The organism is Flavobacterium sp., assembly GCF_044341265.1.
Taxonomy (GTDB): domain Bacteria; phylum Bacteroidota; class Bacteroidia; order Flavobacteriales; family Flavobacteriaceae; genus Flavobacterium.
The window spans coordinates 115,343-230,685 of the sequence record NZ_JBIISA010000001.1 but is presented as its reverse complement, the minus strand read 5'-3'; the positions used below and the strand labels follow the sequence as shown (position 1 = coordinate 230,685).

General features: G+C 31.2%; 99 protein-coding genes, 1 tRNA gene and 1 riboswitch (1 of these 101 cut by a window edge). Of the genes, 43 read left to right on the top strand and 57 right to left on the bottom strand.

Annotated elements, in window-relative coordinates:
- Positions 1-546 carry the 3' portion of a TonB-dependent receptor domain-containing protein gene (locus ACIQ06_RS01040; RefSeq protein ID WP_396143114.1) on the top strand. 1,647 nt of this gene lie to the left of the window's left edge, so only the last 546 of its 2,193 coding nucleotides appear in the window; its start codon lies off the left edge, out of view; it ends in the stop codon at positions 544-546.
- Positions 547-611: 65 nt separating this feature from the next.
- Here the strand turns inward: ACIQ06_RS01040 and clpX are convergent, their stop codons facing one another.
- From clpX to ACIQ06_RS01020, 4 genes are all read right to left on the bottom strand, one after another.
- Positions 612-1,844, bottom strand: a complete 1,233-nt coding sequence (gene clpX, locus ACIQ06_RS01035) for an ATP-dependent Clp protease ATP-binding subunit ClpX (RefSeq protein WP_298305777.1) — start codon at positions 1,842-1,844, stop codon at positions 612-614.
- A gap of 70 nt (positions 1,845-1,914) precedes the next feature.
- Entirely contained in the window at positions 1,915-2,571 is a 657-nt protein-coding gene (gene clpP / locus ACIQ06_RS01030) for an ATP-dependent Clp endopeptidase proteolytic subunit ClpP (RefSeq protein WP_396143111.1), read from the bottom strand.
- 149 nt (positions 2,572-2,720) lie between these two features.
- On the bottom strand, positions 2,721-4,055 hold the full coding sequence (gene tig, locus ACIQ06_RS01025) for a trigger factor (RefSeq protein WP_396143109.1): 1,335 nt from the start codon (positions 4,053-4,055) through the stop codon (positions 2,721-2,723).
- 87 nt (positions 4,056-4,142) lie between these two features.
- Positions 4,143-4,490, bottom strand: a complete 348-nt coding sequence (locus tag ACIQ06_RS01020) for a phage holin family protein (RefSeq protein WP_396143107.1) — start codon at positions 4,488-4,490, stop codon at positions 4,143-4,145.
- A gap of 87 nt (positions 4,491-4,577) precedes the next feature.
- On the opposite strand from ACIQ06_RS01020, the gene ACIQ06_RS01015 reads away from it, so the two are divergent.
- Complete coding sequence (locus tag ACIQ06_RS01015; protein WP_396143105.1) at positions 4,578-5,519, top strand: T9SS type A sorting domain-containing protein; 942 nt, start codon at positions 4,578-4,580, stop codon at positions 5,517-5,519.
- Positions 5,520-5,568: 49 nt separating this feature from the next.
- Here ACIQ06_RS01015 and ACIQ06_RS01010 read toward each other — a convergent pair whose 3' ends face one another.
- Together ACIQ06_RS01010 and ACIQ06_RS01005 are read right to left on the bottom strand one after the other, a co-directional pair.
- Entirely contained in the window at positions 5,569-6,330 is a 762-nt protein-coding gene (locus tag ACIQ06_RS01010) for an alpha/beta fold hydrolase (protein ID WP_396143102.1), read from the bottom strand.
- 1 nt (position 6,331) lies between these two features.
- Complete coding sequence (locus ACIQ06_RS01005; protein WP_396143100.1) at positions 6,332-7,045, bottom strand: pyridoxine 5'-phosphate synthase; 714 nt, start codon at positions 7,043-7,045, stop codon at positions 6,332-6,334.
- Positions 7,046-7,158: 113 nt separating this feature from the next.
- On the opposite strand from ACIQ06_RS01005, the gene ACIQ06_RS01000 reads away from it, so the two are divergent.
- From ACIQ06_RS01000 to ACIQ06_RS00940, 13 genes are all read left to right on the top strand, one after another.
- Positions 7,159-7,818 (top strand): CBS domain-containing protein, encoded by a 660-nt coding sequence (locus ACIQ06_RS01000; protein WP_298305223.1) that lies wholly within the window; start codon positions 7,159-7,161, stop codon positions 7,816-7,818.
- 3 nt (positions 7,819-7,821) lie between these two features.
- Entirely contained in the window at positions 7,822-8,706 is an 885-nt protein-coding gene (locus ACIQ06_RS00995; protein ID WP_298305220.1) for an NAD kinase, read from the top strand.
- A 167-nt stretch (positions 8,707-8,873) separates the two neighbouring features.
- Entirely contained in the window at positions 8,874-9,554 is a 681-nt protein-coding gene (locus ACIQ06_RS00990; protein WP_298305218.1) for a DUF6089 family protein, read from the top strand.
- Between the two features lie 6 nt (positions 9,555-9,560).
- Positions 9,561-10,307 carry an isoprenyl transferase gene (locus ACIQ06_RS00985; RefSeq protein WP_396143097.1) on the top strand — a complete coding sequence of 249 codons (747 nt, stop codon included), beginning with the start codon at positions 9,561-9,563 and terminating at the stop codon, positions 10,305-10,307.
- The gene (locus ACIQ06_RS00980) at positions 10,234-12,972 is read left to right on the top strand and encodes an outer membrane protein assembly factor (RefSeq protein ID WP_396143095.1); all 2,739 of its coding nucleotides are present in this window, start codon (positions 10,234-10,236) and stop codon (positions 12,970-12,972) included. Before ACIQ06_RS00985 ends, ACIQ06_RS00980 begins: the two co-directional genes overlap by 74 nt.
- A 33-nt stretch (positions 12,973-13,005) precedes the next feature.
- Positions 13,006-13,995, top strand: coding sequence for an OmpH family outer membrane protein (locus ACIQ06_RS00975; protein ID WP_396143091.1), 990 nt, complete (start codon positions 13,006-13,008; stop codon positions 13,993-13,995).
- A gap of 32 nt (positions 13,996-14,027) precedes the next feature.
- A complete protein-coding gene (locus ACIQ06_RS00970) occupies positions 14,028-14,525 on the top strand; it encodes an OmpH family outer membrane protein (RefSeq protein ID WP_396143155.1) in 498 nt (165 codons plus the stop codon).
- Positions 14,526-14,596: 71 nt separating this feature from the next.
- Positions 14,597-15,376, top strand: a complete 780-nt coding sequence (gene murI, locus ACIQ06_RS00965) for a glutamate racemase (RefSeq protein WP_396143088.1) — start codon at positions 14,597-14,599, stop codon at positions 15,374-15,376.
- 68 nt (positions 15,377-15,444) lie between these two features.
- A complete protein-coding gene (locus ACIQ06_RS00960; RefSeq protein ID WP_396143086.1) occupies positions 15,445-16,314 on the top strand; it encodes a pseudouridine synthase in 870 nt (289 codons plus the stop codon).
- Positions 16,315-16,343: 29 nt separating this feature from the next.
- Positions 16,344-16,706 (top strand): nuclear transport factor 2 family protein, encoded by a 363-nt coding sequence (locus tag ACIQ06_RS00955; protein ID WP_396143083.1) that lies wholly within the window; start codon positions 16,344-16,346, stop codon positions 16,704-16,706.
- Between the two features lie 101 nt (positions 16,707-16,807).
- Positions 16,808-17,008 (top strand): dodecin family protein, encoded by a 201-nt coding sequence (locus tag ACIQ06_RS00950; RefSeq protein ID WP_298305198.1) that lies wholly within the window; start codon positions 16,808-16,810, stop codon positions 17,006-17,008.
- Between the two features lie 37 nt (positions 17,009-17,045).
- Positions 17,046-17,435, top strand: a complete 390-nt coding sequence (locus ACIQ06_RS00945; RefSeq protein ID WP_396143080.1) for a YtxH domain-containing protein — start codon at positions 17,046-17,048, stop codon at positions 17,433-17,435.
- A gap of 62 nt (positions 17,436-17,497) precedes the next feature.
- A complete protein-coding gene (locus ACIQ06_RS00940; protein ID WP_396143078.1) occupies positions 17,498-18,322 on the top strand; it encodes a mechanosensitive ion channel family protein in 825 nt (274 codons plus the stop codon).
- Here ACIQ06_RS00940 and tsaB read toward each other — a convergent pair.
- The 3 genes from tsaB to ACIQ06_RS00925 all read right to left on the bottom strand — a co-directional run bounded on the left by tsaB (position 18,315) and on the right by ACIQ06_RS00925 (position 21,751).
- The gene (gene tsaB, locus ACIQ06_RS00935; RefSeq protein ID WP_396143076.1) at positions 18,315-18,983 is read right to left on the bottom strand and encodes a tRNA (adenosine(37)-N6)-threonylcarbamoyltransferase complex dimerization subunit type 1 TsaB; all 669 of its coding nucleotides are present in this window, start codon (positions 18,981-18,983) and stop codon (positions 18,315-18,317) included. The genes ACIQ06_RS00940 and tsaB overlap by 8 nt on opposite strands.
- Positions 18,984-19,006: 23 nt before the next feature.
- Entirely contained in the window at positions 19,007-20,302 is a 1,296-nt protein-coding gene (locus tag ACIQ06_RS00930) for an efflux RND transporter periplasmic adaptor subunit (RefSeq protein ID WP_396143074.1), read from the bottom strand.
- Between the two features lie 117 nt (positions 20,303-20,419).
- Positions 20,420-21,751: a TolC family protein gene (locus ACIQ06_RS00925; protein WP_396143072.1), complete on the bottom strand. Its 1,332-nt coding sequence runs from the start codon at positions 21,749-21,751 to the stop codon at positions 20,420-20,422.
- A gap of 140 nt (positions 21,752-21,891) precedes the next feature.
- Between ACIQ06_RS00925 and ACIQ06_RS00920 the strand changes: the two genes are divergently transcribed.
- A complete protein-coding gene (locus ACIQ06_RS00920; RefSeq protein WP_396143070.1) occupies positions 21,892-23,283 on the top strand; it encodes a DUF4403 family protein in 1,392 nt (463 codons plus the stop codon).
- Between the two features lie 3 nt (positions 23,284-23,286).
- On the opposite strand, the gene ACIQ06_RS00915 is transcribed toward ACIQ06_RS00920, so the two are convergent.
- From ACIQ06_RS00915 to ACIQ06_RS00820, 20 genes are all read right to left on the bottom strand, one after another.
- On the bottom strand, positions 23,287-23,571 hold the full coding sequence (locus ACIQ06_RS00915; protein WP_396143067.1) for a hypothetical protein: 285 nt from the start codon (positions 23,569-23,571) through the stop codon (positions 23,287-23,289).
- Positions 23,561-24,100, bottom strand: a complete 540-nt coding sequence (locus ACIQ06_RS00910) for a DUF420 domain-containing protein (RefSeq protein ID WP_396143065.1) — start codon at positions 24,098-24,100, stop codon at positions 23,561-23,563. The genes ACIQ06_RS00915 and ACIQ06_RS00910 overlap by 11 nt, the downstream gene beginning before the upstream one ends.
- Before the next feature lie 2 nt (positions 24,101-24,102).
- A complete protein-coding gene (locus tag ACIQ06_RS00905) occupies positions 24,103-24,783 on the bottom strand; it encodes an SCO family protein (protein ID WP_396143063.1) in 681 nt (226 codons plus the stop codon).
- A gap of 5 nt (positions 24,784-24,788) precedes the next feature.
- Positions 24,789-25,445 carry a hypothetical protein gene (locus tag ACIQ06_RS00900; protein WP_396143061.1) on the bottom strand — a complete coding sequence of 219 codons (657 nt, stop codon included), beginning with the start codon at positions 25,443-25,445 and terminating at the stop codon, positions 24,789-24,791.
- A 76-nt stretch (positions 25,446-25,521) separates the two neighbouring features.
- Complete coding sequence (locus ACIQ06_RS00895; protein ID WP_396143059.1) at positions 25,522-25,872, bottom strand: cytochrome C oxidase subunit IV family protein; 351 nt, start codon at positions 25,870-25,872, stop codon at positions 25,522-25,524.
- Between the two features lie 20 nt (positions 25,873-25,892).
- On the bottom strand, positions 25,893-26,927 hold the full coding sequence (locus tag ACIQ06_RS00890; protein ID WP_396143056.1) for a cytochrome c oxidase subunit 3: 1,035 nt from the start codon (positions 26,925-26,927) through the stop codon (positions 25,893-25,895).
- 42 nt (positions 26,928-26,969) lie between these two features.
- On the bottom strand, positions 26,970-27,548 hold the full coding sequence (locus tag ACIQ06_RS00885) for a heme-copper oxidase subunit III (protein ID WP_396143054.1): 579 nt from the start codon (positions 27,546-27,548) through the stop codon (positions 26,970-26,972).
- Between the two features lie 2 nt (positions 27,549-27,550).
- Positions 27,551-28,453 (bottom strand): heme o synthase, encoded by a 903-nt coding sequence (gene cyoE, locus ACIQ06_RS00880; RefSeq protein ID WP_396143052.1) that lies wholly within the window; start codon positions 28,451-28,453, stop codon positions 27,551-27,553.
- An 89-nt stretch (positions 28,454-28,542) separates the two neighbouring features.
- The gene (locus tag ACIQ06_RS00875; protein ID WP_396143050.1) at positions 28,543-30,651 is read right to left on the bottom strand and encodes a gliding motility protein RemB; all 2,109 of its coding nucleotides are present in this window, start codon (positions 30,649-30,651) and stop codon (positions 28,543-28,545) included.
- A 16-nt stretch (positions 30,652-30,667) separates the two neighbouring features.
- Entirely contained in the window at positions 30,668-31,411 is a 744-nt protein-coding gene (gene deoC, locus ACIQ06_RS00870; RefSeq protein WP_396143048.1) for a deoxyribose-phosphate aldolase, read from the bottom strand.
- Positions 31,412-31,566: 155 nt separating this feature from the next.
- Positions 31,567-31,908, bottom strand: coding sequence for a VanZ family protein (locus tag ACIQ06_RS00865; RefSeq protein ID WP_396143046.1), 342 nt, complete (start codon positions 31,906-31,908; stop codon positions 31,567-31,569).
- A 13-nt stretch (positions 31,909-31,921) separates the two neighbouring features.
- The gene (gene gcvH, locus ACIQ06_RS00860) at positions 31,922-32,302 is read right to left on the bottom strand and encodes a glycine cleavage system protein GcvH (RefSeq protein ID WP_396143044.1); all 381 of its coding nucleotides are present in this window, start codon (positions 32,300-32,302) and stop codon (positions 31,922-31,924) included.
- Positions 32,303-32,380: 78 nt separating this feature from the next.
- On the bottom strand, positions 32,381-39,598 hold the full coding sequence (gene sprA, locus ACIQ06_RS00855; RefSeq protein ID WP_396143042.1) for a cell surface protein SprA: 7,218 nt from the start codon (positions 39,596-39,598) through the stop codon (positions 32,381-32,383).
- A 3-nt stretch (positions 39,599-39,601) separates the two neighbouring features.
- On the bottom strand, positions 39,602-40,183 hold the full coding sequence (ruvA, locus tag ACIQ06_RS00850) for a Holliday junction branch migration protein RuvA (RefSeq protein ID WP_396143040.1): 582 nt from the start codon (positions 40,181-40,183) through the stop codon (positions 39,602-39,604).
- A gap of 66 nt (positions 40,184-40,249) precedes the next feature.
- Entirely contained in the window at positions 40,250-42,547 is a 2,298-nt protein-coding gene (locus tag ACIQ06_RS00845; RefSeq protein WP_396143038.1) for an NADP-dependent malic enzyme, read from the bottom strand.
- Positions 42,548-42,706: 159 nt separating this feature from the next.
- Entirely contained in the window at positions 42,707-43,633 is a 927-nt protein-coding gene (locus ACIQ06_RS00840; protein ID WP_396143036.1) for a carbohydrate kinase family protein, read from the bottom strand.
- Positions 43,634-44,809 (bottom strand): glycoside hydrolase 100 family protein, encoded by a 1,176-nt coding sequence (locus tag ACIQ06_RS00835; RefSeq protein ID WP_396143034.1) that lies wholly within the window; start codon positions 44,807-44,809, stop codon positions 43,634-43,636. It lies immediately after the preceding gene.
- A gap of 1 nt (position 44,810) precedes the next feature.
- On the bottom strand, positions 44,811-46,121 hold the full coding sequence (locus ACIQ06_RS00830) for an MFS transporter (protein ID WP_298307885.1): 1,311 nt from the start codon (positions 46,119-46,121) through the stop codon (positions 44,811-44,813).
- A gap of 3 nt (positions 46,122-46,124) precedes the next feature.
- Entirely contained in the window at positions 46,125-46,454 is a 330-nt protein-coding gene (locus tag ACIQ06_RS00825) for a glutaredoxin family protein (protein ID WP_298307882.1), read from the bottom strand.
- Between the two features lie 97 nt (positions 46,455-46,551).
- Entirely contained in the window at positions 46,552-49,188 is a 2,637-nt protein-coding gene (locus ACIQ06_RS00820; protein WP_396143032.1) for a TonB-dependent receptor, read from the bottom strand.
- A gap of 157 nt (positions 49,189-49,345) precedes the next feature.
- Between ACIQ06_RS00820 and ACIQ06_RS00815 the strand changes: the two genes are divergently transcribed.
- Positions 49,346-50,371, top strand: a complete 1,026-nt coding sequence (locus tag ACIQ06_RS00815) for a LacI family DNA-binding transcriptional regulator (protein WP_396143030.1) — start codon at positions 49,346-49,348, stop codon at positions 50,369-50,371.
- Here ACIQ06_RS00815 and queG read toward each other — a convergent pair.
- The 10 genes from queG to ACIQ06_RS00765 all read right to left on the bottom strand — a co-directional run bounded on the left by queG (position 50,355) and on the right by ACIQ06_RS00765 (position 63,919).
- Positions 50,355-51,278: a tRNA epoxyqueuosine(34) reductase QueG gene (queG, locus tag ACIQ06_RS00810; RefSeq protein WP_396143028.1), complete on the bottom strand. Its 924-nt coding sequence runs from the start codon at positions 51,276-51,278 to the stop codon at positions 50,355-50,357. The genes ACIQ06_RS00815 and queG overlap by 17 nt on opposite strands.
- Before the next feature lies 1 nt (position 51,279).
- Positions 51,280-52,302 (bottom strand): Holliday junction branch migration DNA helicase RuvB, encoded by a 1,023-nt coding sequence (gene ruvB, locus ACIQ06_RS00805; RefSeq protein ID WP_396143026.1) that lies wholly within the window; start codon positions 52,300-52,302, stop codon positions 51,280-51,282.
- Between the two features lie 82 nt (positions 52,303-52,384).
- Complete coding sequence (locus ACIQ06_RS00800) at positions 52,385-54,190, bottom strand: cbb3-type cytochrome c oxidase subunit I (protein ID WP_396143024.1); 1,806 nt, start codon at positions 54,188-54,190, stop codon at positions 52,385-52,387.
- A gap of 24 nt (positions 54,191-54,214) precedes the next feature.
- Positions 54,215-55,393, bottom strand: a complete 1,179-nt coding sequence (locus tag ACIQ06_RS00795; protein ID WP_396143021.1) for a cytochrome c oxidase subunit II — start codon at positions 55,391-55,393, stop codon at positions 54,215-54,217.
- A 19-nt stretch (positions 55,394-55,412) separates the two neighbouring features.
- Complete coding sequence (locus tag ACIQ06_RS00790; RefSeq protein ID WP_396143019.1) at positions 55,413-56,906, bottom strand: quinol:cytochrome C oxidoreductase; 1,494 nt, start codon at positions 56,904-56,906, stop codon at positions 55,413-55,415.
- Positions 56,907-56,933: 27 nt separating this feature from the next.
- Positions 56,934-57,497: a c-type cytochrome gene (locus tag ACIQ06_RS00785; protein WP_396143016.1), complete on the bottom strand. Its 564-nt coding sequence runs from the start codon at positions 57,495-57,497 to the stop codon at positions 56,934-56,936.
- A gap of 6 nt (positions 57,498-57,503) precedes the next feature.
- On the bottom strand, positions 57,504-58,028 hold the full coding sequence (locus tag ACIQ06_RS00780) for a DUF3341 domain-containing protein (RefSeq protein WP_396143013.1): 525 nt from the start codon (positions 58,026-58,028) through the stop codon (positions 57,504-57,506).
- 8 nt (positions 58,029-58,036) lie between these two features.
- The gene (gene nrfD / locus ACIQ06_RS00775) at positions 58,037-59,446 is read right to left on the bottom strand and encodes an NrfD/PsrC family molybdoenzyme membrane anchor subunit (RefSeq protein WP_345095006.1); all 1,410 of its coding nucleotides are present in this window, start codon (positions 59,444-59,446) and stop codon (positions 58,037-58,039) included.
- A 37-nt stretch (positions 59,447-59,483) separates the two neighbouring features.
- Entirely contained in the window at positions 59,484-62,543 is a 3,060-nt protein-coding gene (locus ACIQ06_RS00770) for a TAT-variant-translocated molybdopterin oxidoreductase (protein WP_396143010.1), read from the bottom strand.
- 32 nt (positions 62,544-62,575) lie between these two features.
- Positions 62,576-63,919, bottom strand: coding sequence for a c-type cytochrome (locus tag ACIQ06_RS00765; RefSeq protein ID WP_396143007.1), 1,344 nt, complete (start codon positions 63,917-63,919; stop codon positions 62,576-62,578).
- Between the two features lie 216 nt (positions 63,920-64,135).
- Between ACIQ06_RS00765 and ACIQ06_RS00760 the strand changes: the two genes are divergently transcribed.
- Positions 64,136-64,528, top strand: a complete 393-nt coding sequence (locus ACIQ06_RS00760; RefSeq protein WP_396143004.1) for an SPOR domain-containing protein — start codon at positions 64,136-64,138, stop codon at positions 64,526-64,528.
- Positions 64,529-64,577: 49 nt separating this feature from the next.
- On the opposite strand, the gene infB is transcribed toward ACIQ06_RS00760, so the two are convergent.
- The 3 genes from infB to rimP are packed head-to-tail and all read right to left on the bottom strand — an operon-like array spanning position 64,578 to position 69,131.
- Positions 64,578-67,373 carry a translation initiation factor IF-2 gene (gene infB / locus ACIQ06_RS00755; protein WP_396143001.1) on the bottom strand — a complete coding sequence of 932 codons (2,796 nt, stop codon included), beginning with the start codon at positions 67,371-67,373 and terminating at the stop codon, positions 64,578-64,580.
- A gap of 40 nt (positions 67,374-67,413) precedes the next feature.
- On the bottom strand, positions 67,414-68,655 hold the full coding sequence (nusA, locus tag ACIQ06_RS00750; RefSeq protein ID WP_344815561.1) for a transcription termination factor NusA: 1,242 nt from the start codon (positions 68,653-68,655) through the stop codon (positions 67,414-67,416).
- Positions 68,656-68,663: 8 nt separating this feature from the next.
- A complete protein-coding gene (gene rimP / locus ACIQ06_RS00745; protein WP_396143153.1) occupies positions 68,664-69,131 on the bottom strand; it encodes a ribosome assembly cofactor RimP in 468 nt (155 codons plus the stop codon).
- A gap of 171 nt (positions 69,132-69,302) precedes the next feature.
- Here rimP and ACIQ06_RS00740 point away from each other — a divergent pair, with 171 nt between their 5' ends.
- Positions 69,303-70,127 (top strand): universal stress protein, encoded by an 825-nt coding sequence (locus ACIQ06_RS00740; RefSeq protein ID WP_396142999.1) that lies wholly within the window; start codon positions 69,303-69,305, stop codon positions 70,125-70,127.
- Between the two features lie 97 nt (positions 70,128-70,224).
- Here ACIQ06_RS00740 and ACIQ06_RS00735 read toward each other — a convergent pair.
- Positions 70,225-70,295, bottom strand: a tRNA-Gln gene (locus tag ACIQ06_RS00735).
- Positions 70,296-70,490: 195 nt separating this feature from the next.
- On the opposite strand from ACIQ06_RS00735, the gene ACIQ06_RS00730 reads away from it, so the two are divergent.
- From ACIQ06_RS00730 to ACIQ06_RS00715, 4 genes are all read left to right on the top strand, one after another.
- A complete protein-coding gene (locus ACIQ06_RS00730) occupies positions 70,491-71,891 on the top strand; it encodes a sensor histidine kinase (protein ID WP_396142997.1) in 1,401 nt (466 codons plus the stop codon).
- A gap of 4 nt (positions 71,892-71,895) precedes the next feature.
- Positions 71,896-72,582, top strand: coding sequence for a response regulator transcription factor (locus ACIQ06_RS00725; RefSeq protein WP_396142995.1), 687 nt, complete (start codon positions 71,896-71,898; stop codon positions 72,580-72,582).
- 112 nt (positions 72,583-72,694) lie between these two features.
- The gene (locus ACIQ06_RS00720) at positions 72,695-75,895 is read left to right on the top strand and encodes a DUF2723 domain-containing protein (protein ID WP_396142993.1); all 3,201 of its coding nucleotides are present in this window, start codon (positions 72,695-72,697) and stop codon (positions 75,893-75,895) included.
- A 69-nt stretch (positions 75,896-75,964) separates the two neighbouring features.
- Positions 75,965-76,597: a polysaccharide deacetylase family protein gene (locus tag ACIQ06_RS00715; RefSeq protein WP_396142989.1), complete on the top strand. Its 633-nt coding sequence runs from the start codon at positions 75,965-75,967 to the stop codon at positions 76,595-76,597.
- On the opposite strand, the gene ACIQ06_RS00710 is transcribed toward ACIQ06_RS00715, so the two are convergent.
- Entirely contained in the window at positions 76,594-76,890 is a 297-nt protein-coding gene (locus tag ACIQ06_RS00710; protein WP_298116634.1) for a co-chaperone YbbN, read from the bottom strand. The two genes, ACIQ06_RS00715 and ACIQ06_RS00710, sit on opposite strands and share 4 nt — an antisense overlap.
- A gap of 73 nt (positions 76,891-76,963) precedes the next feature.
- The gene (locus ACIQ06_RS00705) at positions 76,964-78,196 is read right to left on the bottom strand and encodes a metallophosphoesterase (RefSeq protein ID WP_396142985.1); all 1,233 of its coding nucleotides are present in this window, start codon (positions 78,194-78,196) and stop codon (positions 76,964-76,966) included.
- Positions 78,197-78,573: 377 nt separating this feature from the next.
- On the opposite strand from ACIQ06_RS00705, the gene ACIQ06_RS00700 reads away from it, so the two are divergent.
- The 6 genes from ACIQ06_RS00700 to polA all read left to right on the top strand — a co-directional run bounded on the left by ACIQ06_RS00700 (position 78,574) and on the right by polA (position 87,811).
- The gene (locus ACIQ06_RS00700; protein WP_396142983.1) at positions 78,574-79,284 is read left to right on the top strand and encodes a T9SS type A sorting domain-containing protein; all 711 of its coding nucleotides are present in this window, start codon (positions 78,574-78,576) and stop codon (positions 79,282-79,284) included.
- A 270-nt stretch (positions 79,285-79,554) separates the two neighbouring features.
- Complete coding sequence (locus tag ACIQ06_RS00695; protein ID WP_396142981.1) at positions 79,555-81,414, top strand: LamG-like jellyroll fold domain-containing protein; 1,860 nt, start codon at positions 79,555-79,557, stop codon at positions 81,412-81,414.
- A 1-nt stretch (position 81,415) separates the two neighbouring features.
- Positions 81,416-81,736, top strand: a complete 321-nt coding sequence (locus ACIQ06_RS00690; protein WP_396142977.1) for a hypothetical protein — start codon at positions 81,416-81,418, stop codon at positions 81,734-81,736.
- 105 nt (positions 81,737-81,841) lie between these two features.
- Positions 81,842-82,600: a LytR/AlgR family response regulator transcription factor gene (locus ACIQ06_RS00685; protein ID WP_396142975.1), complete on the top strand. Its 759-nt coding sequence runs from the start codon at positions 81,842-81,844 to the stop codon at positions 82,598-82,600.
- Entirely contained in the window at positions 82,601-84,724 is a 2,124-nt protein-coding gene (locus tag ACIQ06_RS00680) for a tetratricopeptide repeat protein (RefSeq protein ID WP_396142973.1), read from the top strand. It begins immediately after the preceding gene.
- Between the two features lie 228 nt (positions 84,725-84,952).
- Positions 84,953-87,811, top strand: coding sequence for a DNA polymerase I (gene polA, locus ACIQ06_RS00675; RefSeq protein WP_396142971.1), 2,859 nt, complete (start codon positions 84,953-84,955; stop codon positions 87,809-87,811).
- A 5-nt stretch (positions 87,812-87,816) separates the two neighbouring features.
- On the opposite strand, the gene ACIQ06_RS00670 is transcribed toward polA, so the two are convergent.
- Complete coding sequence (locus ACIQ06_RS00670) at positions 87,817-89,529, bottom strand: tail fiber domain-containing protein (protein ID WP_396142968.1); 1,713 nt, start codon at positions 89,527-89,529, stop codon at positions 87,817-87,819.
- A 393-nt stretch (positions 89,530-89,922) separates the two neighbouring features.
- Here ACIQ06_RS00670 and ACIQ06_RS00665 point away from each other — a divergent pair, with 393 nt between their 5' ends.
- Genes ACIQ06_RS00665 through ACIQ06_RS00655 form a run of 3 tightly spaced genes read left to right on the top strand, consistent with a single transcriptional unit; the run spans position 89,923 to position 92,209 of the window.
- Positions 89,923-90,822, top strand: a complete 900-nt coding sequence (locus ACIQ06_RS00665; RefSeq protein WP_396142965.1) for a helix-turn-helix domain-containing protein — start codon at positions 89,923-89,925, stop codon at positions 90,820-90,822.
- A 59-nt stretch (positions 90,823-90,881) separates the two neighbouring features.
- On the top strand, positions 90,882-91,430 hold the full coding sequence (locus ACIQ06_RS00660) for a hypothetical protein (RefSeq protein WP_396142963.1): 549 nt from the start codon (positions 90,882-90,884) through the stop codon (positions 91,428-91,430).
- Between the two features lie 38 nt (positions 91,431-91,468).
- Complete coding sequence (locus ACIQ06_RS00655; protein WP_396142960.1) at positions 91,469-92,209, top strand: nicotinamide mononucleotide transporter family protein; 741 nt, start codon at positions 91,469-91,471, stop codon at positions 92,207-92,209.
- Here ACIQ06_RS00655 and ACIQ06_RS00650 read toward each other — a convergent pair.
- A complete protein-coding gene (locus ACIQ06_RS00650) occupies positions 92,196-93,218 on the bottom strand; it encodes a LacI family DNA-binding transcriptional regulator (RefSeq protein WP_396142957.1) in 1,023 nt (340 codons plus the stop codon). The two genes, ACIQ06_RS00655 and ACIQ06_RS00650, sit on opposite strands and share 14 nt — an antisense overlap.
- 278 nt (positions 93,219-93,496) lie before the next feature.
- Here ACIQ06_RS00650 and rplM point away from each other — a divergent pair, with 278 nt between their 5' ends.
- From rplM to ACIQ06_RS00610, 8 genes are all read left to right on the top strand, one after another.
- Complete coding sequence (gene rplM / locus ACIQ06_RS00645) at positions 93,497-93,952, top strand: 50S ribosomal protein L13 (RefSeq protein WP_298307779.1); 456 nt, start codon at positions 93,497-93,499, stop codon at positions 93,950-93,952.
- Positions 93,952-94,338, top strand: coding sequence for a 30S ribosomal protein S9 (gene rpsI, locus ACIQ06_RS00640; RefSeq protein ID WP_298307776.1), 387 nt, complete (start codon positions 93,952-93,954; stop codon positions 94,336-94,338). Before rplM ends, rpsI begins: the two co-directional genes overlap by 1 nt.
- A gap of 177 nt (positions 94,339-94,515) precedes the next feature.
- A complete protein-coding gene (gene rpsB / locus ACIQ06_RS00635; protein ID WP_396142952.1) occupies positions 94,516-95,331 on the top strand; it encodes a 30S ribosomal protein S2 in 816 nt (271 codons plus the stop codon).
- A 143-nt stretch (positions 95,332-95,474) separates the two neighbouring features.
- Positions 95,475-96,299 carry a translation elongation factor Ts gene (tsf, locus tag ACIQ06_RS00630; protein ID WP_396142948.1) on the top strand — a complete coding sequence of 275 codons (825 nt, stop codon included), beginning with the start codon at positions 95,475-95,477 and terminating at the stop codon, positions 96,297-96,299.
- 178 nt (positions 96,300-96,477) lie between these two features.
- Positions 96,478-100,236, top strand: coding sequence for a TraB/GumN family protein (locus ACIQ06_RS00625; RefSeq protein WP_396142946.1), 3,759 nt, complete (start codon positions 96,478-96,480; stop codon positions 100,234-100,236).
- A gap of 21 nt (positions 100,237-100,257) precedes the next feature.
- On the top strand, positions 100,258-100,908 hold the full coding sequence (locus ACIQ06_RS00620; RefSeq protein WP_396142944.1) for a queuosine precursor transporter: 651 nt from the start codon (positions 100,258-100,260) through the stop codon (positions 100,906-100,908).
- Complete coding sequence (locus ACIQ06_RS00615) at positions 100,898-101,458, top strand: DNA-3-methyladenine glycosylase I (protein WP_396142941.1); 561 nt, start codon at positions 100,898-100,900, stop codon at positions 101,456-101,458. The genes ACIQ06_RS00620 and ACIQ06_RS00615 overlap by 11 nt, the downstream gene beginning before the upstream one ends.
- Before the next feature lie 64 nt (positions 101,459-101,522).
- Positions 101,523-102,254, top strand: coding sequence for a YoaK family protein (locus ACIQ06_RS00610; RefSeq protein WP_396142939.1), 732 nt, complete (start codon positions 101,523-101,525; stop codon positions 102,252-102,254).
- Here ACIQ06_RS00610 and aat read toward each other — a convergent pair.
- The 3 genes from aat to ACIQ06_RS00595 all read right to left on the bottom strand — a co-directional run bounded on the left by aat (position 102,251) and on the right by ACIQ06_RS00595 (position 104,315).
- Positions 102,251-102,886, bottom strand: a complete 636-nt coding sequence (aat, locus tag ACIQ06_RS00605; RefSeq protein ID WP_396142937.1) for a leucyl/phenylalanyl-tRNA--protein transferase — start codon at positions 102,884-102,886, stop codon at positions 102,251-102,253. The two genes, ACIQ06_RS00610 and aat, sit on opposite strands and share 4 nt — an antisense overlap.
- A 161-nt stretch (positions 102,887-103,047) precedes the next feature.
- Entirely contained in the window at positions 103,048-103,428 is a 381-nt protein-coding gene (locus ACIQ06_RS00600) for a DUF3127 domain-containing protein (protein WP_344815580.1), read from the bottom strand.
- Between the two features lie 11 nt (positions 103,429-103,439).
- The gene (locus tag ACIQ06_RS00595; RefSeq protein WP_396142935.1) at positions 103,440-104,315 is read right to left on the bottom strand and encodes a flavin reductase family protein; all 876 of its coding nucleotides are present in this window, start codon (positions 104,313-104,315) and stop codon (positions 103,440-103,442) included.
- Positions 104,316-104,417: 102 nt separating this feature from the next.
- On the opposite strand from ACIQ06_RS00595, the gene ACIQ06_RS00590 reads away from it, so the two are divergent.
- Entirely contained in the window at positions 104,418-105,563 is a 1,146-nt protein-coding gene (locus tag ACIQ06_RS00590) for a sensor histidine kinase (RefSeq protein ID WP_396143150.1), read from the top strand.
- On the opposite strand, the gene ACIQ06_RS00585 is transcribed toward ACIQ06_RS00590, so the two are convergent.
- From ACIQ06_RS00585 to greA, 3 genes are all read right to left on the bottom strand, one after another.
- Complete coding sequence (locus ACIQ06_RS00585; protein WP_396142932.1) at positions 105,564-106,715, bottom strand: transglutaminase domain-containing protein; 1,152 nt, start codon at positions 106,713-106,715, stop codon at positions 105,564-105,566. It lies immediately after the preceding gene.
- Positions 106,716-106,784: 69 nt separating this feature from the next.
- Complete coding sequence (locus ACIQ06_RS00580) at positions 106,785-107,174, bottom strand: HIT family protein (RefSeq protein ID WP_396142930.1); 390 nt, start codon at positions 107,172-107,174, stop codon at positions 106,785-106,787.
- Between the two features lie 2 nt (positions 107,175-107,176).
- Positions 107,177-107,653 carry a transcription elongation factor GreA gene (greA, locus tag ACIQ06_RS00575; protein ID WP_345095066.1) on the bottom strand — a complete coding sequence of 159 codons (477 nt, stop codon included), beginning with the start codon at positions 107,651-107,653 and terminating at the stop codon, positions 107,177-107,179.
- A gap of 239 nt (positions 107,654-107,892) precedes the next feature.
- On the opposite strand from greA, the gene ACIQ06_RS00570 reads away from it, so the two are divergent.
- Entirely contained in the window at positions 107,893-108,312 is a 420-nt protein-coding gene (locus ACIQ06_RS00570; protein WP_396142926.1) for a Rieske (2Fe-2S) protein, read from the top strand.
- An 83-nt stretch (positions 108,313-108,395) separates the two neighbouring features.
- Here ACIQ06_RS00570 and ACIQ06_RS00565 read toward each other — a convergent pair whose 3' ends face one another.
- The 3 genes from ACIQ06_RS00565 to ACIQ06_RS00555 are packed head-to-tail and all read right to left on the bottom strand — an operon-like array spanning position 108,396 to position 112,145.
- A complete protein-coding gene (locus tag ACIQ06_RS00565; RefSeq protein ID WP_396142924.1) occupies positions 108,396-111,062 on the bottom strand; it encodes a carboxypeptidase-like regulatory domain-containing protein in 2,667 nt (888 codons plus the stop codon).
- 58 nt (positions 111,063-111,120) lie between these two features.
- Complete coding sequence (locus ACIQ06_RS00560; RefSeq protein ID WP_396142922.1) at positions 111,121-111,822, bottom strand: GLPGLI family protein; 702 nt, start codon at positions 111,820-111,822, stop codon at positions 111,121-111,123.
- 56 nt (positions 111,823-111,878) lie between these two features.
- Entirely contained in the window at positions 111,879-112,145 is a 267-nt protein-coding gene (locus ACIQ06_RS00555) for a hypothetical protein (protein WP_396142920.1), read from the bottom strand.
- Between the two features lie 99 nt (positions 112,146-112,244).
- Here ACIQ06_RS00555 and ACIQ06_RS00550 point away from each other — a divergent pair, with 99 nt between their 5' ends.
- Entirely contained in the window at positions 112,245-112,589 is a 345-nt protein-coding gene (locus ACIQ06_RS00550) for a helix-turn-helix domain-containing protein (RefSeq protein ID WP_396142917.1), read from the top strand.
- 341 nt (positions 112,590-112,930) lie between these two features.
- Here the strand turns inward: ACIQ06_RS00550 and ACIQ06_RS00545 are convergent, their stop codons facing one another.
- Positions 112,931-115,129, bottom strand: a complete 2,199-nt coding sequence (locus ACIQ06_RS00545) for a TonB-dependent receptor (RefSeq protein ID WP_396142913.1) — start codon at positions 115,127-115,129, stop codon at positions 112,931-112,933.
- An 88-nt stretch (positions 115,130-115,217) separates the two neighbouring features.
- A riboswitch (TPP riboswitch) is annotated at positions 115,218-115,314 on the bottom strand.
- Positions 115,315-115,343: the final 29 nt, after the last annotated feature.

The window sequence follows — 115,343 nt, the reverse complement described above, 5'->3', positions numbered from 1 at the left end:
AGTGTTTTTGCCAACTTCCCAATTCCGTTAGATTATTTCTTTAAAGGAAAAGAAGAGTTCAAAAATAGAATGAGCAACATTGATAAAATGAATTACATCTTTTTGAACATCAATTACATCAAAAACTTGACGGAAGGATATGACTTTTCATTCAAGTCTAAACCAATTTGGAACTATGCTGCTCAAGCCCAAATTATGTTACCATGGGATATTAAAAGTAGTATGACTTACTTTATTTTGCCTCAAGGTGGTGTTTGGGAAATATATAAAATCACAAAACCAATTCAACAATTTGATATTTCTTTGAACAAAGATTTCTTGAATAAGAAATTAAAATTAGGAATTCACGCATTTGATTTATTCAATCAAAATGAAATTAACGCTTTAGTTTCGTCAACCAATTTAGAAACAAAATTCTACGAGAAAAATGATTCTAGAGTTTTTAGAATTTCGTTAACCTACAGATTTGGTAATTTGAAATTAGAAAAAGAAAACACCGACATTCAAACAGAAAAAGTGAAAAGTGGCGGTGGATTAGTGAAGTAATTTAGAGATTAGTTGTAAAATAAAACCCGATTTTGAAATTTCAGAATCGGGTTTTTATTTTTTAGTTATGAAGCAATTTCCAATCGTTTCAATAAATTTTTATTCAAAGTATGTTCGGCGTATTCTTTATCAATTTCTAAAGACTTATCATCAGAACTTGGCAATTCATACATAGCATCTGTTAAGATTGCTTCACATAACGAACGCAATCCACGCGCACCTAATTTGTATTCTAAAGCCTTTTCAACAATGTAATCTAAAGCTTCGTTAGTGATGGTGAATTTTACATCATCCATAGCAAAAAGCTTTTCGTATTGTTTTATCAAAGCATTTTTTGGTTCGGTTAGAATAGAACGTAACGTTTCTTTATCTAAAGGATCCATATGAGTTAATACTGGCAAACGACCAATAATTTCTGGAATTAAGCCAAAATCTTTGATGTCTTTTGGAATGATGTATTGCAACAAATTATCCTTATCGATATTATCAACATTTCTTGAAGTTGAATATCCAACCGCGGTTCTATTTAAACGTTTTGAAATGATTCTTTCAATTCCATCGAAAGCTCCACCAGCGATGAATAATATATTTTGAGTATTTACCTCAACAAATTTTTGGTCTGGATGCTTTCTTCCTCCTTTTGGTGGTACGTTAACAACAGTTCCTTCTAATAATTTCAATAAGGCTTGTTGTACACCTTCACCAGAAACATCACGAGTTATTGATGGATTATCACTTTTACGAGCAATTTTATCAATTTCATCAATAAAAACGATTCCTCTTTCTGCTTTGGTAACATCATAATCTGCTGCTTGAAGTAAACGTGTTAAAATACTTTCCACATCTTCTCCAACATAACCAGCTTCGGTTAAAACAGTCGCGTCAACAATGGCTAATGGAACATCTAACATACGTGCAATCGTTTTTGCTACTAATGTTTTTCCGGTTCCTGTTTGTCCAACCATAATGATGTTTGATTTTTCAATTTCTACATCTTCGGCAACTTGTTGTTGCATTAATCTTTTGTAGTGATTGTACACTGCAACCGACATTACTTTTTTGGTTTGCTCTTGACCAATAACATATTCGTCAAGAAATGCTCTGATTTCTTTTGGCTTGCGCAAAACTAAATCGGTAGCAATTTTTGCATTGGAATTGGTTTTTAATTCTTCTAAAATAATTCCATGTGCTTGTTCAATACAGCGGTCGCAAATGTGTGCGTCAATACCAGCAATCAATAAATTGGTTTCCGGTTTTTTTCTTCCGCAGAAGGAACATTCTAATTTTTCTTTTGCCATTATTTAGTGATTAGTGAAAAGTGATTAGTAAATAGCTCTTCACTATTTACTAATCACTAATTACTTAAATTTATCTTCTTAAAACTTCATCAATCATTCCGTATTCTTTTGCTTCATCAGCAATCATCCAATAATCTCTTTCAGAGTCTCTATGCACTTTTTCAAAAGTTTGACCTGAATGGTTTGAGATTATTTCATACAACTCGTTTTTCAATTTCAACATTTCTTTCAAGTTGATTTCCATATCGGTTGCAACACCTTGTGCGCCACCTGAAGGTTGGTGAATCATTACTCTTGAATGAGGTAATGCCGAACGTTTTCCTGCTGCACCAGCACAAAGTAAAACGGCTCCCATTGAAGCTGCCATTCCTGTACAAATTGTTGCTACATCTGGTTTGATGTATTGCATTGTGTCATAAATTCCTAGACCTGCGTAAACGCTTCCGCCTGGAGAATTGATATAAATTTGAATGTCTTTAGAAGCATCAACTGATTCTAAAAACAATAATTGTGCTTGAATGATATTTGCCATATAATCGTCAACACCTGTTCCCATAAAAATAATTCTATCCATCATTAGTCGGGAGAAAACATCTAATTGAGAGATATTTAATTGGCGTTCTTCAATAATATATGGTGTTAAACTTGCTACCATTTTATCGTAGTACAAGCTATTTACTCCATGATGCTTAGTAGCGAATTTTTTAAATTCTTTTCCGTAGTTCATTTTATTACTGTTAATATGTTATTTAATGTAAGTTTTAAACCTATTGCAAATGTCGTACCTTTTATTTTAAGTGACAAACTGTCTGAAAATATAAAAGCGCCAAAATCTAATGACTTTGACGCTCAAATATACTAAATTATCTTTTACAATTAGTGGTTTAATTCACCATACATTGCTTTGATGAACTCTTCGTAGTTAACCTCTTTAGTTTTTGCTTTTACTTTTTCTTTATATAGGTTAAGCATTTTTTCACTCATTACTTGTTCAGAAAGGCGTTTTACTTCTTCTTGATTACCCATAACTCGTGCCACAATTCCTTGAACATCTTCGTCAGTAGGATTCATTTGACCAAATTGCGCCATCTGTTTTTTGATTAAACCTGAAGTAAAATCTTTTAATTCTTCAAAAGTAATTTGAAGATTGTTATCTGCCATTACTTTACCTTCGATTAATTGGTAACGCAATCCGTTTTCAGATTTTGCATATTCTTCTTCAGCTTGTTCTGCTGTTAATGGATTTTCTCCAGCAGTTTGTATCCATTTTTTCAAAAATGCCGCTGGTAAATCAAATTTTGTATTAGCAATTAATGATTCTGTAACATCATTTAAGAACTTTTGATTCGCTTGTTGTTCGAATTGTTGTTCAGCATCTTCTTTAATTTTTGCTTTCAATTCTTCCAATGAATTTACAACTCCAGGTCCGAATAATTTATCGAATAATTCTTGGTTTAATTCAGCTGGTTCACTTGCAACAACTTCATCAATTGTAAAAGTAACTTCAATATCTAAACCATGAACATCATCGTGACCAATAGCCAAAACATCCATTAATTTATGATCGTCGTTGAATAAACCTTTAGTTTTTAATATCACAACATCACCAACTTTTTTACCTAAGAACAATTTTGCTGTTTTTGCATCAGCAAACAATTCCATATCTAAAGTTGTTCTGTTATTGATTCCTTTTTCTTCGTTTGTAAAAATTCCAGAAACATCATTTCCTTCTGCAACAACAGTTGCCGAAACTATTTTACCATATTGCTTTTGAATTCTTGCAACTTGAGCGTTCAACATGGTGTCGTCTGCAATGATTTTGTATTGAACCACATCATTTTTAGCTGCTAAATCAACAGAGAATATTGGTGCTAAACCTAATTCGAAATCAAATTTGAAATCTTCAGCATCCCAATTGAAACTGTCTGTTACAACAGGAAGTGGATTTCCTAAAATATCTAATTTTTCTTCTTGTAAATATCTGTTTAGATTTTCTTGTAAAACTTTGTTTACTTCTTCCAACAAAATTGCTTTTCCGTATTGTTTTTGGATTAAGCTCATTGGTACAGCACCTTTTCTAAAACCAGGAATCGCTGCATTTTTACGATAATCTGCTAATACTTTTTCTACTTTTGGAGCATAATCAGCTTTAGAAACCTCAACAGTTACTACAGCATTTAATGCATCTACATTATTTCTTGTAATATTCATTTCTTCGTGTTTTATACATACTAAAATTGGGTTGCAAAATTATAACATTTCTACAACCCAACCAATTTTATTTTATTGATTTTTAAACTATTGTTTTCCTTCTCCGGTAAGTTGATAAACCAATGATTGTGAAAGCGATAAAATGATGCTAAAGAACAAGGCTGTCCAAAATCCGTTTACATCAAATCCATCTACAAAATGGTCGCACAATAGAATGATTATCGCATTGATAACCAACAAAAAAAGTCCGAGAGTAAAAACGGTTACTGGCAAAGTAAACAACACTAATACTGGTTTTACAAAAAAGTTCAACAATCCTAGCACAATTGCAACAATTAATGCTGTAGAAAACTCGTCAACCACTACTCCTTTCATAAGGTAAGATATAACCATGACAAGTAAGGATGTTGAAATAATTCTTAATATTAGATTCATAATTAAAAAATTAAGTTATAAATATATTAAAAAAAATTAAATATAAAATTTTTTATTTAGATTTGCATATAACTTAAATTTGATGATATGAAAAAACTATTACTTTCTTTTTTAATGATTGGTGCAATAAGTTCAAATGCACAAACAACTATTTACGAAGACAGCTTTGAAGCTTATGATGATTTTGCAATTTCTAATTTTGGGAGTTGGGGTGTTATAGATGTTGATTTACTAAACACTTATACTGGTGGTCTTCCAGATGGAGCACCAGCATGGCTAAATGCAAATGCCCCTCAAGCATTTATGATTTTCAATCCTTCTGTTGCAGGAGTGACTAATAATGCTACTGGGGCTGATCTTAGAAATTTTGACACAAGAACAGGTCTTAAATATGCCGCTTGTTGGGCAGGAGTACCTGCTGCGCCTGTAAATGCAAACAATGATTGGTTGATTAGTCCACCTATTACACTAGGATCTTCTGGAAATGTATTGAGCTTTTGGGCAAAATCGTTGTCTAGCTCTTATGGTTTAGAACGTTACAGAGTGGCAATATTTGTTGGTTCAAGTGACCCACTACCTACTCAATTTGTATATTTAGCAGGTAATCCAACCGCATTAACTGCTCCATATCCAGCTTGGGAAGAAAGAGTAATTTCTTCGACGCAATTGAATCCTTATAATGGTCAAACGGTTCGTTTTGGTATTCAATGTGTTACTGCAGATGCCTATATGTTTATGGTTGACGATTTTAAAGTTACAACAACTGGTTTAAGTGTAAACGAATCTTTATCGCAAAAATTCAGTGCGTATCCAAATCCAGCAAACAATTTTGTAACTATTTCAAACAATGCTAATGATGCATTTACAAATGTTGCTATCAATGACATTAACGGAAGAACTGTTAAAACTGTAAAAGTAAATAATCTTACAGAAGTTCAAATAGATATAAATGAATTGAGTTCTGGCGTTTACTTTATGAATATCACAACCGATTCTGGAATTGCAGTTAAAAAACTTATTAAGAACTAAATTTATATTAGTTTTTTTCAAAACCCTTTTCGATTGAAAAGGTTTTTTTTTATTTTAAGAATTTTATAGTTTCCTCAAAAAACAACTGCGGATTTTCTGCATGAAGCCAATGTCCTACATTTGGAATTGTCGCTAATTCAAAGTTAGGAAAATGTTTTTTTATTTCAGGTAAATCTGTATCTAGAATATACCTTGAATTTCCTCCTCGTATGAAAAGTGTTGGTTTTTCAAATTGAGCTTCTTCTGGCAAAGCCGTTCCAATAACTTCAATTTTTTCATTAAAAACTTTCAAATTAAAACGAAAATCTAATTGTCCTGGGGCTGCCCAATATAAATTTTTCATTAGAAATTGACGTGTCCCAAAATCTGGAATAAAAGGATATAAAGTTTCTTCTACAGAAGCTCTATCTGGTTTTGAAGTAAAATCTACTGCATTCAATCCAGCCAATATATCTTGGTGATGCGGTGCATAATATTTTGGACCAATATCGGCTACAATTAATTTTTCTACCATTTCCGGATAATTGGTCGCAAAAAGCATGGCTACTTTTCCTCCCATAGAATGTCCAATTATAGATACTTGATTCAAATTATGATTTTGACAATATTCTAAAACATCTTGAGCCATTATATCATAACTAAAATCTTCTGAGCGAAAACTTTTACCGTGATTTCTCAAATCTAGAATATGAACTTGAAATCCTTTGGAAGCATATAAAGCTCCAAAAGATTTCCAATTGTCAGACATTCCTAAAAACCCATGAATTATCAATAATGGTTTCCCTTCTCCTTCTATTCTTGAGTGCAACATTTTACTTTAATTTTTGCAAATACATATTAACGACATTATCCAATCCTAAATATAATGCTTCAGAAATTAGAGCATGACCTATAGAAACCTCTAATAATCCTGGAATATTTTCCTTGAAAAATTTGATATTATCCAAACTTAAGTCGTGACCAGCATTGATACCTAATACTAATTCATTTGCTAAAACTGCCGCTTTAGTATAAGGTTCAACCCCTTTCAAATTTCCTAAACCATATTGATGCGCAAACTCTTCTGTATAAAGCTCAATTCTTTCGGTTCCAGTTGCTTTAGCGCCTTCTACCATTTCTAATATTGGATCAACAAAAATTGATGTTCTGATTCCATTCCTTTGAAACTCTTGAATTACTTCTTTCAAATACGATTGATGTTTTACAGTATCCCAACCAGCAGAAGATGTAATTGCTCCAATTGCATCTGGAACCAAAGTCACTTGTGTTGGTTTACATTCTAAAACTAAATCAATAAAATTGTGTTGTGGATTGCCTTCAATATTGAATTCTGTATAAACAATCGGTTTTAAATCTCGAGCATCTTGATAACGAATATGACGTTCATCTGGTCGAGGATGAATAGTAATTCCTTGCGCTCCAAATTTTTGAATGTCTTTTGCGACTTGCAACAAATCAGGAACATTTCCTCCACGTGCATTACGTAAGGTTGCTATTTTATTAATATTTACACTTAATTTTGTCATAACTTTTTTTTGAAAATTTCATTTTTGAAATTCTGTTCACAAAAATACAAAGTTAAAATAAGGATTTATGTCCTAAAATTTGATTATTTTGCAACAAATATTGATTAATTGCTATGACCGAAATTACAGATTATATAACTAACGATTACAAAGCCATTGATAGTCAGCAAACTATTGCTGATGTTCAAGACTTTTTTTTAGATGTTCCTTATTCTCACTTTTCTGTTTTAAATGAAGGTATTTATATTGGAAGCATTGCTGCAGATGATGTAGAGACTTTTGACATTGATAAAAAAGTTGCTGACTACAAATATACTTTGGAAGGATTCTTCGCTAGAAAAAATATGATATGGTTAGATGTTTTGGAAGTTTTTGCTAAAAACCATACCAATATTGTACCTGTTTTGGATGAAGAAAATTCTTATCTAGGATATTATGAATTAGAAGATATTGTCAAGTTTTTTCATGAAACTCCATTTCTTAAAGAGCAAGGTGGCATCATTGTAGTAAAAAAGAGTCTTATAGATTATTCTATGAGTCAAATTGCACAAATTGTTGAAAGCAATAATGGTAAACTTTTGGGGTTATTTGTTTCTGAAGCAGATGTTGAAAGTGTTCAAATTACAATTAAAATTGCTCTTGGAAGCATGAATGACATTATTCAAACCTTTAGAAGATATAATTACGAAATAGTTTCTGAGCATCATGAAGATAATTATTTGAACAATTTAAGAGAACGTTCCGATTATTTGGATAAATATTTAAACATCTAGAAAATGAAAGTTGCTATCTTCGGACAATATTATCAAAACGATACTCGACCAATTATTCGAGACATTTTTTTATTTTTTAATAACAATAATGTTGAATTAGTTATTGAAGAAAAATTTCTCAAAATATTATATGATGAAGAAATTCTGAAAAAAGAATATAAAACATTCAACGATTATAAATGTTTAAACTCAAGTTTTGATTTACTTATTAGTATTGGTGGAGATGGAACTATATTAAGAGCAGCTACCTATGTTAGAGATTCAGGAATTCCTATTCTTGGAATTAATGCAGGACGATTAGGGTTTTTAGCCAAAGTTCAAAAAGAAAATATTGAGACATTTTTACAAATTGTGTTAAAAAAAGAGTATACTCTTTCTGAAAGAACCTTACTTAGTTTAGAATGCAATCCAGAAAACGAACAAATTAATGAATTGAATTTTGCCATGAATGAAGTAACGGTAAGCAGAAAAGACACTACTTCGATGATTACAATTGACACTTCATTAAATGGTGAGCATTTAAATTCCTATTGGGCAGACGGATTAATTATTTCTACACCAACAGGTTCAACAGGTTATTCTTTAAGTTGTGGCGGACCAGTTTTAACTCCAGAAGTTAAAGGATTAGTAATCACTCCCATTGCACCTCATAATTTGAATGCACGACCATTAGTAATTCCAGATGATACCGAAATAAAATTGAAAGTTTCAGGTAGAGAGGAACAATATTTAGTTTCACTAGATTCTAGAATTGCAACTCTTAATAACAATGCAGAATTAATTATTAGAAAAACTCCTTTTAAGATTAATATGGTTGAAATCCCAAACGAAACTTTCTTAAAAACATTAAGAAATAAACTTCTTTGGGGTGAAGATAAACGAAATTAATACTCTTTTTAAAATACTACTTCCTACTTTTTTCCGTTAAATAGCAGTTCATTTTAAATGAATTTTATTTTAAACTTTAACTGTGTAAATATTAATTTATTATAAATACTAATATCATGTTTTATTAGTGGCTATAATTGTTATATTTGCACGCTATTTTTCAATTAATGAAAAGGATATTTTTATTTATTTTTATTTTAGGATTAACAAAATTAAACGCTCAGATTCACGAAGTTGGAGTATTTCTTGGTGGTAGCAATTATATTGGTGACGTTGGAAAAGCAAATTATGTGAATCCAAATGAGTTGGCTTATGGTTTGATTTATAAGTGGAATAAAAGTCCGAGACATTCTTGGAGAATATCGTACACCCAATCCAAAATCACAGCAAATGATTTAGATTCGGAGGTACCAGGAAGATTTAAAAGAGGGTATGACTTTGAAAATAACATTAAAGAATTATCTTTAGGTTTGGAGTTTAATTTTTTCGATTTTAATCTTCATAATTTTGATAAATTAGTAACTCCATATGTCTATTCAGGATTGAGTTATACCAATTATGATGAATTGTATGTAATTAATGGTGTTTCAAAAATTGACAAAAACCAAGGTACATTTGCAATACCTATGATAGTTGGAGTAAAATCTAATATAATGCCTAATTTAATTTTAGGAGTTGAAGTTGGAGCAAGATATACAATGACCGATAATTTAGATGGTAGCTTTCCAAAAAATGAAAGATTGGAACCATTAAAATTTGGAAATATAAATAGTAAAGATTGGTATGTTTTTTCAGGTTTTACATTAACCTATACCTTTGGTGAAAAACCATGCTATTGTGCAGATTAAAAAAATATGAGTTTATTAGAATCAATAAATAAAGAGAATTTACCTAAACACCTTGCTATCATCATGGATGGCAATGGCCGTTGGGCAAAACAAAAAGGTTTGTTGAGAACACTAGGACATGAAAGCGGAACAAAATCTGTAAAAGTTACCGTTGAAACATGTGCAAAATTGGGTGTAGAAAACTTAACCTTGTATGCCTTTTCTACAGAAAATTGGAATCGTCCAAAACTTGAAGTAGACACTTTAATGAAATTACTAGTTAGTTCATTAAGAAAAGAATTAAAAACACTTCAAGAAAACAACATACGACTTAATTCTATTGGAAATCTATCTAAAATGCCAAAGTCAATTCTAAAAGAATTAAATGAGGTAATAGAAAAAACAAAAAACAATACTCGAATGACTTTAACCTTAGCATTAAGTTATGGTTCACGAGAAGAATTATTAAATGTTGTTAAAAACATTAGTGATAAAGTTAAAAATAATATAATTTCAATAGACGCTATTGATGAATCAATTATAAATGAGCATCTTTACACGCACAATCTACCTGATGTAGATTTATTAATCAGAACGAGTGGTGAACATAGAATCAGTAATTTTCTGCTTTGGCAAATAGCTTATGCAGAATTGTTTTTTACTGATGTTTTGTGGCCCGATTTTACAGAAGAACATTTATATGAAGCCATCATTAGCTATCAAAAAAGAGAACGAAGATTTGGAAAAACAAGTGAACAAATTAAACAATCCTAAAGTGTCAATCAATCATATTAAAACTTTACTAACACTTTTATTCTTAGGAGTTGTTTTTCAATCAAATGCACAAGATAGATTGCCGTTTGACCAAGGAAAAAAATACATTCTTGGAAATGTAAACGTATTAGGTAAAATCAGCTACAATCAGCAAACAGTTGTTACTTTTTCTGGATTAGAAAAAGGTCAAAATATTTCAGTTCCTGGAGAAGAAATTAGTGCAGCAATAAAAAAACTTGGTAAATTAGGTTTATTTAGCGACATAGATTTTTACGTTAATGAAATTAAAGGAGATAGTATATTTCTAGATTTAGAAATCGTAGAATTACCTAAATTAAGTGAAGCTAAATTTGTTGGTGTCAAAAAAAATAAAGTTGAAGAGTTGATTAAAGAAAATTCACTTACAAAAGGTAAAATTGTAAATGAAAATTTAATTACAACTACCAAAAACTATTTAGAAAACAAATATAAAAAAGACGGATTTTTTAACACTAAAGTAAATATTAGAACCATAGCAGATACTACTTCAAACACTGTTAACATGGTTGTAAACATTGATAAAGGTGAAAAAATAAAAATCAAACAAATAGCATTTCAAGGCAATAAAGAGTTTTCTAATAAAAAGCTTAAAAAGTCTATGAAAAACACCAAAGTAGTTAATCCAATTAGAGTGTTTAAAGCTTCTAAATTCATAAAAACTAAATATGAAGAAGATTTAGTGAAAATTGTTGACAACTACAAAGAAAAAGGATATCGTGATGCTAGAGTTGTAAGTGATTCTGTTTGGCTAGACAAGAAAAAAAATAAGCTTGCAATAAATATTAAGGTAGAGGAAGGTAAAAAATACTACTTTGGAAATATTAAATTCTTGGGTAACTCCGTATATTCAGATCAACTTTTAAGCACCATTCTTGGTATTAGAAAAGGTGACACTTATAATGGTGTTCTTCTTGAAAAAAGAGTTGCAGATAAAACTAAACCAGACGGTGAAGATTTAACTAATCTTTATCAAAATAATGGTTATTTGTTTTCTAACATCAATCCAGTAGAAGTAAAAACAGCTAATGACTCTATCGATTTTGAAATTAGAGTAACAGAAGGACCAATTGCTTATTTTAATAAAATTACCGTTGTTGGAAATGATAAAACAAATGATAAAGTAATTTATCGTGAGTTAAGAACTAAACCAGGTGAAAAATATAGTAAAGACGACTTAGTTAGAACTATTCGTGAAATTGGACAATTAGGATTCTTCGATCCTGAAGCAATCGATCCAAAATTCAAGAATGTCGATCCAACTGCAGGAACTGTTGATATTGAGTATAATTTAGTTGAAAAAGGATCAAGTCAAATTGAACTTCAAGGTGGTTATGGCGGTGGAGGTTTCATTGGAACACTTGGTTTGTCTTTTAACAATTTCTCAGTGAAAAACATGTTCAAAAAAGATGCTTACAAACCTCTTCCAATGGGTGATGGACAAAAAGTAGCTTTACGTTTACAAGCCAGTACTTTCTTTCAAACGTATAGTTTATCATTTTCAGAACCATGGTTTGGTGGAAAAAAACCAGTAAGTTTTTCTACATCATTATCTCAGAGTAAACAGTTTTTATTTGGAGGTAATGCAAATGATGTAGACAGAAGTAAAAGTTTTAATATCACTTCATTGTCTGTAGGAATTGCAAAAAGGTTAACTATACCAGACGATTATTTTACACTTTCAAATGCAGTAAGTTTTCAATATTACGATTTAAATAATTATAACACTGGTCTATTTACTTTTGGAAATGGTTCTTCAAGAAATCTGGCTTTCAATATTGGTTTAACAAGAAATAGTAAAGGTAATAATCCAATATATCCAACAAAAGGTTCAGAATTTAGTTTGTCGACTAAGTTTACTCTTCCTTATTCACTTTTTAACGGTATAGATTACGGTAATTTAAAAAATCTAGAAGAATATAAATTACGTTTTGTTAATGGTCAATACCCTTCAGATCCAAACTTAACACCTTTACTTATTAATGGAGAACTAATTAAAGAAACTTTTGCAGGTTCAGGAATTTACACAAGAGCACTTGGTGTTGCCGACGCAGCTCCTGACCAATCTAAAATAGATCAAAAGCGATTTGATTGGTTAGAATATTATAAAGTAAAATTCAAAGCAGACTGGTTTACTAAATTATATGGTAATGATCAAAACGCACTAGTTTTAAGAACTTTAGGAGAATTTGGATATCTTGGCGCATATAATTCTGAAAGAGGAATTGTTCCTTTTGAAAGGTTCTTTGTTGGTGGTGATGGTTTAGCCAACTTTGCTTTAGATGGTCGTGAAGTAATACAATTAAGAGGTTATCCAAATCAATCTTTATCATCTGTAAATGGTGGTTCAATCTATAATAAATTCTCTTTAGAATTGAGATATCCTATTACATTAAAAGCACAAGCATCAATATATGCCTTATCTTTTTTAGAAGCAGGAAATTCTTTTGACAATTTTAGAGACTATAATCCGTTCTCTTTACAACGATCTGCAGGATTTGGAATTAGAGTTTTCATGCCAGCCTTCGGATTATTAGGAATTGACTTTGCACACGGCTTTGATGCAGTTCCTGGTTTAACAGAAAAAAGTGGATGGCAAACACATTTTATAATTGGTCAACAATTTTAGTATATTTGCTTAACATTTCTAAAACTTAAGTTTATGAAGAAATACATTTTACTAGCATTATTTGTAACATTAGCTGTAACAAACAATGTAAATGCGCAAACAAGAGGAATCAAAGTTGGCTACATCGATATGGAGTACATCTTAGAAAAAGTTCCTGATTATGCTGAAGCAAAAAACCAATTAGAGCAAAAAGCAGAAAAATGGAAGCAAGAAATTGAAACCAAAAAAAATGATATTGCCAAATTAAAAGAAGCTTTAAAAACAGAAAAAGTTCTTTTAACTAAAGAACTTATAGCAGAAAGAGAAGAAGAAATTGCTTTTCAAGAAAATGAATTATTAGAATATACTCAGAAAAAATTTGGTCCAAATGGTGAACTAATTGTTCAAAAAGCGGTTTTGGTAAAACCAATACAAGATCAAGTATTCAATGCTGTTCAAGATATTGCTGAAGCAAAAAAATACGATTATATTTTCGATAAATCATCTGATTTAACAATGCTTTTTGCTGCAAAAAAACATGACATTAGCGACAGAGTTGTTAGTGCACTTACACGTGCTGAGAAAAGAGAGCAAATGTCAAAAAAACAATTGAAACTTGAAGAAGAAAGAGAGCGTAAGCAAGAAATGATTGATGACAATCCGCTACTTTCTGAAAGACAAAAACAAGTTGAAGAAAGAAAAGCTGCTCGTCTAAAAATGGTTGAGGACAAAAAACTTCTAGCTGAAGAAAAGAGAGCTGAAGCTGAAGCAAAAAGAAAACAATTGTTAGAAGAAAAGAATAATAAAAAAAGTGGCACAGTTTCTGATAAGCCTAATACAGATAACAAAGATGCAGACACAAAAACAGATGCAGTAGCTGATAAAAAAGCAGAAGTTGAAGCTCAAAGGAAAAAAACACTAGAAGAAAGACAAAAATTAATTGACGATAGAAAAAAAGCAGCAGAAGATAAAAGACTTAAAATATTAGCCGATAGAGAAGCTGCAAAAAAAGCAAAAGAAGACGCAAAAAATAATAAACCTTAAATAAATAAAAACAATAATTAATACGAAGAATGATGAAACAATTTAGAACTTTTTTAATAGCAGCAGTAGCTTTATTTAGCTTTCAAACAGTAAGCGCTCAAACTAAAGTAGCACATGTTGATACTAACGAAATCATGACCAAAATGCCTGCAGTACTTGAGGCTCAAAATCAATTAAAAAAATTGAGCGATACGTATACTGCAGATTACAAAACTATGGTAGATGAGTATCAAGCTAAAATTAAAAAATATGATGCTGAAGCTGCAACTGTGACTGATGCTGTAAACCAAACACGTCAAACAGAAATGCAAGACATGGGTAAAAGAATTGGCGAGTTTCAAGAAACTGCTCAAAAAGATTTACAAAAGAAGGAAGCAGACTTAATGAAACCAATTACAGAAAAAGTAAAAGCTTCTATCCAAAAAGTTGGAAAAGCTAAAGGTTTTAACTATGTACTAAACGCTGGTGATTTATTATTAGCTGATGGAACAGACATTACAGCTGATGTAAAAAAAGATTTAGGATTTTAATCCAATTTAAAAATCTAAAATATTTAAAAACTGCTCAATTTATTTGAGCAGTTTTTTTTTACATTTGCTTTATGACAAACAACAATCCTATTGGGCTATTTGATTCGGGCATTGGTGGAACTTCTATCTGGAAAGAAATTCATCAGTTACTTCCTAATGAAGATACCATTTATCTAGCTGATAGTAAAAATGCTCCTTACGGCCAAAAATCTAAAGAGGAAATTATTCATTTAAGTTGTAAAAACACAGAGTTTCTTCTTAACAAAAATTGCAAAATCATAGTAGTCGCTTGTAATACCGCAACTACAAATGCAATAAAAGAATTACGAGCTAAATATGATGTTCCTTTCATAGGAATCGAACCAGCTATAAAACCAGCGGCGTTACATTCTAAAACACAAAAAATAGGAATTCTTGCTACTAAAGGAACATTAAATAGTGAGCTGTTTTACAAACATGTTGAACAATTTCAAGATATTCAAGTCATAGAGCAAATTGGATTTGGTTTGGTTGAACTAATTGAAAATGGCGAAATAAATTCTAAAGAAATGAAGGCTTTATTGAAAAAGTATCTAAATCCTATGATAGCGTCTAATATAGATTACTTAGTACTTGGATGCAGCCACTACCCTTACTTGATTCCTCAAATAAAAAAAATTCTACCATCAAATATCAAAATAATTGATTCTGGTGAGGCTGTTGCTAAGCAGACAAAAAAAATCTTAGATGAAAAAGTAGGTTTTAGAGAACTAAATGAGAAAAGTAAGCAACTTTTTTATACCAATACCAACCCAAAAGTACTTATTGAAATTCTTGAAAATAAGTTTAAAGTTATTGAAAAAGACTTCTAAATCCCTTTGCTTTCATAATCTTAGCAAAAGTTAAGCTCAAATAGAGTATCTTTGCAAAAAATATAAGCATGAATAATTCTAATAATAAAAAACGAACTGGACCAAGCAAACCAAGTGGTGATAGAAAAAAATCTACTACAACTTCTAAACCTGCTATGGACAAACGTTCTCAAAATAGAAAACCCGCAGTTAAGAAAGATTCTCCAAACGTACCGAAACCAATAAAATCAGATGAAATTCGTTTGAACAAATACATCTCAAATTCTGGTGCTTGCTCTAGAAGAGATGCTGATATTTATATTCAATCTGGGAATGTAAAAGTAAATGGAATTGTGGTAACAGAAATGGGACACAAAGTTAAACCTGGTGATGTTGTGAATTTTGACGGAGCCACTTTAATGCCTGAAAAGAAAGAATATTTTGTTTTAAACAAACCCAAAAACTTCACGACTTCTAATGATGAAGATGGCGATCATAGAAATGTTTTAGAGTTAATAAAAGGCGCAACAACATCCAAGATGCAACCTATTGGTAGAATGGACAAAAACACCACTGGATTATTAGTTTTTACAAATGATACAGATATTATTAGAAAATTTAGTTTACCAAATCAAAAATCACCAAAAATCTATCAAGTTACTTTAGATAAAAACTTAAAATTTGAAGATTTAGAAAAAATTTCAAAAGGAGTTACCCTTGACGGACACAAATTATTTGTTGATGAAGTAAGTTATATTGAAAACGAACCTAAAAATGAAATTGGCATCAAATTAAGAACTCCAAATGTAAAAGTTGTTAGAGCCATATTTGAAAATTTCAATTATACTACAATAAAAATTGATCGAGTTGCCTTTGCAGGTTTAACCAAAAAGAATCTTCCAAGAGGAAATTGGAGACCACTTACGGAACAAGAAATAATTAATTTAAAAAATATCTAACCAGGCAAAAGCTTGGTTTTTTTATCCAAATGACAACTCAAAAAAACTTATCTATAGCACATGCTTGGTTTGAAGCATTCAATACTCATAACCTAGAAAAGTTACTATCATTATACGATAATGATGCTGAACATTTTAGTCCGAAATTAAAAATTAGACATCCAGAAACAAATGGACTAGTTAAAGGACAAGACGCGTTAAGAACATGGTGGAAAGATGCTTTTGAACGATTACCAAGTTTACAATATAAAGTAACTTCTCTAACAGCAAATTCTGATAGAATATTTATGGAATATATAAGAAATGTTGATAACGAAGAAGCAATGTTAGTAGCAGAAGTATTAGAAATAAAAGAAGGACTAATAGTTGCTTCACGTGTATATCATGGCTAAAATTATGCAACACAGCTAATTGTCGCAATATTTCTATAAAACAAAATACTATTGTATCTATAAATTTTGTAATTTTATTGCTTTAACCAAATAAATAAATTATGGCAGTATTAAAAGTAATCGAAGTACTTGCAAGCTCAGAAAAAAGCTGGGAAGATGCAACACAAAAAGCAGTTGAACAAGCAGCAAAATCATTAAAACACATTCGTTCAGTTTATGTTCAAGAACATAGTGCTGCTGTAAAAGACGGAAAAGTAACAGAATATAGAGTAAATTTGAAACTTACTTTTGAAATTGAATAATCAATAATAATTTTAACCAATACAAAAAACAAAAACAATGGGATTAGGAGGATTTTTTAAAAACCTATTTGGTTCAGCCAAACAATCAGTAAGTGAAGTTGCAGATAAAGCAGAAGTTTTTGCAGAAGAGGCAATTGAAAAAGTAAAAGAATCAGCTGCACCTTTAGTAGAAAAAGCTGAAGAATATGCAGAAATTGCAAAAGAAAAAGTAGCAGAATATGTTCCAGCTGCTAGTGAAGCAATTGAGAACGCTGTTGATACTGTAAAAGAAAAAGCAGGTGAACTTGCTGATAAAGCAGAAGAAATGGCTGGAAATGCTGTTGATACTGTAAAAGAAAAAGTTAACTCGTTTACCAATGATGCAGAAGAAGAAGCACCAGTTGCTCCAGCAGAAGAAGCAAATAGAGTTGAAGAAGATGCCGATTAATTTTAGAAAAAAGCTATCTTTGTAAAAATTTAAATCACACTTTTTAGTGTGATTTTTTTATTATGGAAAAAACACTTCACATCAACAGTTTAGAAGAATACACAAAGCAATTTTTTGATGTATTAATTAGTTATTCGCCAAAGTTAATTTCAGCATTCATCATTCTTTTTGTTGGAATTTATGTTATTCGATTTATTAATCGATTGGTTAAAAAATTAATGGCTCAACGTGAATTAGATCCTACACTTACAAAGTTTTTAGCCGATATTCTAAATTGGGTATTACGAGTTTTGTTATTTGTAACTTTCATTTCAAAACTTGGAATAGAAACTTCGTCGTTTGTAGCTATTTTAGGAGCTGCAGGTTTGGCTGTTGGTCTTTCACTTCAAGGTTCTTTATCTAATTTTGCTGGTGGAATGTTGATTATTCTTTTCAAACCATTTAGAGTTGGAGATACTATCGAAGCACAAGGTGTAATTGGAACTGTTACAGAAATTCAAATATTTGTAACTAAACTTATTTCAGCTAACAATCAAACCATTTATATTCCAAATGGGATTTTATCGAATGGAATTATTACAAACTTTTCTGTTGAAGGAATGAGACGTGTAGATTTGGTATTTTCTCTTTCTTATGAAACCAACATCAAAGAAGCTAAAGAAGTTGTCTTAGAAGTAATGAAAAGCCATTCTAAAGTTTTGAAAAATCCAGAACCTATAGTTGTTGTAAAAGATTTGTCTGATAGCGCCATTCACTTAGCAATTCGTCCTTGGTCTAAAAACGAAGATTTTGGTGAAGTTTCCTCAGATATTTTGGAAAACTGTAAAGCAGCTTTTGATAAAAAAGGAATAATAATCCAACCTTTTGTAAGAGAAAATTCTAAGTAGATTTGGTTTGTAACATGAAATCTTTCAAATAATAAGGTTCGAAATAAGCTACATCTTCAAAAGAATTATCTAAAAATTTTCTGTAAGAAATAGCACTCATTTCCTGAGCTGAAGGATAAAAAATAGTATCAACAAAATTAAAATTAGATTTTGATAATATCTTTTTTGCTTTTTCATTACTATCACCAACAAAATAAACAGCATCATCAATATCAGAAAAACTAGAATCGGTAAGAATTTCAGCTTGAACTTCTCTAATCATTTCTTTTTTTACATTAAAAATGGCGCTATAAACTTCCATTCTTCGTGCATCAATCATCGGAATAATAATACCTTTTTCTATTTGCAATTGATTTGCTAAAACCGTCAAAGTATCAACTGAAATCAATGGTATTTCTAGTGCATAACATAATCCTTTTGCAGCAGAAACGCCAATTCGTAATCCTGTATACGAACCAGGTCCTTGGCTTACTGCAACAGCACTTAAATCAGAAAATGTTATTCCAGCTTCCTTTATAATCTCTTCAATAAATAGGTGTAATTTTTCTGCATGAGAAAAGCCTTGTTCAGCCATTTCCTTGCATAAAATAGTTTCGCCATTTTTAGCTAAAGCCACAGAACAGTTTTTAGTAGCCGTTTCAATATTAAGAATGTAACCCATTTAAAAGATAATCTTTTTAAGTTCTATTTTTTTGCTTCTTCTTTCTTAGCAGTGATTTTAACTTTATCTCCAGAATTTAGATTTTTAGAAACAGTAACATAAGGACCAACTATCACTTCATCACCTTTTTGAAGTCCAGAGATGATTTCAATGTTAGTATCATCTTGGACTCCTGTTTTTACCACTCTTATTTTTGCTTTATCGCCTACTTTTACAAAAACACATTCTAGTTTTTTGTCTGATTTAGCTTTAACTTTATTATCCTCTTCTCCATCTTCAACTTCAAACTTTTTAGTTGCCGTTGTATCCGATTTTATAACTACAGAGCTAATTGGCACACCAATAACTTTTTCTTTTCTTGTAGTAATAATATCAACAGTAGCTGTCATTCCTGGTCTAAAAGGCGAATAAGTATCTGGTTTTCCTTCAATTAAATCTAAATATGATTCTTTTAAAATTCTAACTTTAACTTTAAAATTTGTTACTTGATCGGCTGTTGTAGTTGAACTAGCAGAGTTAGAAATACTTGTAACAATTCCTTTAAACTCTTTTTTCAAATACGCATCAACTTGAATATTAGTTTCGTCTCCTATGTTGATTTTAACGATATCATTTTCGTTTACATCAACTTCAACCTCCATATTATTTAAGTTGGCTACTCTTAAAATTTCTGTTCCTGTCATTTGTTGGGTTCCTAAAACTCTTTCACCCAATTCTACATTCAACATTGAAATTGTTCCATCAGCTGGAGCATAAATTGTAGTTCTTCCTAAGTTGTCTTTTGCTTCTTTTACAGTTGCATTGGCACTTTGAACGTTATAATATGCCGATTGTTTACTAGCTTTTGCCACTTCAAATGAAGCAATAGCTTTATCCCAATCTGAACGAGAAATAATTCCTTTTTCGTACAACGATTTGTTTCTATCATAATTGGCTTGAGCTTCTTTGAAAGAGGCATCGGCTTGACTTAATCCGGCTTTAGTTCCTGAATAATTTGATACAGAACGATTCAAACCAGAAGTATATAAATCAGGATTAATTTTTACTAATAAATCACCTTTTTTAACCACTTGACCTTCTTTTACAGGCAAAGCAATAATTTCTCCTGAAACTTCAGAAGATATTTTTACTTCAATTTCTGGCTGAATTTTTCCAGTTGCAGATACTGTTTCTATAATAGTTATTTCGTCAACTTTGGCAGTTTCAACTTCTGTAGAATTATCTCTATCACCAAAAACTCCTGCTTTTGATAAAGCGATTAATAAAACTACTAATCCTAAAATAACTCCAGTTATTATGTAAATTTTCTTTTTTGACATGATTTTATTTATTTTTTATATACGTATTATTTCTTGCATGAATACTTAAAGTTATGAATTCAATAATTAAACCAATTGAAAACGCTTTAATAAATTCAAATAGCAATATTATTCACTTTATTTATTTTCAATAATTGGAATTCCAAAATAAAACTCTAAAACCTTAGTTTTAAAAACATAATCATATTTTGTCCTTAAAACTTCTGATTGTGCATTTTCAAAAGCTATGGTAGATTGTGAAAAATCGAAAGCATTCATTAAACCAACATTATATCGTTCTTTAGAAAAATTAAAAGCTTGTTTTCTTGCTTCAAGTGATTTTTGAGCTGCTTCAAACGATTTACCGGCATTAACTACATCATTATATGCTTGATATACATTGCGCTCTAAATCTAATTCTGCTTGTTTTAATTGAAATTCTGTACGCTCTTGATTAATTTTAGCTCGCTTCACTCTTCCTTTTGTAGCAAAACCATTAAATATTGGCACATTTAATTGAGCTCCAACTGCAGTACCATCAAATAATGATAATTGATCTATAAAATTAAAAAACGGATTTTCAGACCAACGAGTGTTGTATCCTATAAATCCTGATAGGGTTGGCAAGTAGGAACTTTTTGAAATTGCAACATCCTTTTTAGCTATTTCAACATTAGAAGTTGCAATTTTAATGTCTTTAACAGACTCTTTTGCTTTGGCTAAAATACTCTCTTGGGTTTCATTTATTATGCTAGAAACAGGAACATCAACTGGAACATCAGACACATCAAAAGTGCTATATTCTTCAATTAATAATGTTTGACATAATGCAATCTTTGAAATAAGCAACGTATTTTCTGTTCCTATAATTTGTTGTTGTTGTGTTGCGTCTGTAGCTTGCAATTCATAAATATCGCCAGCTGGTAATGACCCTGCATCAATTAATTTTTGAGTACGAATAATATTTTCTTTAGTGATACTATTTTGATTTTTTTGAACCTTCAATTGTTCTTTATTGAACAGAATTTGTAAGTAAGAATTTGCTATAGATAAAGCAATATCATCTTTCATTTTGTCTAAACGATACGAATTTGCAATTTTATTTAATTTTGAACGCTGTAACGTTTTCCAATTTACTAATCCATTAAATAAATTTACACTTGAATTTAGTCCTGCAGAAAAAGATTGAAAAGTTTCATTTTGAAATTGGTTTGTAACCGGATTAATACTTGCACCAGTATTTACACTAAAGCTTGCATTACCGTTTAAAGTTGGTAAAAAGTTTCCAACTGCTTCCATTTTTTCAACATCAGATATTTTCAGATCCAATTCAGATTGCTTTATACTGATATTGTTTTTTAATGCATAATCAACACATTCTTTGAGTGTCCATTTTTTTGATTGAGCTTGGGATGAAAATCCGAAAACTAGAGCAAAAAGGAAAATTATTTTAAAACCTACGTTTTTCATGTTTATTTTAATCAATAGTTAAAATACAATAATGCAAATTTAAGCGTTTTATCATCAAAACAATTAAATTAACATTTTCTTATCTGACGTTAAATTACTTTTTTTGTTACATTCACACCCAAATTAATTTTGATTTAAAAATGAAAAACTGTTTTCTTGTATTAATTTCGCTTATTCTACTTTCTGCTTTATTTAGTTGTTCGTCAACAAATAATATAGCTACTATAAAACCAGAACCCTCTCAAAATACTCCAATGGCATACAAAACAACAACTTCATTCGTAAGCATGCCCATGGAAGTTTCATTAAAAGAAATCGAAAACCAATTAAATAAAGCCTTAACTGGATTGATTTATGAAGATAATAATCTTGATGATGACAAAACGGAAATGAAAATTTGGAAAACAGGCACCATAAAATTAATTGAAAAAGACGGAAAAATACAATCTGTTTTGCCTTTGAAAATTTGGTCAAAAATAAAATATGGAACGGAGTTCATGGGACTAAACGACACAAGAGAAATTGATTTAAACGGAACCATAACTTTACTTAGTACAGCCAAATTATCAAATTGGAAAATGAATACTAGCTCTGTTATTGAAGATTTTGAATGGAGTGAAAGCCCAACGATATTAGTTGCTGGAAAAAAAGTTCCGATAACTTATATAATCAATCCTACTTTGTCTATTTTCAAATCGAAAGTAGCCAAAAAAATTGATGATGCTATTGAAAAATCTTGTGATTTCAAACCTTATGTTTTAAATGTCTTAGAGACTTTGGGTACACCTTTTAAAACAAGTGAACAATATGAAACCTGGTTTAAAATGAATCCAATTGAAGTTTATGTTACTGATGCACAATTGCAAAAAAATAAAATAAAAATGAACTTAGGATTGAAATGTACCATGCTAACAATGGTTGGACAAGAACCAAAAAATGTTTTTGATAAAGAATCTGTTACTTTCAAACCGGTTGCTACTGTTCCTGACAAAACAACAGCTACTGTAGCGGCAATTTCTACCTATGAAAGTGCTTCTCGAATAATAACTAAAAATTTTCAAGGAAAAGAATTTGCTTCTGGAAGTAGAAAAATAACGGTTCAAAAAGTTGATTTATGGTCAAAAGATGGCAAAATGATTATTGCTCTTGACATGACTGGAAGCATCAATGGATCAATTTATCTTTCTGGAATTCCAAATTATAATTCAGTTACAAAAGAAATTTATTTTGAACAAATGGATTATGTTTTAAACACAAAAGGTCTTTTGACAAAAACAGCTAATTGGCTGTTGCAAGGCGTAATTTTGAGAAAAATTCAAGAAAACTGCCGCTATTCTATTAAAGAAAATTTAGATGAAGGCAAAAAAAGTTTGTTGCCTTACTTGAGCAATTATTCGCCAATGAAAGGTGTATTCGTAAACGGAACTTTGAACGATTTTGAATTTGAAAAAGTAGAATTGACCAACGAAGCTATAATTGCATTTATAACTACATCTGGCAAATTGAACATCAAAATTGATGGAATGGAATAAAAACTATTGAGTTTTCTTTTTCGTATACATTCTATAAACCACTAATCCAACGATACCAACCAACACGTACGGAATTACCATTAAGTAAACAATTCCGTCATTTACGGCTTCGGCTTTCATAGTATTTCCTTCGCTCTCTAATGATGCTCTACACATGGCACATTGTGCTTGTGTATTTAAAGAAAAGAGAATGAAAAATAATCCGTAGACAAGAACATTTCTTAAAGATTTTTGTCTGCAATTCACTCTATTCTCTATTTTCTTTATTCTATTTTCTTTAATTAACATAGTATGGAGAAATCATAAGGTAAACTACAACGCCAGTAACAGCAACATATAACCATAACGGAAACGTAATTCTTGCTAGCTTTTTATGTCTATCAAATTGTTGTGATAAAGCTCTAACGTAAGTAAACAAAACCAAAGGAATTATAATTACAGAAAGTGCAATATGAGTTAGTAGAATAAAAAAGTAAACGTATCTGATAATACCTTCTCCACCAAACTTAGTTGATTCTGAAGTCATGTGATAAGCAACATACATTACTAAAAAGATTACAGAACATGCAATTGCAGTAGTCATTAATTTTTCGTGTAACGAACGATTACCATTTTTTATAGCTCTTACTGCTAAAATCAATAAAATAGCCGTAATACCATTAATTGACGCGTAAATTGGCGGTAAGAAAGAAAGTGGCTCCACATTGATTCCAAAATCTTTCAATTTAACCGAAAATAGTATTGCTACTACTATTGGAATCAGTATTGAAACAATTATGATTGGTGTTCTAAATTTTTTTTCTATTGTGTTATCCATGATTATTCTTCTAATAATAATTTAATGTCTTCTTTAATTTCTTTTACTCCTTTGGCTTCAAGTCCATCATAATATAGAATTGGATTTCCTTGATTATCTTTTCTGCATCTTATTTTACCATTTTTATCTACAAGTGCAAAAAGTCCGGAATGTTCAAAACCACCATTCACTTTTTTATTTTCTGCAGCGTATAGATTGAACCCTTTATTTGCCAAACTTAAAATATATTCTTTATCACCTGTTAGAAAATGCCAGTTTGGTGAAGTGATGCCGAGTTGATTTGCATGTTCCTTTAAAACTTCGACAGTGTCATTTTCCGGATTTATAGTAATTGAGGCTACTCCAAAGTTGGTCTCTTTAGAAAATTCCTTTTGAATATCCTTCATGTTTTTGTTCATAATAGGACAAATTGAAGGACACGTTGAAAAGAAAAACTCAATTACATAAACTTTACCTAAATAACTTTTGTCTGATATTTTGGCGTTATTTTGATCTGTTAATTCAAACTTAGGAACTGGCCCTATTTTTATTAAACCATCTTCTTTTACAATTTCATTTGAGAGACTCATTCTGTCGTTTTTTATAACAGAGCCATCTTTAATGCGATCGATTATTTTTGGTATAAAGATAATCCCAAATACTAAAATAATAAATGAAATTCCGATGTAAGATTTATTTTTCATGCCTATTATATTTTTCTTGAAGCGTTATGATTTCTTTTTAAAGCTAAGCGATACTCTGCCAAAATGATTTTAACATCATCGATCATTTGGTTGTATAATTCTGAAACCAGAACTGTATTATAGCCTTCTTTATATTCTGGCTTACCTTTTTTATCTTGACCTTTTCTACCTCTAAGATTTCTTTTTTTATCTACAATGTAAACATTTGGTGTTCCAAGATTATCATCTAATTTACCTACTAATTGTAGTTTATTATAGAATGTTTGTATTTGCTGTGGCGAACCAAAAACAAAGTTCCATCCAGCTTGAGTTCCAAGTTTACTTATATCGTTTTTTAATGCTTTAACTTGCTCTTGAGTTCCATCTGGAAAAATCATTACCATTTGAAAATCTTTAAAATCTTTATTTCTAGTATAAATCTTTTCGTATAAATTAAAAAAGCTTCCTTTTCGTTTTTCAACATCAGTACCAATAAAGCCTAATATTGTAATTTTATTGGTAAGAGCAACAGGTTTATCATCTAAAGTTTTCCAAGTATTTATATCTGGAATATTCTTAGTAATAGTAGGAAGATTAACAAAACTATTAACTCCTGATGCAAAAAAGAGATAAGTAACTAGTGGAAGAACGAACAATACAAACAGAACAATTTTCTTTTTCATTTTTTTTCATAATTTGAATATACAAAAATAAAAAAAAGGTACGCAATGCGTACCTTTTTATTGAATTAATATAATGTTAAAAATTCCACTTAATTGTAGCATTTTTAAATACCTCAAAAACATAGTTTCCTTCTGTAAGCAAAATAAAAACTAAATATATAATTAAGAAAATTACAGTCCATACAACAGATCTTCTCAATGCAGGAGTTTCACCTTCCATGTGCATGAAAGCCCAAACAATGTAATATGCTTTGAATATTGTTAAAATAATGAATATCCAATTTAAAAGGTTCATCCCTAAAAAATTGGTCAAATGAAGTGATTCTGGCTTAATAATACCCAAAACAACCTCAACTATTGTTACTGCAGAAAGAAGGAAAAATACATTCCAAATTCTTTTTGTATTAGAAACGTGCTCGTGTGACATAATATATAATTTCTAAAAAATTAAACTAAATAGAAGAATGTAAATACGAAAACCCAAACTAAATCGACAAAGTGCCAGTAAAGTCCAACTTTTTCAACCATTTCATATGTTCTTCTTTTCTCATAAGTTCCTAATAGAACATTAATGAAAATAATGATATTGATAATTACTCCTGAAAATACGTGGAAACCGTGGAAACCAGTAATAAAGAAGAAGAAATCAGCAAATAACTTACTTCCATATTCATTGTGCTGCAAGTTAGCACCTTCAACTACCAATGTTGCATCGGCTAGTCTTCTTTCAGATTCGGCTCTTGAAAGAATAAATTTATGTTTTTCTTTATTTAATGATTTATCTTCATTCAACCCTTCAGCTGTTTTTAAAGTTTCAGCACTATTAATTACTTCAGTTCTAACCAATAAGTCTGGACGAGCTTTAAAGCCTTCTAAAACTTCATTTACAGAATAAGTAGACAAAGTTCCTTCTTCCATAAACCATTTTCCTTTACCTCTTGTAAGCTGTTCTCTTTCTTCAGGTAATACAACTGCGAAATCAGCTAAAGCGACACGCTTTCCTTTACTATCGACAAACTGCAGAATGCTTCCGCCTTTTGTTTCAACAGCACCATATTCTCCATGAATGAAATTTTTCCATTCCCAAGCTTGTGAACCAACGAAGATTAAACCTCCAATGATTGTTAAAAACATGTAGAAAGCTACTTTTCCTTGTTTCATTTGGTGACCAGCATCAACTGCTAGCACCATAGTTACAGAAGAAAAGATAAGAATAAAAGTCATCAATGCCACATAATACATTGGAGCAGAAACCCCATGCATAAATGGAAAGTGTGTAAACACTTCATCGGCTAAAGGCCAAGTTTCAATGAATTTAAATCTAGAAAAACCGTAAGCAGCCAAAAAACCAGAAAAGGTTAATGCATCTGAAACGATGAAAAACCACATCATTAATTTTCCGTAACTTGCTCCTAATGGCTCATTATTTCCGCCATCCCATGATTTCCCTACAGTATTTGCAGTAGTAACTGTCGATCCCATAAAAAGTTGTTGTTAAAAAGTTCCCAAATTTACATATTTTTCTTATTTAAAGAAATATAAAAACAAAAATAAATAAATCCACAAGAAATCAAGAAAGTGCCAATACATTGCACCTAGCTCAATACCAAGAAATTGGGACGAATTGTACTTTTGTTTAAAATGATTATAAATTATAATTAATAATGAAATTAACCCTCCAGCTAAGTGAGCCATGTGCACATAAACCAAAACATATAAGAAAGAAATGGTAATCGAGCCCGATCCTCCAACTGGATATAAATGATTTTGAAATAACTGTGCAAAACCTTCAAATTGGAAATAAATAAATCCCAATCCCAAGGCAAGAGTTGCTAACAAAAATAATGTCGTTGCGCTTCTATCATCTTTCTTAATTGATTTCTTTGCTAAGTGAATGGTTACACTACAAAGAAGAATAATTGCAGTACTTATAAAAAAAGCGGTTGGCATTTGAAAATCTTTAAGCCAATCTGGTCTCGATTTACTTACAACCATTGCACTGGTTAAACCTGCAAACATCATCACCATACTTATCATCGCAAAAATCAACAAGAGCTTGTATGACCTTGCTGTGCGTTCTTTATGTTCTTCAGTTGTCATCATAACTATCTTAAAAATTTATCTGTTATATATATTATTTGCAATAAAGTAATGTAAGAAACACTTACTAACATTAATACTCTAGCTGCTTTTGGTGTTCTTTGTTTGTATAATTTGAAAGCATAGATAAGCATCCATAAACCTAATAGAAAAACCAAAACTGCTGCAATTGGACTAATAAAAAATTGCCCTGTAAACCCCAAACAAGGTAAAAGTGATGCTACTATTAGCCAAAATGTGTACAATATAATTTGTGTCGCTGTTTTAGTATCTCTTTGTCCTGTAGGCAACATAAAAAAACCTGCTTTTTCATAATCTTCATACAAAAACCAACCTATTGCCCAAAAATGAGGAAACTGCCAAAAAAACTGAATCATGAATAGTGTTCCAGCTTCTATTCCGAAATTTCCTGTTGCAGCAACCCATCCTAACATGAAAGGAATTGCTCCTGGAATTGCTCCTACAAAAACCGATAATGGTGTAACCGTTTTTAATGGTGTGTAAGCACTAGTATATAAAAATATTGAAATCGCTCCAAACATTGCTGTTTTTGGATTGATCAAATAGAGTAAAACTAATCCTGTTATTGTTAACAAACTTGCTACAAACAGAGCAACATTTGGTGACATTCTTCCTGCAGGAACTGGACGATTCTTAGTTCTATCCATTAATGCATCTAAATCTTTTTCTATCACTTGATTGAATGCGTTTGAAGCTCCAACCATGCAATATCCACCGATAATCAACATTATCAAAGTTGTCCAACTAAACGGATGACTTTCGTCAAATCCTAACAAATAGCCAGCAATTGAAGAAAACAAAACACTTATTGCTAAACCAGCCTTGGTGATTTCTTTAAAATCTCTAAAGATTGCTTTGAGCGAAAGTGTATTAGTTGTAGAATTCAATGGAATTGAAAAATTGATTTTTTAATGGTGCAAAAGTAGTTTATCAAAAAGGATTTGACAAAAAACAAACCATAAAATTATTTAAAATTCTAATAATCGAAATACCAATTAAAAATATCGCATCTCAAACCAAGAGAAAACCATGTAGTACTTTGATTTTTCAAAACATCGGTTTCTAGTGTTGGGCTAAAATTTCTGTAAATAATACTTCCAAAAGCTTTCAAATTTGTGGCTGGGTTAATCAAATAACCAGCTTGTAAATCGGCTATTACAATATTCGTTTTATTTCCTTGTCCAACAGTAACTCCATTGTCAAAAGGTCTATTATCATTATAACTTAGATAAATATTTCCACCGTAATTTTTAGTAGCATCAAAATCAAAACCTCTTACACCCATTGTTAATTTGGCATCAGCAAAATATCTTCCTTTGTGGTATCTTGCAATTGCAATTAATTCTTTAGCATTCCCACCCCATTGATGTCCAAGACTTTGGTTGCTATTTCCATAATTTGTTAACGCATTGCTATGTGAATAAACGTAAGGTCTAATATGATTGTACTCCACTTGCACCAACAGATTTTCTATATTAAACGCATTGAAATATTTTACTCCAATTTGGTAGGCAAATTTGTTTTTCCAACTTTTATTAGCATCTTTCACTTCATTAAATGAGAATTCATCAATTAGAAACTGTCCATAGAAATTAATTTGATTGTTCCATTTGTACTTAGTTGTTAAACCAAGTAAAGCATTTCCGCTTCTTGAAGATGATGCAAACTCAACTGCTCTATAAAAGATAATTGGATTTACGAAACTCATGTCAAATCCTCTATCGTTTTGTTTAGACCAAACTACCGATTCGAAAAAACCTAAATTGAATCTTTTAGTAACATTCCAACTTAAATAATGGTTTGCAACAAACTTTGTTGCATAAGTTCCATCAACTGTGGCATCATTTCTAACATCTTTCATCCACATATAATTGTTGGTATATTTAATTTTCCAGAATGTAGTGTTTATTTTAAAATAAGGAACAGGACTTACTCCATCTGTTAAAAATAAGGAACGATATCCATCACCTAAAAAATTTCTTCCATAACCCAATTGTAAATCAATAAACTTATTTGGTGCGAAAGTTAAATTTGCCTCGGCCATAGGAAAATCGAAAGCATCTGATTTAAATTCTTTTGCGATTCCTACACCTGGAATTATTGCCGGATTTCCTCCTGATGGTTTTATCGAAACTGCATAATTATTAAAATAATCAGCAAAACGACCTTGACTTTCGAAAATGGTTGTGGTAAAATTCAATTGACTTCCCAAACCACCTCGCACTTGAATTCCACGAGTATTTACATAAGTATAATCTGCAACACTTGGGTCGCTTTTACCCATTTGCAAATCGAAAATAGGATTCATAGTAAACCAATAATCATCTCCTTGAATGGCAACTGTATTTTCATTCCAAATCTTTTTTCCCCACCATGAAGTTTTGTTCTTCATTAGCTTTTGATTTTCTGCTTCTAAATTGTAATATTTTGAAACTTCAGCATAAGTATATGGTTTGGATGCCGTATGATTATTACTACCTACTTGATTCATCGCCGGATCAAATTGCGCATAAAAACTATGCGACAACGGAATACTTAAATGACTTTGAAACTGAGGATTATTGAATTTTTTATAGACAATACTATCAAATTCTGTTAATTCTTTATTTTTATCTTTTGGCGAGTAAATAGTCGTTGGCTTGCTAGCCTCAATCTCTTTCTCCTTTTCTGCTTGAATTTCAGCAGCACTTTGAAGTGGAATTGCTATTTTGATTGTATACTTTGCATAAGTTGCCTTTCCGTTATACGTTGGCGGACTCACTTTTGGCATAGCCGCAAAAACTCGTTTACTTTCTTTTACTAAATCTTCATCTATGGCATCAACGTATTGTACTTTGAAAGTTCCTTTATCGTCAACCTCAAACAACACAATGATACTTCCTTTGTAGTTGTTGTCTTTTAACTTAGTAGGTACTTGAAAATTATTGTAAACAAAATTTTGCACTTCAGTATTGAAACAATTTTCAAGTTCTTTAGCTTGTAATTTCTCGCAGTTTGGAAAAATTGGCATTTGTTCACTTCCTTTTTGAGCAGTAACCAATAATGCATTTAATAGTAAAAAAGCTATCGTTATTTTATTAAACATCCTATTTGAATATAATTTAGTAATCGCTGTTTGTTGTTTGTCCGTTGGCAATGGCCTTGGCAGAAGACGTTCCTATTCTCTTAACTCCAAGATTAATCATTTCTACTGCTTCATCGTATGTTCTAACGCCACCTGCAGCTTTTATAGAGAGAGGCGAACCATTTTCTAGCATCATTATTATGGTTGGTACAGTAGCGCCATTTGGCAAACCATTTTCTGTTTTGTAAAAACCTGTTGATGATTTTACATAAACCGAATGATAACATTCTTCTTTAAAATTAGACATCACAACTTTCTTAATCAAAGAAGAAATTTGGATAATTTGGTCATTACTTAATGCCGCAACTTCAATAATCCATTTTACTATTTTGTGATGTTCCAATCCAAGTTTAGTGCCCTCTAGAACTTCTTTTTTTACTACATCAATCTCACCTCTTTTGAACGCTTCATAGTTGCATACAAAATCTAAATCGTCTGCACCATCTTCAATAGCTTTTTTGGCTTCTGTAAGTTTATCTTCCAATGAATAAGTTCCTTCATGAAAACCAATTACAGTTCCTATTGTAACCATTGAATTAGCCTTACTAATCATTTTTCTAGCCATAGCTACCATATCAGGACGAATCATGATAAGTTTAAAGCCTTCATCTATAGCTTCTTGGATAAATCCTTGAACTACTTTGGTGTTTTCTTCAACAGAAAGTCCAGCTTGCTCGGGTGTTTTTAGATAAGTAGAATCTAAATAGTTCTTGATGTTCATTTTCTTGATTATTAGAAACGATAAAGGTACAAAAAATCTGTATCTAATTTATTTGTAGCGAAAATAGAAAATAATGAAGTAATGATGCTTAGTATTCTAAATAAACTTATTTAAAAGAGTTTATTTAAATTGTTGCAATAAAACAACAAAACCACTCAATGAGTGGTTTTGTTATTAAATATCTTAGTAATTATTAGCAATCCTACTATTGCTCCTGTTGTATTGGCTATAACATCAAGAATATCTGCGCTTCTTGTTGTGGTGAATAGTTTTTGGCAAATTTCCATTACTATTCCGTAGCCGATAGCAGCAAACAGAATCTTATAATTGTATTTACTTTGTTTGAAAAACAACGCCCACAAAACTACAAACATCATATAGAATGTAAAATGCGCGAGTTTGTCTTTATATGGAACTTTTATATCGCTACTAACATCTTCAAACGTTGCCAAACTCAAATATGTAACAACAAGTGTCCAAAGAATAGCTAGTAGCAAAAATATTTTTTTATTATGCACCTATCAAACTTGCGTAAGCTTCGCTATCTAATAATTCGTCCCATTGAGAAACATCAGACACTTTTACTTTCACCATCCATCCTGCTCCGTAAGGATCAGAATTTACAGTTTCTGGATTGCGTTCAAGGTCTTCGTTGAATTCGATAATTTCACCAGACATTGGTAAAAATAAATCAGAAACTGTTTTTACAGCTTCAACAGTACCAAAAACCTCATCTCTTTCAAGTGTTTGGTCTAGTGTCTCAACTTCAACATAAACGATATCACCAAGTTCGCTTTGAGCGAAATGTGTAATTCCGATAGTTGCTACATCACCATCCATAGAAATCCATTCGTGGTCTTTAGTGTATTTTAAATTAGTTGGTATGCTCATTTTGTTTGTAAGTTTAAATTCAGGTCAAATGTATTGTTTATTCTTAAATTTTTAAAATGATTTTTATCACTATTTCAATTAATTTCCAAAGTTATATCTTAAAGTGAATCCACCTCTAATATTTGTCAATGGGAATGATGTTGAAATTACTGCTTGAGAGAACGAATGATCGTAATAGAAAATTGCAGTTAGGTTTTTACTAAACGAATAATCGGCTGTTAATCTTGCAGACCAAATGTTTTGTCCTCCACCTAATTGATTGTTGTTGTAATCTAAATAACGTACAATAGTTTTATTATTTCTGTAAGAAAAATCTATTTTCAAATTGATATCACTTTTTATAACACCAGATGGATTATCGGCCAATTTAGTTGAAAAAATAACATCTTTAAAACGATAACCTGTTCCAATAACATATTCAATTCCCTTTACTTCTGTCAATAGATTATTATCAAAACTTAAAGATAAGGCTCTGTCTTTTTTCATTTCAGCAAGAAACTTGAACGAACTTTTAGTTTCTAAATCTAAACGAATTAAAGGATTAAATTGTTCTACTAAATTCACATTTCCAACAAGAGTTCTTTCATATAAATTTCCGTTTAGTGGATTTACACCTTCTTGGTAATCTAGATTAGATCGGAATGAATTTATTGTATAAGATGCTTTATAATTGTGTTGTAAAGAGAAACGTTTGAATTTATCTTTAAAGTATTTATAACGCATTAATCCATTATATTTTACATTCCAGTTAGGAATTGGGAAATTTCTCAAGATTCCTAAGGAAACATCTGAAGCTCCTGCACCTGTGTAGGCAGCTAAGAATGCTGGCAATAGAACCGATTGGCTATTTTTGCCAAAACCAGCAGGATACCCTTCAGCATCGACTGCATAAGGTGCGCCTCCGTAATAATTTGAGGCCAATCTGTTTGCTATTTTTAAACGATTTTCTCTAAAATCATCAAAAGCTTCTGAACCAAATTCGTCACTATTCTTAAATGCGGTTTTTATCAAAACGGTTGATATTGCAAAATTTCCTGTGCTATATGGCGATCTTGAATTGTAAGTTCCATCAGGAGAAACGTCGTACTGTTCTGAGAAATTATTAGCATACGTTCTGTTTCCACTCAAGTCGATTTTGAAATCTGGAAACAAATCAATATTAGCTGTATAATCTAGTGTTCTAGTTAGGATTTGAGTATAATTTAAATTGAATTCTGGAAAAGAAGTTAGCCAACCATTTTTAGCGGCTTCAAAACGAACATCATCTTGCGAACCAAAAGCAAATCCTAAAGAGGGTTTAGCTGTTCCAAAGAAACCAATACTTGGAAGGAATCCTGGCAAAGCAGTTCCTTGATTTTCTGTGTAGTTGATTTGAATGTTTTTCACACTTGTTAAAACACCAACTAAACCATCTACAAAAATGTTTCTATCTTTAGCTGGAGTAGCAGCTTGACTAGTTACTTTTTGACCAGGCTTTGGAGGACCAACTTGTGTTGTTTTGGTTTGTTTTTTGGTTTTATTCAATCCTAAATACTTATAAAAACTTTCCATATTGAATTGGGTATTCAATTTGTGAGAACCTGCATTTTGAATTGTGTTACCTAAACTGTACTCAATTCCGTTAGAAATAACAGATGAGAATGCCAATGAAGAACGTTGCCAACTAAAATTACCTGTATAAGTATAACTAGATTTCACAAAACTCAAGAATGGAATTTTGTTTAATGGCAATTCGTAGTTTACTGTTAACTGTTGGTTGTGTTGGTTGGGCGAGCCAATATTCCAATAATCTGTCCAAATTGTGTAGGAGTTATCTGGATTATTGTTTTCGTCCATGTAATTTCTAACTATATTATTGGAAGTAGCATTAAAATTAAGTTTCAATGATTTAGTTAAGTTATAATTAAATCCATATTGATAATTAAACAAGAAATTTCTTTGGTATAAAGCTTCCAAACCAAGTCCTTCAACATCAACTAATCTAAATTGTTGTCTATTGAATTGACGTATAATATTAGAACTGAAAGATATATTTGCTGGTAAATAATTGAAATTAAAATCGCTTAATAATTTCCAATAGCTACTTTTCTTGAACGTTTTCACTTTTTTGAAAGGTTCAATTGGTTTAGATTGGAATGCAAATGTATAATCAGCAGTAGTGTTTACTTGTTGATCTGTGAAATTTTCTAATTCAAAATTGTGTCTATCAACTTGATTGTACGAATAAGAAAGTGTCAAGTTTTCTGGGTCGTAGAAATGTGGTTTTTGTTTTTCACCACGTTCTTTCTTAACTCCAATAAAGTTGATACTTTTTCTCTTTGTATAATCAATTGCTCTATTTCTAATATTTCGTTTCTCTGCTTCATCAGCCGTTACATCAATTAATTGTTGCAATTCGATATCTTGATTGAAAGGATCGTATTTTGGTGTAATAAACTCTTCACCAACAGCATAATTGAATGGAAGATTTATTCCCCATTTTTTAGGTAAAAGTTTACCCAAACTCATGTTGGTAACAACGTTATATTGTAAGATATCTTCACGACTTCTTTCGTTTGGTCCTTGCTCTAAAGTTCCAAAACCTATGGTACTTAATCTACCAGTAGCAGAAACGTTCGCAAAATCAGCAAGATTACCATCTAAACTCGCAACTGCTGCCATACCACCTTTGTTGTCCATTTCGGCAAGACGAAGTTCATTAAACCATACTTCACCTTTAATACGTCTAGGATTTAAAGGATGTTGCGGTGTATTTAAATCATCTGTTTGGTTTTTTACCCCAACCATTAATGTTCTTACTAATCCGAAATTAGGATTTCCTCTAATACCAATTTTTAATTTGTTTACTTTTCCTGAAGCTGATGGGTTCATATCGGGATCATCTTCATTTCTATAAAAAATTTCACCTGGTGTGTAGACATAATTTAAGGCTAAAATTTTTAGCTTAGTTAATAATTCTGTAGAAATATCAATTCTATTGGATTCTGGCCAAACACCTTCTGGAGAATTATCTCCAAACTGCGTTCTCTTTAACGGAATTTCAACTTGATAAAAGTTTTCTGTAAAGTCATTACCAAAACGAATGAAAGCAACCATTTCATCATCTTCTAAAGAAGTAACATCATCGGCTGGTGCTTCAGCGTGAACAAACATTTTCAGTTTTTTAAACTGACGCATATCTACACTTACATTTTTGAACACTGCTCTAGAATCTCCTGGTTCTAAACCATCGCCATCTACTCTCAATGCTAACGATTGCTCGTTTTGTGGGATTAAAGTATTATTAAAAAATAACTCTTCTAATTGAACACCTGGAGGTGTTACATAATTAATAGGTAATCTATCTCCATTTTCTTGAATATTTATAGCTTGAGAATCAAAATCGGTACCATCATCTGATGTATCTGTATCTGTTGGATCTAAGGTGTTTTCAAATCTTCTCCATTCCCCACGAACTAAATCTAAAGCTCCAAAACGTAACGTAATTTGACTTTCAAAACCTGTCATAAAAAGTCTCATAAATCTTATAGAGCGAAAATCTGAAATGCTTCCAACTGTATTTTCAGGTTGAGAAACTGGCACTTTAAACTGAATCCATCTTGCTTGAGTAGTTTCTCCATTTGATAATGTTACTGTAGTTTCTCTTACATCGGTAACATATCTAGTATTACCTACTGCCATTCCGGGTCTTACATCAATACCATATTCATAATAGGCATTGATAGTATTCATAGTATTGTCTCTATTAATATCTTCAACATCTGGAACCGTTGTAGAACCACGATTAGTATCTGTAACATCAATTGGTGAATTTCCTTCTGTTCCATTATAATTTTTATAACGATCAAAAATATTTCCAGTAGTATTTAAGAAATAAGTAAAATTATCAACTGCTGGATCAGCAAAAGAAGAAAACGCTGGAAATTTAGCTGCCTCCTGAGCATCATTCAATCCATTAAATCCAACATCTTGAGCCGTTCTATTTCCAGGATCAGAATCGAAAGCATAGATTAATGATTGTGAAGCCGGAACATCTCCCCAAAGCGGTTGCGGATTAACCACTATTTGATTATTACCAACACCATTTTCATAGAATTTCCTTCCGTCTTTAAGAACATCTTCCGATATTTCACCAAGATTTATATAAACTTTACCAACATTTGTTGAAGGTGTTTCTATTGGTCTTCCTGGACCCGTAAAATAAGGATCTAGCATCCAAAATTGCACGTATTCAACGTTAGATTGTTCAAAATTGGTTGAATTTAAAGCACGAACTATTCCACCAAAATTATCTTCTGGATTTGGTATTGTGTTATCTGGTGCAGTCGCTGTATTGAAATTGTATGGACCACGCTCATTTGGAAAATACGTTAAATCTAAAGTATTTACAACTTGAGTTTGTCCTTGAGCGATTACTGTATTTGGAAATAACTCTTGACTGAAAATTCTTCTTGTTGAATTAAGTGATAAATCATCTTCAGAAATTCCTGATGGTCTTTGTGTATAAAAAACTGGATCAATAGAATACCACGCTAATTTTGCTCTTTTAAATCCATAATCTAATCCATTTGAAGTTCCACCAAAGTCAGGATAACTTGGTAATACTCCTGTTGTTGGTTTTTCTGGTGTAGAAGACAAGTACCACGAAAAAGGTGATTTCAAATCGATGGTTGTTTGTGAACCTTCAAAATCGTCAACATAAATAGTTGCTTCACCTTCAAAACGATCTGCTTTTGGAGAATTTGGTTGCAAGTAAGCTACTTCACCTCTAAAAGAAACCACAGAAGGAACATCCGTATCTATATTTGGAAGTTTATTTACCAATCTAGTCAAGAAAGGTACTTCTGTTGAATAAGCCGTATTTATTCCGTAAATAGAATTGTTTACCGATTCTTGTCCGTAATTAGATTTTTGAGTAAACGGTCTTTCTGTCATTTTTAAGAACGTTGCTCCTAAAATGAATTTTTCAGAAAATTTGTGCTCTACATTTACACCAAAGAAACGTCTTGTTTGTTGACCAAAAACAGAGTTGTTCTCTACAGAAACTTCAATTGGAGTATTCGAAGCCGATAATGCCGGATCAAGAATTTGAACTCTACCTGCTTGATAATTTACAGTATAATCTACACCTTCAACAAGAACTCTTCCTCCAGCGGTAACTACTACAGAACCTTTTGGCACATTGAAAGCACCAATTGGAATTCCATCTCCACCAGAAGATTTGAATTTACCTCTAAGTTGGAATTTATTTTTTTCACTGTCTTGTAAAGCTGCTGCCTGTGTACTTTTATATAAGGTTCTAAAAACGTATTTCGCTTGATTGGCGTTGTAAACTAAAGTTGGGTTACCATTGTAATCTTCACCCGCTCCACTTCTTAACTTTTCAAATAAGTACTTACCGAAAGGTTCTACAGAAGTAAAAATCAATCTACCATTTTGTTGATCAACAGTTAATCCTGGAATAAAATCGAAGAATCCGTCACCTCCGTTTTGTGGGTCATTGTTATAGTTCAATTGGTCAATCCCAAAAACTTTTAACAAAGGTGTTTGTTCAACTCCAGCAGGAAGTGGCGTAGTAGAATTAGCCTGTGTAATATAATTTAATGGCGATGGATCAGTATATAAGATATTGAATTTAAAATCTTCTTTTTGTAATTGATAACCACCTGGAATTTGATAGATGTTTTTCATCATCAATCCCCAAATTGGTTTTTCAACAGTGGTTAAACTACTTTTAAGCATTTTCAATATTAATGCTTGTGATGATGGTACTCCACTAGGGTCTACTTGAGTTGCTTCTACTCCATCATTACCAAACTCACCTACTTGATATACTTGGTCTCCTATAGTATATTGATAAGCTACAGCAAGAACTTCGTCATTAGCCAAACGCTGTTGTAAAGAAATGTATCCCAATTGTGGATGAAATGTATATTCGTTTTGACTAAGCTTTCTAGCATTCTCTAGTTTTGCATAATCTATTCCTTCACTTACAGCAACCGAGTTGTTAAAACCAGAATTAGAAGTTACAATTTCTCTAATGTTCGTATTTAAGAAACCTCCACCTAAAGCAATTAAAGCGGGATCATATTTATTGTTTGAGTTTTTAGAGGGAGTATCAGTTGGAGCTAAGAAAAAAGTGTTTCCAGGATTATCTAATGGATTAATAGCAACTATTTCTGTTGGTGGAATTGGATTTAAAGTTCCAGACTCATTCAAAGATGTTTCACCTAAATCCTGTAAAGCAATAATATTTCTTAGATTATTGTTGTTAGTTGTAACTCTATTTTGTCTGTTGGTAATCCAAACTTCAATACGCGTAATTTGAACTCGACTATCAATTTGAGGATAATTTCTTAAAGAATAATCATATTTATTTTTGAAGTATTGCGATAGGAAAAAGTGTCTATCGGCATCATATTCTTGAGCAAAAAGTTCAAAATTTTGAATGGTTCCACCACCTTGAGACGTAACCGTTTTTGTTTGTGATTTTTGTTCAGAGAATACTCCGGTAACTGTAGTCTTTCCGAATTGTAATTGTGCTTTTACCCCAAATAAGCTTTGTGCTCCTCTTATCAATGAACTGTTTAGAGGCATGTTTACGTTACCTACTTCAATTTTTTGAATAATATCGTCTTCTGTTGGAGCGTATTCTAATTTGATAAGATTTTGAAATGCAAAAGTAGATTGGGTATCATAATTGGCATTTACATTTAATCTTGTGCCCACTTTTCCCATCAAACTCATACTAATTCTTTGGTCAAAATCGAAAGTTGTTGTAGCTCTATTTCTTGGAGAAAAGGATGGATTATCTTGTTTTGTGTGTCTAAAACCTAAATCTACTTCGACAGAACCTGTTGGTTTTACATCTATAGTATTTCCTCCAAAAATGGTTTCAAAGAAACTTGAATTCACATAATATCTTGGTAATAAATTCTTTTTATCTTCTTCGGTACCTTTACCATCAACTGCTTTTGATTTGTTCTTGAAGTACTCATGCATTGACTCTTTTAACACCAATTTTTCATATTCTTTTGGAGTAAGAATGATGGGATAATTGATATTAAAACCTTCAAAAGTTTTTGTAAGAACATACATATTAGTTATTGGGTCATAAGTATATGCCTCAACCACACTTTTAGGATTTGCCAGATTAATAGCTCCTGTATTATATCCTTTTATTGAATCGTTAACTTCATCGTCTTGAGCAAAAGAAAGTTGCCCAGTTAACAGCAAACTTAGAAAGCACGCTGTTTTAAAAATAAATGAAGTATATTTTTGGTAATATGTTTTCAACAATTATAAATTTTTTAATGCTTGTTTAATAATAACTTCAACGGTAGCATCGGGATTTTGACTTATCACTTTATCTACTATTTTTTCGGAAGCTTTTCTAACAAAACCTAAAACCTCCAAAGCAGATAACGCTTCATCTCGATTTGTATTGCTTTGTGACATAGAAACTTCGTCTAAATCGTAAATTTTTAACACTTTATCCTTCAAATCAAGGATTGCACGTTGTGCTGTTTTACCTCCAATCCCTTTAATGGACTGAATAGTCGCAACATCTCCGCTGGCTAATGCTTGAATAATTTGTTTTGGTTCTAATGAGGAAAGCATTGTTCTTGCAATTCCTGCTCCAATACCAGAAACTGAAAGTAACATTTTAAATATTTCACGCTCCGATTTTTCTACAAATCCATACAATGAATGGGAATCTTCCTTTACCATCAAATGCGTAAATAATTTTACAAAATCGGCATTTGGTAATAATGAATAAGTATGCAGTGAAATATTAATATGATAACCTACACCATTGCAGTCGATTACAACTTCTGTTGGTGTTTTTTCAACTAATTTACCTTGAATATGTGCTATCATAGTTTTTATTATGCTTTCCAAATATAACAAAAAAGTTTAATTGGCATAACTAATGCCGATTTTCTGCTATTTTTTTACGTCAAAATTCTTAATTCGTTTATTTTTCTCTTGTGCATCAACAACTGCAACTGCTGCCATATTAACCATTTCCTCAACACTTGCTCCCAATTGGAATATATGAACTGGCTTATCCATTCCCATTACAATTGGTCCAATAGAATCAACTTTGTATAATTCTTTAAGAAGTTTATACGTAATATTTGCTGCTTCCAAATTAGGAAAAATCAAAGTATTTACTTTTTTTCCGGCTAATTTAGAAAATGGGAATTTCTTTTGAAGCATTTCAGGATTTAATGCAAAATCAGTTTGAATTTCACCATCTACAATTAAATCTGGGTAATAGTGATGTAAATAAGCTACTGCTTCTCTAACTTTATTAGCACTTTCATAGTTTGACGAACCAAAATTTGAGAACGAAACCATAGCAATTACAGGTTCAATACCAAACATTCTAACGGTTTTTGCAGTCATTAAAGCAATTTTAGCTAAATCATCAGCAGATGGATTTGGGTTAATTGCAGTATCTGACAAGAACATAGGTCCACGATTAGTCATCATCATATTGGTAGAAGCAATTAGGGATATTCCAGGTGCTTTTCCAATTAATTGCATTAATGGTTTTACAACGGAAGGATAACTTCTTGAATATCCTGAGACCATAGCATCGGCATCACCTTGGTTTACCATCATTGCAGCAAAATAATTGCGTTCACGCATCCACTTTTGAGCATCGAGCTGTGATATTCCTTTTCTTCTTCTTTCTTTCCAAAAGATTTCGGCGTATTCTAATCTTCTTTTATCCTCTTCTTTTGTTTTAGGATCTAAAATTGGCACATCGGCATCAAAACCAATTTCCTCTTTCAGTTCTAAAATATCTTCTTTTCTTCCCAATAAAATTGGATGTCCGATACCTTCTTCATAAACAATTTGGGCTGCTTTTAAAACATCCAGTTGGTCAGCTTCTGCAAAAACAATTCTCTTTGGATCTGTTTTAGCTCTGTTGGTAAGCAATCTAACCATTTTATTATCAGAACCCATTCGTTCTAACAATTCACTTTCGTATTTTTCCCAATCGGTAATTGGATTTAAAGCTACACCACTATCCATTGCGGCTTTTGCTACAGCTGGAGCCACCATAGTAATCAACCTTGGGTCAAATGGTTTTGGAATTATATAATCTCTACCAAAATTTAATCTAGTTTCACCATAAGCAATATTCACTTGCTCAGGAACCATTTCTTTTGCTAATGCTGCTAAAGCTCTAACTGCTGCCATTTTCATAGCTTCGTTAATCTTAGTTGCTCTAACGTCTAGCGCGCCTCTAAAAATATAAGGAAAACCTAAAACATTATTAACCTGATTAGGATGGTCTGAACGACCAGTTGCCATAATTATATCTTTTCTAGTATCTATTGCAAGGTTGTAATCAATTTCGGGAGTTGGATTTGCCATCGCAAAAACAATAGGATCTTTTGCCATTCCCAATAGCATTTCTGGAGTTAGAATATTTCCTGCTGAAAGTCCTAGAAAAACATCGGCATTTTGAAGCGCTTCTTTTAAATCAATTCCTTTTTCTCCTCTGCAATATCTTCTTTGTAGGTCGGACAAATCATCACGGTCATCAGATAAAACTCCGTGACTGTCAAACATTATGATATTTTCTAATTTTACTCCAAGAAGGACATACAAATTAGCACAAGCTAATGCAGCTGAACCAGCTCCAGAAACAACTAATTTAACCTTTTCGATATCTTTTTCTGCTAATTCTAATGCGTTTAATAATGCTGCAGAAGATATAATTGCGGTTCCGTGTTGATCATCATGCATAACAGGAATATTTAATTCCTCAACCAAACGTCTTTCTATTTCGAAAGATTCTGGTGCTTTGATATCTTCTAGATTAATTCCGCCAAAAGTTGGAGCAATATTTTTTACAGTAGCAATAAATTCTTCTATATTTTTAGTATCCACTTCAATATCAAACACGTCAATATCTGCGAAGATTTTAAACAATAATGCTTTTCCTTCCATTACAGGTTTAGACGCTTCTGGCCCGATGTCTCCCAATCCTAAAACAGCAGTTCCGTTGGAAATAACAGCGACTAAATTCCCTTTCGAAGTATATTTATAAACGTTATTAACGTCTTTAGCAATCTCTAAACATGGTTCTGCAACACCAGGAGAATAAGCTAAAGATAAATCTCTTTGTGTCGCATATTTTTTTGTTGGAACAACCTTAATTTTACCTGGAGTAGGTTTGGCGTGATATAAAAGTGCTTCTCTACGTTTATTGTCTTTGTGCATTTTCTTTTCTTTTTATTCTGACCTACAAAGGTAAAAGTCTGAATGGAAAATGGAAACAATTATAGCTTTTCTTTTAAATAAATTTCAAATTATTATAAATAGAAAAAGCTGTGATTTAAAACCACAGCTTTACATTAAACAAAACTCAAACTAACTTTATTATTCTATTATGCTTTTTATATTAATATTGTCTGGCAATCGTCCAACATTTTGGAGCTTTATGGTTGCTAATTTTTGTGCAATTGTTATACTCTCATTAAGGTTTTTACCTTCAATTTGAGCATATAAAAAACCGGTCCAAAAAGCATCTCCAGCACCTGTTGTATCCTTTATTTCATCTATATGAATAGCTTCTTGAAAAAACAAACCTTGATTTAAATCAGAGACAACTACTCCATTTTTCCCTTTAGTTAAACAGATGGTTGTAGCTCCTAGATTATGAAAATATTCGAATATATAGTCCTCAGTTTTTACTTCTGAAAATAATCGGTAACAATCATCCTCACTTAATTTTACCAATGGATCATTTGCTAGATATTCCTTTAAAACCTGTTTTGCCTCTTCTCTATTTGGCCAAATTCTCTCAGAAAAATTAATATCAATACTTAATTTTAATCCTAACTCTTTAGCTTTTTTTGCTCTATTTAAAATTGTTTGTCTAGCAGGATTTTTACTTAAAGCAAAGCAAGTTGTGTGAAAAATTTTAGCATCTGCAATGATCTCATCTGGCAGTTGAGTTTCAAAAATTTCGCAATCAGCTTGTCTGTAGGGAATAAAATCTGGTGTTTCGGTTGATTTTGAAACAAAAATTACAGATGTTGGAGCCGATTCTGACTTTCTAATTTGCGATGTGTTTACATTATTAGATTTTAACTTTCTAACAACATAATCTCCTAAACCATCTTGTCCGCATGATGCAACTAATACTGCATTCAATCCTAAACGAGAGGCATTAACTGCAACGTTTGTAGGAGAACCTCCTAAAAAACGATGATAATCTTTGGTTCTATTGATTGAAGTGTTCACCTCATGACCAATAAAATCGATTAAAACTTCGCCTATACTTATGATATCTATAGATTTCAATTAAAAAAATATTTTAAAATTATTATATAATGATTGATGAACTAGAATACTAGCTGCTGCGCTCCAAGCACAAAAGGCGACACCATTTGGCTCTTGAGTTGTGGTATTGAAATTTTCATAAAACGAAAACTCGCTTTTTGCATTTGCATGGTTTATTCTTTCTAAAATAATTTCTGCCTCAGCATTTTTATCTTTTGAATGTAATGCTAATCCAAAAAAGCCATTGACCATTGGCCAACTTCCGCCGTTGTGAAATTCATATGGATAATTTCTAAATTCATATTTGCAATTGTTCTTTAATAAATTCCAATGTTCATCATTTGGAAAAACTGGAGGCCAAAAAGCTGGAATCAAACCTAAATTAGTTTCTGACGCTAACGAATTTGAAAAATCAATAATCTTTTTTTGAAATTCTGCTGAACCAATATTTAGCAATAAAATTAATGAATTTGCAAAAGCATCAAATTGTGTTTTATATCCAGAAGGAGAAAAAGAACACGGCATGAAATCTTGAAAATTCATCTCATCATAAGCTCTTTGATGGTATTTTTCTCCTGTTGATTTTGGTATAAAGTTTATTTCTACTTGCTCAATAATTTTGTCTATTTTATTTGAAATTATCTCTTCTTTTTGAAAATAATTGTAACTTTTTAAAGCCCAAATTCGGAGTAATTGATCGTACAGTACATATCCATCGGTAATGTATTCATCAGCCCAATTACCTGATAAAGGCACATATATAAGATGCTTATTGTTAAATTCCCATGCTTCTAATAATGACAAACATTTTTCGATATGAGATTTATATTTTATAACAAACTCGGCATTATCTGTTTGCTTAGCATATTGACATACTCCAATTACAAACCAAGTAACGGCATCTACTCTTCCAGCTAATCCACCATAACTTACTTCTTTAAAACTACCATCAATTAATACATTTGAGGGAATCGTTCCGTTACTATGTTGATTGTTTGCTAATGTTTCTAATGTTTTTTTAAATGTTTCAATTAGCATTTCATCACCAGATGCCAAAGCTGCTAAACCACAAATAACACCATCACGAGCCCAAACTCTCTGATAATTAGTTGTTTTTTCAGCACTTGCTAAGAAACCACTTGGAGTAGCGACTTTATGCAATAACTCAATGGCTTTATTGTATGCTATATTTTTCAAATTAAGTATTTTGATTACTGTTTTTTACTTTAATAAAAAGAGTACAAATGGCACTAATTACTAATAAAATTCCTGCAAAAGTTATAGCTTGTCTTGGATCATTATTTAAAAAATTCTTTAAAACATAACCAAAAGTCAACGTTTGAATAAACATTGGAATTACAATCATCATATTTATAATTCCCATATAAACACCATATCGCTCCTTTGGAATATTGGCAACAACCATCAAATAAGGAATTCCCATCATACTTGCCCAACCAATTCCGAAACCAGTTATTGCTGGAAATAATAAATATTTATTTTCAATATGTGGAAACAATAAAAATCCGATAGCCGCAAGAATCAAACAGGTGAAATGGACATATTTTGCAGAATATTTTTTCGCAAAACCAACTAACAAAAATGCTACTAAAAAAGTAACAATATTGTACCAACCATTTACTAATCCTGTCCAACTTACAGCTTCGCCATATAATTTCATATCCTTTTCTGGAGAAGTATTCCAAACTGATAGCGCAATACTTTTAGATGAGTTTTGCCAATAACAGAACAAGGCATACCATTGAAATAAATAAACTAAAGCTAATTGCCACATCACTTTTGGCATATCCTTTACGGCTGAAAAAATGTCAATAAATGGTGTTAAAAGATTGATTTTTTCAGCTTTGATTTTTTGTAATTCTTCCTCAGTTGGAGGGATTTCTTTAGTTGTATGTGAACTCCACCAAACGGATGCAATAGAACAAACTGCTCCTAAAAAGAATGAAGCAAATACCCAAGTAGGCAATTTTCCAGTTGTGCCAATAAAAATTAATGGAAAAATAAATAAAGACACATTAGCTAATGTTTGTCCAAAACCAGTAAAAAAACTTTGCGCTTGAAAACCCATTGGTTGTTGTGATTCGTCGAGTTTATCAGCAATAAAAGCTCGATATGGTTCCATTGCAGTGTTGTTTCCTGCATCTAAAATCCATAATAAACCTGCGGCCATCCATAAAGAACTACTAAATGGGAATAAAAATAAAGCAATACTACAAACCAATGCACCAATAAAAAAGTATGGTTTTCTTCTTCCACCAAATTTTGGCAACCAGGTTTTATCACTCAAAGCGCCAATAATAGGTTGAATCAGTAAACCTGTAAGTGGTCCTGCAAGATTAAGTAAAGGCAATTCATCTGGACTTGCACCAAGAAAATCGTATATAGGATTTACGGCACTTTGTTGCAAACCAAAACTGTATTGGATTCCGAAAAATCCAACATTCATGTTTATAATTTGCCAAAAGCTTAATGAAGGTTTGTTAGACATCTTTTAATTTAGTTTTTTTAAAAACTCTTCGAAAACACCATTATTTGTAAAAATTACACCTTGCTTATCAATTACTGGTATTCCTAAATTGGAAGTACTAATTCCAGCATTTTTTAATTTGGCGAGCATTTCTTTTAGTGCAACAGCATTTTTGTCAATATCAAAAAAAACGAATTCAATATTGTTTTTTTTTAGGTAAGCTTTTGTATCAATACAATGATGACAATCATCACTTCCGTATACGATAATCGCTTTTTTTGATGTTTCTTGTGCGTGCAATTGTGAGGGAATAAAAGCCGTAAAAAAGAAAAGTAAAAGTAGTATTTTTTTCATTTTTAATGTTTTTAAATAGTTTAGTGTTTTAAAAATAATTCCCATATCAGCTTCTGACTGATATAGGAATTATCAAAATTAAACATGAACTTTTTTATTAGAATCTATATGCAATAGTTAATGAAGTTGTTCTTCCATTAATTGATCTAGCTCTAACAATGTTATCTGTATTTTCATTAATACTTCCTTCTTCTACTTCAGTAATACCGATTGTATCAAATACGTTATTTACATTTAAAGAAGCTGAAAGTCCTTTAGTTAATTCAATATTGATAAAAGGATTAACATAAGCATAACCTGGCATAACTAGTTTGTTATCATCTTGAGCATATGATTTTGTAGTTCCTATTACAGAGAATCCAAAATTATGTTGCTTGCTTGAACCAAATTTGAAAACAGGAACAATGTTATAAATAAAATCTGCTTGACGACGAGGTTTGTTTCCGTTTAAAGCTGGTGTTACAACATCATCTGCAATTTCAGCTTTTGTATAAGTTACACTTCCATTTACTGAGAAATTTTTAACTTTATAGTTTCCTTCTAATTCTAAACCATAAGAATTATATTTTCTTTGAATTTGTCTAATTCCTCCACCAGAACCACCAAAGTCCCAGTTTTGTTCAGATACATTAGCATAGAAAGCTGTAGCATAAATTGATGAATTTTGACCTTTTCTTTTGAAACCTAATTCTGCTTGATTAACCATATCAGCACTTAAACCAGGAACTGCAGATCCATCATTTAATACATTTGGACCGAATAATAAACGATCAGCATTAGCTCTACCACCACGACTGTATCTTCCAAAAACAGATTGATTATCGGTTAATAAATAGTTTCCACCAAATGAGTAAGATACATAATCATAATCATAGTTAATTGGTTTTCTATTAGCATTATCAACTACAGAAACACTTGCTTCTGGACCTTCAATTGTTCCGTTATTGTTAACGTCTAAATTTAGAGCTTGAGTTGCACCTGCATAAGATCCTCTTGCTTTTCCTGAATCAAAACGTAAACTCACATCTACGTTAAACTTTTCATTAACTTTTAACTGACCTGCAACGTAAGGTGCTGTAACATCATAATTTGCATCATAATTTCTTGTACAACAGTTACCCCAAGCTGGCACACCATATGCATACAATCCGTTTACAGAATTAGGTCCTGCATTCAATAATGCTGCATTTTCTCCTTTAACTTCAAGTAAATAAGAATTCCACAACCATGACATATTGATATTTTGGAATGCTTTGTAATATCCTAAAGTCAAATCAAAGTTTCCGAATTTTTTTGTCAATTTCATATCATTTGTAAAGTTGTTGAAATTGTTTATTTCAGTATCAAACGTATGAATTCTCATTACTAATCCATTACTAGCAAAGTTTTGACCAGCTAATGGTCCGTTAGCGTATGTTAAATTTGGAACTCCGAATCCTGTTGCAAATGAAGCAGCAGTAGCAACTTCTGCAGGAAATGGAGAAACAAATCTACCATTGTGATAGTTTTGTCTGAAACGTTCTTCAACTTTCCAATCATTACCTAAATCAAATTTCATTTCTCCACCGAAAGAAGTTGCCACAGGACGCATTCCGTCTGCTAAATTACTTCTTCTTCTTTCTCCATCAGCACCAACAGTTAGGTTATCTAAAAAGTAAGGGCTATGAGGAGTATCATGTAAAATATCAAAGTTTGATAATGAACTCCAATTTGGATTTGCATTAGTACCTGAAACTTTTACTGGCATTGGTAAGTAACCAATTGATCTATCATTTAAATATTTGAAATAAAGACGTACATATCCTTTTTCAAATTCTTTAGTCATATTAGCTTTGAATTGACCTCCTAAATTTGCAGTATAACCAGCATTTCTAGGTCCTTCTCCTTGACGGAAAAATCCACCTACGTGAAAACGCAATGTTTCTGAAATTGGTGAACCATATTCAAAATCTGTTCTGTTGTTTCCGTAATCTACACCTATTGATTGCATTAAAGAACCACCTTCTTTTTTACCATCTTTACTGATAAAGTTGATAATTCCAGCAGGTGAATTACTTGCTAATGTAGAAGCAGAACCTCCACGGATAGCTTCAACTCTACTGATAGTTTGGTCATTTCTTACAAAAATATCAGCATTACCAAAAGCAACATCTCCAAATTGCATTACTGGCATTCCATCTTCATGTAATTGTAAAAATTTTGCTCCACCAGATGCGATTGGAATACCACGAACAGTTATGTTAGCATTACCTTCACCACCTGTTGATTCTGATTTTATACCAGGAAGCATTCTAAATAATTCTGCTGTTGCTCTTGGAGCTCCTTGCTCAATTTGTGCCACTGACACAGAACTGACAGAAACACTTGATTGCAGCTTAGAACGCGGATTGATTACACCTGTTACAACAACTTCTTCAAGAGAAGTAGCTTCTTGCTCAAGTTGAACATTAGCAGTAGTAGCTCCGCTAATTACAACTTCTTTTTTAGAAGTTTTCATACCAATGTAAGAAACGGTAACAGTTGTAGCTCCATCAGAAAGTCCTGAAATAGCATAATTACCATCAGCATCAGTAGTTGTAGCTTTTTTCGCAACAGACACATTAGCGCCAGAAACAACATTTCCTTTGTCATCTGTTACTTTTCCGCTCAAGCTACTTTGTGAGAAAGCACTATTAAACAACAATAATGCTGTTAAGAATAGTAAGTTCTTCAAAAATAAAGTACTTTTTTTCATTTTTAATAATTGTTTGATTAGTAAATTTAGTTAATAATAATTCCGAAATTATATTTTTTGTTATTAATATATTAGAGAATTATTATCGAAAACGTTTTCGAAAACTCCGAAAACGTTTTCGATTTTTATATTAGATTTTTTTTATCATATTTGTTAAATGAAAGAGACAACTTTAAAACAAATAGCTGAAACTTTAGGAATTTCTATAACTACTGTTTCAAAAGCTTTAAAAAACTATCCTGATGTAAGTGCAAAAACCAAAAAAAAGGTTTTAGAACTTGCGCAAACGTTACAATATACCCCAAATAGTTTTGCAGTAAATCTTAGAACTAGAGAATCTAGAACCATTGGCTTAATTATTCCAGAAGTAGTTCATCACTTTTTTTCAAATGTTATTAATGGCATTATTGCTGAAGCCGAGAAGAATGGTTATTTAGTTATTATCCTCCAATCTAATGAATCTTTAGAATTAGAAAAGAAGCAAGTTGATTTATTAATTAACAAAAGAGTTGATGGAATAATAATGTCACTTTCTAATGAATCTAATGATGATGAACATATAAAAGATATTATAAGACGTGAAATTCCGTTTGTAATGTTTGATAAAATTTCCAAGCTTATCAATTGTTCTAAAGTAATTATAAATGACCAAAAAGCTGCATTTGAAGCTGTAGAACACTTAATAAGTAAAGGTTGTAAAAAAATTGCTCATATTCGCGGACCAGTAAACCCACAAAATTCAATTGACCGATTTCTTGGATATAAAAAAGCTATTGAGAAAAATAACTTAAATTTTGATTCAAAATTAGTTTATACATGTAAAAATGTAACTTTTGACGAGGGAAAAGAATTTGCAGCTCAAATTATTAAAGATCATCCTGATGTTGATGGTATTTTTGTGATAACAGATTTGGTAGCTGTTGGAGTAATAGCTTATTTCAATGAAAATAATATAAATGTCCCTAATCAGATAAAAGTAATTGGATTTAGTAACTGGTTTATGTCTCAAGTTATCACACCTAAACTAAGCACTATTGATCAACCAAGTTATGAGATGGGTGTAAATTCTTTTAATTTATTATTGGAAGAAATTAATCAGAGAAAAGAATTACTAGAATTTAAACCTAAGACTATAGAATTACAAACATCAATTATAGAAAGAGAATCTACTTTAGGAAATTGATGTTTCTCTTAAAACCTTCAAATTTTGTTCTTTTAACTGCAGAGTTTTTAAAAACTTTATTGAAAGTGTCATTTGTAATTTCATCCCAATCTCTTTTAGAAAAAGATAAAAGTTCAGGATTTGGATTAAATAATGGTTCATTATGAGGTTTTGAAAAACGATTCCATGGGCAAACGTCTTGACAAACATCGCAACCAAATGCCCAATCGTCAAACTTACCTTTCATTTCAATTGGTAAATTGTCTTTTAATTCAATTGTGAAATAAGAAATACATTTACTTCCGTCAACTACATAAGGAGCAACAATGGCATCGGTTGGACAAGCATCTAGACATGCAGTACATGTTCCGCAGTGGTCTGTTGTTGCATAATCATATTCTAATTCTAAATCTATAATTAGTTCGGCAATAAAATAAAATGAACCTACTTTTTGAGTAATTAGGTTACTGTTTTTTCCTATCCAACCTAAACCGCTTTTTGCAGCCCAAGCTTTATCTAAAACAGGAGCAGAATCAACAAAAGCTCTACCAGAAACATCTCCAATTTTAGATTGAATTGTATTTAATAGTTCCTTTAGCTTTTCTTTGATTACAAAGTGATAATCTTGTCCGTAAGCATATTTAGAAATTTTATAACTATAACTATTTTGCTCTTCTGAAGGAAAATAATTTAATAGTAACGAAATAACGCTTTTGCAATCATCAACTAGAAGTTTTGGATTTAGTCTTTTGTCAAAATGATTTTCCATATATGCCATTTGACCGTGATGATTTTTATTCAACCAACTTTCTAATCTTGGAGCTTCTTCTTCTAAGAATTCTGCTTTAGAAATACCACAAGAAAGAAAGCCGAGTCTTTTGGATTCGGCTTTAATTAATTTTGAATATTTTTCTTTATTATTTATCAAATTAAAATAATCCTCCTTGAATATTTGTTTTGATTTTACCTAAATGTTTATAGGCTTTTTCGGTAACTTCTCTTCCTCTTGGAGTTCTAATAATGAAACCTTCTTGAATTAAGAAAGGTTCATAAACTTCTTCTATGGTTTCACCACTTTCTGAGACAGCTGTTGCAAGTGTAGAAAGACCAACTGGACCTCCTTTAAATTTATCAATAATTGTAGTAAGGATTTTATTGTCCATTTCATCCAAGCCATGTGCATCTACATGTAGTGCTTGCAGAGAATATCGAGCAATTTCTATATCAATCTTACCATTGCCTTTAATTTGAGCAAAGTCACGAACACGTCTTAAAAGTGCATTTGCAATCCTTGGCGTACCTCGACTTCTTCCTGCAATTTCTATTGCGGCTTCCATTGTTATAGGCATTTTTAAAATGGCAGAACTTCGTTGGACTATAGTAGTTAATAGTTCTGTATTATAATATTGTAATCTACTTTGAATTCCAAAACGAGCACGCATTGGCGCAGTTAACAAACCTGATCTAGTAGTTGCTCCAACTAATGTAAATGGATTTAAATTAATCTGAACAGTTCTAGCATTTGGTCCAGACTCAATCATAATATCAATCTTGAAATCTTCCATAGCAGAATACAAGTATTCTTCAACTACAGGACTTAGACGATGTATTTCATCAATAAACAAAACGTCTCTATCTTCAAGATTTGTTAATAATCCGGCTAAATCACCGGGTTTATCTAAAACTGGACCTGAAGTAATTTTAATTCCAACACCTAGTTCATTAGCTAAAATATTAGCTAAAGTCGTTTTACCTAATCCAGGTGGACCATGAAACAAAGTATGGTCTAAAGCTTCATTCCTTTGATTTGCTGCTTCAACAAAGACTTTTAAATTATCTAAAACTTGTTCTTGTCCAGTAAAGTCATCAAAAGATAGAGGCCTTAATTTCTTTTCAAGGTCTAGCTCTTCCGGATTATAATTGAAGTTAGTTGGGTCTAAATTTTCATTCATACTACAAATATATAACAAAGTTATATCTAAATAAAAAAGCCTCTCATAAGAAAGGCTTTTTTAAATTTTTATTTTAAATATCTTAGTGATGTAAAACTTCTTCACCTGGTTTCATAGGAACATTTTGTGGTACAAAATCTTCATCGTGACCTGGTTTGCTGTAATCGTATGGCCATCTATGAACTTCTGGAATTTCTCCAGGCCAGTTACCATGAATATGCTCAATTGGAGCTGTCCATTCTAAAGTATTTGATCTCCAAGGATTTTGAACTGTTCTTTTTCCGTAGAAAATACTAGAAAAGAAATTATAAATAAATACTAATTGGAATGCACCACCTACTAAAGCAAATACAGTAATGATAACATTTACGTCTTGTAAATCATCAAACAATGGGAAGTTGGTATTTGTATAATAACGTCTTGGAAGACCTGCCATACCAATAAAGTGCATTGGGAAGAAAACTCCATAGGCACATATTGCAGTTACCCAAAAGTGAACATATCCTAAATTCTTATTTAACATTCTTCCGAACATTTTTGGATACCAATGATAGATACCAGCAAACATTCCGTAAAGAGCAGAAATACCCATTACTAAGTGAAAGTGAGCAACAACAAAATATGTATCATGAACATTAATATCTAGAGTACTATCACCTAAAATAATTCCTGTTAATCCACCAGTAATGAATGTAGAAACTAAACCAATAGAAAACAACATAGCTGGATTAAGTTGCAAATTACCTTTCCATAAAGTAGTAATATAGTTGAATGCTTTCACTGCAGATGGAATAGCAATCAATAATGTTGTAAAAGTAAATACAGACCCTAAGAAAGGATTCATACCAGATATAAACATGTGATGTCCCCAAACAATTGTTGATAAAAATGCAATTGCAAGAATAGACATAATCATTGCTCTGTAACCAAAGATAGGTTTACGAGCATTTGTTGCGATAACTTCAGAGGTAATCCCTAAAGCCGGTAACAAGATGATATATACCTCTGGGTGACCTAGGAACCAGAATAAGTGTTCAAATAATACAGGTGAACCACCTTGATAATTTAATACTTCACCTGCTAAATAGATATCCGACAAGAAGAAAGAAGTACCAAAACTTCTATCCATAATCAATAACAAAGCAGCTGACAATAACACTGGGAAAGAAATAACACCAATAACGGCAGTAATGAAGAAAGCCCAAATAGTAAGTGGCATTCTAGTCATTGTCATTCCTTTAGTTCTCAAATTGATAACAGTTACAATATAATTCAAAGAACCCATCAATGATGCCGCAATAAATACAGCCATTGAAACCAACCATAATGTCATACCTAGACCAGAACCAGCAATTGCTTGTGGCAAAGCACTTAATGGAGGATAAATTGTCCAACCGGCAGAAGCAGGTCCAGATTCTACAAATAATGATACTACCATTATAACACTTGATAGAAAGAATAACCAATAAGAAACCATATTAAGGAATCCTGAAGCCATATCTCTAGCACCAAGTTGCAAAGGAATTAATAGATTACTAAAAGTACCACTAAGAGCAGCGGTCAATACAAAGAAAACCATTATAGTTCCGTGTATCGTAATTAATGATAAATATGCTTCATTAGTCATAACTCCTTCTGGAGCCATTCTTTCACCTAAGAAAAAACTAAAAACTTTGAAAGATTGTTCTGGCCAAGCCAATTGCAATCTAAAAAGCAATGACATTCCAACACCAATGATACCCATAAATATACCAGTCAAAAGATATTGCTTAGCAATCATCTTATGGTCTATACTAAAGATATATTTAGTAATAAAAGTATCTTTATGGTGGTGTTCATGATGATCATCGTGGTGATCGTGTGCGTGATTATCGTGTGCGTGACTCATATTATAAAATATATTATATTTTTATTATTTAGTTGGGGCTTCTGCTACTAGAGTAGTATCTTTTTTTACAGAAGTAGTATCAATTTTAGCTGGATTAGATTCAGCAAGTTTAGCAGCGGCTTCTTCAGCAACAGCTGTTTTAACAGACTGCACTAATTTAGTTTTCTCTTTCAACCATTTTTTATAATCTGCTTCACTTTCTACAACTACTTTCATTTGCATGTTGTAGTGAGAAGAACCGCAAATCTTATTACATAAAAGTAAGAAATCAAATTGATAAGGATCTAAACCAGGTTTGCCTTCAGCAACCAGCTTTTTACTTTTAGCTTCTCTAATTTGATTAATATTTGCTACTTTCTCTGTCATATCTTTTGTCTCTCTCATCTCTGAAGTAGTCATAGAAGGAGTAAAAGCAAACTGAGTTACCATTCCAGGAACACAATTCATTTGAGCTCTAAAGTGTGGCATATAGAAAGAGTGCAATACATCTTGAGAACGAATCTTGAAAATTACTTTTTTACCTTTTGGTAAATGCATTTCTTCAGCAACAATATCATCTTGTGCATTTGGATCAGATAAATCTACTCCCAATGAATTTACACCTTCAATAAGTCTTACATTAGCTTTTCCTAATACATTATCATCCCCAGCATATCTAACTTTCCAATTAAATTGCTGAGCATACACTTCAATTACAATTGGCTTTTCTTCTTTTTCATTTACAAACATGATATCTGTCCAAGAATATAATCCAAAGAAAATTAAAACAGCTAATACTAAAGCAGGAATTGAACTCCAAATAAACTCTAATTTATTGTTGTCAGAAAAATAAGTAGCAACTTGACCTTTTCTTCCTCTGTATTTATATGAAAAATAAAACAATAATCCTTGCGTGATAGTTTGAACAATAAATATTAGAATCATTGAAATCCACATTAATTGATCTACATCTTTCCCATGTTCAGAAGCGGCATTACTCATTAATGGAAATTTTCCATAATTAGCAAAACAATATATTGTAATTATATAAATAAAAGCTAAAAAGGCAAAAGATAAATACCCATTAACATTATTGTCGTTGTCATTAGCTATCTGGTTATCATCAGATTGCTTACCAACTTGCGTTAGGTCAAAAATTTTAGTCAACTGCCAAAGGGCAACCGATAATAAAACTAAAACAAGAAGTACTAATAAACTTGTCATTTGTTCTTTTCTTTAAATATTAATAATGAAAATGTTTACTTTCTTCAATGAAAGGGTTACGTTTTGGAGTAAGTGGAACTTTAGATAAAGCTGTAAATACAACAAAAATAAACAATCCTAAAAAGAATAATACAGAAGCGATTTCAGACACACCAATGAACCATTGGTCACCAACAGTTGCTGGCATAACCATGTTAAAGAAATCAATATAATGTCCTAATAAAATAATAACACCTGCTCCTACTATAATTGGTGCTATACGTTTGAAGTCAGTATTAATTAAAACTAATAATGGGAAAACGAAATTCATAACAACTGCACCAAAGAATGGTAAATTATAGTGCTCAATTCTAGTTATAAAATAAGTAACCTCTTCTGGAATATTTGCATACCAAATAAGCATAAATTGAGAAAACCATAAGTAAGTCCAAAAAACACTTATACCAAACATGAATTTAGATAAATCGTGAATATGGCTTGAATTTACATTTTCTAAATAACCTTTAGATTTTAAATATAGAGTAACCATTGAAATTGTTGTTATACCACTTACAAAGAAACTCGCAAATACATACCATCCAAAAAGTGTACTAAACCAATGAGGATCAAAAGACATCAACCAATCCCAAGACATGATAGATTCAGTAACGATAAAGAAAACTAAAAATCCTGCAGAAAGTTTGAAATTCTTTTTATAGAAAGAATTATCATTTGATTCATCTTGTGCCAAACAATTTTTTCTTGACATATAACGATATAAATTCCAACCAATCAAGAAAACTGCTGCTCTAACTAACCAAAACGTTACATTTAAATAACCTGATTTTCCAGCAATTAATTTATCATAATTAGCATGACCAACTTCTGTAACACCATCTTCCATCCAAACGAATAAATGATTTAAGTGCAATGCAGATAATACTAGCAAACCAAAAAATATCAAAGATCCAACAGGCAAATATGCAGTAATACCTTGCATAACTCTAAACAATACTGGAGACCAACCTGCTTGTGCAACTTGTTGTATAGCATAAAACGCTAAAACACCTAATGAAATTAACATGAAGAAAATACAAGCAACATATAACGCAGACCATGGTTTGTTCTGCAACTGATGCAACACATGTTCTAGATGTTCTTTGTGTTCTTTATCTGCATCAACTTTAGAATCAGAATGATTTATAGCAGCATGATTGTCATGGTGATCTTGATCTTCTTTTACTAGAGGAGCAACTTCAGTTTTTGTTGAATCTATTTTATCAACTACAGAAGTTGTGTCTGCTTTAGATTCTTCAGTTTTTACTTCTTCTTTTTCATGATAAGTCGTTACAACTTCATGTGTATTGTGAGCATCAGCATTAGCGCTATGATTACCATGATGACTCTCGGCAACAATTTTTTCAACTTCTTCTATAGTCTTTGGAGTAGATAAAAAACCATACACTATACCAACTAATCCTAAAATCATTAGAACAAGCGCTGTGTTTTTTAAACCTTTTGAAAATGTGTACATATCTTTAACAATCTGTTTGTTCTACAATTATAATTCACTTTTAAGCTTCATTACATAAGCTGAAACCATCCAACGTTCTTCTTGATTTAATTGAGTAGCATACGAACCCATTGAATTTAAACCATAATTAATTACGTGATTAATACTTCCTTCATTAATTACTCTATCTGCATAACTTGGCACACCAAGAAACTTACCTTGCGTAACTAATTTACCTTTACCATCTCCAGTGTTACCATGACAAATTGCACAATAAATCACATATAACTCTTCTGCTTTTTTCATATCAATTTTTGCAGGATCTAAAGGCGAAGCTAAGTTTGCAGCTTTTACTGCAGCATAAGATTCTGGTGTATCAGCATATTCGTAAGGAACATAACCTCTTTTAATAGAACCTTTAGCAGGTAGTTGCCCTTCTTGACCTTTTAACCCATTAGCCGAATTAAAAGCATTTGATTCAGAATATGTTTCATATGCAACTGATTCGTACATGTTTGGCATATACTGATAATTAGGTGAAGCATTGTCTTTGCATGAAGAAAGAGTTGCTATTACTCCTAATACTAACGTTATTTTAATTATACTTTTCATGTCTGTTTAGTGCTTATCAATTACTTTAACTTCAACTGCACCTGTACTTTTTAAGAATGAAGTTAATTCTTCTTCATTATTATTTACAGCTACTTCCATTAAGAAGTGATCATCTGTTGTTCTCACATCAGGATTTTCTGCTTTTTTAAACGGCCACAATTTACTTCTCATGTAAAAAGTAATTACCATTAAGTGAGCTGCAAAGAAAACTGTCATTTCAAACATTACCGGCACAAAAGCTGGCATATTTTGTATGTAGCTCATACTTGGCTTTCCTCCAATATCTTGAGGCCAATCTTGTATCATAATGTAATTCATCATTGTTGTTGCAACACTGATGCCTATACAACCATAAATAAATGCGCATATTGCAAGTCTGGTTGGTGCCAATCCCATCGCTTTATCCAATCCGTGAACAGGGAATGGAGTAAAAACTTCTTCAATATGATGATGCGCTTTTCTTGTTTGCTTTACAGCATCCATTAAAATATCATCATCATTGTATATTGCGTGTATAACTTTATTACTCATAACAAATACTAATGTTTTTCTGAATGATTATGACCTTCTTTTTCTCTTTCTCTCTTATAATTCTCACCTGAAGATTTCAAGATTGTTTTAACCTCCGCTTGAGCAATAACTGGGAAAGTTCTAGCATACAATAAGAATAAAACAAAGAAGAATCCTATAGTTCCAATGAAGATACCAATATCAACAAATGTTGGAGAGAACATAGTCCAAGATGATGGAAGATAATCTCTGTGTAATGAAGTAACGATAATTACGAAACGTTCAAACCACATTCCAATATTTACAACAATTGAGATTATGAAAGAGAACATAATACTAGTTCTCAATTTTTTAGACCACATAAACTGTGGAGAGAATACATTACATGTCATCATTGACCAATATGCCCACCAGTAAGGACCAGTTGCTCTGTTTAAGAAAGCATATTGTTCATACTCAACACCTGAATACCAAGCCACGAATAACTCTGTGATATAGGCAACACCAACGATAGAACCAGTAATCATGATTACAATGTTCATCAATTCGATATGTTGAATTGTTATGTATGCTTCTAAGTTAGAAACCTTTCTCATGATGATTAATAAGGTATTAACCATTGCAAATCCAGAGAATACCGCACCAGCAACGAAGTAAGGTGGGAAGATAGTTGTATGCCAACCAGGTACTACCGAAGTAGCAAAGTCAAATGATACAATCGTGTGTACAGAAAGAACCAAAGGTGTAGCTAAACCAGCTAATACCAAAGAAACTTCTTCAAAACGTTGCCAATCTTTTGCTCTACCGCTCCATCCAAAACTTAATATAGAGTATATCTTTTTGTTGAAAGGAGTAACTGCCCTGTCTCTTAACATTGCAAAATCAGGAAGTAAACCAGTCCACCAGAAAACTAATGATACTGAAAGGTACGTCGAAATTGCGAATACGTCCCAAAGAAGAGGTGAGTTAAAGTTAACCCAAAGAGAACCAAATTGATTAGGAATTGGAACAACCCAGTAAGCTAACCATGGTCTACCCATGTGGATGATTGGGAATAATCCTGCTTGAACAACTGAGAAAATTGTCATTGCTTCCGCAGAACGGTTAATAGCCATTCTCCATCTTTGACGGAAAAGTAAGAGTACTGCAGAAATAAGTGTTCCTGCGTGACCGATACCAACCCACCAAACGAAATTGGTAATATCCCAAGCCCAACCTACAGTCTTATTAAGACCCCAAGTTCCGATACCAGTTGAAATGGTATATGTGATACAACCTATTCCCCAAAGGAAAGCTGCTAATGCGATTGAAAAAACGGTCCACCATTGTTTGTTAGCTCTTCCTTCAACAGGAGCAGCAACATCGACAGTCACATCGTGATAACTTTTATCACCAATAACTAATGGTTTTCTAATGGGTGCTTCGTAGTGAGACGACATAATCCTTTATCTTGTTTCTTAATTAATCTTTTTTAAACTAGGTATTTCTAACTTTTACGTGGTAGATAACGTTTGGCTTAGTTCCAACATGCTCTAACAAATGATACATTCTTTTATCTTCAAGTAACTCAGCTACTTTAGATTCTTTATCATTTACGTCTCCAAATATCATTGCTCCTGAAGAACATGCATTTGAACAAGCAGTTTGGAATTCACCATCTTTTATTTCTCTTCCTTCACGTTTTGCATCAAGAATAGTTTTTTGTGTCATTTGAATACACATAGAACATTTTTCCATTACTCCACGAGAACGAACATTTACATCTGGATTAACAACCATACGACCTAAATCATCATTCATATGGAAATCAAATTCGCTGTTATTATTGTATAAGAACCAGTTGAAACGACGTACTTTATATGGACAGTTGTTAGCACAGTAACGAGTACCAACACATCTGTTATATGCCATTTGATTTTGACCTTGACGACCATGAGAAGTTGCAGCAACTGGACAAACAGTTTCACAAGGAGCGTGATTACAGTGCTGACACATAACTGGTTGGAATGCCACTTGAGGATTATCCGCAGGACTTTCCATTTGACCAAATCCACCTAATGAACCTTTATCACCAAACAATCCGTCAAATTCTTCTTTTTTCTTGTTGTCACCAGCAAAAGTGTCTTCAGAAGAATAGTATCTATCAATACGCAACCAATGCATATCGCGACTTCTTCTTACCTCAGACTTACCAACAACTGGCACGTTATTTTCAGCGTGACAAGCTATAACACAAGCACCACATCCAGTACAAGCATTCAAGTCAATTGACAAATTGAAATGGTGACCGGTAGAACGATCAAATGATTCCCATAAATCAACTTTAGTAGCTTCTACTTCTTTATGATCTAGAGATACCATAGGAACTGGGTTCCATTCTCTGCTATCTTTAGCTGTTCTGAAAATTTCAAGTGTAGTTTCTCTAACAATATCTCCTCTACCCATTAAAGTTTTTTGTGATTGAACACAAGCAAACTCATGCTCACCATCACCTTTAGTAATAGTTGCAGATTGAACGTTGTTAAAATTATTATATAAAGCGTAAGCATTAACACCTACTTGCATTTCTTCTTTCAATGCTGCTTTTTTACCATATCCAAGAGCTAAACCTAATGTCCCTTTAGCTTGTCCTGGTTGAACAATTACAGGTACATTTTCTAATTTTACTCCATTAACAGTTAGAGTAGCATAACTTCCGTTAAGTCCTCCATTAGCAACAATTTTGTTTTCTAATTTTAATTTATTAGCATCAAATTGAGAAACAGTAACATAATTATCCCATGAAACTCTTGTAATAGGATCTGGGAATTCTTGTAACCATGGGTTATTTGCTTGTTGACCATCACCTAAACCAACTTTAGTATATAATACCAACTCAAAACCTTGTACAGGTTTAGATTGAGATAAAGCTGATGCAGCTCCGTTATAATCAGCAGTACCACCAGCTAAAGTGCTAACTCCTGAAACAAAAACACCATCATGAAGTACTTTATTCCAAGATGAACCTGAAATAAAACTCGCAGAATTTGCTTTTATATAATCGTAGTAATTTCCAGCTACTCCATTCCAAGACATTAATGATTCTTGGAATTGTTTTGTATTGAATAATGGACGAATAGTTGGCTGTACTAAAGAATATGTCCCTTTCGTCAACATTAAATCGTTCCAAGATTCTAAATAATGTGGCGTTGCAGCTGCAATTGTAGTAAGCTCTGCAGTTTCGTCTTCTTTAAGAGAAAAAGCAACAGATGTTTTTACTTTTTTCAAACCACTAACAAAAGATTTGCTATTTGCTAAAGTGTAAACAGGGTTAACACCACTCATGATAAGAGTATGAACCAAACCTGCATTCATATCTGAAATTAATTGAGCTACTTTTTCGTTAGATCCTTTTCTGATTAATCTTGCACTAGCAGTTAATAAAGCTTCGCTTTTTAAAACTTGATTAATAGCAATAACCAATAACTGAGCATTTTTATCCTGTATACCAGAAACCAATAGACCTTTGCTTCCTGCATCTTTTAATTGACTAGCAGCTTTTACAATTTCAGCTTCATTTTCAATTTTTCCAGTTGAAACAGAAGCACCAGTTATAATGTTATATATTTTTACTAAGGCTAATTTTTGATTAGCAATAGTCATTGGAACTCTTTTATCAGCAGCAGCTCCAGACAATGTCATGTTTGCTTCAAATTGAAAATGTTTTGACATTTTTCCTGCTTGAGGAATTCTTCCTTGTGCATATCCTTTATCAAAACCTCCACCTTGCCAATCACCTAAGAAATCAGCATCAATAGAAACAATTGTATTTGCTTTTGAAAAATCATAATCTACTAAAGCTCTTTCTCCATAAACAGATTCGAAAGCATCTAAAGCAGCCGATTCAGAAACAGCATCATAAACTACATGTTTAGCAGTAGGATTTTTTGAGATAAAGTCTGAAATTAATTTTTCTGTAGAAGGACTCGCTAAAGTGTTTGTCAATAAAACAACTTGCTTACCAGATGCTTTTGCATCAGCTAAACTAGCTTTAACTTTTGCATCAACTTCATTCCATGTTGCCGACTTAGAATCAACTTTTGGCGAAGTAAGACGCATACTATCATATAAAGATAATACTGAAGCATGAACTCTTGCATTGGCTGCAAACTTAGCTCCTTCAATTGTATTATTCTCAATTTTAATTGGACGACCTTCTCTTGTCTTTACTAAAAGATTTGCAAAATCAAAACCATCAAACATAGATGTTGCATAAAAATCAGCAACACCAGGAATGATTGTATCTGGTTGAACCACGTATGGAATTGATTTATGAACTGGTCCTTCACATGCGGCTAACGAAGCAGCTGCAGTTGTAAAACCAACGTACTTTAAGAAATCACGACGAGTAGTTGATGAAGATGATAATGATTCGTTTGATAAGAATTCATCCGTTGGGATTTGTTCTACAAACTCATTATTTCTAAGCGTCTCAACAATAGAACTATTTTCGTTTAGTTCCTCAACACTTTTCCAGTATTTTTTGTTAGATGACATCGTATATAAATATTAGCTTCTTAATAATTTGATTAATAGTGACACTTACCACATTCTAAACCTCCCATTTGCGCTGCAGTCAATTTGTCTACACCATATTTTTTAGAAAGTTCTTTATGAATTTTATCGTAGTAAGCATTTCCTTCCATTTTAACATCAGTTTTACGGTGACAATCAATACACCATCCCATAGTTAAAGGAGCAAATTGTTTTTGTATTTCGTAAGTTTGAACTTCACCATGACATTTTTGACATTCAATACCTGCCACAGTTACGTGTTGAGAGTGATTGAAATATGCAAAATCAGGTAAATTATGAATTCTCACCCATTTCACTGGCTCAGTTTTACCAGTATATTTTTGAGTACTTTGATCCCAACCTACAGCTTTGTATAATTTTTGAATTTCTTTATCATAGAAAGCTTTTGAGTAATCCTCAGTAGCAGTAGTATCAGAAACTTCAGCAATATTTTTATGACAATTCATACAAACATTCAAAGATGGTATACCCGCATTTTTACTAACTCTTGCAGATGAGTGACAGTATTTACAATCAATACCATTACTTCCTGCGTGAATTCTGTGAGAATAATGAATTGGCTGAACTGGAGCATAATCTTGGTCAACACCAACTTGCATCAAGAAACCATAAACAAAATAACCACTAGCTAACAATAAAAATATTGAAGAAACCAATACTAAAAACTGATTTTTAGCAAATGCTTTCCATATTGGCATTGTTGGCTGCTTATCTAAAGCCTCAATTCCATTAGATTTTGCAATTTTAGTAAGAACATTGTTAACTAAAAACAACATTACAACTAACATTAACATTACTAATGCCAAAGCACCAAGGATAACATTATTAGAAATACCTTCGTTAACCGAAGTACTTGTTCCCGGAGGAGCAGCACTTACTACTGGCTCAGCTTTTGGCTCAGATGTGTAGGCTATGATATTATCAACATCAGCAGTTGACAATTGAGGAAACGCAGTCATTACAGACTTGTTATACTCTTCATAAATCTTTACAGCTTTAGCATCACCAGATTTGATTAATGCTGAACTATTATTTATCCATTTGTACAACCAAGGCATATCATATTTTGCAGCTACACCTCTAAGTGCTGGCCCAGTCATTTTTCTGTCTAAATTATGACATGCAGCACAATTTGCATTAAATAATTCTTTTCCTTTCACAGCATCTCCTCCAGCAGTTGCGGTAGGAGCAGTTGCAGCAGGAGCAGCAGCTGATGTAGCCATTGCAGCCGGAGCAGCAGGTTCTTGAGCAAATGAAGACAAGGAGATAGTTAGCATCAAGGCTAATCCAAATGAATAAATTCTGGAAATCGAACTATGGTTACCCACTTTTTTCATATTATAAATGATTATCGACTAAATTTTGGTATGGTTTTTTCTTGTGATTAAAAAAATTACCAATACACTTTTTTTAAAACTTGAGCAAAAATACGATTTATCAACTATTCTCAAAACCTTAGATATATCTTAATTATCAATTTATATTAATTCTAAATAATATTTATATTTCAACAAATAATTTTTCAACTACATTTGCATTAAAATCAAACCATTATGAAATATTTAACAGAAAAAAGAACTTTAAAACACTTACTATTTATTTTTTTATTTTTCAATTTTAACACCATAAAAGCACAGAATACGAATGTGAATCAAGACCCAAAATTTGAACAATTATTAAACGAAAAAAGAAAGCTAAACTCTTCAATAACAATAAATAACAGATATAAAATACAAATATTTAATGGTACAAGCGATGCCTCTAAGAAAACTCTAATACAATTTAAAAAAGAGAACAAAAACTATGATGCAACGATTATATTTAGCACACCTTTATATAAAGTATGGGTTGGTAATTTTAAAACAAGAATTGAAGCTGAAAGAAACTTAAATTTATTAAAGAAAAAATATCCTTCCGCAATTCTAATAAAGCCTTCAAAACAATAAACAAAAAATCCCGATTTCTCGGGATTTTTTTTATTCTATAAAATTATAATTATTTAAGTTTTTTCTTAACCTCTACTTCTTGGAACGCTTCGATTATGTCTAGTTGCTCTATTTCGTTGTAGTTTTTAATTTGAATACCACAATCGTATCCTTTAGAAACTTCTTTTACATCGTCTTTAAAACGTTTTAAAGCTGTAAGTTCTCCTGTAAATATTACAACACCCTCACGAATAATTCGTATTCTAGAATTCCTAAAGATTTTACCATCTGTAACCATACATCCAGCAATTGTTCCAACCTTAGAGATTTTGAATGTTTCACGGATTTCAGCAGTTCCAGTAATTTCTTCTTTCATTTCTGGAGACAACATTCCTTCCATCGCATCTTTCAAGTCATCAATTGCATCATAGATAATTGAGTAATTTCTGATGTCGATTTCTTCTTTATCTGCAAGTTGACGTGCATTTCCTGCAGGACGAACATTAAATCCAATAATGATAGCATCAGAAGCAGAAGCCAACATAACGTCAGTTTCAGTAATTGCTCCAACACCTTTATGAATAATATTAATTTGAATTTCTTCAGTAGATAATTTAGAGAATGAATTCGATAATGCTTCAACTGATCCATCAACATCTCCTTTAAGGATAATGTTCAATTCTTTAAATTGTCCAAGCGCAATACGACGACCAATTTCTGCAAGCGTAATATGACGTTGCGTTCTAACTGATTGTTCACGCATTAATTGTGTACGCTTAACAGCAATTTGTTTCGCCTCTCTTTCGTCTTCAAAAACATTGAATTTATCTCCAGCAGTTGGCGCACCATCCAAACCTAAAATAGACATTGGAGTTGAAGGACCAGCTTCTTTTACGCTATTTCCTCTTTCATCATACATTGCCTTAACCTTACCATGATTTTTACCAGCCAATACATAATCTCCAACTCTTAAAGTTCCAGATTGTACTAAAATAGTAGAAACATATCCTCTACCTTTATCTAATTGTGCTTCAACAACAGTTCCAACAGCAGGTTTATTTGGATTTGCTTTTAAATCTAATATTTCTGCTTCTAGAAGTACTTTTTCTAAAAGTTCTTTTACTCCCATTCCCATTTTAGCAGAAATGTCATGCGATTGGTATTTTCCACCCCAATCTTCAACAAGTAAATTCATTGCTGCTAATTTTTCCTTGATTTTTTCAGGATTAGCATGTGGCTTATCCACTTTGTTAATAGCAAATATCATTGGAACACCAGCTGCTTGTGCGTGACTGATTGCCTCTTTAGTTTGAGGCATGATGTCATCATCGGCAGCGATTACGATAATTGCAATATCGGTTACTTGAGCTCCACGAGCACGCATAGCGGTAAACGCTTCGTGACCAGGAGTATCAAGGAAAGTTATTTTTTGTCCGTTATCTAATTGAACAGCATAAGCTCCAATATGTTGTGTAATTCCTCCTGATTCTCCAGCGATTACATTTTCTTTACGGATATTATCTAACAAAGAGGTTTTACCGTGGTCAACGTGACCCATTACAGTAACTATAGGTGCTCTTGTTACTAAATCTTCTTCTCTATCTTCAACAATTTCTATTGCTTCCTCAAGATCAGTTGTAATAAATTCAACTTCGTAACCAAACTCATCAGCAACAATAGTTAATGTTTCAGCATCTAAACGCTGATTCATTGTTACCATAATTCCTAAAGACATACAAGTACCAATTACTTTAGTAATAGGCACATCCATCATAGTAGCAACCTCACCAACAGTAACAAATTCTGTAACTTTAATAGTTTTGCTTCCTTCGTCTAATGCTCTTTGTTCATCATCAGAACGCTGACGGTGCGTATCTCTTTTATCTCTTCTATATTTTGCAGCTTTAGATTTTGAACCTTTCCCTTGAAGTCTTTCAAGAGTTTCTTTGATTTGGTTTTTAACTTCCTCTTCTGTAGGCTCAACTTTTTGAACTATTGCTGGTCTATTTCCTTTTTGGAAACCTCCACCACCTGGTTTATTAGCAACAAATTTATTACCACCTGTACCTCCTGGTTTATTTTGACCTCCAGCAGTATTTCCTCCAGCATTCCCTGGACGAGCTTCACCTGGTTTTGGCGGAATTCTTTTTCTCTTATTCTTGTTTGGATCAACCTTATTAGCACTATTGATTTTTGGCGGTGTAGTCTTTTTAGGTTTATTAAATTGAGATAAATCAATTTTTTGACCTGTTAAAGTTGGTCCTGAAAGGTTTTGATACTGTGTAGTATGTGTTTCATCCTCAACAGGCAGACTATCAGGTACTTTATCAACTTTTACTTCTTCAACTTTTGCTTCAACAACAACCTCTTTTTGACTAGGCTTTTCCTCAGCTACTGTAGGTTTTTCTTTAGATTGAACAAGTTTCTCTTTTATAGGAGCAGGTTTTTCTTCAACTTTTGCTTCTGATTTTATACTTTCAGGTTTATTAGCCGGAACCGCTTTAGGTTCTAAATCAATTTTACCTACTTGTTTTGGCCCAGAAACGACAGCTTTAGCTTTAATAACTTCAAGACGTTGACGCTCTTCTTCTATTTTTTTCTTATCTTCAATTTCTTTCTCTCTTTCAAGACGAAGTGCTTCTTTTTCTTTCTTAATTTCTTCGCTAACACCTTTGGACGCTTCCTTATTGCCTTTGTCTCCGGCAAATTGATTTTGTAGAATATCAAATTCTTTATCGGAAATCTTAGCATTTGGGTTTGCATCAATAGCAATTCCTTTATCCTTAAGATAATCGACAGCTCTTTCTAACGAAATGTTTAATTCCCTTAAAACTTTGTTTATTCTAATATTTCTTTCTTCAGACATAAAATCTTTTATAATTTCTTTTTTTTATTGGGGTGAAAAATTAGTCTTCAAACTCCTCTTTCAATATGCGCATTACTTCTTGTATTGTTTCTTCTTCTAAATCAGTTCTTCTTGCTAAATCGGCAACATCTTGTTTTAAAATACTCTTTGCTGTATCCAAACCAATTTTTGCAAATTCATCAATAATCCAACCGTCAATTTCGTCTGAGAATTCTGTTAATTCAACATCATCATCTTCTGCTGTACTTCCTTCTCTGATAACATCTAATTCGTATCCAGATAATTGACCTGCTAATTTAATGTTTTGTCCTCCACGACCAATTGCTTTAGAAACTTCTTCTAATTTCAAAAACACTTCAGCATGTTTTGTTTCTTCATCAATTTTCACAGAAGAAACTTTTGCAGGACTTAATGCTCTTGTAATTAACAGAGAAGCATTAGTTGTATAGTTTATTACGTCAATATTTTCGTTACCTAATTCACGAACGATACCATGAATACGAGACCCTTTCATACCAACACAAGCTCCAACAGGATCAATTCTATCATCATAAGAATCAACAGCTACTTTTGCTTTTTCACCTGGAATTCTTACGACTTTTTTAATCATAATTAAACCATCGAAAACTTCTGGAATTTCTTGTTCAAATAATTTTTCTAAAAACTTCTCAGAAGTTCTAGACATAATGATTTGAGGTTTATTTCCTTTTAATTCAACGCTTTCAATAATTCCTTTAACATTATCTCCTTTACGGAAAAAGTCAGAAGGAATTTGTTTTTCTTTTGGTAATACAATTTCGTTTCCTTCATCATCAACCAAAATTACAACTCTAGGACGTACATGATGTACTTCTGCTGTATAAATTTCACCAATAATATCTTTAAATTGTTTGTACAAGTTAGTATTATCGTGTTCGTGAATTTTTGAAATTAAATTTTGGCGTAAAGCTAAAATAGCTCTTCTTCCTAAATCTATTAATTTAACTTCTTCAGAAACTTCTTCTCCAATTTCAAAATCAGGTTCTATTCTTCTAGCTTCTGTAAGTGTAATTTCTTCATTTTCTAAATCTAAATCATCATCGGCAACAACAATTCTTCTTCTCCAGATTTCCATATCTCCTTTATCAGGATTTATGATAATATCAAAATTGTCATCAGAACCATACTTCTTTTTTAAAGCATTTCTAAAAACATCTTCCAAAATCGCCATAAGCGTTACTCGATCAATAAGTTTATCATCTTTAAACTCTGAGAATGATTCGATTAATGCAATATTTTCCATTATTCTATTTAATTAAAATTTATTGTAACAACTGCTTCTATTATTTCTGAGTAAGGTAATTCTAATTTTTTTTGAACTGTTTCCTTACCTTTTCCTATTTTTTTTGGTTCTCTAGTCATCCAAGATAAAACTATTTTTTGCTCATCTGCATCAATCAATTCTGCCTCAATAGCTTCTTTTCCGGTTTTAACCTTTAAAGTCCTCCCTATATTCTTTATGTATTGTCTTTTTAATTTTAATGGCGAACCAACACCAACAGACGCTACTTCAAGCTCAAAATCATGCTCTTCTCTATCTAGATTATTTTCAATAATTCTACTTACATCTATACAATCTTGAAGATTAACACCATTATCACCATCCAAAGTTACAATAATTTTGTAATTATCTGAAATTGATAAGTCTATCAAAAACATTTCTGGTTTTTCAGACAAACCTTCTTCTAAAAGTTTTGTAACTTGTTCTCTAAATGTCATAATCTTATAAAAAGAGGGAAGCAGTGCTTCCCTCATTATTCATTTCTGTTTAATAATGGTGCAAATATAGAAATTTTTTTTTATATTAATTTCATTGCTTTTTATATTTTTTTTATACCTTTATACTCTATTAATAGACAAACTTAAAAAATACATCATTTATACACAATCATGAAAAAAATCCTAATCCCTACAGACTTTTCTCAAAATGCTGAATATGCTTTAAAAGTTGCTGCTCAAATTGCTAAAAAAAATAATGGCGAAATTATTTTATTGCACATGTTAGAATTTCCAAATCAAGCAAGTGATGCTATTGGATCTGGTGCAGCTATACCAGAAATCATGTTTTTCAAAAATGCCGCTATAAAAAAATTAGAAGACCTTATGGATGAAGATTATCTTGATGGTTTAAAAGTTTCTGAAATCGTGCAATTTGAATTGGCTTTTGATGGTATCTTAAAAATTAGTCAACTAAACAATGTAGATTTAATTGTAATGGGTTCGCATGGTGCAAGTGGCTATAAAGAAATGTTTATAGGTTCAAATGCTGAAAAAGTAGTTCGTAATTCTGATGTTCCTGTTCTAATTATCAAAAAAGAAGAAAACGATTTTACAGTTAATAATTTTGTTTTTGCATCAGACTTCAGTGACGAAGTAAAAAAACCATTTGAAAAAGTAGTTGACTTTGCAAACAAATTTGATTCAACATTACATTTAGTTATGGTTAATACACCTAACAATTTTAAATCAACTTCTACATCTGAAGAAACAATGAAAAGATTCCTTTCTAACTTCAATGTTCAAAAAGTTGAGACACACGTTTACAATGAAACTAATGTTGAAAAAGGAATATTAAACTTTTCAAATAGCATTAATGCTGATTTAATAGGAATGAGTACACACGGAAGAAAAGGTCTTTCTCACTTCTTTAATGGAAGTATTAGTGAAGACTTAGTTAATCACGCAACAAGACCTGTTATAACATTTAAGATATAATACAATACTATATAAAAATAAAAAACCATCAATTAATTGATGGTTTTTTTATACTTATTAAAATAAAAAATCCCAACATTTCTGTTGGGATTTTTTGTTGGTCTACAAGGACTCGAACCTTGAAAGACTGCACCAAAAACAGTTGTGTTACCATTACACCATAGACCAATAAGTGCTTGAATGCGGGTGCAAATTTAATACAAATTTTATTTTAAGCAAACATTTATTCAACTTTTATTTAAAATTTTGAAAAATGAATTTAATCCAAAACCTAATGTGCTAATTTTATTCGCATTACAAAAATATCATTTCCTCTATACAATGTCTTTGAAAGTTAATCGTAGGTTAAAGGAAGAATAAAAAATGATTTTTACAATAAATCGTGCTATTTTTGAATCTGAATTTATTATGAAGCAAAAAATAAACATATTAACTCTTTTATCAGGATTAGTTCTAATAGCGCTTTGCGTTATGCAATATTATTTGGTAAAAACTACTTATAACTATAAAGTAGCGCAATTTCGTCTTGAAGTAAAAGAAAAACTTGCTGAAATCACGAATGATTATAGCGACATAGACAGTACATTATTCAATAATAAAGATTTTATATACAAAGAGCTCGCAGAAAACTATCTAATCGATAGAAATTATCGAAGCCAGGTAAAAAAACAATTCATAGAGAATCATTTTAGAAAACAATTAACTGATAAACTACAAAAGAAATTTGAAAAAGAGTTTCCGGATAACGAAATCGATTTTGCAATAATCTTAAACAAATTTGTAATCTATAACAACACTAAAAAAGCAGACACCTTATTTGCTTCAAAACCTTTTATTGAAAACAAAATGTATGGCAATTTAGCTTCGCTTGAAGACGCTTTTTTAGTTAGAAACTACGTTGGAACCACGAGTTCAAATACATCAAAATCAAATTATAAATTGCTTACTGAGGATAGCTTATATGTTTCTGTAAAAAACTGGGAATTAATTATTCTTAAAAGAATGTCTTTATTGCTGTTTTTTGCAATTGCCTCAATTATTACATTAATCTCGATATTTGTAGTAACTCTAAAATCATTAATAAAACAAAAGAAAATTAGTGATATTAAAACAGACTTTATAAACAACATCACTCACGAACTAAAAACACCACTTACAACTTTATCGGTTTCTACAAAAATATTGGAGCGTAAAGAAGTAAAAGAAAATGATTTAGTTTACAACCAATTGATTCAAACTATAAATCGTCAAAATGAGCGTTTACAAAGTTTGATAGATCAGGTAATGAGTAACTCTTTAGGCTTTGAAGAAATTGAATTGCAAAAAGAAAAAACAAAAATTAATGCTTTCTTGGAAACCATAGTAAATGATTTCAAAATGGCTAATCCTACAATTGATATTAAAACAAATTTTAATTCAGAAACACAATTAACTTTAGACAGATTTCATCTCACAACTGCAATAATTAATGTTTTAGACAATGCTGTTAAATATGGCGCCAAAACCATTTTCGTAACTACAAATTTGCAAAATAATGAATTCAAAATTTGTATTGAAGATGACGGAATAGGAATTGCAAAAAACAAACAATCGTTACTTTTTGACAAATTCTATAGAGTTGAACAAGGAAACCTTCATAACACAAAAGGTTTAGGACTTGGACTGTATTATGTAGACCAAATTATTAAAGCACACAAAGGAACTATTAATTTGGTGAGCGAATTAGGAAAAGGAACGCAATTCATTTTATCAATTCCATCTTAGTGTTATGAAAAAAATACTTTTAGCCGAAGATGATTTTGATTTTTCAAATGTATTAATTCAGTACTTACAGCTTCATGATTTTGATGTTGTTTGGGCAGAAAACGGAGTTAAAGCATTAGAAATTTTTAAAAGAAATAGTTTTGACATTTGTATTCTAGACGTTATGATGCCAAAAATGGATGGTTTTGTACTAGCCGAAGAATTAATAAAAATAAATCCTGAAACACCTTTCGTTTTTCTCACTGCAAAACAATTGAAAGAAGATAGAATAAAAGGATTACAACTAGGAGCAGATGATTATATCGTCAAGCCTTTTGAAGTTGAAGAATTAATTTTAAGATTAAATAACATTTTAAAAAGAAGTGAACTCAATTTTAAGACACAAACAGTTCAAGAAATTTCAATAGGCAAGTACATTTTTGACACCAAAAGGTTATGTTTAAAAAAAGATAATAGTACACAACAACTAACTGAAAAAGAAGCACTACTAATTGAATATCTTTATCAAAATAAAAACCAATTAATTAAAAGAGAGGCTATCTTAAAAAATATTTGGAAAAATGACGATTACTTTTCAGGAAGAAGTATGGATGTTTTTATAACTAAAATTAGAAAGTACTTTCAAGAAGACAAAAATATTTCAATTGAAAGCACAAGATTTATTGGATTAGAATTTAAAATTAAAGAATAATTAATAAAAAACTTTTAGCAGCAAGTAATTAAGAAAATTTTATCAACTGCAATTTATGTGGTTTCGATAAAAAAATAGTTTCTTTGCATCTGAATTAACATCATAATTATATATGACAACATTTGATTTCAAAAAGTGGAATAACATTTTAGGTTGGGCTGCTTTTTCAATTGCACTGATAACCTATACATTAACAGTAGAGCCCACAATGAGTTTCTGGGATTGTGGAGAATATATTGCAACAGCTGCTAAACTTGAGGTAGGACATCCACCAGGCGCACCATTATTTCAAATGCTTGGAGCTTTCTTTGCAATGTTTGCAACTAGTAGCGACAAAGTAGCTTTTATGGTTAACATGATGTCTGTGTTTTCTAGTGCTTTCACCATTCTTTTTATGTTTTGGTCTTCTACCATTTTGTTAAAGAAAATCATTTCGTCATACACAGAAATAGACAATAATAATATCAAAGTTATTTTAGGAAGTTCATTTGTTGGAGCATTAGCATTCACTTTTTCAGATAGTTTTTGGTTTAATGCTGTTGAAGCAGAAGTTTATGCAATGGCAACATTACTTATTGCACTACTCTTTTGGCTTGGCTTGAGATGGGAACAAGAAATGCACGAGCCAAAAGGAAACAGATGGTTATTACTAATAAGTTTAGTAGTTGGTTTATCATTTGGTGTTCACTTTATGGCTTTATTAACCATTCCTTCAATTGGTTTTTTATACTTCTTTAAAAACTACAAAAAAGTAACTGTTACAAATTTCATTCTAGCCAATATAATTATTATAGCAGTATTACTTTTTATTTTTAAACTTCTTTTGCCTTACACATTAGCTTTCTTTGGTAAAACTGAAATTTTCATGGTAAACAACCTTGGGTTACCTTTTAACTCAGGAACTATTTTTGCTGTACTTCTAATTGTAGCTTTCTTTTATTTTGGATTGAGATACACTAGAAAAAAAGAACATCCAACATACAACACTGTTTTACTTTGTATTCTATTTGTATTAATAGGATTTTCAACTTGGATGATGTTGCCTATTAGAGCTAATGCAAACACACCAATAAACGAAAACAAACCATCAGATGCTGCCGAAGTATTGGCCTATTACAATCGTGAACAATACGGAATTAATCCATTATTTTATGGTCCACAATATACTGATGCCTTTGCTGGTTTGGATGAGAATAATCCATATTTAGACAAAGCTCCAAACTATGAAAGAGACGAAGCTTCTGGAAAATATGTGATTGTAAACGATTATAAAAATGCAGAGCAAAACACCGATGACAATCACAAAGCAATTCTACCTAGAATGTGGAGTACAGACAACATTGAAGGATATATGAACTTTACTGGAGTTCCAAAATTCAAAGTAAAATCTGAATATGTTGAAGAAAAAGAATTAACCGACGTTGTTGCAGAATTCAGACAAGCCTATGCAAGTGGTAAAATTGATAATGATGGTTATGTTTCTTTCTTAAAAGCATATGGTGACTATCTTGACATTGAAAAACCATCAACTTTTGATAATCTTAGTTTTATGATTGAATATCAATTTGGTTATATGTACGGTCGTTATTTGTTATGGAACTTTGTTGGAAGACAAAACGACAATCAAGGTAGATATGATAATCTGGATGGGAACTGGTTAAGCGGAATAAAATTCATTGATGAAATTCACTTAGGTTCACAAGAAAATTTAACTCAAGATATTAAAAATAATAAAGGTCGAAACTTATACTATTTTATACCTCTATTTTTAGGTTTGATTGGTTTGATGTACCACGCACAAAGAGATTTAAAAAGTTTCTACGTATTATTGGCGTTGTTCTTATTTACAGGATTAGCATTAAAAATTTATCTTAACGAAAGACCATTTGAACCTCGTGAAAGAGATTACGCTTTAGTTGGCTCATTTTATGTATTTGCAATATGGATTGGTTTTGGAGTTTATGCAATCTATGAAATGATAAAAGAAAAAGTAGCTGCAAAAATTGCCGGACCAATAGTAGTTGCTACAAGTTTACTGGCGGCTCCTGTTTTAATGGCATCACAAAACTGGGACGACCATGATCGTTCAGGAAAATATACAGCTTTAGCAATGGCTAAAAATTATCTTGACTCTTGTGATCCAAATGCTATACTATTTACAATTGGTGATAATGATACCTTCCCATTATGGTATGCTCAAGAGATTGAAGGATACAGAACCGATGTAAAAATTGTAAATACTAGCTTATTAATGACCGATTGGTATATTGATCAAATGAAGCTTAAAACCTATAAAGCAGATGGTTTACCAATTTCATTTGAACATCAGCAATATGTTGCAGACAACAGAGACGCTATTCTATTTAATAAGCAAACTGAAAACAGATGGTTACTTAAAGATTTTATAAACTTTGCGAAAAGTGAAGACACCATAACTACTGTTGAGATGCAAAGTGGACACAAACTTCATTTCTTTCCAACAAATAAAGTTAGAATTCCTATTGATAAAAATGCTGTTATCGCAAATAAGGTAGTCAATCCTGCGCAAAATGACTCTATTGTTCCTTACATTGATATAGACTTAAAAGGTGGTGCTTTATACAAAAATCGTTTAATTATGTTTGACATTTTAAACAACAATAATTGGAAAAGACCTATTTATTTTAGCCCAGGAAGTTTTGGAGATGATGATTATCTATGGATGAAAGATTATCTTCAGCTTGATGGTATGGTTTATAAATTAGTGCCGATAAAAACTCCCGTAATTGAAGAAAACTATCCAGATATGGGGCAAATCGATACAGAAAAAATGTATAAACTTGCAACCAATTGGAAATGGGGTAATGGAGAAAGCACTAAAATTTATCATGATCCAGAAACTAGAAGAAATAGTATTTCTTATAGAACCAATCTTTCTAGATTAATGGAATTATTGATAAAAGAAGGTAAAATTGATAAGGCCAAAAAAGTTATTGATTTGGCAATTACTAAGACGCCTATAGATTACTATGGTTATTATTTAACGCTTGAGCCTTTTGTTGGTGGTTATTATAAAACAGGTGAAAAACAAAAAGCAAGAGATTTAATAACTAAACTCGCATCAAAATATAAAGACAATTTGAGATATTATAGTACTTTCAACTCTTCTGACCAAAGTTTTATGGCTACAGATATAGTTACCGATATAGAACGTTATAGAAGTTTATTAAAAGTAATGAAAGCTAATGGTGATATTGAATTTTATAACAAAAACAGAAATGAATTTAATAGTTATAATAATAGATTCCCAAGATTTCAACGCGATATGGAATAATTGATTTTATAAAAAATAACAAAGTGCCGATAGATTAATTTATCGGCACTTTTTATTTACATTTGAATTATGAATTGGGTGAAAGCACATTGGATAATCAAAAAACTATTCTCAAACTATGTTTGGGATATTCCTAACAATGAAAATAAAGTCTATTTAACATTTGATGATGGCCCAACTCCTGAAATCACAGAATGGACATTAAATCAATTAAAAGAATTCAATGCCAAAGCAACCTTCTTCTGTATAGGAGATAACGTTAGAAAATATCCGGAAATTTTTCAGAAAGTAATCAACGAAGGACATTCCATAGGAAATCACACTTTCAATCATTTAAACGGCTGGAAAACAACCACAAATGATTATATTGAAAATGTCAAATTATACGAAACTGAACACTGCAAACTGAACATTGAACACTGCCAACTATTCCGTCCACCTTATGGCAAAATAAAACCATCGCAATCAAAAATTCTTCGAAAATTTGGTTACAAAATAATAATGTGGGACATCATTTCTTATGATTTTGATAATACAATTTCTAAGGAAAAATGTTTAGAAAATGTTTTAAAAAATGTAAAATCAGGAAGTATTATCGTTTTTCACGATAGCAAAAAAGCATTCACGAACTTGGAATATGCATTACCAAGAACTTTAGAATTCTTAAAAGAAAAAGGATTTGTTTGTGAAAAAATTGATTAGACTTGTTCTTGAACTAAACCAATTATAGTATTAGCGTCCAATTCACCTGATTGTCTCCACACCATTTGACCTTCTTTATAAATCATAAGTGTTGGTAAACCTTTTATTCGAAGTGCTTCGGCTAATTCTTGGTTTTTATCCACATCAATTTTAATCACTTTTGCTCTATCGCCAAGTGCAGCTGCTACATCTCTAATTACAGGATGCATCGACACTGATGATTCGTTCCACTCTGTGTAAAAGTCAATTAACACAGGAACTTGAGCATTTATAAGTTCGCCAAATTTTGACATAAAACCTAGTTATTTATATATTCTTTTGTAAAAAAGAAAGTATTAGTAATACAAATGTAGCATTTTTAACTAATTATACTACATTTTTGCCTTTTTTTAGTTCAATTACTGTAATTTCAGGCATAATTCCTACTCTTCCAGGGTAAGCATGAAACCCAAAACCTCTATTTACGTAAATATATTTACCAACATTTTCATATAAACCAGCCCATTGTTTGTAAACATATTCTACGGGACTCCATTTAATTATGCCTGGAATTTCTATTCCAAACTGAAAGCCATGTGTGTGTCCAGAAAGCGTTAAATGGAAATTTTTAGGATGATCTTTTACTTCTGCATCCCAATGACTCGGATCGTGACTCATTAAAATTTTGAAATCTTCTTTATTCAAATTTTCAGATGCCTTGTTCAAATCACCAATTTTCTTGAATTTCACACCCCAATTTTCGACACCAACTAATGCAATTTGATCATTCCCTTTTTTGATTTTCGTGTTTTCATTCAACATTAATTTGAAATCTATTTGTCGGTGCAAATCTTTTATGTCTTCAAAATTTTTATTCTTCGCTTCCTCCGATTTCCAATCTACATATTCACCATAATCGTGATTACCAAGAACAGAATATTTTCCAAATTCATGATTCTTTATCTTTTTGAAAGTATCAATCCATGGATGCATTTCAGTGGCATGAGTATTCACAATATCTCCTGTAAACAATAACAAATCTGATTCTTGCTCATTGATTAAATCAACTGCATAACTTATTTTTTCTGGATTGTCAAAACTTCCACTATGTATGTCTGATATTTGAGTGATTTTAAAACCGTCAAAAGCATCAGGTAAATCATCAAAAAATAACGTTTGTCTTAATACTTTATAATTGTATTTACCAATCGTCATTCCATAAATCAATGATATAAATGGAACTGCTGCAATTCCAAGCGCAACCTGACTAATAAACTTTCTTCTTTCAGGTAAAAAAGTATCATTCCCATAATTTGTAAAATAATTCTTAGTTCCTAACATCAATCTAAGAGTATCTTCAAGGAGCATGATAAATGTTATCAATAATTTTGGAACAATAACTAGTAACATAACTCCAATGGTCATCATAAACATTTGAGTTTGTCCTACACCTCTATCAAATTTAGAAAAACCATAAAAAACAAAAGCCACTGCAAGAACAGAAATTATAATATAAGTAAGTTTAACCCATCTTACTTTAGTAAAAGTTTTAACAGCTTGAAAAGCATAAATTTCAATGATTGCAATAATCACAAAAAGGATAATCCAACGTGCAGACATTCTATTTTTTTTGCAAATTAACAAAGAAAGCAAAGATGAAATCATTTCATTATAAAAATTTTAACTACAGTTTACATTATGTAATTAATTGTAGATTTCATAAAAAAAAAGTGTTGTTTCACAAAAGTTAAAAATCAAATCAAAAAAGTAAGAACATTTTTGCATTATAACTTTTAAAACTAAATCCATGAAAACAAAATTACACTTATTCTTTTTTTACATTATTCTTAACATTCTGCATAAAAGGATTTTCTGCACCAATTATTTCAAATGTTTCCGTTTCAAATATTACTGCAACAACGGCTAGAATAAATTTTTCTGTTAATGCACAAAATAGTACAACTTATGCATTTGTTCAAATCAATACAACTCCAACTATGTCTGGAAGCTATCCTCCAAATGGACCGTTCAATGGAACAACTCCTGTTTCTTCGTTTCAAGACGTTACAAACTTGATACCAAACACACTTTATTACTATGCAATTGATGCGTACAATGCGTCAAGTCAGGCAGCAATAACAATTACTGGAACTTTTACCTCAGGCGGAATTCCACCAAGCACATCAAAAGCTGTTGTTACTAATATTACTACGACTTCTGCACAAATTGATTTTCAGGTGAATACATTTGGAATTCAAAGTTCAATAGGAGTAGATTACGGTTTAAGTTCTACCTTTTTTACTTCTTACATTATTGTTGCTAATACCACTACGAATTCTCCAACACCATTTGTGTATAACTTTGCGAACTTAACACCAAATACAACTTACTATTATAGTGTTGGAGGATATTCGCCAACCCTTAATGGAAACAGAATATTGGGAAGTTTTACAACTTCTGCTTTGGGCTTAGCGGATAATGAACAAAAACCCAAATTTAATTTATATCCAAATCCAACTTCAGATAATTTCACAATTGAAATGGATTCAAATATAAAATCGGTCGAGATATATTCTTTACAAGGTCAAAAAGTACTGACTTCTACAATCAAAAATGTAAATGTATCTAATTTATCAAAAGGAATTTATTTAGTTCAAATTGAGGATGAAAACAATAACAGAAGTACTCAAAAATTAATTGTAAAATAACATGAGAATTATTGAAAAATACCGTCTCGAAATAACCCTTGCAACACTGTATACCTTAATTTTAATAATGATAGTTTTTAGTTTTTAATACCAATATAAATTATTGGTCAACCGTCACTTTACTCTTGAAGTGGCGGTGTTTTGTTTTATGAAAAAAGCTTTATGAAAATCAATTTGCAATTCGTGAAAGAAAATCTTGGTTTCGTGAAATGTTAAAATATAAATCCGCCCATTTATAGACTTTTGTCACTGAATTTAAACTGTTTACATATGAAAAAAATATTACTTCTTATCACAATCGCTTTTATCGCAATAAAAGGATTAGCTCAAGCACCAACAACTGGATTGGTAGCTTATTATAACTTCCAAAATACTTTGAATAGTAATTCTGCATCACATAGTTTTACAGATGTTGGTTCAAGTAATGTTACTTATACAACCGGTAAAGATGGTCAAGGTGCAAACTTTAACGGAAATGCTGTTTTATTGAATACAACTATGACGAATACTTTTTATACAAATGTAAAATACACTATAGCGTGGTGGGAGTTTAGACCCATTGGAACTCCTGGTAATTTTTCAAGTTCATTCGAAATTGGCGAAACAAACTATTATAGAGCAACAAATTCGTCTGGTTGCTCTGCTCCAACTTATTATCCAAACAGATACGAATTTGGACTTTCAGATGGTGGAACATTTCGTTGTTTAACCCTACAGCAGCAAGCAACATTAGCAGGAGTTTGGGTGCATCATGCAGTGGTACACAACGGTACATCGGTAAGTTATTACCTCAATGGTAGCCCAAATGTAAATGGTTGGTTATTAAACTATTCAGGTTTCAATTTTGCTAATTTAAATTTCATTTTTGGAGGTGGTACAAATTCAAATACTATTAATACTGCAAAATGTATGAATGGCATTTTAGACGAATTATATGTTTATAATAGAGCGTTGACTGATGCAGAAATAGTGTTGGTAAAAAACGCCACCTATTCTTACACACCAGTTCCATCAATAAGCAATGTTTCGGCAACACCAACATCAAATAATGCCACCATAAATTATTCATTAAACGCAAGTGGAAATGCAACAACATCAATTATCAAATACGGAACTTCTTCAAGTGCATTAACAAGTCAAATTAATGGTCAAAATGCTTCTGGAACAGCAACAAATCCGTTTAGTACTGTTATTTCTGGATTAACTTCTGGTACAACTTATTATTATCAAATTGAGGCAACAAATTCTTTTGGAACTACACAATCTGCCATATCAAGCTTTCAAACTCAAGGCATGATTGCTGAATACAATTTTAATAATACTTATAACAATGCTCTAGGCAATTCTCCTTTCACGTCAAATTCGGGAACTTCTTTTACTAGCGACAGAAGCAATACTCCTAATAGTGCATTATACATTAACAATACAGGAACAACATCAACTATTTTAGGATTACCTTATGGAAATAGTGCCAGAACAGTTTCTGTATGGATAAAAATGGCAGTACTAAATTCTTTTGGTTTCAATTTTATATATAACTATGGGAATTCTACAAATTATTATGGAACTTACTTCAATAATTCTAATTTATACCACTTTCAAAACGGTAGTAGTCATTTTGTAGCTAATACAACCGCTCTAAACACTTGGATTCATTATGTATTTATATACGATGGTACTGTTTCTAAAATTTATAAAAACGGAGCTTTATTAGGTACAAATACGATTGCATTTAACACTTTAAATAATGGGAATTTATTCAGTTTAGGTTTAACCGAAAGTGGAGGTGTAAATTATTTTAATGGTACAGTTGATGACCTTAAAATATATAATTATGCTATTTCAGATGCTGATGTTACAAGTTTATTTTCAAACAATATTTTAGCATCCGAAAATTTCACATCTCAAAACCTAAAGGCAACAATCTACCCAAATCCAACTTCAGATAATTTCTCAATTGAAATGGAAAACGAAGTAAAATCGGTAGAAATTTATTCGATTCAAGGTCAAAAAGTTTTGACTTCTAATACAAAAGATATGAATGTTTCTAATTTATCAAAAGGAATGTATTTGGTAAAAATCGAAGATTCAAATAATGCAGTTTCAACACAAAAATTAATTATTAAGTAAAATGAAAAAAGTAATCCTAATCTTGTTCTTAGCGTTAAGTTTAATGTCTATGAACACAAATTCAAACCATTTGAGTCTGAATAATGAAATTACAATCACTGAAAAATTCGATATCAAAATAAAAAACGATACCGATAATGAAGTAAAAGTGATCAATGCAGGAAGCGGCGGAAGTTATAGTTTAACTAAAAACGCAACTACCACAATAAAAATGGAAGAAGGCGATAAATTGCACTATTATGAGAAAGGCAAAAAAGGAAATCTAATTCTAACAGCAACAAAAGAAATGCATGGAAAAGTGCAATTATTGAGTAAGTTATAAAATAAGTAAGTAGTTTTTTTAAGAAAACACCGCTCAACAGATTAATTTTTGTTGGCGGTTTTTCGATTGAAATAAATTCTTAAATTGTCAAACCAAAACCAACCAATGAACACAATTAAAGCACTTATTGTAGATGATGAACTCAATGCCAGATCATTACTGCGAAATTTTATAGAAGATCATTGTCCAGAAATACAAATTATAGCTGATGCTGAAGACGTAAAATCGGCAGTGAAAATCATTAATAAAAATCAAATTGATTTGGTCTTTCTAGATGTTGAAATGCCTAATGAAAATGGTTTTGCGCTGTTCGATTACTTCAACAAACCCACTTTTGAAACTATTTTTTGCACAGCCTATTCAGAATATGCCATCAAAGCTTTCGAAGTTTCGGCAGTAGATTATATTCTTAAACCAATTGGAATTTCAAAATTAAAAGAAGCAGTAGAAAAAGTATCTGAAAAACTTAAAAGAAATCTTCAACCCAACACAATGGATGTGCTGAAGGAAAATTTATTAGAAAATAAAATCAAGAAAATTGGTATTCACATTGGTGACGGCATTGTTTTTATGGACTTAAACGATATTCTATATTTTGAAGCCGATGGTTCTTACACCACAATTCATCATAAAAACGGAAAAGATTTGGCGGTAAAAAAAATCAAACATTTTGAAGATTTACTTACATCAGACACTCGTTTTTTTAGAATTCACCGTTCTTATTTTGTCAACATTACTTTGATCAAAAAATACAGCAAAAAAGACGGACTATCAGTAACTTATGATGATAAAATTTTGCTTCCTATTTCAAGAGAGAAGAAAGAAGAATTTGAAGAATTTATGCAATTAAATAACATTTTATAAATGCGTTTAAAAAAAATAGTATTCTTGAATCTAATTGTTTTGGGCAACTTTATTTTTGCTCAAAATACTAATGACTTAAAATCGAAACTTGATAATTACAAAAAAAGTGACACCACAAGATGTTATTTACTAGACCAAAATATTGAAGCGGAAAACGACCATAATATTTGGATAAAATACAATCAAGAATTAAAGAAAATAGCTCAAGAAAAAAGCAAATCAGAAAGTAATCCTGTTTTAAAGAAAACTTATACTAAGTACTTAAGCATTGCTTTTAACAACGAAGGCGCATTTTATATTTATAACGAAGAGTTTGAAAAAGCAATTCAATTCTATAGAAAATCATTAGAAATTACTACCAAAATAAATTATGATTACGGTAGCGCTTTAGCTCTTCAAAATATTGGAACTGCATTTGACTATTTAGGAAAATTAGACAGTACTTTGGTTTATATGCAGAAAGCTTATCACTTTGCAAAACGATCTAAAAATCAATCCAACTTGGCTTATATTTTAACCGATTTAGGATTTACACACAACAACTTAGGAAACAATGCTCTTGCCATAAAATACAACCTTGAAGCGTTACCATTATTCGAAAAAATGAATGATTTAGATGGTTTAGAACGCACCTATTTTGCATTAGGAAGAATTTTTGACAATCAAAACGATTACAAAACAAGTACTCTATATTATGAAAAATGCTTGCAAATTGATAAAAAAACCAACAATAACGAACGTTTAATTTTAGTTTTAAATAGTTTAGCATCAGCAAATATTAAAAGAAAAGAATTAAATAGTGCTTTACAATTTAACAATCAAGCTTTTGAACTTGCATCAAAATTAAATAATGTTGACCGTATTGCTGTTTGCTTTAAAATTTATGGAGACATCTATTTTGAAAGACAAAATTTCTCTGAAGCAAATAATAACTATGTTAAAGCTTATGAAATTTTTAAAAAACTAAACAGTGATGTTTATATTTCAAAAATCGCAATCAAAATTGCAACCTCCTACTACAAATTAAACCAACTTGACAAAGCAAAAGAATATGGTTTATTAGGTTACAATTTAACAAAAAAAACCAATTACACTTCCGACGAAAAAGATGCAGCTGAGATTTTAAGTGATATTTATTCCAAACAAAACGATTATAAAAACGCTTTCAATTTCAAAAAAATAGCTGCTGATATTGGTGAAAAAATCTATTTTGATGAAAGTAAAGACATTGCGTTAAAAGCAACTTACCAGTACGAAACCGAAAAAAAAGAAGCTAAAATCAAAGAATTAAACCAGAAAAAGAAAATAGCCGAGCTTCAATCCAACAAGAAAACTATTCTTATCAACAGTTTCATTATCTCCTTTTTAGCTTTAGCCATTTTAGCCTATTTCTTATTCTTTAGATTTAAAGAAAAAAAGAAAAATGAACTACTTGAAACCAAACTTGCCGAAGCCGAAAAACTCCTTGAAGCCGAAAAGAAAGCCACAGACAGCGAACTCAAAGCTTTGAAAAGTCAAATGAATCCGCATTTTATTTTTAATGCGCTCAACAGTATTCAAGAACAATTTATGTATGGCGACAAACTGAAAGGCAACGAACAACTGAGCAATTTTACCTATTTAACGCGTCAAATTTTAGAAGTTTCTGGCAAAAAACAAATCACAATTGCAACCGAAATTGATATTTTAACAAAATATCTCGATTTAGAAAAAATGCGCTTCGCAAAAGATTTTGAATACACCATTTCAACTTCCGATACCATTGATGAAGATTATCATAAATTACCGCCAATGTTACTGCAACCTTTTATAGAAAACAGTATCAAACACGGATTGATGCACAAAAACGGATTGAAAACAATTAGCATAGATTTTGACTTAGATGAAAATGAAGAATACATAGTTTGCACCATCATCGACAACGGAATTGGAAGAACAAAATCGGCTGAAATCAAAGCTAAAAACCAAAGTAAACATCGATCGTTTTCAACAGAATCAATTGCACAACGATTAGAATTACTAAATGAAAACCATTCTATAAAGCAATTAATTACCTATTCCGATGAATTAGAAAACAATGAAATTGTTGGAACAAAAGTTGTTGTTAATATTCCTTTAGGATAATTACAAACAAACTATATTGTAAACATTCAATCCTAATATTACAATTGTTGCAATTGCTAACAACATCATTTTCAAATTAATTTTCTTTATAAGTACTGACATAATTTCTATTTTTTCTGTAAAAGAAAGCTTTTGCAAACAATGTGCTTTAACAAAATTTACGAAAGGTAAAATTTACTTCACGAAATGAGGATTTGTTTATTATTTTTACACTCTAATTATAATAAAATGTCACAAAAACGCCTTTACCTTCTAGACGCATACGCACTAATATTTCGCGGTTATTTTGCCTTTATAAAAAACCCAAGAATCAATTCTAAAGGAATGGATACTTCGGCCATTATGGGATTTATGAATGCCTTGATGGACGTTATCAAACGTGAAAAACCCGACCATTTAGCCGTAGCATTTGACAAAGGCGGAAGTACGTATCGTTACGAAATGTACCAAGAATACAAAGCACATCGTGACGAAACTCCAGAAGCTATTAAAATTGCTGTTCCTTATATTCAAGAACTATTGAAAGCGATGCATATTCCAATTATTGAAGTGGCAGGTTTTGAAGCTGATGATTTAATTGGAACACTAGCAAAACAGGCAGAAAAAGAAGATTACAAAGTTTTTATGGTCACGCCAGATAAGGATTTTGCTCAATTGGTTTCCGAAAATATTTTCATGTACAAACCTGCGCGAATGGGTAATGACATTGAAATTTGGGGAATTCCAGAAGTGTTAGAAAAATTTGAAATCGAAAGACCAGAACAAGTAATAGATTTCTTAGGAATGATGGGCGATGCAGCCGATAATATTCCGGGATTGCCTGGCGTTGGAGAAAAAACAGCTAAGAAATTCTTGAAAGAATATGGTTCTATGGAAAATCTTTTAGCAAACACACATCAACTAAAAGGTGCGATTAAAGATAAAATTGAAGCCAATGCCGAATTAGGATTATTGTCTAAAAAACTAGCCACTATCCTACTCGATTGTCCGGTTGAATTTAATGCCGAAGATTTTGAACTTTCAAAACCTGATGTTGAAAAAACTGATGCGTTGTTCAACGAATTGGAATTCCGTCAAATGAAAGCACAATTCGATAAATATTTTGGAACTGGAAAAGAATACGACGAAATTGATACGAATGGAAATGGAACTTCAAGTGATACTCCACAACCAGCAAAAAAAGTTCCAGCAAAAAAATCTAACGAAGATCAATTTGATTTGTTCGGATTTTCAGATGAAGAAAGTGATGATGCAAAACCAAATTCGTTTTACGCAACTTTAGAAAACACCAGTCATAATTATACCATAATTCAAGGTGAATTGGGTACAAAATTGTTTTTACAAAATTTACTCAATCAAACTTCGGTATGTTTTGACACCGAAACCACCGGAATTGATGCCTTGAATGCTGAACTAGTTGGAATGTCGTTTTCTTGGCAAAAAGGCGAGGCGTTTTATATTCCGTTTCCTGAAAATCAAGAAGAAGCTCAGGTTTTAGTCGATAAATTCAAACCATTTTTTGAAAATGAAACCATCGAAAAAATTGGTCAGAATATAAAATATGATTTGAAAATTCTTTCTAATTATGGAGTTCAAATCAAAGGGAAATTATTTGATACAATGATTGCGCATTATTTGATTAATCCTGATATGCGCCACAATATGGATGTTTTATCGGAAACGTATTTGAAATATTCGCCAAAATCAATTGAAGATTTAATTGGAAAAAAAGGTAAAAATCAAAAATCGATGCGCGATGTTGCTTTGGAAGAAATCAAAGAATACGCTGCCGAAGATGCCGATGTTACGTATCAATTGAAACAAAATTTCAGTCCGATTTTAGACAAAGCTGAAACCAAAAAGTTATTTGACGAAATCGAAATTCCGTTGATTCCTGTTTTGGCTGCAATGGAATTGGAAGGAATTAATCTTGATGTTCCGTTCTTGAAAGAAATGTCGGTTGAAATGGCAAAAGAAAGTTCAGAATTGGAACAAAAAATATATGAAACCGCTGGTGAAAAATTCAATTTGGCTTCACCTAAACAATTGGGTGACGTTTTATTTGACAAAATGAAAATTGGCGGAGCAAAACAAAAGAAAACCAAAACCGGTCAATACGCAACTGGTGAAGAAATTTTAAGCTATTTAGCCAATGATAATCCAATTGTGAAAGATATTCTCGACTGGCGTCAAATGGTGAAATTGCAAAGTACTTACATCGATGCGTTACCAAATCAAGTCGATAAAAAAACAGGTCGCGTGCACACCGATTACATGCAAACCGTTGCAGCAACTGGACGTTTGAGTTCGAATAATCCGAACTTGCAAAATATTCCAATTCGTACCGAAAGAGGACGATTAATCAGAAAAGCATTTATTGCTCGTAATGAAAATTACACCTTATTATCTGCCGATTATTCTCAGATAGAACTTCGAATTATCGCAGCGCTTTCTGGTGAAGAAAATATGATTAAAGCATTCCAAAATAATGAAGATATTCACCGAAGTACAGCTGCAAAGGTATTCAATGTGCCTTTAGAAGAAGTTACAAAAGAACAACGTAGTAATGCCAAAACGGTAAACTTCGGAATTATATATGGTGTTTCTGCATTCGGACTTTCAAATCAAACATCGCTTTCAAGAAAAGAAAGTGCTGAGTTAATTGATGCTTATTATGCAACTTATCCAAAACTAAAATCCTACATGAGCAATCAAGTAGATTTTGCAAGAGAAAACGGTTATGTACAAACAGTTTTAGGAAGAAGACGTTATTTAAAAGACATCAATTCGGCAAACATGATGGTAAAAAGTGGCGCAGAACGAAATGCTGTAAACGCACCAATTCAAGGTTCAGCAGCTGATATTATCAAAATTGCGATGATTAATATTCATAAGAAATTAACTTCTGAGAATTGGAAATCAAAAATGTTACTTCAGGTTCATGACGAACTTGTATTTGACGTTCACAACTCTGAATTAGAAAAAATCAAACCAATGATTAAACACGAAATGGAAAACGCCTTCAAAATGGATGTTCCGTTAGATGTTGAAATTGGTGTTGGGAAAAATTGGTTGGAAGCACATTAATCATCCTATTTTTTTTCTAGCAACTTCAATAACATTTCATTTTGCTTTTTTAGTTCTTCTACAGTAACTTTTAAAGATTCTATTTGTTCTTGTTGCTCTTGAATTGCTTTTACTATCACTGGTGTAATTTCAGCGTATCTTACACCTAAATTTTCATTTTGTTTTCTTTCAAAATTCCCTTCCTCATCTTTCGGATACCAAGAGTGTGTTTCTACAACTTCGGGTAAAACATCTAATAATTGTTGTGCCGAAAAACCCAATTTAGTTTCTTGAAATTGATCGGGAATTGCAGTTTTACCAATACTATTACTTTTCCATTTGTATGAAATAGGATTCAATTGCAGCACTTCTTTCAAACCATATTTTAAATCAACAACTTCTTTTTTAAGTTTCATATCTGAGGTTTGGATAGTACCATTTGAAGCCCAAACAGCAGTCCATCTTTTTGAAGAACCACCCAAACGAGTATCATTATCTACTAATGGATTTAAGCTAGATGCTTCCAATAATAGTTCATCCAAACCATCTACAATATATTCAATTGAACCAGTTGCCATAGCTGAGCCGCCAGCTGCGCCTTTATAAAAACCAAGAGCAAAATCACGAGTATAAGTATCACCTCCAGAATCAACAAAAGTCAAACCATCGTCTCCATCGACTAGAGTTGAACCACCACCAAAATTAATATAATCATCATCAAAATTAGTTTCCATAATAACTCTATTGGTGCCATTAAATTTGATTTGCCCAGGAAAAGCTGCTGAAGTACTACTATTAAAGTTTAAATCATATGAGTCTAAATTCAAAGTCGTAGCTTGTGTCAAGGTTCCTCCTAATCTAACTGTTCCTGAAGTATTTGTTAATCCATTAGTGAAGGTATAGGTACCACTTCCACTTGGCAATGTAACTGAGTTTCCGTTTGAAATTGACAACGTATTTCCAGCTATACTTAAAGTTTGGCTATCTGTTCCAGAACCTCCAGAAGCTGTTTGCCAGTATCCATTTCCATTAGCATCCGAAGTAAGAACTTTTCCTGCGCCTTGAGTACCATCTTCTAATCGAAAAGTGAAGTTTCCACCTGTTGGTGCACTTGTTTCTGTTACTAGAACATTATCTATTGAAGCTCCATAATCAAAATCGCCTATATACTCAAATCGTAAAGAATAACTATTTCCTGCAACAACAGTAGCAGAACCAGAATAATTAGTATTTGCATCTGTTGTAAGCAAACCAACTAAATTAGCACCAACTTGTGTACTAGTTGTATTGTTATATAAATAAGCTCTAAATGTATCTCCTGTAGCACCAAAATTATTGTAACGATAGCTAAATGAGATAGTAACAGTAGTTGATGTAGGTGCTGATGTAAAATCAATTCGAGCTGTAGCATTTTGCAAACAACCTGTTTCATCTGAATAAATATATAACCATCCACCTGTACAAGAAGTACAATTGGCATTTACATTCCCAGCTAAAGTACGTTCCCAACCATTTGTTGCAGGTGCTGCGCAACCACTCATTGCGTTGCTAGAATGCACCACAGTGTATGCAGAGTTAAAATTTTGATTTAACAAATTAACCGTTCCTCCTCCTGAAGGTAAAGTTGTTGATCCATACACATGCAATGTTGCTGTTGGTGAAGTAGTATTAACACCAACTTGCGAATATATATCAAAAGAACACAAAAATAAAATAACTAAAAAGAGTGAATTTTTCATAAAAATAAATTAAACCATAAATTTATCTATGTTTTTTTTTTACCATCAAAATAAAGCAATAAGAATGTATTGATTTCTATAATCGCTACAAAAAACTCAATTTTTGTGTAAAATCCTTGATGTATTCTTTTTTTTATATTTTTATAAAATAAAACATAAGGCATGAAAATTATATTATTAATGCTCCCAATTCTAATAACTCTTTTTTTGAGTATTAAGTTTTTCTTTGTTAAAAAAAATAGCACCATTTCCATCAAGATTTTAGGTGTGTTCTTTTTGTTTTTTTGCTTTGCTCTAATAGCTATCTTGTTTCAATATTTACAAGAATTTTATCCGTTCATTCAAAGTTATTTTTACTTAATTGAAATCACTTTTTATTTCATAATGTTATCCTTGCCGGTAATTATATACTTTTATATCTCATCCTTAACAGATAAAATAAAAAAATACAAAGAAATTAATGCTGTTTTACCACACTTTTTTATTCCATTACAATCTTTAATTTTTAATATTTATCCTTACATAACTTTAGATAATCAAGTAGATGAATCTTTGCGAAAAAACCTTGATTACACCAATTATTTTAGTTTGAAAGTTATATTTATTGCGCTCAATATTTATTATTTGACACATACTATCTTATTGTATATAAAACACCGAAAACAAATTAAAAACATTTTATCGTATGAAATTGGGATAAGTTTAAATTGGGTTTTGTTTTTCCTATTGGGATACCTATCATTTGTTGCTTGTTTTTTTATTCTAAATCCAGATTCATCTCCTTATGTAGTTTATTTACCATTTCTTTTGATTATGGTTTATACTTTTTTTCAACGAGATGCTCAAATTACGGTTGAACTAGAAAGTTCTGTTATTCAAAATACAAACATTACTATTGAAGTTGAAAATCAACAAAACAAGCAGACAAACTCAATTAATGATGAGAAAAGAGAAATTTTAAAAAATCAAATGGTTGACTACATTGAAAATGAAAAAGTTTTTTTACAAAAAGATTTAACTATTTATGATGTAGCAAAAGCACTCAATACAAATAATAATTACATTTCCAACATATTAAATAATTCACTTGATTGCAATTTTGTAACTTTTATTAACTCCTATAGAATTGAAGAAGCAAAAAAAATATTGATTTCTAAAGAATATTCTAATTATACCATTGAAGCAATTAGTGCAATTGTTGGATTTAATTCGAAATCTGCTTTTAATAATGCCTTCAAAAACAAAGTAGGAATAACACCCTCTGATTACATCAAACTAAATAGAATAGATTAAATTGAAATGTTTAATTTTTGTCATAGCGTTTATAATTTTCATTATTATAAAAAAATAAAATGAAGAAAATAATTCTCTTCCTCTTTTTTAGTTTGTCTAATTTGATTTACAGTCAAGTGGATGAAAAAATTCTGCATGATAATTTTATTACTTCTGTAAATGCTTGGAATGGTGAAGAGTACATTTATCTTTTAATTAATTTTAAAGATTTGAATAGTAATTTAATTAAAGAAATCTGTATTCAGAAGAGTGATTTAAGAGATGCTTTAGCCTATGAATATACTATTTCTAAAAATGAAGCTCACACAAAATTAGAAAATTATAAATCTCGATATTTTGAGTTTAAGAATATAGATGCAATTACTATTTTAAACAAATATTATTATTCTGAAAATGAAATCAATGAGTTTAAAAAAAATATAAATATTGATAAAATTGTTAACGATATAAAAACTAAAAAAAATTGGTTTTTAGATTTAGAAGATATGAATTTTAAAGAAAACTTGTATGCTCTTTTATTAACAAAAAGAGGTTTTATTATAAATATTACTTTTCAATGTTTTGGTCAAAGTGGATTGTGGTGTTTAAGTTGTCTCGAAAACAAGTAATCTTTTAAATTTATTTATCTTTGTCGAAATTTATTTGAATGTCAATACTTTCGCTTTCAGAAAAAACCATAAAAACCATAAAATCAATAACTAATAGTACCTATTTAGATATTATTGGATTGATAATCGTGATTACGGCTTCGATTGTTTTAGGCTATCACAATACCGAATACAAATTTACTTTTCAAGGTAAAAATTATGTTTTCTTTTTGGGTTACGTTTCTATCGTCAATACAGGATTATCAATGATTGGAAATCGATTAGTTACTAAAAAGAATAATATTGGAAACTTTCTTGCGACTTGCAATACATTTTTGAGTGGTTCAATTGATTATTTACTTGGAAATGTTGGTGCGATTTTAACTTATCCAGTAACTTTTATTGGAAATTATTTGGTTTTCAAAGCTTGGAAAAAAAGCACCGTTTTGCGTTCTATTGACTTTATATTTTATCGCAATTTAGTTCTTGGTTTTGTATTCTCTTTGGTTCTTAATTATATTGCTTTCAAATATCTTTCTGAAAAACCAATTGATTGGAGATTGTTTTTTGCTATAGCAATTCCTGCCGGAATAACCTTTGGTGCTACTTTCAACACTGCCAGAATGTATCCAGACAACTGGTTTATGTGGCAGTTTTACAACATCACCAAATTAGTTCAAAACATATTGCAAATGAATATAGCCAATACTGCTAAATATGTTTTTTACCTTTTCAACGCTATTATTGGTTACATCACTTGGAATGATGATAAGAAAAAAGGAACTATTAAATCTTCCTAGTCGATTCTCTTTGACGTAATTCCGTTTTTACAATTGTAGTTTTGTGACTGTAATTTTCCTCTTTGCTTTCTAATTTTTCTATTAGCATTTTAGTAGCCACTTCACCAATTTCTGGACCATGCTGACTTACTGTTGATAAACTTGGCGTTAATCTTCTAGACCAAACACCATCAGCAAAACCAATAATAGAAAGTTCATCTGGAATTTTCAATCCTTTTTTTATTCCTAGTTTCATTGCCATGACAGAAGCGTGTTCGTCTAATGCAAAAACAGCATCCACTTTATTTTTATCAAAGAAATTTGAAGATTTGGTATCAAAATCCTCTGCAGTTTCAGTTAAAATAACTAAATTTTCATTGATTTTAATTCCGTTATTTTCTAATGCTTTATAAAAACCTTTAGCGCGCAATTTTCCAACACTCAAATTATCAATAGACGAGAACAATGCAATTTTCTTGCATCCTGTTTTAATCAAATGTTCTGTTGCGTTTACCGCTGAATCTAAATCATCAACGATAACTTTATCACAATTTACTTCATCTGCAATTCTATCAAACATCACAATTGGCGTACCTTCGTTGATAATCGATTTGAAATGACCAAATTGTTGCAACTTTTGAGCTTCTTCCGAAATGGATAAAATAAATCCATCAATAGTACCATTACTCAACATTTCAAGCGCACTAATTTCTTTTTCAATCGATTCGTTAGAAATACATGTAATCACTTTATATCCTTTTTCATCGGCAACTTTTTCAATTCCGGTAAAAACCTTGGCAAAAAACTGATTTAGAATATTCGGAATAATTACACCAATAGTTTTGGTAGAACGATTTTTAAGGTTCAACCCAATAACATTTGGTTTGTAATTTTTCAATTTCGCATATTCTTGAACACGAATTTTTGTTGGTTCACTAATTTCCGGACTATCATTCAACGCCTTAGAAACTGTCGAAACAGATACTCCTAGTTCCTTAGCAATTTGTTTTAAAGTGGCTTTCGATTTCATCTTACATATATATAAGGTGTAAATTTAAGAAAATTATGGATAGTAGCGAATGGTTTGCGCATTTTTGTAATCCATTTTCCTGCTTTACGTTCCAATCTTGTCTAAAAAGACAAGGATTTCCACTTCAATCAGGGCTAATAAGCCATCAATTTGGATACTATAAATCGTTATAATTCAAAATAATAATTAAAAATCAAAATCCTTTTTGCATATATAATAAATAATTGTACTTTTGCACTCCCTTAATTGGGAATGGAATGTTTAATTAAAATAATATTATGGACGCATTAAGCTACAAAACAGTTTCTGCCAACAAAGCCACAGCTGAAAAACAGTGGATTGTTGTAGACGCTGAAGGTCATAACTTAGGTCGTTTTGCTTCAAAAGTCGCGATGCTTTTAAGAGGTAAATACAAGCCAAGTTATTCACCACACGTTGACTGTGGAGATAACGTAATTGTTATCAACGCAGAGAAAATTAATTTAACTGGAAACAAGTTAGATGACAAAACGTACATCAGACACACAGGTTATCCAGGAGGACAAAGAAGTTTAACTGCTAAAGTAATGCAACAAAAAAACCCTGCATTATTAGTAGAAAAAGCTGTAAAAGGAATGTTGCCTAAAAACAAATTAGGAGCACAATTATTCCGTAATTTAGATGTAAATGTTGGTACTGAGCACAAACATGGCGCTCAACAACCAAAAACCGTTAACCTTAACGACTTAAAGTAATGGGAGTTATTCACAAAATCGGTAGAAGAAAATGTGCAGTTGCACGTGTTTATGTTACTGAAGGTACAGGTAAAATCACTGTAAACAAAAAAGAATTTGCAACTTACTTCCCAACAGCTACTTTACAGTACAAAGTATTACAACCAATGTCTATGACAGAAAATGTAAACAACTTTGACGTAAAAGTAAATGTTTACGGTGGTGGTTCAACAGGACAAGCAGAAGCTGTAAGAATGGCTTTAGCAAGAGTAATGTGTGAAGTTGGCGAAGGAAACAGAGCTATCTTAAAACCAGAAGGATTACTTACAAGAGATCCAAGAATGGTAGAACGTAAAAAATTCGGTCAGAAAAAAGCGAGAAAGAGATTCCAATTCTCGAAACGTTAATATTCGATATTTATCAGAATATTTTTTCAGATACATTTTTACAATTAAAATTGAATTTAAAACAAAGTTGTCGATATTCCTTATAAAAAGGGAATTAGTTTAGCATCTAAATTTTCAAGACATACCGAAAGTGACTACTTGAAAATTGCTATAACACGGAACGTAAACTATTACACAATGGCAAACAAAATTGACGTTAAAGAATTATTAGAAGCAGGTGTTCACTTCGGACACATGACTCGTAAATGGGATCCAAACATGGCTCCTTACATTTATATGGAGCGTAATGGTATTCATATCATTAACCTATATAAAACTGCTGCAAAAATTGAAGAAGCTGGTGAAGCTATGAAAAAAATTGCAGCATCTGGTAGAAAAATACTTTTCGTAGCTACCAAAAAACAAGCAAAAGATATCGTTTCAGAAAAAGCATTGGCTTGTAACATGCCTTACATCACAGAAAGATGGCCTGGTGGTATGTTAACAAACTTCGTTACTATCCGTAAAGCTGTTAAAAAAATGGCAACAATCGATAGAATGAAAAAAGACGGAACATTCATGACGCTTTCTAAAAAAGAAAGACTTCAAGTTGATCGTCTTCGTGCGAAATTAGAGAAAAACTTAGGTTCTATCGCTGACATGTCTAGATTACCTGCTGCACTTTTCGTAGTAGATATCAAAGCTGAACACATCGCAATCAAAGAAGCACAAAAATTAAACATTCCAGTTTTCGCAATGGTTGATACAAACTCTGACCCACGTGAGGTAGATTATGTTATTCCAGCAAATGATGATGCTTCTAAATCAATTGACAAAATTTTAACTTTAGTTACTGACGCAGTTAAAGACGGATTAGCAAACAGAACTTCTGATAAAGAAGCTGATGATGCTACTGAAGTAGAAACTGTTGAAGAAGTTGCTGCTCCAGAAGCTGCTGTTGTTGAAACTGCTGCTCCAGAAGTAGAAGCTACTGAAACAAGTACTGAAGAATAAAACACAGAAAATTCCAAAATATAAATTCCAAATTCCAAGAAATTATCAATTATTTGATGATTTATTAAAATTGGAGTTTGGGATTTGTAAATTGGAATTTCTTTTTTTACACAAATTATTTTTAATCTTAAAATAAAAACAAAATGGCAACAATTACTGCTGCAGACGTAAATAAATTAAGAACAATCACAGGTGCAGGTATGATGGACTGCAAAAAAGCATTAGTAGAAGCTGATGGAGATTTTGATTTAGCAATCGAAAACCTTAGAAAAAAAGGTCAAAAAGTGGCTGCTAACAGATCAGACAGAGAATCTACTGAAGGAGCTGCAATCGCAGTTGTTAATGCTGACAAAACTTCTGGTGTTGTTATCACATTAAATTGCGAAACTGACTTCGTTGGAAAAAATGAAGGTTTCGTAAAATTAGCTACAGATTTAGCTAACCAAGCATTAAACTATGATACTAAAGAAGCATTTTTAGCTTCAGATTTTAATGGTATCACTGTTGCTGACAAATTAATTGAGCAAACTGGTGTTATTGGAGAAAAAATTGAAATCGCTTCTTTCGAAAGATTAAGTGGTGCTTTCGTTGGTTCATACATTCACGCTGGAAACAAAATTGCTGTTTTAACTGCATTATCTGCTAATGTTGAAGGTGCTGAAGAAGCTGCAAGAAACGTAGCAATGCAAGCTGCTGCAATGAATCCAATTGCTTTAGATGAAGCTGGTGTTGATGCATCAATCATTGAAAAAGAAATTGAAATCGCTAAAGATCAATTACGTCAAGAAGGAAAACCAGAAGCTATGTTAGACAATATCGCTAAAGGTAAAATCCAACGTTTCTACAAAGACAACACTTTAGTAAACCAAGATTATATTAAAGATGGTTCTATGAGCGTTGCTTCTTACATTAAATCTGTTGACGGTGGTTTAACTGTTACAGGTTTCAGAAGAGTTGCTTTAGGATAAATATAAAGTACGATTTACGAAGTACGAAGTACAAAGTAATTCAAACAATATAAACCTCGGTTCTTAATTGAATCGAGGTTTTTTTATTTTATTTATCTTCACAAAAAATATATGAAAAATTTAGCCGTTATATTGAAATGACTATTTTCTAATTATATTTGTTTAAAAATCACACACTTTGAAAAAGATATTCGCTGCCTTCTTATTATTATTGAGTTTTACTTCTATTGCTCAAACTGAAAAAACTTTGCTTTGGGAAATTTCCGGAAACGGCTTAGCTAAAAAGTCTTATTTATATGGTACCATGCATGTAAATGAAAAGATTTCTTATCACCTTTCAGACGCTTTTTATAAACATTTGCTAGAAGCCGATATCGTGAGTAACGAAAGCAATCCTGAAAGTTGGGAAGTACTATTTGATTTGTTGACCAACCAAGAAAATGAGAACTCACAAAAACTTTATAGTCGTTTCAATCTTGCGCCATTAAAAAAAGAAGCATTGTATCCATTGTTTTCTAATGTAAATATCTACAACACGATGACTTCTGGAAACAACAGCGAACAAGCTGACTTTCAAGAAAACACCGTTCTTGATATGTTTATACACCAAACTGGTAAAAAATATAACAAAAAAGTAACTGGTCTAGAAGATGCACAGGAGTCATTTCTTAAAGTGATGAAAATGCAAAACGACATGGAAGAGCCAAAAGAAGAAGTGAGAATGGCTTTAATGAAAATATTAAAAAACAGAAACTTCCAAACGGTATCTAATGATTTTTATAGAGAGAAAGACATCGTAATGCTAGACTCTATTTATAAATTGATTTACTCTAAAAAATCGCATAACATTTTAATTACAGAACGAAATGTTACTATGGCAAACAGCATTGATTCAATTGCTAAAACCGGAAGTTTATTTGCTGCTGTTGGTGCTGCGCATTTAGCAGGAAAAGAGGGTGTTTTACAACTTTTAATCAAAAAAGGATATACTGTAAAACCAATAATAGATGTACTTACAACTGTTGGAGAAAAACAGAAAAAAACAATTGAAGAGTATTTTCCAAATCCAGTATTGAATCCTTTTACTACTAAAGATGGAATGCTAAAAATGCCTTTGTTTAAAAATCCGAGAACTATAAACGAAGTAACAGCTTGTATTGATTTGACAAATGGTGGCTCTGTAAACATAAACAGAATACCATTGAATTATTTTTTAAAGAAAAAAGATGACACATTCAATCCAAAAGCATTAGACAGTCTTTTCTTTGAGAATATTGCAGGAACTATCATTGAAAAAAAGTTTTTTGAAACAGAAAACTACAAAGGATACGACATAAAAAACAAAACAAAATCTGGCAATGCACAACGCTACAGATATTACATTACACCTTTAGAAATTATTGCTGTTTCAATGACAGGTACAGGTGACTATGTAAGACAATATGAAAACCAACTATTTGACAAAATTGAAATTAAAAATCTACAAAGCTCTTGGGATAGTTTTACTCCGTTAAAAGGTGGCTTTAGTGTAAAAATACCTTCTTACAGCGTCATACATGGTAATGAAGTTGATAAAATTGATAACGATATCACAATTCAATCTTTTGATAAATCTGAAAATGCTTTTTATTTTTTAACCGAAGAATCGTTTAACGGAACTGCAGAACTTGAAAATACTGCCTATGAACACAAACAAATACAAGCAGAATTTTACATGCAAAATGAGTTGGACGATGTAACACACAACACTTCAACAAACGAATCATCGACAAAGATTGGTGAGAAAAAAATTAGACTAAAAACCTTTATTAAAGGTAACAAATATTTCCTTCTTGGAACTGTAAATGCCTCAGACAAAAACACAGATAATTACTTCCAATCATTTGATTTTACTAAAAATGGTCGAATTGTAATTAATAAAGTTTATAACGATACTGTAAACGATTTTAAAGTTGAGATTCCAGAAAAAATCAATAAAAAAACATTTTTGAATTTTGAAGATTATGAATTTAAAACTAAAAACTCCTTTTTATCAAGAAACAAAAATTATACTTTCTATGCAGACAATGGCAGAGATATAGATTTAGAATACAATAAATTTCACAAATATGAGTCTTTTGAAAATTTAGATTCCTTAAAAAATTATTTTTTTAGGGACTATTCCAAAGATTATAAATCATTTATGGATTCACATGGTAGATTTCAAAATTTCGAGGAAAATTATGAAGAAGACTATGATGAAGACTATGATTATCAATCTAATGAATCTTTGATTTATAATTTTATTTATAAAAAGGGGTTTTCCTATTCAAAGTGGTTTGATTTAGTAGAAAAAAATGATGAGAAATATGAATTTCTTTCAAAATCATACAATTTCAATAAGGAAGATAATACACATATTTTTGAAGCCGTTGTATCAAAGTCAAATGCAACTCAAGCAATAAAATATAAAACTTTTGTAAAAGGAAATGCCTACTATAAAATGCAAACTTTAATTGAGAGAGATTATAAAAATGATGATGCCTTTATAGAAAAAACATTTAGCTCCTTAGAACCCACTTCTAAAGACACCACTTCCATTTTTGAAGATAAATTTGATTTGTTTTTAAATGATGTAAATAGTAAAAAAGACACTATCCGATTCTCAGCGATGGAATCTATTGATGAATTAAAAATTGCCGATAAAGATTTTGATGCTGTTACTAACTTCATAGACACATTCAAGTTTAAAGAATCTGAAAAAGAAGCACCTTCAAGTTTATTGATGCGAATTGGTGCTTTAAAGAATCCTAAAACAATTCCGTATTTGGAAGCAAAATATAAAGATGAAAAAACAAAAACCAATACTCAAATTGAAATTTTAAAAGCTTTAACTCGTCAAAAATCAAAAGCGGCTTATCAGAAAATAATTGAATTATTAGAATACGATTTACCGATAACCGACAAGCAATATGATATAACAAGCTTGTTTAGTCTGTTTGATTTAGATTTAGAAAACAGCAAAGAATTGTTTCCGAAAATATTCCAATTTTATAGCATTAAGGAATACAACAAACCTACATTAAATTTATGTAACTCATTGTTTGACAAAAATTTAATTTCTCCAAAGAAAATCAGTTCTTTCAAGAAAATGGTTTTAACCAATGCCAAGTTAGAATACAAAAGAGTCGTAAGCTGGAAAGAAAAAAACATCAAACCAGAAGAAGAAATGGATTTAGCAGATGATATCTCTTATGAAACTGCTGTTGATACTACAGTTGCAGTTGCAATTGATGGAGATGAAGAAGATTACAATTCAGAGGAAACTTCAGCTCCTGTTGATGATTTGATAAACTATATTGATTTATTATACAATTTTCAATCAGACAAAGACACAGAGGCTTTATTTCAGAAAATAAAAGGATTGGATATACCAGAATTAAATGTTGAATTATTGCGTTTGGGTGTTGTAAACGATAAAATTAGCAAAGAGGAAATTTTATCAACATTAGAAAATGAAAAGACAAAATTTGCTACAATTCTGTTATTACATTACAAAGACAAATTCAATTTGCTGCCAACGCTAACAGAAGATGAAATTGTTGAATCTGCCATTTTAAGTTTTGAAAATCTTAAAACCAAGGATTCTATTGAATTTATTGAAAAACGAATTGAAACAAAAAACAACAAAGAAATTACTCTTTATTTTTATAAATTCAACAAAACAAGTAGTTATCGAAAAATTAAAAACACCTATATCTACACGATTGCTTTTTTAAGTGAAAAAGGAAAAATCAATCCTTTAGCTTACAAAATTTATGATAAAAAGAAGCTTGAAGACGATGATGATATTACAAAACGCATCAATGCGATTACAAATAAAGCCTTAAATGAAGAGCACAGAAGGGCAACATTTGAAAAAAACATCGATCGTATGAATTTTAATTTGTATGATTAATACTAAACTTCAAAAAGAACCATGTTTCAAAGAAGAAAAGATATTGTTTATGTAATTCTAGCTGGTATTTTTATCACTAATGCTATTGTTGCTGAACTAACTGGCGGAAAATTGATTGATGTTTTTGGAGTTCCGATGAGCATTGGAATTTTGCCTTGGCCCATTGTTTTTATCACAACCGATTTAATCAACGAATACTTTGGCGAAAAAGGCGTTAAGAAACTTTCGCTTATTACAGCTGGATTGATTGCTTATACCTTTATAATTTTGTTTTTTGCAATTAAAATTCCTTCGACTGGAATTAGTTCGGTTACAACTGAACAATTTACGGCCGTTTTTGGACAAAGTCAATTGATAATTATTGGAAGTATAGCTGCATTTTTAGTTTCACAATTAATTGATGTTACCATTTTTCATTTAGTAAAAAACAGAACTGGCAATAAAATGATTTGGTTGAGAAGTACTGGTTCTACTGTAATTTCACAACTGTTTGATAGTTTTATTGTACTCGGAATTGCATTTTATTTGCCTGGAATTATGGATGGAAAAACCTATATTATTTCAGGATTCACTGGATATTCTGTTAAATTAGTGATTGCAATTTTGATGACGCCAATGATCTATTTAGGACATTTTTTGATAGAACAATATTTAGCCAAAGATGGAAAATAAAGTACGTTGCGCTTGGTGCGAAAAAGACGATTTATATAGAGATTATCATGATAACGAATGGGGAAAACCTGTTTATGATGACGAAAAATTATTTGAATTTTTAATTTTAGAAACTTTTCAGGCAGGATTGAGTTGGTATACCATTTTGAAGAAAAGAGAAAACTTCAGAGCAGCGTTTGATAATTTTGATTACAAAAAGGTTGCAAATTATGGTGAAGAAAAAGTGCAAGAATTACTTCAAAATGCTGGAATAATTAGAAATCAATTGAAAATAAGAGGAACAATTTCAAACGCCATTGCCTTTATGGAAGTGCAAAAAGAATTTGGAAGTTTCTCTAAATACATTTGGAATTTCACTGAAGGAAAACCCATTGAAAACAACAGAAAATCCTTAAAAGAAGTTACAGCAACTACGCCACTTTCCGATGAAATTAGTAAAGACTTAAAGAAACGCGGATTCAAATTTGTAGGTTCAACCGTTGTGTATGCTCACATGCAAGCCACAGGAATGGTAAATGACCACGTGATGGATTGTTGGACGCAGAAGTAGATTTACTAAACTATTTTCGTTATTTGATGATTAAAATCACTACCTTTAGTTAAAACAATAAAACATGTTTCGCCACAAAGGAAGTAGAAGAACGTTTTTACACAATTTACGACTTGCTTCCAATCTTTCATTTATTGCAGGAATTGTAAATATTGCAGGTGTACTTTCTGTAGCGACTTTAACAACAAATGTCACAGGCCATTTTGCATACTTTGCTGAGGAAATTTCTTTGAAAAACTATTCAAAAGCTATTACTTTCCTCCTATTCATTTTGTCATTTTTGTTTGGTGCTTTTACTTGCAATACATTAATCGAAATCACTTCATTAAAAAAACCTAGAATTGCTCATGCTTTTCCAATGATAATCGAAGTTACTATTTTGCTAATCATTGGGTTTGGATTTGTAAAACATCAAGAATACATTGCTTATTTATTGCTTTTTTCGATGGGAATTCAAAATGCGTTAGTTACTCAAATTTCGCAGTCTGTAGTAAGAACAACACATCTTACAGGATTATTTACTGATTTGGGCATTGAATTATCACAACTTTTTTTCTACAGAAAACCAGTTGAAAAATCGCGATTACGCAGAAGTATTTTTCTAAGACTTTCTATTATTACTTTCTTTTTTCTTGGTTGTGTTCTTGGAGGAATTTTCTATGAAAAATACGAACTGAAAATCCTTCTTTTCGCAGCGCTTTCATTAATAATTGCGCTTCTATTCGACAATATTATTATCTACTATCATCTTACAAAAAGAAAAATAAAATCAAGTTTTCATGAAGAAGAGAACTAACTCTTCAAAATCATCATGAAAGCATTTCTCGAAATTTCAAAAGCTCCTAATTTTTCTAAATGGTCGTTATGAACTTGGCAATCCAAAAGTTTGTAGTTGTTTTGTTTTAAGTATTCAATCAATTTCACAAAAGCTACTTTACTTGCATTTGGTACTTTAGAAAACATACTTTCTCCGCAAAATACATGACCTAAATCAACTCCATACAATCCACCAACGAGTTCGCCATTTTGCCAAACTTCAAATGATTTTGCTTTTCCTAATTGATATAATTCGGTATACGATTTAATAATATCATTAGAAATCCAAGTTCCATCTTGATCTTTTCTTTCAATTTCTTGACAATTTTTGATAACCGATTCGAAATCTTTATTGATAGTCACTTCAAAAATATTCCGATTAATAATATTTCGAAGACTTTTAGAGACTTTATAATCCTTTGGATTCACAACCATTCGTTCGCTTGGTGACCACCAAAGAATGGGTTCGTCAGCATCAAACCAAGGAAAAATTCCATTATTGTAGGCAAGAAGCAATCGTTCTACAGACAAATCACCTCCAACAGCAAGAATTCCTTCATACGAAGCTTCTTCAACTGGTGGAAAATAAAGTTCTTTGGTTAGGAAATACATAAGAGAAAATTCCAAATAATAAATGACAAATTCCAAACAAAATTCAAATTTCAAAATCAAAAATTCTAAACACAAGTAGGTTTTGAAAATTGAATTTTTATAAATTGGAACTTATTTGGAATTTGGATATTGAAACTTGTTATTTACTTTTTAATTTTCAATTAAAAAGGTAAATCGTCGTGTTCTTCTTCTTTAAAATCAGTTGCTGGAGCAAATGCTTCTGCTGCTGGCATTGGAGGCATTTGTTGAGCTGCTGCTGGAGCTTCTGTTTGAAGTTTTTCAACTCTCCAACCTCTTATTGAATTAAAATATTTAGTTTCTCCTTGAGGATTCACCCATTCTCTTCCACCTAAATTGATAGAAACTTTTACCGCATCACCAACGGCAACATTATTCAATAAATCACTTTTATCTTGAGTAAATTCAATCATAATGTGTTGTGGATACTGCTCATCTGTAGTTACCACTAATTCTCTTTTTCTGAAAGTAGCACTAACTTGAATTTCTGCGCTTACTACTTTTACTTTTCCTGAAACTTCCATAATATTATTGTTTATTGTTTTGCTAAAAGCACTTTCCAAGCGGTAAGCACCTCGTTTTTATCTAAATATTCTTTGGCTAATTGGTGTTTTTTAACCTCATCATCAGCACTCAAAACACCTTTCACTTCAAAATTTTGTTTTACAAATATAGTAATTTCTTCATTGGTTGGCAATGCTTCTACATTTCCTAATTTTCCTAAATCATTCCCATTAAAAATAGGGCTTTCTCTCACAAATTCTGGAATTGCATCTACTCCTATTCCTAAAGTTGTCAATGGTTTTTCTACTTCAAAAAGTCCTTGATTGGCTCTTGAATACCAATTACCACCAAGTCTTGAAACCAAGTCAATTTTCATTGGATCTATATTTCCTTCTAAATCTAAAACCGATTCATTGATGTGCATTTTAACCACTTCACAAATAATCATATTTCCGGCTCCACCTTCAGTACCTAATGGGATAATTTGATTGACTTTACATTCAAATTGCACCGGACTTTCGGCAACGCGATAAGGTTTTACTATTTCTGATGGAATGGGAGTCAGACCCGATTTTGCAAACTCATTTACACCATCTGGATATTCTGTACTTGATAAAGACATTTGTTGCACAATATCAAAATTCACAACATTGATTACTACTTGACGTGTTTCTTCACAATTAATTAAAGTGTGTTTCGTTGTATTATTTCTGACTCTTCGCGCTGGAGAAAAAACCAAAATTGGTGGATTAGAACTAAAAATATTGAAAAAACTAAACGGTGATAAATTCGGCTTTCCGTTTTTGTCAATTGTACTTGCAAATGCAATTGGTCTTGGCGCAATAGCACTTTGCAAATAACCTTGCAATTTCATTGGAGAAAGTTCTTTTGGATCAATTGTTAGCATAAAATTTGGAATTTTTACAAAGATAAGAATTCAATGACAATGGCAATTTGAAAAATCAATTTCAATTTGAAAAAAATCATTACTTTTAAACAAATTTTAAATATGCAATTCTCCGATAGAAGAAACACAACACGTTGGATAATCATCATCACTTCATTTGTGATTGTTTCTCTTATTTTGTGGAATACGTATTCGTTTTTCCAAATTTTTAAGCAAGAAGAGCGTGTCAAAATGCAACATTGGGCTTTATCACAAAAAAAAATAAATACAGATGATTTAGATGCCGATTTGGAATTGCCTTTGCAAATTATACAAACTGCAAATATTCCTATCATAGTTACCGAAAAGGATTCTATTATAAATAAGATAAATATTGATGATGATATTGTAAATGACAAAACCAAATTAAGAAACTTTTTACAGCGACTAAAAAACCAGAATGACCCTATTGTGATGAAAATTTCTGAAGGTCGAACGCATAATTTATATTATGGTGATTCCTCTTTATTGAATAAACTAAAATATTACCCAATCGCTTTATTATTCATTATTTTCTTGTTTGGAGCAGTTGTTTACAATTTTTATAAAAGCACTAAAATGGCCACCCAAAATAAGCTTTGGGCAGGAATGGCGAAGGAAACTGCACATCAAATTGGAACGCCTTTATCTTCTTTAATTGGTTGGCTTGAAATAATGAAAGCTGATAATGTTGACGAAACCACTGTTTCTGAGATTGAAAAAGACATCAACAGATTACAGACAATAACTGAACGATTTTCTAAAATTGGTTCAGAACCAGTATTGGAAACAAAAGATATCGTTGAAGAAACTAGAAATTCGTTTGATTATTTAAAATCGCGTTTTTCGAAACAAGTTGAGTTTACCTTTTCTGCTCCAAAAAATCCGATATTGGTTTCTATCAATCCGGCTTTACATAGTTGGACCATTGAAAATTTGATGAAAAATGCTATTGATGCTATGAAAGGCAGAGGCAAATTGAAAATCATGATTGAAAAAGAAGGTCAAAACATAAAAATCAATGTAATCGATTCTGGAAAAGGTATTCCAAAAAATCAATACAGACGTGTTTTTGAACCAGGATTTACTACTAAAAAACGTGGTTGGGGATTGGGTTTATCACTAACAAAAAGAATTGTTGAGGAATATCATAATGGAAAAATAAAAGTAGCCCATTCAGAGATTGACAAAGGAACTACAATGCAAATTCTTTATAAGAAAGCTAAATAATTATCTAGTTTTTGTAAACATCAATTTTCTTTGTACTTTGTTTTTACTCAAATAATCTTTAACAAACTGAGCGTGTTCTGTTGCTATTTTGATGTTTTGAGCCATTTGTGATTTAAGCGTTTTCAAGTTGGATGCATTATCTTTTCCAACAGAACCTACACCATAAATAGCATCTTGACATTTTTTTAATGCATTCAGTGGAGTATTTATCATTTCACTAATGATTTCGTCTGAATATTGTGGTTTGAATTTATTATTTCTATAAAAAACAAAATCATTTAAAGAAGCCACTGCACTATTATAGTCTAATACAATTTGTGCTACTTTTTCAATGTTCTTATTTTGACGAATCACATTAAATTCCTCTTTTTTTGAAGCCAAATATTCAGCAATTAGATTATTAATGACAGCATTTTTTTCGATGCGTTCAGCTGCTTCAAATGCTTGTTCTTCCTTTGGATGTGTTTCATATTTTTCAATTTCTGAATCGAAATTAAAATTCATTTTAGGTTTATCTTTTTGTATAATTCCACTAAAAAACTCATGGTTTGTAATCGGCTCATTAGAAAATTGCCATAAATAGTCAAATGGCATATGCGTTTGAATCATTTTAGCAGCTGATGCTTTAAAAAAATTATTATTTAGTTTTTTATAAAACTTCAAATTATTGACGTAACCTGCACCCCAAGTTGGATCAAAAAGAAACCATTTACCTTCAATTTTAGAAGCATTCCATGCATGACCAATTGGAGAAACAACACCATTTTGCTTCGTATAACCTACCACAATAACAGTCTTAATACCTAGTTTATTTGCTATTTCATTGTAAACCTCAGCATAATGAATACAAACGCCTTTCTTGTTTTTTAATGCACTTGCAATCTTTTCTGAAGAGGAATAAACAAAATTTGGTTCATTCATGTTTTCAATATCATAACTAATATTGTTTGCAGTCCAATAAAATGCGGCTCTAATTTTATCCGATTCTGATTTAAAATTGAGAGTAATATAATCGGCTATATCTGAAGTGGATGTTGTTTTTTCTGCTGGAATTTTATTCATAACTGCATCAATTGTAGCATATTCATTTTTTACTTGAGCAACTACAAATGAGAAAAAAAATAACGATATAAGTTGATAAATAAGTTTCATAGTATAAAAATAAAAAACCCGTTAAGCTATAAACGTAACAGGTTTGTATTTAAGAAACGATAAATTGTTTTATAAATTGTTTTGAATCGCTTTCGCCAAATCTTCAAACTCTTCTTTAGTTAGTGTAACCTTGTTTTGAAAACGCATTTCATCCATTTCGTTTAAAGGAATTAAATGAACATGCGCATGAGGAACTTCCAAACCAATAACAGCCATACCAATTCTTTTGCAAGAAACTGTTTTTTCAAGAGCAACGGCAACTTTTTTTGAAAAAGCCATTAATCCTAAATACAAATCATCTTCAATATCAAAGATTTTATTGATTTCTTGTTTTGGAATACATAAAGTGTGTCCTTTAGCATTGGGATTTACATCTAAAAAAGCTAAAAAATTATCGTCTTCTGCAATTTTATAACAAGGAATTTCTCCGTTTACTATTTTGGTGAAAATACTACTCATAATTAATCACGTGAAATTTCTACAATTTCAAATTTTATAGTCCCATTAGGCACAGTGATTTCTGCTATTTCTCCAACAGATTTACCAAGTAATCCTTTTCCTATTGGAGAAGTTACAGAGATTTTTCCTGTTTTTAAATCGGCTTCACTTTCAGCTACCAAAGTATAATTCAATTCCATTCCGTTGGCTTGATTTTTAATTTTCACCTTAGAAAGAACCAGCACTTTAGATAAGTCTAAATTACTTTCGTCAATTAACCTTGCATTAGAATATACTTCTTCCAATTTTGAAATACGCATTTCTAACATTCCTTGAGCTTCTTTGGCTGCGTCATATTCTGCATTTTCAGACAAATCACCTTTATCTCTTGCCTCTGCTATGTCTGCTGATGCTTTTGGTCGCATCACACTTTTTAAATGATCTAATTCCTCTTTTAATTTTTTTAATCCTTCAGCTGTATAATACGATACTGTACTCATAATTTTATTCTTTATTAAGCTTCACTTTTTAACTTAAATGAAGTTATTTTTCTGTTAATTTTATATCGAAAGTTACTATTTCATCGTTATCATAAAATAGAAAAAATCCCATCGGAACGGGATTTCTTTTTTCAAAGATATATTTTTTGTTTATTAAATTCCTATTTTTGTCTAGTAATGTTATACAAAGTTAACTAATTTAATTTTTTTTGAACTAATCTTTTTGTAAAATTTTTAAAATGAAAAAAACAACTCTATTAATTCTTTTCGCTACTTTCATTTTTGGATGCAGTAAAGACCGGTTTAATAACGATAATCCTTATCTTCCAAATTACAATTTCTCTATAGATTTGAATACTAATTTACCAACTTATGCTAGTTTGAAATTCACAGGAAATGCTGTAAAAGCCTATCCTTCAGGTCCTTCAAGAGGAATAATTGTATTCAATACAGGAAGCGGATTTAATGCTTTTGATGGTGCATGTCCAAATCAGGATTTAACATCTTGTTCAACTTTAAATATTAGTGGATCCAATGCTAATTGTTCATGTGGTAGTGAAAATTATAATTTATTTACTGGACAATCCTCTGGACAATCCTATGATTTAAAAAAATATCGTGTTGAAGTTAATGGTGATGTTGTTAGAGTCTTCAATTAATAATAATATAACTAAGTAGGAAAATCAACATATTTTGTTTACATTACAATTAGAGCAGAATGTTTTTGTATTTTTTAAATTTTCTACAATTTATAACTCACAGAAAACATAAAAACTCTAGGTAAAACAAATGTTCTTCTTTCGGTAATCATAAAATCTGAAAAAGAATAATCATTTTTTACTTTGTTGTCAAATAGATTATTGACAAATAATTCAAAACCAAACGGACTATTTTTCTTTTGATAGCGCAAAGAAGTATTGGCGATGTCATAAAAGTTAGTCTGATTAAAATTATCTGTATTTTTTAAATTTTCGTAATCAATTCTAAAAGTAAAATATTTTTTGAAAGTAAATTCAAATTCTGATGTAAGTTCATCAGATTGATAATTGCTTTTTGTAATTCCATTAAATTGGCTGAATCCTTTGTTGTAACCAATACTAATGTCTGGCCATTTTTTGTAGGCAGTTTTGAAAGTTAATCCTATATTTTGATTATTTCTATCATTTGTAGTTGTAACATTATTTACCGATTGCAAATAATTAAACCAACTTAAATTAGAGTTTAATTTTAAATTAAAACGATAAATCTTTTTACTCACCGAACCCATAAATCGCAAATTGGTTTCAGGATTATCGGTTAAAATAGGTGTCGAAAATTGATTTATCCCACTAAGTTGTATTTCGTTTCGTGTAGTTTTTACTTTTTTATTGAAGCTGGCTGATGCATTCAAAACTATACCACGATACATATTCATTTTAGAATATCTCAAGTTGGCTGCGTGATATTGTTCGTTTTCTAAAAGTGCATTTCCTTTAAATACTGAATTATAACTTTGCAAAGTAAACTGATTTCCCAATTGACTTACTTCTGGAAATGTATTAGAAAGTTTGTAATTAAAACTTAAACTTTCTGATTTATTAAATTCAAATTCACTATTAAATTGTGGTTGTAATAAGGTTTTAGTAATGGTAAAATCCGATTGGTTTTGTTTGGTATTCAAGTTATACCAATGCAAGTAAAATCCGGGTTTGTTAGTCCATTTTCCTATTTTAAATTTATATTCTAAACCAATGTAAGCATCATTTAACTGATATTTTACATTATTTCCAAAACCGCTATTTCCAAAATCATTAATTGTTCCGTTTGTAAGCAATTGCTTTTCGGATGTTTCAAAATTTGAATTTATATAGTTGTTTCCAACATTAGTGTATAAATGATTAAAGTTGTTTATTATCCAATAATGTTTGAATAACGCATCAACGTTATTGCTTTTTACTCTTTTAATTTGGTCTATAGTATAACTTGAATCATTTTGCAGAGGAATTAATCCTGTTAAAAAAGTTTCATTTGTTAACCAACGATTTTCAGGTGTGTTTTTTTCATAAGATTGATTTATTACAAATGTAGTTGTGTTATGTTCGTTATAACTTTTATGCCATTCCATAAATTGTTTTACAGAAACATTATCTGCTTTAGAAATAGTTTCAAAAGTATTTGAATTTACATTTGTAACTGAATTGATGATGTTGTCAATATCGTTTGCACTTGATTGGAATTGTGAATTGTAATATATTTTTTCTTTATTGTTAGGCGAATAATCTAATTTAATATTACCTATTCCAAGTAAGCTTCTTGATTTGTTATCTTGAAATTTATTCTCAAAGGATACTAAACTATTTTGAAGATAGTCGTTTTCACTTTCTATTTTGGACTGCATAAACACTTTAGAAAAAATTCCAAAACCAGAAATAGCTAATTTAGGTGAAGTATCAAAACTAAAATTTAATGCTCCAAATTGTGATTTATTTTGAACTACATCGGTATTATCATTAGTATAAGAAAACAAATTGGTTAATGATTTTCTGTCCGATAAAAAACTACTTACGCCACCTTGAAAGCGCATTAAATCATCAAATGTAAATGTGCTTTTACCAATATTATTAATATCACCAATAAAGCTTAAATTAGTTTTTGGTGCATAGTAGAATAAACCAGCATGAGCTAGATGGAAACCATTATCGTTTGCTATTTCAGCTCCAGCCTCTATATCTCCAAAAACAAATTTCTTTTTGTTTTCTTTTAGTTTTACATTCATTGCTAAGTCTTCACTGTCTGAAACTTGTTTCATAAAACCAACTTCGTTGAAATGATCGATTACTTCAATTTTATCTAAAGCATCAGCAGGAATGTTTTCTACGGCAAGCTTAGAGCCTCCACCAAAAAATGATTTTCCTTCTACCATCATTTTGGTAACTTTTTTACCTTGTACAGTTACATTACCTTTTTTATCTACTTCAACACCAGGTAATTTTTCAAGAACTTCTTTCATTTTTCGCTCATTGCCATTGGCAAAAGCTTTAATGTCATAAGTTAGGGTATCTTTTTTAATAACAATGGGTTTGTATTCATGCTTGATTACGATTTCTTTTAGTATTTCACCAGTAGATTTTAGTTTAAAATCGTGGGTAGTTATGGTTGAGTTGGGTTCTAGAATTAATACTTCTTCTGTATAACCAATGTAGGAAACTGCGATTTCATATTTTACATTGGCTTCGAGTTCTAATCGATAACGACCTTTATTATCAGCAATGGCAAATTTTAAAGTAGCTTTTTCAGTTAAAGGTTTGGCAATAATGTTTGCGGATTCGAGAGGTTTTTCTTTTTCATCAAAAACCACACCTGAAATGGTGTGGGTTTGTGAATATGAAATAATTGAATTAAATAATATTAAAAAAAAAGTGAATCTCATTAATTAGACTTTTTAAAGATAAAACTTCATAATATAAATTTAAAAATAGTCTTTAAATTTATTTTTGCTTCACCTTTTTTTCATAATCCTCCTCATTTAAAACTTCACCTTTAGGAAAATTAAGATTTGTTACCTCTGATGATAATTCAATTTTTTGACAAATGAAAATGGTTTCCAACTCTTGGAGTTCTAGTATTAATCCAGGCAATCCATTATAACCTTTAGGTCCAAAATTGAATGGTAAGCTTGGAGCAAACCAAGCAGTAATGGGGATTGACTTTTCAATGCCATTTCTTGCAATATATGTTTTAGTATAAACTGCTTTATAACATAAATAATTTTCAATCATTTTGCTTTCATTACTGATTTCCCATTTTTTATCAGTTTTGGAATCATTTATTAATGTGCCGTCATTTTTTTGAATAATTCCTATTTTAGAGTTTGAGTCAAAAAAATAATTAAAGTCAGATGTAAATCTTAAAGATGCAAGATTATTATAGAAATTGTCTGTATCAGAATTATCTGTTGTTAATGATTCACTCATTTTAAAAATAGAAAAATCTTTTTTAAAAGATAAAATAAATATTTGCTTTTGAGCATATAATTTGATGTTTTCAACAATTTCGTCTGATTCTTTATCAATACTTTTTAATGGTTTAAATTGGATTGGGTTTATTCCATAAGTTATTTTTCCAGATTCAAATTGAGAGTAACAAATTACTGTTTGCAGAAATAAGATAAATAATATAATTTTTTTCATATAATTTTAATTAAAATATGGGAAATTGACTTTATTAAATTTCCCATATTTTTTTACTATTGTCTTTTCATACAAGTTTCATAAAAAGCCTGGTACATTCCGAAGGCTCCCATATCAGTTAAATTATTATCTGGATCCATCAAACATGTCATATTAGCAGCCCACAAAGCGCAATTCTTTGGTAATGCCTCAATCTGTTGTTGAGTAACTTCCTTTTTAACTTCACTGTTGTCTTTAACTACTTCCTCATCAGCAATTGTATTAGCCATTGAAGCACTACTAAAAGCTACCAATGCGATAGCTGTAAACATTAATTTTTTCATTTGTTAAATATTTAGTTGTTAATAATAAATCAAATATATAAAAATAGTAGTGACATCATTATTAAAAAATTAATATCTTTATAAAAATTTTAATAAAACATGAGTATAGGTACAAGAATAAGAAAGAAAAGAACAGAAAAAGGATTTTCTCAAGAATTTTTGGCAGAAAAATTAAAAATATCACAAGGCACATTATCAAATATTGAAAGTAATAAATCAAAACCTGACATTGATTTATTAAAATCTATTTCAAATTTATTAGAGGTTGATATTTATGATTTAATTGAGGAAACTAAATTAAAACAAGTTAACAAAGACAATTCAGTTGGATATCTTGCAGAAAATCAAAACTTTCAAATCTCTGAAAAACTAATTGAACAATACGAGGAAAGAATAAAAGAACTAAAAGATGTTATCGCAGAATTAAAAAGCAATAAACAATAATAACACTCTAAATAGCAAAACAAAAAAAGGTCGCTCAAAAGATTTTCGAGCGACCTTTTAATTTTACATTTAATAGCAAAACTGTATTAAAATACGTTCTATGATACTTATTATAGGATAGGCAACGTATTAAAAGTAGCTTTTAATGTATTATAATAGGTTAGATAATGTATTAAAAGTAGCTTTTAATGTATTATAATAGGTTAGATAACGTATTAAAAGTAGCTTTTAACGTATTATAATAGGTTAGGTAACGTATTAAAAGTAGCTTTTAACATATTATAATAGGTTAGGTAACATATTAAAAGTAGCATTTAACGTATTTTAATACGGTTTAAACATTAAAAGGTTAATGTTGCACCAACTAAAAAGTTTCTTGTTGCTTGCGGAAAATATCCTGCACCTTCAATTGTTGTAATAGTTCCTGAATTTGAAAAATCATCATCATAAGTATAAAAATAGCCATTCGACTCATATTTATTATCCAAAACATTATTAATCAATCCTGAGAAAAGAATTGATTTAATTCCTTTATTAATGTTCCACAAATAAGTAACATTCAAATCGTGAGCATTGTAAGCTTTTAGTACTGATTTTTCTGTATCAATATTTCCCATATATTGTTTTCCAACGAATTTATTTAGGATTGTTAGATTTAAGTTCTTTTTTGGTGAATAGGTTATTGCATTACCAATAACAAGATTTGGTGAAAAAGCGATATTAGTATTACCTAAGTTTTGAAGAACTCCATCACGTTGAAAAAAGAAATCTTCGTTCTTGTTTTGACTTAAAGTAACGTTTGGTTGAAGTGTAAACTTACTTCCCAATTTCAAAGTAGATTCTAACTCTAATCCTAATCTATAACTTGAACCACTATTGGTAAAAATTGGCGAACCAACATCATTCAAAGCTCCTGTTAAGACCAATTGGTTTTTATATCGCATGTAAAAAGCATTTGCATTGACAATCATTTTCTTGGTTGTATATTTCCAACCTAATTCAAAATCAAACAAGCGTTCAGATTTCGTACTTCCGTTTTCATAATCGTCTCTTCTTGGTTCTTTGTTTGCGATTCCTGCAAAAGTGTAAAAAGCATTTTTGCTGTTCAGTTGATAATTTACACCAACCTTCGGATTAAAGAATCTGAACGTATCATTTACATCATCAAATCGCACACTATTGGCTTTGTAAAAAACCATTCGATATTGCAAATCTGCGAATAAGTTAAATTTTCCAAAAGTTTGTGATGCTTTTACGTAAGTATTTACATCATCTTTGTTTCCAATATTATTGTAGTATCTATTTGAATTTGGAACATAATATTGTGTCCAAATGACTTCACCAAAATGCTTTCCTAAATATCTATTAGCAGCACCTCCAAATAAAATATTTGTTTTATTTTTTTTGTAATTTAAAGTAAAAGTCGTTCCGAAAAAATCATTATCCAACCATCGCTTTCTTATTAAATCTGAAGTTGAATTTCCTTGAAAATCGGGCAAATAATAATCAGACAACGTTTCGTCTTCTTTATATTGTTCAAAATATCCTTTACCAATTGTATAGTGAAGAGCAACATTAGAAGACCAATTTTCTGACCAATTTTCTGACCAATGCAATTGAAAGTGATTTTGCCAATAATTATCGGTTTCGTTATCGTGAAAACGCATGGTACCATCTGCGTCAAAATACATTCCAGCTGGATTGAACGTTCTATCGTTTTTTAATTTGTCCAAATCCTCTATTCCATACCATGCTTGATATGTTTTTTCTTTTCCACCAAAAAACAAGGCTTTAATTTGAGTTGATTTATGAATATAATTGGCATTAAAAAAATAACCAAACATATTGGTCGCAGCTCTATCAACATATCCATCAGAAGCGATTTGAGAAATTCTTCCGTTAAATTCAAAATTATTGTGTAAACCTGTTCCGAAAGCTAATGTGTGTTTTCTTGTGTTGAAACTTCCAACAGAATTAGCAATTTCTGCATAAGATTTTTCTTGAAAAGATTTGGTTTGCATGTTCAAACTTGCGCCAAATGCACCAGCACCATTCGTTGAAGTACCAACACCTCGTTGTAATTGAAGACTTTCTACAGATGAAGCAAAATCAGGTAAGTTTACAAAAAATGTTCCTTGACTTTCACTGTCGTTAAATGGAACTCCGTTTAAAGTGACATTGATTCTAGAACCATCTGTTCCTCTTACTCTCATGTAAGTATACCCAATTCCGTTTCCTGCATCGGTTGTAGAAACTACAGAAGGTAAATAATTAAGTAAAATTGGAATGTCTTGTCCAAGATTTCTAGGAGCAATTTCTTCTTTGCTTACATTGGTAAAAGTAACTGGATTGTTTTTTTGAGCTCGAACACCAGCAATTAAAACTTCATCAAGTGTTGTAACTTTTGTTGTGTCCTTGGGTTTCTCTTGTGCAATAGAGAAAATAGATAATAGACAAAAGAAAATAGATAATAGACTTCGTAATTTAAATCTTTGTGCCTTCGAGTCTTTGTGGCAAGTTTTTTCAAATAAAATTTCCATTCGTAAAATAAATTATACGAATAAAAAGAGGTAATTATTCTTGGTTAAAAAATAAAAATGTTTGTTTCCTGTGACAAAGTTCAGCGTGCACTCTGTTTTGTCACTTTTCCCTAAACAGCATTACCTGTTCTAGGTTCATTGGGTATAATCTCAGCTCGTAATTTAGAGCACCCCTTTTGAGACGATGCAAAATTAATTAAAATTCCAATACAAA

Coding starts and splice junctions, on each gene's coding strand:
- ACIQ06_RS00555 (WP_396142920.1), bottom strand. CDS start 112,145: ATGAAAAAATTAATGTTTACAGCTATCGCATTGGTAGCTTTTAGTAGT.
- ACIQ06_RS00565 (WP_396142924.1), bottom strand. CDS start 111,062: ATGAGATTCACTTTTTTTTTAATATTATTTAATTCAATTATTTCATAT.
- ACIQ06_RS00925 (WP_396143072.1), bottom strand. CDS start 21,751: ATGAAAAACGTAGGTTTTAAAATAATTTTCCTTTTTGCTCTAGTTTTC.
- gcvH (WP_396143044.1), bottom strand. CDS start 32,302: ATGAGCATACCAACTAATTTAAAATACACTAAAGACCACGAATGGATT.
- ACIQ06_RS00765 (WP_396143007.1), bottom strand. CDS start 63,919: ATGAAAAAAGTGGGTAACCATAGTTCGATTTCCAGAATTTATTCATTT.
- ACIQ06_RS00705 (WP_396142985.1), bottom strand. CDS start 78,196: ATGTCTGCACGTTGGATTATCCTTTTTGTGATTATTGCAATCATTGAA.
- ACIQ06_RS00620 (WP_396142944.1), top strand. CDS start 100,258: ATGTTTCAAAGAAGAAAAGATATTGTTTATGTAATTCTAGCTGGTATT.
- ACIQ06_RS00945 (WP_396143080.1), top strand. CDS start 17,046: ATGGGATTAGGAGGATTTTTTAAAAACCTATTTGGTTCAGCCAAACAA.
- ACIQ06_RS00695 (WP_396142981.1), top strand. CDS start 79,555: ATGAAAAAAATATTACTTCTTATCACAATCGCTTTTATCGCAATAAAA.
- ACIQ06_RS00885 (WP_396143054.1), bottom strand. CDS start 27,548: ATGATGACAACTGAAGAACATAAAGAACGCACAGCAAGGTCATACAAG.
- ACIQ06_RS00590 (WP_396143150.1), top strand. CDS start 104,418: ATGCAATTCTCCGATAGAAGAAACACAACACGTTGGATAATCATCATC.
- ACIQ06_RS00690 (WP_396142977.1), top strand. CDS start 81,416: ATGAAAAAAGTAATCCTAATCTTGTTCTTAGCGTTAAGTTTAATGTCT.
- ACIQ06_RS00830 (WP_298307885.1), bottom strand. CDS start 46,121: ATGTCTAACAAACCTTCATTAAGCTTTTGGCAAATTATAAACATGAAT.
- ACIQ06_RS00785 (WP_396143016.1), bottom strand. CDS start 57,497: ATGAAAAGTATAATTAAAATAACGTTAGTATTAGGAGTAATAGCAACT.
- ACIQ06_RS00615 (WP_396142941.1), top strand. CDS start 100,898: ATGGAAAATAAAGTACGTTGCGCTTGGTGCGAAAAAGACGATTTATAT.
- ACIQ06_RS00950 (WP_298305198.1), top strand. CDS start 16,808: ATGGCAGTATTAAAAGTAATCGAAGTACTTGCAAGCTCAGAAAAAAGC.
- ACIQ06_RS01020 (WP_396143107.1), bottom strand. CDS start 4,490: ATGAATCTAATATTAAGAATTATTTCAACATCCTTACTTGTCATGGTT.
- infB (WP_396143001.1), bottom strand. CDS start 67,373: ATGTCTGAAGAAAGAAATATTAGAATAAACAAAGTTTTAAGGGAATTA.
- ACIQ06_RS00795 (WP_396143021.1), bottom strand. CDS start 55,393: ATGACAAGTTTATTAGTACTTCTTGTTTTAGTTTTATTATCGGTTGCC.
- ACIQ06_RS00550 (WP_396142917.1), top strand. CDS start 112,245: ATGAGTATAGGTACAAGAATAAGAAAGAAAAGAACAGAAAAAGGATTT.
- aat (WP_396142937.1), bottom strand. CDS start 102,886: ATGTATTTCCTAACCAAAGAACTTTATTTTCCACCAGTTGAAGAAGCT.
- ACIQ06_RS00990 (WP_298305218.1), top strand. CDS start 8,874: ATGAAAAGGATATTTTTATTTATTTTTATTTTAGGATTAACAAAATTA.
- tsf (WP_396142948.1), top strand. CDS start 95,475: ATGGCAACAATTACTGCTGCAGACGTAAATAAATTAAGAACAATCACA.
- tsaB (WP_396143076.1), bottom strand. CDS start 18,983: ATGGGTTACATTCTTAATATTGAAACGGCTACTAAAAACTGTTCTGTG.
- ACIQ06_RS00740 (WP_396142999.1), top strand. CDS start 69,303: ATGAAAAAAATCCTAATCCCTACAGACTTTTCTCAAAATGCTGAATAT.
- ACIQ06_RS00820 (WP_396143032.1), bottom strand. CDS start 49,188: ATGAAAAAAAGTACTTTATTTTTGAAGAACTTACTATTCTTAACAGCA.
- ACIQ06_RS00600 (WP_344815580.1), bottom strand. CDS start 103,428: ATGGAAGTTTCAGGAAAAGTAAAAGTAGTAAGCGCAGAAATTCAAGTT.
- ACIQ06_RS00580 (WP_396142930.1), bottom strand. CDS start 107,174: ATGAGTAGTATTTTCACCAAAATAGTAAACGGAGAAATTCCTTGTTAT.
- ACIQ06_RS00900 (WP_396143061.1), bottom strand. CDS start 25,445: ATGAAAAAGAAAATTGTTCTGTTTGTATTGTTCGTTCTTCCACTAGTT.
- ACIQ06_RS00915 (WP_396143067.1), bottom strand. CDS start 23,571: ATGTTAATTAAAGAAAATAGAATAAAGAAAATAGAGAATAGAGTGAAT.
- polA (WP_396142971.1), top strand. CDS start 84,953: ATGTCACAAAAACGCCTTTACCTTCTAGACGCATACGCACTAATATTT.
- ACIQ06_RS00790 (WP_396143019.1), bottom strand. CDS start 56,906: ATGTACACATTTTCAAAAGGTTTAAAAAACACAGCGCTTGTTCTAATG.
- ACIQ06_RS01010 (WP_396143102.1), bottom strand. CDS start 6,330: ATGTTGCACTCAAGAATAGAAGGAGAAGGGAAACCATTATTGATAATT.
- ACIQ06_RS00700 (WP_396142983.1), top strand. CDS start 78,574: ATGTCTGGAAGCTATCCTCCAAATGGACCGTTCAATGGAACAACTCCT.
- ACIQ06_RS00595 (WP_396142935.1), bottom strand. CDS start 104,315: ATGCTAACAATTGATCCAAAAGAACTTTCTCCAATGAAATTGCAAGGT.
- ACIQ06_RS00970 (WP_396143155.1), top strand. CDS start 14,028: ATGAAACAATTTAGAACTTTTTTAATAGCAGCAGTAGCTTTATTTAGC.
- ACIQ06_RS00930 (WP_396143074.1), bottom strand. CDS start 20,302: ATGTCAAAAAAGAAAATTTACATAATAACTGGAGTTATTTTAGGATTA.
- ACIQ06_RS00875 (WP_396143050.1), bottom strand. CDS start 30,651: ATGTTTAATAAAATAACGATAGCTTTTTTACTATTAAATGCATTATTG.
- ruvA (WP_396143040.1), bottom strand. CDS start 40,183: ATGATAGCACATATTCAAGGTAAATTAGTTGAAAAAACACCAACAGAA.
- ACIQ06_RS00995 (WP_298305220.1), top strand. CDS start 7,822: ATGAAAGTTGCTATCTTCGGACAATATTATCAAAACGATACTCGACCA.
- ACIQ06_RS00780 (WP_396143013.1), bottom strand. CDS start 58,028: ATGAGTAATAAAGTTATACACGCAATATACAATGATGATGATATTTTA.
- ACIQ06_RS01000 (WP_298305223.1), top strand. CDS start 7,159: ATGACCGAAATTACAGATTATATAACTAACGATTACAAAGCCATTGAT.
- ACIQ06_RS00720 (WP_396142993.1), top strand. CDS start 72,695: ATGACAACATTTGATTTCAAAAAGTGGAATAACATTTTAGGTTGGGCT.
- ACIQ06_RS00685 (WP_396142975.1), top strand. CDS start 81,842: ATGAACACAATTAAAGCACTTATTGTAGATGATGAACTCAATGCCAGA.
- ACIQ06_RS00650 (WP_396142957.1), bottom strand. CDS start 93,218: ATGAAATCGAAAGCCACTTTAAAACAAATTGCTAAGGAACTAGGAGTA.
- ACIQ06_RS00655 (WP_396142960.1), top strand. CDS start 91,469: ATGTCAATACTTTCGCTTTCAGAAAAAACCATAAAAACCATAAAATCA.
- nusA (WP_344815561.1), bottom strand. CDS start 68,655: ATGGAAAATATTGCATTAATCGAATCATTCTCAGAGTTTAAAGATGAT.
- ACIQ06_RS00825 (WP_298307882.1), bottom strand. CDS start 46,454: ATGAAAAAAATACTACTTTTACTTTTCTTTTTTACGGCTTTTATTCCC.
- murI (WP_396143088.1), top strand. CDS start 14,597: ATGACAAACAACAATCCTATTGGGCTATTTGATTCGGGCATTGGTGGA.
- ACIQ06_RS00770 (WP_396143010.1), bottom strand. CDS start 62,543: ATGTCATCTAACAAAAAATACTGGAAAAGTGTTGAGGAACTAAACGAA.
- ACIQ06_RS00890 (WP_396143056.1), bottom strand. CDS start 26,927: ATGGGATCGACAGTTACTACTGCAAATACTGTAGGGAAATCATGGGAT.
- ACIQ06_RS00800 (WP_396143024.1), bottom strand. CDS start 54,190: ATGAGTCACGCACACGATAATCACGCACACGATCACCACGATGATCAT.
- ACIQ06_RS00670 (WP_396142968.1), bottom strand. CDS start 89,529: ATGAAAAATTCACTCTTTTTAGTTATTTTATTTTTGTGTTCTTTTGAT.
- ACIQ06_RS00955 (WP_396143083.1), top strand. CDS start 16,344: ATGACAACTCAAAAAAACTTATCTATAGCACATGCTTGGTTTGAAGCA.
- rplM (WP_298307779.1), top strand. CDS start 93,497: ATGGACGCATTAAGCTACAAAACAGTTTCTGCCAACAAAGCCACAGCT.
- ACIQ06_RS00815 (WP_396143030.1), top strand. CDS start 49,346: ATGAAAGAGACAACTTTAAAACAAATAGCTGAAACTTTAGGAATTTCT.
- deoC (WP_396143048.1), bottom strand. CDS start 31,411: ATGAACATCAAGAACTATTTAGATTCTACTTATCTAAAAACACCCGAG.
- ACIQ06_RS00910 (WP_396143065.1), bottom strand. CDS start 24,100: ATGGATAACACAATAGAAAAAAAATTTAGAACACCAATCATAATTGTT.
- ACIQ06_RS00985 (WP_396143097.1), top strand. CDS start 9,561: ATGAGTTTATTAGAATCAATAAATAAAGAGAATTTACCTAAACACCTT.
- ACIQ06_RS00730 (WP_396142997.1), top strand. CDS start 70,491: ATGATTTTTACAATAAATCGTGCTATTTTTGAATCTGAATTTATTATG.
- tig (WP_396143109.1), bottom strand. CDS start 4,055: ATGAATATTACAAGAAATAATGTAGATGCATTAAATGCTGTAGTAACT.
- ACIQ06_RS00680 (WP_396142973.1), top strand. CDS start 82,601: ATGCGTTTAAAAAAAATAGTATTCTTGAATCTAATTGTTTTGGGCAAC.
- clpX (WP_298305777.1), bottom strand. CDS start 1,844: ATGGCAAAAGAAAAATTAGAATGTTCCTTCTGCGGAAGAAAAAAACCG.
- rpsI (WP_298307776.1), top strand. CDS start 93,952: ATGGGAGTTATTCACAAAATCGGTAGAAGAAAATGTGCAGTTGCACGT.
- ACIQ06_RS01015 (WP_396143105.1), top strand. CDS start 4,578: ATGAAAAAACTATTACTTTCTTTTTTAATGATTGGTGCAATAAGTTCA.
- ACIQ06_RS00975 (WP_396143091.1), top strand. CDS start 13,006: ATGAAGAAATACATTTTACTAGCATTATTTGTAACATTAGCTGTAACA.
- ACIQ06_RS00710 (WP_298116634.1), bottom strand. CDS start 76,890: ATGTCAAAATTTGGCGAACTTATAAATGCTCAAGTTCCTGTGTTAATT.
- ruvB (WP_396143026.1), bottom strand. CDS start 52,302: ATGAATGAAAATTTAGACCCAACTAACTTCAATTATAATCCGGAAGAG.
- ACIQ06_RS00715 (WP_396142989.1), top strand. CDS start 75,965: ATGAATTGGGTGAAAGCACATTGGATAATCAAAAAACTATTCTCAAAC.
- ACIQ06_RS00545 (WP_396142913.1), bottom strand. CDS start 115,129: ATGGAAATTTTATTTGAAAAAACTTGCCACAAAGACTCGAAGGCACAA.
- ACIQ06_RS00725 (WP_396142995.1), top strand. CDS start 71,896: ATGAAAAAAATACTTTTAGCCGAAGATGATTTTGATTTTTCAAATGTA.
- rimP (WP_396143153.1), bottom strand. CDS start 69,131: ATGACATTTAGAGAACAAGTTACAAAACTTTTAGAAGAAGGTTTGTCT.
- ACIQ06_RS00585 (WP_396142932.1), bottom strand. CDS start 106,715: ATGAAACTTATTTATCAACTTATATCGTTATTTTTTTTCTCATTTGTA.
- ACIQ06_RS00610 (WP_396142939.1), top strand. CDS start 101,523: ATGTTTCGCCACAAAGGAAGTAGAAGAACGTTTTTACACAATTTACGA.
- ACIQ06_RS01005 (WP_396143100.1), bottom strand. CDS start 7,045: ATGACAAAATTAAGTGTAAATATTAATAAAATAGCAACCTTACGTAAT.
- ACIQ06_RS00760 (WP_396143004.1), top strand. CDS start 64,136: ATGAAATATTTAACAGAAAAAAGAACTTTAAAACACTTACTATTTATT.
- ACIQ06_RS00960 (WP_396143086.1), top strand. CDS start 15,445: ATGAATAATTCTAATAATAAAAAACGAACTGGACCAAGCAAACCAAGT.
- ACIQ06_RS00980 (WP_396143095.1), top strand. CDS start 10,234: ATGAAGCCATCATTAGCTATCAAAAAAGAGAACGAAGATTTGGAAAAA.
- greA (WP_345095066.1), bottom strand. CDS start 107,653: ATGAGTACAGTATCGTATTATACAGCTGAAGGATTAAAAAAATTAAAA.
- ACIQ06_RS00560 (WP_396142922.1), bottom strand. CDS start 111,822: ATGAAAAAAATTATATTATTTATCTTATTTCTGCAAACAGTAATTTGT.
- rpsB (WP_396142952.1), top strand. CDS start 94,516: ATGGCAAACAAAATTGACGTTAAAGAATTATTAGAAGCAGGTGTTCAC.
- ACIQ06_RS00845 (WP_396143038.1), bottom strand. CDS start 42,547: ATGCACAAAGACAATAAACGTAGAGAAGCACTTTTATATCACGCCAAA.
- ACIQ06_RS00905 (WP_396143063.1), bottom strand. CDS start 24,783: ATGAAAAATAAATCTTACATCGGAATTTCATTTATTATTTTAGTATTT.
- ACIQ06_RS00920 (WP_396143070.1), top strand. CDS start 21,892: ATGAAAAACTGTTTTCTTGTATTAATTTCGCTTATTCTACTTTCTGCT.
- ACIQ06_RS00660 (WP_396142963.1), top strand. CDS start 90,882: ATGAAGAAAATAATTCTCTTCCTCTTTTTTAGTTTGTCTAATTTGATT.
- nrfD (WP_345095006.1), bottom strand. CDS start 59,446: ATGTCGTCTCACTACGAAGCACCCATTAGAAAACCATTAGTTATTGGT.
- ACIQ06_RS00940 (WP_396143078.1), top strand. CDS start 17,498: ATGGAAAAAACACTTCACATCAACAGTTTAGAAGAATACACAAAGCAA.
- clpP (WP_396143111.1), bottom strand. CDS start 2,571: ATGAACTACGGAAAAGAATTTAAAAAATTCGCTACTAAGCATCATGGA.
- ACIQ06_RS00570 (WP_396142926.1), top strand. CDS start 107,893: ATGAAAAAAACAACTCTATTAATTCTTTTCGCTACTTTCATTTTTGGA.
- ACIQ06_RS00895 (WP_396143059.1), bottom strand. CDS start 25,872: ATGTCACACGAGCACGTTTCTAATACAAAAAGAATTTGGAATGTATTT.